We start from the raw sequence: 115,343 nt of genomic DNA, 5'->3' as shown, positions 1-115,343 counted from the left end.
ACAGCGCTTTGCTGAGTCTGGTCAATTCCGTTCGGGGCACGGGGGATACTCCTTCCGGCTGGGTGGGTTGGTATTTCTACCTGCTTTGCAGCGGTCTGGATCGGACGCCCCAGCAGGAGGCGGAGTATTACCGCAGTATGTTTGCGGATCGGCAGAAGCTGCGGCAGCGGCTGATGGATGCGGCAAAGTCGTTGCAGCTGGATACTGTATATCTGATGCAGCAACGGGAAGGGGAGTAAATATGCAAAAAGAGATCATTTCCAATCCCCGAACCGGGGATCAGTATCTGCTGGTACACCACCCATCCGGGCTGGATATTCTGATTTGCGAGATGGATGGCTTCAGCACCACTGAAGCGCTGTTTGCCACAAAGTACGGCTCCATCAACACCCGGTTCCGTACTGCACAGGATCCGGATATCTGTGTGGTGCCGGAGGGTATCGCCCATTTTCTGGAACACAAGCTGTTTGAAAACGAGGACTGCGATGCCTTTGCCCTGTATGCGAAAACCGGTGCCGATGCCAATGCCTACACGGACTTTGACAAGACCTGTTATCTGTTCAGCTGCTCAGATCACTACCAGGAATCCCTGGGTATCCTGTTGTCCTTTGTACAGGAGCCTTACTTTACCCAGGCAAGCGTGGACAAGGAACAGGGCATTATCGGTCAGGAGATCCGCATGATCGAGGATGATCCCTCCTGGAGAGTGCTGTTCAATCTGCTGAAGGCCATGTATCACAATCATCCGGTGCGGATCGACATCGGCGGCACGGTGGAAAGCATCGCAAAGATCGATGCGGATCTACTATATCGCTGCTACAACACCTTCTACAATCTGCATAATATGGTGCTGGTGGTTGCCGGCAACGTGAAAGCGGATGAGGTGCTGAAGATTGCAGACGAAAAGCTCAAGCCCTGCAAGGATCTGTCCCTGGAAACCTTCTTCCCGGAGGAGCCTGCGGATGTGGTGAAGCATGAGGTCACGGATCATGCGGCAGTGGGGCTGCCCCTGTTCCAGATCGGCTTCAAGTCCCAGCCGGCATCCGGCATTGACCTGGTGCGTGCGGAGCTGGAGTGCTATGTTGCCATCAGCGTGCTGGCGGATCCGGCGTCCCCCCTGTACCGGAGCATGCTGGAGGAGCAGCTGATCAACTCGGCTTTCTCCTTTGAAGTATTCACCGGAGACGGCTACTTTGCAAACCTGTTCGGGGGCGAATCTGCGGATCCCTACACGGTGCGGGATCGGATCCTGGCGGAAATTGCCCGCTGCAAGCGGGAGGGGCTGGATCGGGCGCATTTTGAAAGCGTCAAGAAAGCCTGCTACGGATCCATGCTCCGGGAATCCAACAACGTGGGGGCAACGGCTACCAACCTGATGAACGCACACCTTGCCGGCGTCAAGCCCTATGACAGCCTGCAGATTCTGGCTGATATGACTTACGAGCAGGTGCAGCAGGCACTTTGCACCCGATTTGATCCGGAGCGGGTAGTACTCTCAGTTGTGGAAAAGGAGTAAGGACAATGACAGAACTCGGCGATCTTGGTTATTATGAAATTGTATTTCCCAAACTCGGTATTGACATTACGGTGAAAAGCGTGGCGTTCACGATTTTCGGCATGCAGATCACCTGGTACGGATTGATTATCACCTTTGGCATGCTTCTGGCTATGATCTACGGCTTTTCCCAGATGAAGCGTTACGGTATAGATCCTGACCGTGCCATTGACGCAGTGATCGGCGGCATTGTAGGTGGCATCGTAGGTGCCCGTATCTATTATGTGCTGTTCCATTGGGATAGCTTTGCCGGTGACTGGAAAAGCTTGTTCAACATCCGGGGCGGCGGACTTGCCATTTACGGCGGTGTCATCGGCGCATTACTGGTGGGCGGACTGGTGGCAAAGCTCCGGAAGGTGAAGCTGATGCCGATGCTGGATATTGTTGCAGTGGGCTTTCTGCTGGGACAGGGCATCGGCCGCTGGGGAAACTTCACCAATCACGAAGCCTTCGGCACCAATACGGACAGCATTTTCGGCATGTCCAGCGGCAAGATCCAGGAATGGATCGTGAACAATACCGCCTATGCAGGGAACACCCTCTACGGGAAGGGCATCAACCTGTCCGAGCATTACCCGGTACACCCCTGCTTTTTGTACGAATCCGTCTGGTGCCTGCTGGGCTTCTTCCTGCTGGCATACATTGCCCGGAAGCACCGGAAATTTGACGGACAGATCTTCCTGATGTATGTGGCATGGTATGGCTTTGAGCGGTTCTTTGTAGAGGGACTGCGCACGGACAGCCTGTACATCGGCACCCTGCGAGTATCCCAGGTGCTGGCTGCGGTTTCCTGTGTTACTGCCATCGTACTGCTGATCGTATGCTATTCCCGTGTCAAGCGCATGGGGGCGGATTATCACCTGTACTGCGATACGGCGGAATCCAAGCAGTTGCTTGCGGAGGCTGCCGCCCGGGAGGAGAATGCCCGGAAGAAGCGGGAAGGGGACGTGGAGCTGACGGAAAAGATCCTGGCGGAGGATGAGCCGGAGGATACAGAACCGGAAACAGCGTCTGAAGAACAGACATCGGAAACATCAACGGATAAGGATTGAGGAGGAACGGAACATGGCAAAGATCATTGACGGCAAGGAAGTATCCGCACAGGTCAAGGAGCAGGTCAAGGAGGAAGCAGCCCAGCTGAAGGCTGCAACCGGTCTGCAGGTTGGTCTGGCGGTTGTGATCGTAGGCAATAACCCGGCGTCCCGGGTATATGTGAACAACAAGAAAAAAGCATGCGAGGCGGTTGGCTTCCAGTCCTTTGAGTACGCACTGGATGAGGGTACCACACAGGAGGAGCTGCTGGAACTGGTGGAGGTACTGAACGAGAACCCCCAGGTCAACGGCATTCTGGTGCAGCTGCCCCTGCCCAAGCAGATCGATGAAAAGGCGATCATCAACGCTATCAGCCCGGACAAGGATGTGGACGCATTCCACCCCTCCAACGTGGGCAGAATCATGATCGGCTCCTATGCATTCCTGCCCTGCACACCGGCTGGGGTTATGGAACTGATCGCCAGCACCGGCGTATCCGTCAGCGGCAAGAACTGCGTCGTCATCGGCAGAAGCAACATCGTGGGCAAGCCTATGGCAATGCTGCTGCTGCATCAGAATGGCACTGTGACCATCTGTCACTCCCGGACACAGAATCTGAAGGAGATTTGCGCACAGGCGGATATTCTGGTTGCGGCAGTGGGAAAGGCGAATTTTGTCACCGCAGACATGGTAAAGGAAGGGGCTGTTGTCATTGACGTGGGCATGAACCGACTGGACAACGGCAAGCTGTGCGGCGATGTGGATTTTGCGGCAGTGGAGCCCAAGGCAGGTTACATTACTCCCGTGCCCGGCGGCGTGGGTCCTATGACCATTGCCATGCTGATGCGCAACACGCTGACCGCTGCAAAGCAGCAGAATGGTCTGGCATAACCTGCCCCATACACAAAACGCCCGGAAAGGTTGTATGCCTTCCGGGCGTTTGCTTATTTGAGCTTTTTCTTCTGGATCTCATAGGTGATGGCGGACATCATTTTGTGAGGTACGAACCGGCTTGCGAATACTCCAAGCCGCACGCCCATTCCCGGGATCAGAATCAACTTGCCCTGTAATGCTCCGTCAATGCCGTACCGTGCTACCTTTTTCGGGGAGGCGGGAGGCATACTAAACTGGACACCTGCCCGGTTGTTGAAGTTGGTATCCACCGGCCCGGGGCACAGCAGACTGACGGTCACTTTGCTGTGGGCACGGCGCAGCTCCTCATAAATGGCAAGCGTCAGCCGCACCACATAATTTTTAGAGGCGTAATAGGAGGAGAGCAGGGAACCGGAAAGAAATCCGGCACTGGATGCCACATTCAGGATCCTGCCCCGATTCCGCTTCTTGAAGTCCCGCAAAAACAGCTTGGTGAGAATGTGCAGCGCCCGGATATTTACGTTCAGCATATGCAGCTCGTCCTCCAGGTCGATCTGGTCGAAGGTGCCGAACAGACCGTATCCCGCATTGTTCACCAGCACATCCACCTGCTTATCTTTGCAAAAATCGTATAGCTGAAAGGGTGCCCGATCTTCGCTGAGATCCAAAGCGATGATCTCCACCCCCGTAGGAAGGGCTTTCTGCATCTGTTCCAGATGCTTCTGACTTCTGCCGGTCAGAATCAGATCGTATCCAAGCTGGCTCAGATACACCGCCATTTCTTTGCCGATTCCGGACGTTGCCCCTGTAATCACTGCTCGCATGCAAGTTCCTCCTGTTCTTTTCCTACAGTATACCACAGGGCAAACAGAAAATCCAGTACCGGCAATGAGAAAAAATCATGAAAATTTCGTGGAAATCGAATTTTTTTCGCCAAACCTATGGACAATCGCTGAGAAATATAGTATAATTAACAGGTATTTGATTTCAACGATTGCAGGAGGAATACCATGAACGTTTTGAAAAAATGTACAGCGGCGCTGCTGTCTATGATCATGCTGCTTTCCTTTTTCGGATGCGGTGAGGGAACGGCAAATGTAATGAAGGTGGACGGTATGGAGATCCGTGCCGGCATCTACATCTACTACTCCATTGACGCCTATTTTGATGCTTTGAAGATCCTGGCAGAGTCCGAGAACTTCAACTATGCGTCCTATAAAACCGACAAGGAATTGAAGAAGGCCATCAAGGGCAAAATGGTAGAGGGTCTGCCCATCAAGGAATGGATCCAGAACAAGGCAACTGAGTACTGCCTGCAGTATGTTGCCATTGAAAAGGAATTTGAGCGGCTGAATCTGACGGTCTCTGAGGATACAAAGAGCGAGATCGACACATATTATGCTTCCAGCTGGGCGTATCTGGGGGATTTCTACACCGCAAGCGGCATCGGCGAGCAGACCGTGAAGGATGTACTGCTGTCCGGCGAAAAGCGCACGGCTATTTATAAAGCATATTACGGCGAGGGCGGTTCTGAGGGCGTAACTGATGAATCCCTGCGTACCTACTACAAGGAAAACAATGCCCGTGTGGAGTATGTTAAGATTCCGCTGACCGATGGGGAGGGTAATCTGCTCAAGTCCGACGGCAAGGCAAAGCTGAAGGAAATGGCGGAGCAGTATCTGGACCGGATCAAGGCACAGTCCACCGAAGAGAGCATGCTTCACGAGTTTGACAATGTGATCGACGAGTATAAAGAGTATGCCACCTCTGTTTCCAATGCAGCAGTGACCACTACGGATGAATCCGGGAATCTGATTACCACTGCTACCACCGTCAAGACCACGACCGTGACTACCACAACCGTAACCACCACCGATATTCAGGGTACGGATCAGGATGAGGATGCAGACCGGACAGAGGAAACAACAGTGATTCCTTCCGTGACCACAGCCACCACTGCGCCGGCTACCAGTGGCAGCGGAGATGCTTCCGAAACCACGACCACCACCAAGCCATATCCCAACGAGAGTATCATTGCAAAGATGACCACTGCACCGGAGAGCGAGAAGAAGGATGAGGGGACGACCACTACCACGGAAATCAACTACACTCCCTCTGAAAAGACCTACAACTTTATTTTCAACGATGCAAAGCTGGGGGTTCCGGAGCTGATCGAAGAGGATGAGGCACTGTACATTGTGGTTCGTCTGAACATTGAGGATCGTATGACGGCAGATGATCTTTGGTCCGAATCCAATGTGGAATCAGTTCGTCAGACCATTTACGGGGATGCCTTTGATGCCAAAGTGGAGGAATGGGCAAAGGGATACACGGAGGAGCGTGATTCCGCAGCCTATCGGCGGTATGATCCCCTGGATCTGGATATCATCACCTATTACAATGCGATCATGAAGTCCTACAGCAGCTATTACGGCGGTTAATGAAATCAACGGGGAAGGCTCAGTCCTTCCCCGTTTTTGAAAGGAGTTTTTGAAATGGATGAGAACCAGAAGGCCATCATCAGACGGCAGATGCAGAAAACCGGAGAAGCCCTGACCCGGAATCGGATGCATGTGTATTATGCGGACAGCAAATCGGAGGCACTGGAACAGGTCAAGTCCCTGCTGTATGCAGGGGAGATCGTCGCCAGCGGCGGTTCCATGACCCTGGAGGAATGCGGCGTGATGGATCTGCTCCGCAGCGGCACTTATCAGTTCCTGGATCGTGCCGTCTGTAAGCCGGAGGAGATGCAGACACTGTACCGGAAATGCTTTTCGGCAGACGCATATCTTTGCAGCGCCAATGCGGTGACCGCCAACGGGGAATTATACAATGTGGATGGCAACAGCAATCGGGTAGCTGCTATCAGCTACGGTCCCAGCCGGGTCATTATGGTAGTAGGCTGCAACAAGCTGGTGCCGGATCTGGACGCAGCGATCAAGCGGGTCAAGACCTGTGCGGCTCCGGCAAATGCAGAGCGTCTTTCCTGTCCAACCTACTGTAAGGAATCCGGCAGCTGTATGTCCCTGAATCAGTCCGCTCCTGGCATGACTGACGGATGTCACGGGGACGGCAGGATCTGCTGCAATTACCTGGTGTCCGCTCAGCAGAGAAATCCGGATCGGATGCATGTGATCCTGGTGGCGGAGCCACTTGGGTATTGATTCGTTAAAAAAGAGGAGCTCCTTTCGGAGTTCCTCTTTTCTTTTATGGCTTGATCCCCAATTGATCTGCGTCGGTCAGATGGGCAAGGTAGCGAGCAATGGCGGTCAGATCCGATGCGTCAATGTTGCCATCCAGCACACAGTCCGCATTCTGTAGCCCTGCCTCGCTGACCTTCACTGCATTGTCCTGGGCGATGTACCGTGCCAGCAGCACCGTGTCTGCAATATCTACAATGCCGTCTGCGTTCACATCCCCGTACAGGGAGGTTGTGGTAGCGGTGGTTGTGACCGTTCCGGAGCCTGTGGTGGATGCAGCAGTGGTGGAGGGGGCATCCAGCGGGAAGCTGCGGATATCCGGCAGCTCATCCAGCGTAATGCAATATTCGCTGTTGTAGATCTCGTTCAGCAGATCCACCGGGTTGTTGACCTCTCCGGTCAGGTAGTACCCATACCAGGGGCAGAAATACAGCCAAGCAGCCCGGTCATTTACCAGATTTTCCAATGATGGAATTGCGTCATTCTCAGACATGGCAACCATTTTCTGTCCGTTGGTGCTGGCAACCAGCCCATAGAAGGTGGAGGCGATGGCGCTGGGGTTGGGGATGCCGTCGCTGACATTGTACTTGTCATAGCCAATCAGATCCACCACATCATCCCCCGGGTACCATGCAGCTGAATTGGGGGTGGTGTAGCCCGTCCATTCCCAGATAATATTGTCCAGACCGTACACATTGGTCAGCTGATCGTACAGCAGCCGGTACAGCTTGACGCAGGGCTCCGGGCCTTCAGCGCCCCACCAGAACCATGCGCCCTCTGCCTCGTGGAGGGGACGGAAGATGACGGACACGTCTGCATCCTCCAGCATCTGAAACTTGCTTGCCACTAGTTCAATATCCTTCATGATAATCTCGTGCTCCTTGGTGCCCTCAGTGACAGCTTTAGAGATGCTGAAATCCGTATAGTTTGCATTGGCGGATTCTACATAGAAAGCGTAATTGCCGGTGCTGGAGGGGACGCTCCAGTGCCAGCTGATGGTAGCGATGCCACCGTACTTGTTGGTCCACTCGATGGCACGCTCTGCGGCATAGTCCTGGTAGGAAAGCTCCCCGTTTTCATCCAGGTGATAGGTGAGGAAATCAATGCCCCGGATGGCGGGCTGCTTGCCGGTCTGCTCCTGGATATAGGTGAACTCCGCCTCATTGTCCTTGATGAATCCGGAGGTAGGATCCGCATTGTAATTGTAGTTGTGGGAACCGCACATTTCCTGCTGACCGGAAAGAATGTGGTTGCCGTACACACTGCGCAGGTAAGCGTAGAGCCGCTTCGTGGTGTCGTTGGCGTGAGGATTGGACAGAGAATCCGTGGGAGAAAGCTGAGAAATGCTTTCGTCCGCCTGGGTCAGAGTAAAGCTGTCCAGGTAGGTATAGCCCCAGTAGCCCTTCAGCTCAATGCTGTTGCTGCCCTCCCGCAGGGTGACCAGCGTGGTAATCTCGCTCCACTTCAGATTATAGGGGAAGGTGACTTCTCCTTGATTGGAGCCGTTGATGTTCAGATACTGCACCTTTTTGTTGGTGTCATTGGGCTGCAGATAGCGGATATTCATATTGTACAGCCCGGCTTTTTCCACCTCCACTGTACAGGTAACGGAACTGCCCTTGTCGGTCAGATACACAAAGCCGCTGCCGGTGGGATCCGTACAGTCGTAGGTATCGCCTGCATCGTTGGTGTCTGTCCAGCCTGCATCGTACTGCTTGGCACGGTCGATCACGCCCTGTTCAAACTCGTAGGTGGTCAGTGTGTCGGAGGATACTGCGCCGCCGGGAAAGCTGAGCAGGGTAGTCATTGCCACAGCAGAAGCCAGCAGGACGGACAACTGGCGTTTCTGTTTTCTCATGTCATCACGACTCCTTTGTTTTGAAATTACCATCAGTATAGCATAGAACCGGCGTGATTTCAAGTGAAGGGAAGTATTTTTTTACTTAAATAAAAACCGCACAAAGCCCCAAAAGATGCTCTGTGCGGTATATTTTATTGGTTTATGTTTTACCCTACCGGATCACGCAGTACATGTAAACGGACAGTGCGGAGAATACCGCCGTCAGACAGGGGATCACACAGCGCACGGTCTTTGCGGCAAGGGATTCCAGCTTGCTCTGGTACCGTTCCAGACTGTTATTGTATGCCACAGAGAGACACAGCCCGCCGAAGATGGCAGTGGGCACGATGTAGCGGAAATCCATGGTGCAGCCGAAGGGGTAGTTGATGTTGAAGTTGACGCTGAAGCCATACAGGAACATCCACAGCGCCGGAATGCCAAAGCGCAGCATGGGCTTGGCATGGGTGCAGCATACCACAACGTAGATCATAGCCAGCAGGGAAATCAGGATCAGCGCAAAGTTTACCAGCACCAGCCCGTAGGATACCCAGTCCGGGATGCCGAATTTAAATTCACCGAATACGGAACTTTTTACCAGGTACATAGGATAATTATAGTCATTCCAGGGGCTTGCATACTGATTGGCTTTCAGGTTGGCAAGGTCAAACCACAGGAATCGGGAGGCAATGGAGTGGTCGCCGCAGTAAAGGTCAGAAGTAATGGGAATGGGGTATACATAGTTCAGCGCCTGGTCAAACCGTACCAGATTCCGGATGCAGTACCACATGCCAAGAGGCAGGGAAATGCAGCCGAACACCCCCAGCTTTGCCAGCATGGGCGCTGCTTTCTTCTGCTTGATGGCCTGTACCAGTCGGATCAGCATCAGCACAGCCGTAAAGATTGCAAATACTGCACAGGAGATCTTGGTGGAGATGGCGAGTCCATACACCACTGCCAGTTGAATGGTCACCGGGAAGGTCTGGTTCTTGAACCAGCGGATGGTGAGCAGCAGTGCCAGCATCATAAAGTAGATGGACAGGGAGTCGGGGCCCACGCGCCCTGCCAGCAGGTAAAATTCCGGCAGGAATGCAGTGACTGCCAGTACGATGGGCTGCGCCCGGCGATTCAGGTCCAATTCCTTGCAGATCTTTGGGGTCATCAGCAGTACGGAACAGGATGCAAAGCAGGATACGATCTTTGCCGCATTCACCAGGGCGTGCTCATCAGCGGAAGTACCCAGAATGGCATTGACGATAGAGGAAACAATGGCACTGATTACATAATATACCGGTTGCTGATAGAATTGCCCGTGATTGTCCTGGGGCAGACGGGCGTTGTGTATAATCTGCAAAATGTAGCTGTCGTGTCCGCCGGAAATATCGTGGGGACGGGTGTAAGCGTCCGTGTAGAGCATATAGCCGATGCGCATGACCAATCCGGCAAACAGGATCAGCCGGATCAATTCCTCCGTTTGATCCGTTTTTCGGACACGGCAGTGGAATACCAGCAGACCGATGATAATCAGCACCCCCATCAGTACATTGATGAGATGGGCGGATTCATGCAGGAGAAGGACTTCGTTCAGCTTCAGTCCTTCGGTCAGCAGGTAGCAGAGTATGATTACCGCCGCCAAAATCACGGGGCTGAATGGTTTTAGTTTGGTTTCAATGGTTTGCTTCATGGTTTCTTTCCTATTCTTTTAATTGGATTCGGCATCCTGCCGGATGGAACTGCTGCTTTTGAGGTACTTGGAGTGGCGTTTCTTGCGCTTTTCTGCATACATGATTGTATCCGCCAAGGTGACCATTGCAAAAAGGGATTTATCCGGCGTGGGCACGGCAATGTGGTAACCGCTGCTGGCATGCAGGGCAAAGGGCATGCTGGTTGCCCGGTTGTAATCCTCCAGTTTTTTCTGAATGCTGTCGGTCATCCGATCCGCATCCTGCTGGGTATAATTTGCGGCAAAGACAATGAATTCGTCGCCGCCGAACCGACAGCAGATTTCTCCGTTTGTGCAGCATTCATGCAGAATGGTCGCCATGCTGCGGATGGCGATATCCCCGGATTTATGTCCATAGGTATCGTTGATCATTTTCAGTCCGTCCATGTCGATGAACATGACCATGACCGGATGCTTCTCTGCAATGCACCGTGCGAAAACAGGCTCGGTCTGGCGGCGGAAGCCGTTCCGGTTGGCAATGCCGGAAAGGGGATCCGTTGCATACAGCTTATCCAGCTCCTGCACCGCATGATCCAGGTAGATAATGCGCCGGATGTTCTCCATAGAATTGCTCAGATTCAATGACCAGGAATGGAACAGGGAACTGCGCATGGGAAATGCGGTATTGCAGATGGCATAATACCCAAGGCAATGCTCCCGGAAGTGCAGGGGCACGAAGTAGAAGCAGCGCATGTGATCCACCTGCCGATACAGAGCCGGCAGCATCTGATCCACATGGAAATCCTCATGGCAGCGGAATTTCCCCTCATAATAGGACAGGGGAACCAGCATGCGCTGGGTGTAGCCATGGATCAGACAGGCATCGGCTGTGGAGGGATCCGGTTCCGCCTGGGTTGCGGGCAAGGCATGCCCCAGCCAGTTTTCGCAAAGGCACAGGTAGAATTCCTCACAGTTGGTTTCCAGCACAAATTCCTTGAGGGCTTCGATATATTCCTCGTAATTGGCACATTCCACCAGAGAGCAAGCCATGCGACTCAACAGGGAGATGTCCACGTTGAAATCCTCCTGGATCTGGTAGTTGTGCTTTTTGAAATCCCGGATGGTATCACAGTAATGGGCACCACAGCCGCAGCTTTCCGTAAAGCGTGGCTGCATTTCCAGTTTGTGTACACGGGTCTGCGGAACGCCATGCCAGGCGTTATACAGCAATTGGCATGCAAGGGCGCCGCACTGTCCCAGGGGCCTTGCCACAGAGCTGATCTCCGGCGCATAATTCCGGGCGTTGTAGGTATTGTCAAAACCGGATACCATAATATCCCCCGGTACCCGGATGCCGCGTGCATTCAGGGCTCCGATCACGGATACCGCCATGGTGTCGTTGGCGCAGACAATGGCTTCCGGCATGGGCAGATCGGAACGGAGAAATACATCTACGGCAGTTCTGCCATCCCGGCGCTGAAAGGTGCCGTGATAAATGCGAGCTTCCTCGATGGGAATATTGTGTTCCTCCAGAACCTGTTTGTAGGCAGCCAGTCGTGCAATGCTGTCCGGATTATCATCTGGCCCGGAAACATAGTTGATCCGCCGCAGTCCGTGTTCATTCGTAAAATGCCGGACGATCTGCGCCATGGCACTGTGGTTGTCCACGCAGATGGAGAAGAAATCCTGGTAATCTGCATCCACACTGACAGCAGGCACGCCGGATGCCCGAACCTGACTGATGATCTCCCGGACGGTTTCCGGGCTGTCGATCGTATTGGTCAGCAGAATGACCCCGTCCAGCTCCTGCAAATTCGGCAAACGGAAAATGTTGTACTCTCCCGTATCATAGCTGCCGTTGTTCAGAATGCCCCCAAAGGCGATAAAATGCAGTACATCTATGTTGTGTGCAGCGGCAAACTCATGGATGCCCTGTGTGATCTGATTCTGGTATTCCTCATCCAGACCTGATAAAAATACGGCGATCTTTTTCTTATTGCTCATTGTCCCCTCCAAGATTTGTTAAACTCAGAAAGTGATTTATCGTCTTAAATAGCGGGATGTCTTTTTCCGTTTTTTCTGTTCGTACATTTTCTGATCCGCAAGGGTAATCAGAGAAAATACCGGCATATCCGGCTGGGGGACTTCAATGTGGTAGCCAATGCTGGCTTCTACGTCAAAGGGATTGCTGTGGGTTTCGTTATAATTGCGGAATTCCTCCAGGATTGCCAGTTCCAGAAGCTTTGCCTTTTCTTCGGTGTAATTGACCGCAAAGACCAGGAACTCGTCTCCGCCGAACCGGGAGTAGATCTCTCCGTCCTTGCATGCCAGCTTCAGGCACTGTCCCATGGCACGGATGGCAACATCACCGGATTTATGTCCGTAGGTATCGTTGATGTGCTTCAGTCCGTCCATATCCAGGAACATGACCATGACCGGAACCCGATGCTCCTGGCAGTACTGGTACAGCTCCTGGGTATTCCGGCTGAATCCGTTCCGATTGTAGATTCCGGACAGATTGTCGATGATGTACAGCTTGTCAAGCTCCTTGACGACTGCACTCAGACAGCGCATTTTCCGCACATTTTCCAAGGAATTGCTGATATTCATGACCCAGGATACAAAGCTTGCGCTTTCCAGCGGGAAGGTGCTGTTGCAGATCACGCAGTATCCCAGACAGCGTTCTCTGAAGTGGATGGGCATAAAATAGTATGTTTTTCCTGCATCCTCAGGCTCATAAATTTCCGGCAGCATCAGACTGGTTTCAAAGTCCGGCACATTCTCCAGGAACTTTCCGTCCCGGTAGGCAAGCGCCACCTGCATTTTCCGGGAGTAGCCTTCGGAGATATAGTCGTTGAACGCATAGTCCATGGGGGCGGATCCATCCTCTGCGTTGTTGAATGTACCTGCCCAGTTTTCACACAGGCACAGGTAGAAGGACTCGCAGTTGATCTCCAGGATGCAGTCTTTCAGCTTGTCAAGGCTCTTTGCATAGGAGTCAGATTCTGTCAGCGTACATGCCATACGGCTGTTCCGGCGTACATCAATGTTGTACCGTTCGATGATCTTGTAATTGTTCCGCTTAAAATCCTCGATGCTGTCGCTCATACAGTGCTTGCAGCCGCAGCTTTCTGTGAGCACGGGGGTGGCGTCCAGGATTACCGTGCGCTCCTGTTCTCCCTTCTGCCGGATGTGATGATAGACCATTTCACAGGCACGTCTGCCGGATTCCGTCAGGGGACGGGAAACAGAGGTCAGCTCCGGGGTACAGTTGCGGGCGGAGCGAATATTGTCAAAGCCGGTGATGATCACGTCCTGGGGACAGTGAACCCCTCTGCTTTCCAGGGTGATTAGGGCGGAAAGTGCCATATTGTCATTGGCACTGACAATAGCCTCCGGAAATTCCAGCTCAGAGGAAAGGAAAGCTTCCGCCGCCTCTCTGCCATCCTGCCCCCGGAAGAGACCGTGAAAAATTCGCTCCTCTTCTACGGGGATCTGGTGCTCGCTTAGCGCATCTCTGTAAGCCTGTAAACGCAGCAGGCTTTCCGGGTTGTTGGTGGGGCCGGAAATGTAATTGATCCGCCGGCAGCCGTGTGCTTCGATCACATGGTTGACGATCTCATGCATCGCAGTGTAATTGTCAATTCCTATGTAGTAGCAGCCGGGAATGTCCTGGTCGATCACTGCGGTGGGCAGACCGCATTTCTGCACACTGTTCAGAATGGTCTGCTTCATACTGGAGGAGCATATGGTATTTGTCAGAAGGATGGCGCCGTCCAGCTTGTCGTAGTTTACCAGATTAAAGATGTTGTATTCTCCGGCATCGTGGTTCGGGTTGCCCAGCATGCCGCCAAAGGCGATGAAATGACAGATGTTGATGTGATGATTGCGTGCAAATTCGTGTATGCCCTGCAGGATGTCATGCTGGTATTCTTCGTCAATGCCTGATACCATTACAGCGATGTTCAGTGGTTTTTGCATGATTGGATCAGCCCCCGTTTTCATTACTTTTACATTATGCACAGAAGTTTTTAGTAGTGTTGCACATGCTTATAATTTATTATACTACACAATTAAGAAAAAGGGAATAGAGAAACCGAAAAAAGATGCGAGAACTTCAAATATTGTTTAAATCGACGGATTAAATTGTGCAGGTTCAACAATTCTTGATTGCACAAACGAACTCACATGGACATAGACGCAGTAATTCGTTGTTTATATTAAATATGTCAGACTTGCTTGAAACAGTTGCTTATTTATGTGGTTCGTGCTATAATAAATCATGTATATGTTTGCAACACACTTTTAGGAGGAACGAAGTATGATTCAGATTGAAATGGAAAACGGGAAAAAGATCAAGATCGAGCTGTATCCCGACATTGCGCCCATCTCCTGTGAAAACTTTGAGAAGCTGGTGCGTCAGGGCTTTTATAACGGCCTTACCTTCCACCGGGTGATTCCCGGCTTTATGATCCAGGGCGGCTGTCCGGATGGCACCGGTATGGGCGGTCCCGGTTGGTCTATCAAGGGCGAATTTGCCGCAAACGGCGTGAAGAATGATTTGAAGCACACCCGTGGCGTGTTGTCCATGGCACGGTCTATGATGCCCAATTCCGCAGGCTCCCAGTTCTTTATCATGCATGAGGATGCGCCCCACCTGGATGGGCAGTATGCTGCATTCGGCAAGGTCATAGAGGGTATGGATGTGGTAGACGAGATCGCACAGGTTGCAACGGACTACAACGATAAGCCTACAACGCCTCAGATCATGAAGTCTGTGACGGTTATTGACTGATGGAACAGAAGATTGCAGCATTATTTGACCGGATCCAGCCGCTGATCGGTCACACACCCCTGCTGGAGATCAGCTGCACATATAAGGGAAAGCCACGTCGGGTATATGCCAAGGCGGAGTCCTACAACCTCAGCGGCAGCATCAAGGACCGTGTGGCATTCTATGTGCTGAAGCATGCTTACGAAACCGGACAGATCCAGCCGGGGGATCTGATCGCAGAGGCTACCAGCGGCAATACTGGTATTGCCTTTTCTGCGGTGGGCAGATATCTGGGGCACCCGGTGGTGATCTACATGCCGGACTGGATGAGCCAGGAGCGCATGCGACTGATCCGCAGCTATGGCGCCGAGATCCGCCTTGTCAGCAAGGAGGAGGGAGGCTTTCTGGGCTCCATCCGCATGACGGAGGAGCTTGCGGCGAAGGGTGGCGTATTTCTGCCCTGCCAGTTCTCCAACGAGGATAACAGCACCGCCCACTATCTGACCACCGGAGCTGAGATTGCAGCGCAGCTTTCTTCCATTGGTCTGAAAGCGGATGCAGTGGTGGCAGGTGTAGGCACCGGCGGCACGGTGATGGGTATCGGGCGGCGTTTACGGGAAACCAATCCTGCCTGCAAGCTGTATCCGCTGGAGCCGGAGAATTCACCAACCCTGTCTACGGGATACAAAACCGGCAAGCACCGGATCCAGGGCATTTCCGACGAGTTTGTGCCACCCATCCTCAAGCTGGAGGAAACGGACGCTGTGGTTGCGGTGGATGATGTGGATTCCATCCTTATGGCACAGATGCTGGCACGGGAGCTGGGCATCGGCGTAGGGATCTCCTCCGGCGCAAACTTCCTGGGCGCTCTGAAGGTAGGGGATCTGCTGGGGGAGGAAGCGGTCATTGCCACCGTGTTTGCAGACGACAACAAGAAGTATCTGTCTACGGATTACTCCGATACCCATCAGCCCAAGCCCGGTTATCTGACGCCGGAGATCCGGCTGACCGGGGTGCGTGCAATCCGCTGACGATATCAATCACGGGCATTGCCCGAGGAAAGGAGGCGTAAGAATATGCGTATTTTTCTGATCGATTATGAGAATGTAAATTCCTTCGGACTGGCGGGGATCTCCCGGCTTGATGCAGAGGATCGGGTGGTTCTGTTCTACAGCCAGTCTGCCAATACCCTGAATTTTGAGATTCTGGATGAGATCATGCAATCTCCGGTTCGGACGGAAAAGGTGAATCTGAACCAGTCCGGCAGGAATGCGCTGGATTTTCAGCTGGTTACCTATCTGGGCTATCTGATCGCCAAGCAGAGTGCGGATGATTTTTATATCATCAGCCGGGATATGGGCTATGTGGCGACGCAGCAGTTCTGTAAGAAGATGCTGGGGGTAAAGGTACAGATCAAGCCATCCATCCGGGATGCTCTGGCGGATAAAACATCGGTTCCGGTGAAGAAGATGACCGTTTCGCAGCCGGTCATGCTTCAGCAGCCTGCTCCGGTTGAGGGTAAATCCGGCAAAAAGAAATCCCAGAAAAAGCAGCCCAAGCAGATCACGGTACAGACAAAGCAGACTGTGCCCACTGTGAAAACGATCCGGAAGCTTTTGCTGGAGATCGATCCGGAGATCCAGACCAATCGGGTGAAGGATATCATCCAGTGCATGACTGATAGCGAATCCACCGCAGAGTTTCACAATACCCTGCAGCGGCAGTTCGGCGGCGAGGATGCAACGGACTATTACCGGGGTCTGAAGAAATTTTTTGCGGATCTGCAGGGAAACGAGAAGTAAACAGGAAGGAACTGCTCCATGAAGACCTTATACATATCTGATCTGGACGGTACCCTGCTTACACCGGATGCCTGCCTGTCAGAGCGCTCCACCCAACTGCTGCAGCAGCTGTCGGCGGAGGGTGTGCTTTTCTCCTGTGCGACTGCCCGCTCCATCGTATCCGTCCGCAGCATTCTGTCCCGGGTACAGATGCCCGTGCCGGTGGTGCTGATGAACGGGGTGTGCATCTATGACATGCATGTCCGGCAGTATCTGCATTATGAAACCATCGGAGTGCAGACAGCTCTTCAGGTGACGGAGATTCTGGAACAGATGCAGGTTCCGGCATTTCTCTATACGATTGAAGGACAGGAGCTGGGCTGTTTCCATCACCGTTTGGATGATCCGGTGATGGAAGCGTATCGGGCAGCAAGGCCCCAGCGCTTTGACCGCCCCTTTACCCAGGTGGACAGTCTGACCCAGGCGGTGTCTGATCGGACGATCTATATCACCATGGTGGATCAAAAAGATCGGATCCAGAAGATTCGGGATGCGGTTGCGCACCTGCCCGGTTTGCAGTATGCCTTTTATAAGGATGTGTATGACCGGGACTCCTGGTATCTGGAGCTTTGCGGGGCAGGTGCCTCCAAGCGCCAGGCAGTGGATTATCTCCGGCATGCTTACGGATTTGCGCATATCATCGGCTTTGGGGACAATCTCAATGACCTGTCCCTGTTTGCCGGATGTGACGAATGCTATGCTGTGGCAAATGCCAGGGATGAGGTAAAGGCAGCTGCCACCGGCGTTATTGGCAGCAACCTGGAGGATGCTGTGCCGGAGTGGATCCTGGAACATTATTATCACAATCAGAAAGGATAAAAAGAATGAAGAAGCTGATGCTTGGAAATGAAGCCTTCGCCAGAGGGCTTTACGAAAGCGGATGCCGGGTCGTATCAAGCTATCCCGGCACGCCGTCTACGGAAATTACAGAAGAAGTCGCAAAGTATGACGAGGTGTATGCAGAATGGGCACCCAATGAAAAGGTCGCCATGGAGGTTGCCCTGGGCGCATCCATTGCCGGTGCCAGAAGCTTCTGCGGTATGAAGCATGTAGGTCTGAATGTGGCAGCGGATCCCCTGTACACAGCATCCTACACCGGCGTCAACGGGGGCATGGTGATCGCCGTGGCGGATGATCCGGGCATGCACTCCTCCCAGAATGAGCAGGACAGCCGGCATCACGCCATTGCTTCCAAGGTGCCTATGCTAGAGCCCTCCGATTCCGGCGAATGCAAGGAATATGTAAAGCTGGCGTATGAGATCTCCGAGCAGTTTGATGCGCCGGTGATCGTCCGCATGTCCACCCGTGTGGCACATTCTCAGAGCTCTGTAGAGCTGTGTGACCGGATTGACGGGGGACTGAAGCCCTACGAAAAGACCCCCCAGAAATATGTCATGATGCCTGCTTTTGCAAAGGGCCGTCACGTAGTCGTGGAGGAGCGCACGGAAAAGCTGACTGCTTATGCGGAAACCTCCCCTCTGAACCGGGTAGAAATGCATGCTTCCAAGATCGGCGTTATCACCAGTGGCATTGCCTATCAGTATGCAAGAGAAGCCCTGGGGGATACGGTTTCCTATCTGAAGCTGGGTATGGTGAACCCTCTGCCCAAGAAGCTGATCCTGGATTTTGCAGCGAAGTGTGACAAGATCTATGTGATCGAGGAGCTGGATGATGTCATCGAGACCCACTGCCGCAAGCTGGACATCCAGGTGGTTGGCAAGGAGCTGTTTGGCTACATCGGAGAGCTGTCCCAGTCCATCATTGCGGAAAAGATGCTGGGTGAGGTGAAGGAATATACTACATATCCGGAGCAGCTGCCGGTACGTCCTCCGGTTATGTGCCCTGGCTGTCCGCACAGAGGCGTATTCTATGCTTTGTCCAAGCTCAAGTGCATCGTTTCCGGGGACATCGGCTGCTACACCCTGGGTGCGGCTGCGCCCCTGTGTGCAATGGACAGCACCATCTGTATGGGCGCATCCATCTCCGGGCTTCACGGCTTCAACAAGGCAAGAGGCGCTGAAAGCGAGCAGCGTGCAGTGGCAGTCATCGGCGACTCCACCTTTATGCACAGCGGCATGACCGGTCTTGTGAACATCGCATACAACGCTACCAATTCTACCGTTATCATTCTGGACAACTCCATCACCGGTATGACCGGTCATCAGCAGAATCCCACCACCGGCAAGAACCTGAAGGGGGATCCGGCGGCGGCAGTATGCCTGGAGGATCTCTGCAAAGCCATTGGCATTCAGCGTGTCCGGGTGGTAGATCCCTATCATCTGGCGGAAACCGAAACTGCCATCAAGGAAGAGCTGGCAGTGGCTGCGCCTTCCGTGATTATTTCCCGTCGTCCCTGTGCACTGCTGAAATATGTAAAGCACAAGCCGGCGCTGCATGTGGAAGCGGACAAGTGCAAGTCCTGCAAGATGTGTCTGAAGCTGGGATGTCCGGCGATTTCCATGCGTGAGGGCAAGGCTGTCATCGACCATACCCAGTGCGTAGGCTGCGGCATTTGCATGGAGCAGTGCAAGTTCGGTGCCATTGTGGAATAAGGGAAAGGAGCAGAAGGAACATGGAAACAAAATCAGTCATGATCGTAGGCGTAGGCGGTCAGGGCAGCCTGCTGGCTTCCCGGATCCTGGGCAATGTGCTGCTGGCACAGGGCTATGACGTAAAGGTCAGCGAAGTACACGGCATGTCCCAGCGGGGCGGCTCTGTTGTGACCTATGTAAAATACGGGGATCAGGTGTATTCTCCCATCGTGGAAAAGGGTGAGGCGGATGCTATCATTTCCTTTGAACTGCTGGAGGCTGCACGCTGGGTATCCCATCTGAAAAAGGACGGCTGCCTGGTGGTATCCAAGCAGCAGCTGGATCCCATGCCGGTTGTCACCGGTGCAGCCACCTATCCGGAAAACATTCTGGAACATCTGGAAGCCCTGGGCATTGATGTGACCGCAGTGGACGCTCTGGCGCTGGCGGAATCTCTGGGCAATGCAAAGGCATCCAACGTGGTGCTGATGGGCGTGGTATCCCGGAAGCTGCCCTTCCCGGAGGAAGTATGGCAGCAGGCACTGGCGCAGTGTGTCCCGGCAAAATTCCTGGAGCTGAACAAAAAGGCATTTGCACTTGGCAGAGATGTAGTGGCATGAAGAACATAGCGGAAAGTACATGGTATGGAATCGGCAGTTTCCTGCCGGGCATCCTCTTTCTGGTGACTGTGGTCGTGACATGCGTTCTGCTGCATGAAGATGCCATGATGCCTCTGTATGGGATTCCCCTGGCTGCAGCGGCGCTTCTGGCGGTAGTCTTGTTCATCACCATGTCGATGGATGCAGAAAGGCTGTCTGACAGCAGAACGAGGTATGTCTGGATGCTCCTGCTTTGGATGGCAAATATCCTTGTCTTTCCGTTCTACTGGTTCGCCTGCATCAAAAACAGGAACAGTCAATCAAAATAAAAGGGGAGTTTTCAATGTATTGGAATGAAAGTATGGAATGCGCAACGCTGAATGAAATGCGGGCACTCCAGTCCTTCCGCCTGTCCCAGACAGTCAGAAGAGTGTACGAACGGGTACCCCTGTACCGGAAGCGTATGGATGAAGCAGGGGTTTCTCCGGCGGATATCCGCAGTGTGGATGATCTGCACAAGCTGCCCTTTACTTATAAACAGGATCTGCGGGATACCTATCCCTACGGTATGTTCGCAGTGCCCATGAGCGAGATCGTGCGTCTGCATGCCTCCAGCGGCACCACTGGCAAGCAGATCGTAGTGGGCTATACCCGGAAGGATCTGGATACCTGGGCGGAATGCTGCGCAAGAGCACTGACCGCAGCAGGGGCTACCAAGGAGGATATTATCCACGTTTCCTACGGCTATGGTTTGTTCACCGGCGGACTGGGCGTGCATGGCGGTGCCGAAAAGGCTGGCATGACTGTTGTGCCGGTTTCTGTGGGCAATACCAAGCGTCAGATCAACATTCTCCGGGACTTCAAGCCCACCTTTATCTGCTGCACCCCCTCCTATGCGCTGTTCTTGGCAGAGACTATGGCAGAAATGGGCATTGACAAGAGCGAACTGGCTCTGAAGGTTGGTATTTTCGGTGCAGAACCCTGGACAGAGGAAATGCGTAAGGAGATCGAGGCAAAGCTGGGACTGAAGGCAATGGACATTTACGGTCTGACCGAGATCATCGGGCCCGGCGTTGCCTTTGAGTGCCAGGAACAGTCCGGCATGCATATCAATGAGGATAACTTCATTGCAGAAACCATCGATCCGGATACGGGAGAGGTGCTGCCGATCGGCACACAGGGCGAAATCGTCTTCACCTGCATCAATAAGCAGGGCTTCCCGCTGCTTCGGTATCGGACACGGGATATCGGTGTACTGGTTCGTGAAAAGTGCAGCTGCGGCAGAACCCTGATCAAGATGAAGAAGCCTGCGGGCAGATCCGATGATATGCTGATCATCCGGGGTGTCAATGTGTTCCCGTCCCAGATCGAAAGCGTATTGCTGCAGCTGGGCAATACTGCGCCCTACTACCAGTTGATCGTGGGCAGAGTGAACAACACGGATACCCTGGAGATCCAGGTAGAGATTACACCGGAGATGTTCTCTGATACGGTCAGAAGCCTGGAGGAGCAGTCCCGGAACATTAAGCAGGCGGTGGAGTCCACCCTGGGCATTTCCGCAAAGATCACCCTGGTAGAGCCGAAAACCATTCCCAGAGTTGAGGGCAAAGCGGTGCGTGTGGTGGATACCCGGAAGCTGCACGATTAAAGGACGAAAGGGGAAGAACTATGCTGATTAAACAACTATCTGTCTTTATTGAAAACAAAAAGGGGAGACTGTCCACAGTCACCGGATTGCTGCGGGATCATCATATTGACATCCGGGCTCTGTCCGTTGCAGATACCAAGGATTTTGGTATCGTTCGTCTCATTGTCACCGATACGGACAAGGCGTTTGAGGTGCTGAAGGATGCCAACTGCATGCTCAAGGTGTCCCATGTGATCGGCATCGGGGTTGCGGATCAGCCCGGGGGGCTGGCTACTGTCATGGATATGCTCCGGGAGGGTGGCATCACGGTAGAGTATATGTACGCCTATGTGAGCCGGGTTGCAGACACTGCCTTTGTAATCCTTCGGGCAGATGACAACCAGAAAGCGGCTGAGCTGTTGCAGGCAAAGGGCGTACAACTGCTGTCTTCTGCGGATGTTTGCGGCTGATGGGTTCAGGATTGCAGAATTTAAACAAAAATACTTGACAAAGTTAGCCGACAGGGTGTATAATGTGACTATAGGAATGCGTATCTCTGTACGTTTAGGAGTGAATGGGTAATGAGTTTTTTAGACAAGGTTACAGACGCTGGTAAGGGCGTTACCGGAAAGATGCAGAATTATTCCGAGGTAAACAATCTTCGGAGAAAGATCCTGTACGAGGAAGAGCGGATTATTGAAATTTTTGCTGATATCGGAAAAAAATACTACAAGAATCCGGAAGAAGATCCTCAGGTTTTCCGTGCTCTGTGTGAAGATATTGACACACGCCGTCGTCGCATCAAGAAGATGCGTTTTGAGCTGAACACCCTGCGGGGCTTTAAGCTTTGTCCCAAGTGTGAAACGGAAAACAGTGACAAGAATCAGTATTGCGGCGTATGCGGCGCTCGGCTGCCGGATATTGACGATGCGGATTTCACCTCGCTGGAGGATAATGACTACTACACTGAGAGCAATCAGATTTTCAACGCTGACCCCTCCAACCTGCATTAAAAATAAAGGCGTGCATGTTCCCGTGCACGCCTTTTTGTTTTGGATTATTGGATCACATTGCTGACCGGGGAAGCAAACTCCCAGACAACACCGCAGTACGCATACAGATACAGCCGGGATCTGTACTTTCTGCCGGATACCATGCTGCTATAGCTGTCAGTGATTCTCAGCGGGTCGCTGGTGGTGGTGACCTCCTTGCGCTTCACTTCCTTCCAGTGCCCATCCCGGTATTCCTCCAGGATCAGGATGCCTTTCATCTTGGTGGTGACGGGCTTAAACTGAGCGCCCCCCGTGTAGCTGCACTTGGTAGAAGACTCCTTTTTAATGGTGACGTAAGGATCGTAGTAGTAGTCATCGTCCGAGATGCTTGTTGAGCTTACCAGAGAGTCAGGGGAGAGAGGCATGGGTGGCGTGTTTGCAGCGCTGACAGCGCCACAGGGAAGTGCGGACAGCAGGGATGCTGCCGCCAGGATGGTTGCGAGGATCTTGTTGGTTTTCATAATGAAATACCCCATTTCGTAAAATAGTAGAGCGCTTTTTGCACTCTCCATCTATATAAACGAAATGGAATATTAAAACAGGTGAAGTTTGCCAAAATAAAAATTATTTTTGTAAAAGCTGTATAGAATTAGCTACTGAAAATACAAATTCTTGTATATCTTGATCATTCATCTGTACGTCTGAGAAATGATCGTTGTAGAAAATCTTGTAATCATTAAGCCCGTCGCACCAGATCAAGGCACAATTCTTGCTCCTCAATTTTTGTTCAGTCAGAAGGAACGCATCCTGTCCCCGGTAGTTGATGACCCGACTTATGCCTTCTTCCGGCTTTGGCCGTTCTTTGAAGTAAAACCGGGAGGTGTGGGCAGTCTGTACGGTAATATATAACCAACCCATAGTTTCATTTGTGAAAGTGTAATCAATCCGATTTACCTGATCCCAGTTACCGTTCAGCTCGATTTCACCTTTTGCAGAGTCCGTGGAGTATGCGTGCATGGATTTCAGTTCAAACCCTTCGGGAACAGAGGCGAACTGGAACGGGGAAACATGATCCGGATGACCCTCCATAACGTGCCCGTTAAATTTGCTGGAGTTATAGTACTCTGAAGGATAAAGAAACCCTGCCACCATATTGTCAAAGCAGCCGGACTTGACAGAAGAGAACTGTACATCATTGCAGCTCTGCGGATCGGCAATGACACCACCCAGTCCTACCAGAGCACTGGTGGTCAATACGGCAGCGGTAATGATTGCAGCTGCATAGCGCATGCCAAGCCGTTTGAGCCGGATCTGCCGACCGTCAGTCTTCGGAGCCGGTCTGCATACCGGATGCAGGTAGTCGTTGATTTCTGCATCTGTAAAGGCCTCACCGTAAATGGCAGTATTCAGCTTGATCTGAAATTCCCGGGAGAAAGCATGAGGCTTTCCCGCATCGTATTTAGCGAACCAGTCTTCAGCGTCCCGAAGATTTTGTTGCGCATATTCCCGGCAAATCCGTTTCATTTTGAAATAAGCAAGCATTGTGTATGATTCCTTTCGCAAAGTTCTTTCACCATAATAAACGAATTTCAGGGATAGAATGGGTCATGCTGTATAAAAATTCTTTTTACCAAAACATTCCTAACGTAAAAGATACTTGTATAACCAAAAAGCACGCAATTCCAATGGAACTGCGTGCTGTGTTCTGGAGCTGTTTACTGGATTCGAACCAGCGACCTCTTCCTTACCAAGGAAGTGCTCTACCAACTGAGCTAAAACAGCATGTTCTTTTTTGTTTTGCGCTCTCTCCCGAGTGCTTTATTATTATACCGCATCTTTTTGAAAATGTCAATCCCTTTTTTCAAAAAAATCTGTTTTTTTCGAAAATACTTTTTTGCTCTTCGTAATCTCGGCTAAATTTTCGGTTGTAAATCATGCAATATGTAGAAATGCACAAAAAATTCGCCTAATGTACTTCACAAATTGCGCATTTTATGTTATACTATATGTAGTTAGATTGAACAGCGTTAGCAAAGAGGGAGTATGTTATGAAAACACCAGTTACAAAGCTGATTGCTGCATGGGCTGTATCGGCTCTGATGGCTTTACAGTCAACGGTTTATGCGGCAGATCAGACTGTACAGACAGGGGACATTGCTGTGCCGGAAGTATCTGTGGGGACGGATGCTGTTGCTGAGCAAACCTCTGATGTTTTGAATGTCAGCACAAAAGATATCAACGACACTGAGGGGGATCTGACCGAAACGATCCGCCTGCCCAGCTGCGCGCAGATCAATCAGGCAATCTGCAAATCTACGCAGGAGCCCGCAGCAGATGATACATATGATATTGACGGCAACGGCGTAATTAACGCTTTTGATAATGTGCTGCGGAAACGGCAGCTGCTTGAGTCCCAGTCTGAGTATGCACATTTGTTTGTGTCCAAGGCGGTGGGCTATGGCGGCGATGTGGTGCCGGTGACTGTATCTGTGTCCGGAAATCCTGGCTTTCAGAATTTTATTATGAGCTTCAGCATGACCCAAGGGGACTATTTAACCATGCAGACCGGCGAGGACGGAAACCTGAAGCTGACCCAGCCGGATCAGGATCTGACACTTCGTGCAGTATCCGGCGGCAATGTGGCAGCGGTATACTCCACTTCAGCGGTACGGTATACGGATAATGGTGAATTGTTTACGGTATATGTGGAGATCCCGGAGGATACGCCCGTTGGTGTGTATCCGCTGGAGATGGTCGTGCAGTCCATTGAAGAATCCGGGAACCAGAAGGTGCCTTATGTGATCACACAGGGCACCGTTACAGTGCGGGAGGAAGTGATCCTGCCGCCGGTGACTACTACCACAACGACGGTTCCTTTGGAAACAACGACAACTACCACTACTACAACAACCTCCACAGGCCCTAAGGGACAGATTTATGACGGCATTGATGTTTCCAAGTGGCAGGGCACAGTGGATTGGGCAAAGGTTAAGGCGGATGGTTACCATTTTGCGATCATTCGTGCCGGCTACGGCAGGGAGGCTTCCCAGGTGGATCCCACCTTTGCAACGAATGTTGCAGGAGCAAAAAAAGCCGGGCTGTACTGTGGTGCATACTGGTACAGCTATGCGACAGATGCAGCAGGGGCTAAAGCGGAGGCGGAATTGTTTTTGAAAACTGTAAAGGGATATCAGTTTGATTTCCCGCTGGTTTTTGATATTGAGGACAGCACCCAGCAGTCCTTGAGTAAGAGCACCGTTGCAGCGATCATTGATACGTTTTGCAGCACGGTGGAAAATGCAGGATATTATTGTACGCTGTATAGTTATGCGTCATTTTTGACCAATAATGTGCCGGTATCCTGTCAATCGGAGCATGATATCTGGGTGGCGCATACAAAAACCGAAAAGCCCGCTTTTTCTCGTGCATATGGGATGTGGCAATACAGCCATACCGGAACGGTCAACGGCGTATCCGGTAGTACGGACTTGAATTATGCCTATAAAGATTATCCGGCAATCATGCAGAAATACGGATTTAATGGGTTTTAAGGTGCAATGATCAGATAGCCAGAGTGTGATGATTTCACACTCTGGTTTTTTTCTGTTGGTAGACGTCGACTCCATTTTAGGCTCATCGGTCTTGTTTTTCTCATCAACTGCACAAAACATATATTTTGTGCAGTTAGTATTCGTGCAAGCTGGGTAGTGTCTCCTGCATGCAAGGGGCTTCTTGGCACTGGGCGCAAAGCGTGTTTTTTGTTGCAAGGACAAGTGTACCATCCCTTACAGCATTCTTTTTTGAAACAAAACGCCCACACGGACGAAACCTCCGCATGAGCGCCGATCATTCAATATTCAATGCCTTTTCGTGCCTGGACGCCGGACTGATGTGGATGCCGTACACATCTGCATTCTGTCACATAATCCGCATGTTCTGTAAACAGCGGCTGTTCTGCATGTCCGGTGTAAATCTGCTCCGCCATGGGATGCATCACAAGCTGCTTCACCAGATCTACATCGATCAATTTCAGCTCCACCGCATCTCCGATCTCGTCCAGGATCAGCAGTCCATCCGGATGTTGCTTGGCCCATGCAGCAGCTGATTCCAGCATGTGGCTGTGCTGGGCTGTGATCTCCTGCATTTGTTGTTGCGTCATCTGAAAGCTGAATCCGTAATCCTTTGGCAGGCGTATCAGTGTCACTTGGGGCAAAACCCCAAGGCTTTTCACTTCTCCGCTGAAGCTGCCCTTGAGAAATTGTACCACACATACCGGAAGACCATGTCCGGCGGCTCGTACAGCCATTCCCAATGCTGCGGTGGTCTTTCCTTTTCCGTTGCCATAATAGTAATGCGTCATTGTCGTCACCTCAGCTTGATTATATCACGGAATCCGCTTCAGCGCAACAACTCCTCCCGCATGGTCAGCAGCAGCTTCTTCTCCCGTCTGGATACCTGTACCTGGGTCATGCCCAGAGCCTGTGCAGTCTGGGACTGGGTCTTGTTCTGATAATACCGCATGGTCAGCAGCATCCTATCCCGTTCGGAAAGGGTCTGCATGATCTGTCGCAGCGCCAGCACGTCTCCGATTTCCGTATCCGGCGGCGGTACCGGGATATCCAGTTGTCCTTCCCCGCTTTCCCCCGGATCTGTCAGGGATACCGGTGGCACGCTGACGCACAATGCCTGGACGATCTCTGCTTCCTCTACCCCCATCTCCCTTGCCAGTTGCTGCACAGTGGGCTCTTTGCCGCTTTGCATGCGCAGCTCGTCCCGCAGACGCACCACCCGCATGGACAACTCTTTCATGCTCCGGCTGACCTTGACTGTGCCTCCGTCCCGGAACAGCCGCTTGATCTCCCCAAGTATTACCGGCACTGCATAGGTGGAAAACCGCACGCCTCGTTCCGTGTCAAAGGCGTTGACTGCTTTCATCAAGCCGATACATCCAGCAGAATACAGGTCGTCATATTCCACACCTCGTCCCCGGAACCGGTTGGCGCAAAGATGCACCAGCCCCAGGTTTTCCTCTGCACGGGGTTGTGAGCAGGGCGCACTCATACGGGAACCGTCACGCCCAGCCGCTTGCGCATGACCACGGTTGTGCCCCTGCCCACCTTGCTTTTGACGGACAGCTTGTCCATGAAGCTTTCCATGACGGCGAAGCCAAGCCCGGCACGTTCCTCAGCGGCGGCAGTGGTGTACAGAGGCTCCATAGCCTGTGCCACGTCCGGAATGCCGCATCCGCTGTCCTTGATGCGTATGTACACCTCATTGCCCTCCAGCAGCTTGACGCACAGCTCTATGGTGCCCACCGTGCCCCGGTATCCGTGTACGATGGCGTTCGTTACCGCTTCGGATACCGCCGTCCGGATATCTGCAATTTCCTCAATGGTCAGATCCAGCTGAGCGGCAAATGCGGTTACTGCTGTGCGTGCGTACGCCTCATTCACCGACAGGGATGGAAAGGTGCATTTCATTTCATTGATCGTTTTCATTTGATTATCCTTTCTGCTCAGCCGGATGCACCGGCGCATGTATGTTTGCCAGTTTGTCAATGCCGGACAGCTGCATGACCTTCCGGATGTGACCGGCAGGAACTGCGATCTCCACCTGTCCCCCGTATGCGGCAGCCTGCCGGACTCTGCCCATCACCAAGCCGATGCCGGAGCTGTCCATAAAGGTCACACCGGTAAAATCCAGGATCAGCCGCTTTGGCAGCAGCTCCTCCAGTCGGCAGTCGATCTGCTCCCGCAGCTGTCCCGCACTGTGGTGATCGATCTCGCCCTGCAGCATGACCCGCAGTATCCCTTCCTCCGTTTGAAATTCCAGCATAAAATACGCCTCCTTGTTATTTGCCTGTCGAACGGCACTGCTTTTGCCGCCCTTGCGCTTTGTCACAATTATACCCCCAACTGCATGCGAATTTTGTTGAAACCTGCTGTCCATTTTTTTGATAGGTGCTTTTTACTGTGAATTTCTTGACAAGTGTGCTGAAAATGTAGTAAAATAAAGAAGTATCCGAAACAGTTACGGCTGTTCGGAAGCGTATTCTTATTTTGTATATTCTGATTCGAAAGGGTGAACGCAATGGGTCTGACACTAACCGAAAAAATTCTGAAGGCGCACATTGTGGATGGCGAACTGATTAAGGGTACCGAGATCGGTCTGCGCATCGACCAGACGCTGACGCAGGATGCAACGGGAACAATGGCTTATCTGGAATACGAGGCAATGGGGGTACCCAGAGTCAAAACAGAGCTTTCTGTGGCATACATCGATCATAACACACTGCAGAACGGCTTTGAAAATGCAGACGACCATCGTTTTATCGGCAGCGTGACCAAGAAGCACGGCATTCGCTTCTCCCGTCCGGGCAACGGTATCTGCCACCAGGTACATCTGGAGCGGTTCGGCATCCCGGGCAAGACCTTGATCGGCTCCGACAGTCATACCCCCACCGGCGGCGGCATCGGCATGCTGGCAATGGGCGCAGGCGGACTGGACGTTGCAGTGGCAATGGGCGGTGGTGCATACTACATTACCTGTCCCAAGGTGGTTCGTGTCAATCTGACCGGCAAGCTTTCTCCTTGGGTTGCTGCAAAGGATGTGATCCTGGAGGTTCTGCGCCGGATGTCCGTCAAGGGCGGCGTGGGTAAGGTCATCGAGTACTGCGGTGAGGGTGTCAAGACCCTGTCCGTACCGGAGCGTGCAACCATTACCAATATGGGCGCTGAGCTGGGTGCTACAACTTCCATCTTCCCCTCTGACGAAGTGACCAGGGAATTCCTCACTGCACAGGGCAGAGGTGAGGTCTGGACGCCCCTGGCAGCGGATCCGGATGCTGTATACGACGAGGAACTGACCATTGATCTGAGTCAGCTGGTGCCTATGGCAGCATGTCCCCATTCCCCGGACAATGTCAAGACCGTTGCGGAGATCGGCTCCATGAAGATCGACCAGGTATGCATCGGTTCCTGCACCAACTCCAGTCTGCTGGATATGCTGAAGGTGGCTTATATCCTCAAGGGCAAGACCGTGCATCCGGACGTTTCCCTGTCCATTGCCCCCGGCTCCAAGCAGGTATTGCAGATGCTGGCACAGAACGGCGCACTGGCAGATATGATCGCAGCCGGCGCACGGATCCTGGAAAGCGCATGCGGTCCCTGCATTGGTATGGGACAGTCCCCCAATTCCCACGGCATTTCTCTGCGTACCTTCAACCGGAACTTTGAAGGCCGCTCCGGTACACGGGACGGTCAGATCTATCTGGTTTCTCCGGAGCTTGCTGCTGCATCCGCTCTCACCGGCGTGCTGACTGACCCCAGAACCCTGGGCGAGATGCCGGACTTCCAGCTACCCAAGACCTTTACAGTCAATGATAATATGATCGAACTGCCTGCACCGGAATCTGAAATGGACAAGGTGGAGATTCTGCGCGGTCCCAACATCAAGCCCTTCCCCCAGACCAGTCCCCTGGCGGACAGCATCGACGTTCCCTGTTCCCTGAAGGTGGGGGACAATATCACCACCGACCACATCATGCCCGCAGGCGCAAAGATTCTGCCCCTGCGCTCCAATATTCCGGCAATCAGTGAGCATTGCTTTACCGTTTGCGATCCTGCATTCCCGACCCGTGCAAAGGAACTGGGCAAGTCCATTATTGTGGGCGGCGCAAACTATGGTCAAGGCTCTTCCCGTGAGCATGCGGCTCTCGCACCGCTGTATCTGGGAGTCAAGGCTGTACTGGTGAAGTCCTTTGCCCGGATCCACCGTGCAAACCTCATCAATGCCGGTATCCTGCCTCTGACCTTTGCCAACGAAGCGGATTACGACAAGATCGACCAGGGGGATGAACTGGAGTTGGCGAATGTACGCAAGGCAATTGAAGCCGGAGAATCCCAGCTGACCCTCCGGGATAAGACCAAGGGCATTGACATTCCAGTGCTGTGTGAGCTCAGCGGTAGAACTAAGGATATCGTACTGGCGGGCGGTCTGCTGGATTACACCAGAGAAGCATTGAAGTAAGACCCTATTTCATAACAGAAAGAGGAATCAAACCATGTATTTTCTCTCCACTCTGCCGATTATGGCTCGGCACTACCGCATTCGCTCTACCAAGGATCTGATCCTGATCCTGATTATCGCAGCGGTCATGTACGGCGTGCAGACCCTCTGCACCAAGAAGTTTGATATGGAGCCTCGTACTGCCAGAGTAATCGGCATAATTGCAGCAATGGTTGTTGCTTTGATTTTGGTTTTTTCCTTTCACTAAGGCAATACAGCATTTCATACAAGGAGGTATACCCCAATGAGCAAAATTCAGATGAAAACGCCCCTGGTCGAAATGGACGGGGACGAAATGACCCGGATCCTGTGGCAGTGGATCAAGGATATTCTCATCACGCCCTATGTGGATCTGAATGTGGATTACTACGACCTGGGACTGGTTCACCGGAATGAAACCAGTGACCAGGTGACCCTGGACAGCGCAGAAGCCACCAAGAAATACGGTGTGGCTGTAAAGTGCGCTACCATTACACCCAACGCAGCAAGAATGCCCGAATACAACCTGAAGGAAATGTGGAAGTCCCCCAACGGCACCATCCGTGCCATCCTGGATGGTACCGTGTTCCGTACCCCCATCCTGGTTAAGGGCATTACCCCCTACATTCCTACCTGGACAAAGCCCATTACCATCGCCCGTCACGCTTACGGGGATGTGTACAAGAACACCGAGATGCAGGTGAAGGGCGGCTGTAAGGCGGAGCTGGTTGTGACCGATGCTGAGGGCAAGGAAACCCGTCAGCTGATCCACGATTTCAAGACAGACGGCATTATCCAGGGTCTGCACAACATTGACCAGTCCATTGCCGGATTTGCCCGTTCCTGCTTCTCCTACGGTCTGGACACCAAGCAGGATGTATGGTTTGCCACAAAGGACACCATTTCCAAGAAGTACGACCACCGGTTCAAGGATATTTTCGCAGAGATCTTTGAAGCGGAGTACAAGGAAAAGTTTGAAGCAGCCGGCATTGAATATTTCTACACCCTGATCGATGATGCAGTGGCACGGGTAATCCGTTCCAACGGCGGTTATATCTGGGCATGCAAGAACTACGACGGGGATGTGATGTCCGACATGGTATCCACCGCTTATGGCAGCCTGGCTATGATGACTTCCGTTCTGGTATCCCCCACCGGCGTGTATGAATATGAAGCTGCACATGGCACAGTTCAGCGTCATTACTACAAGCATCTGAAGGGTGAGGAGACCTCCACCAACTCCGTTGCAACCATCTTTGCATGGAGTGGTGCGCTCCGCAAGCGTGGCGAGCTGGACAACATTCCGGAGTTGGTTCGCTATGCGGATAATCTGGAGCAGGCAACCATCCAGACCATTGAAGACGGCATCATGACAGGGGATCTATACCTGCTGTCCAGTCTGGAAAACAAGAAGAAGGTGAACTCCAAGGAGTTCCTGGAGGAAATCAACTGCCGTCTGGCAAAGTTGATGGGCTAAATCCCGGAAAGGCAATCGCATGGCAAAAGATAGTATCTCTCATTCGGTGATTCGTCGGATGCCCCGTTACTATCGCTTTCTCGGTGAACTGGAACGTCAGGGAATGATCCGGATCTCCTCCCGGGAGCTTGCAGAGCGTATGGGGCTGACCGCTTCCCAGATCCGTCAGGATCTGAACTGCTTCGGCGGCTTCGGACAGCAGGGCTACGGTTATAATGTGACGGAGCTTCACGCCCAGATCGGAAAGATTCTTGGCGTGCACGCAGGCAACAAGACCATTCTCATTGGCGTAGGCAACCTTGGAAAAGCCATTGCGCAGCACATTGATTTTGAAAAGCGGGGCTGTAAGCTGATCGGTATTTTCGACAGCAACCACGCTCTGTGCGGTAAGCAGATTGCCGGGGTCACGGTGGATCCCATCGAAACCCTGGAGGCGTTCTGCGCCGCAAATCATCCGGTTATGGCTGTGCTTTGCATTCCGAAAACCGCCGCCCATGACCTGGCGCATCAGCTGGTGAAGCTGGGGGTTCGGGCCTTCTGGAACTTCAGTCACTATGACCTGCGGCTGGAGCATGAACAGGAACAGATCATCGTAGAAAATGTGCATCTGGGCGACAGCCTGATGACACTTGCCTACGGCTTGCAGCATCAAGGGGATGCACATGAGTAATATGAAAAAAATCACCATTGTAACCGGGCATTACGGCACCGGTAAAACCAATTATTCCGTAAATCTGGCGCTGGAGGCTGCCCGTACCGGGGAGCCTGTCAGCATCGTGGATCTGGATATCGTCAATCCCTATTTTCGCACTGCGGATTTCGGCAGGCTTTTTGCCGAGCACGGTGTCACCATGATCACGCCGGATTATGCAAACAGCAATGTGGACATTCCGGTTCTGAATTTTGATCTGGAGCGGATCGCATCCGATCCGGGCTATCTGATCGTGGACGTGGGTGGAGACGATGCAGGCGCAACCGCATTGGGCCGCTATGCAGAGGCATTCTCGCAGTATGCCGACTGCCTGGACATGCTCTATGTGATCAACTGCTACCGTTATCTGACCAAGACCCCCCAGGAAGCCCTGACGATGATGTACGAAATCGAGCAGGCTTCCCATATGAAGCATACCGGAATCGTCAACAATTCCAATCTGGGCTGTGAAACCACCGTTGCCCATATCGAGTCCTCCCTGCCCTTTGCCCAGGAACTGGCACGGCAGGCGGATCTTCCACTTTTGTACACGACCTATGACGATCGACTATCGCCATCAGGTGTGGGGCTGCATCCGGTTCATGTGCATGTCCGTCCCATCTGGGACTAACGGCTGCCACCCCTTGCAACCAATAACATTTTTTCCGGAAAGGAGAATCAGACCATGGCTAAGATGACAGTATTGTTTGAGCGCTGCAAGGGCTGCGGGCTTTGCACCACAGCCTGCCCGAAGCACATTGTTGCGATTTCAAAGGAAAAGCGCAACAAGAAAGGCTACTTCACTGCTGCCTGTACAGATGATGCGGCATGCATCGGCTGTGCAATGTGCGCTATGATGTGCCCGGACTGCGCAATTACAGTTGAAAAGTAATCCACTTGTTGGAAAGAAAGGAAGTTTCGCATCTTGGAAAAAAATCTTATGAAGGGCAATGAAGCTCTTGCTGAAGCAGCCATCAGAGCCGGCTGTAAGTGTTTCTTCGGTTACCCCATTACGCCCCAGACTGAGCTTTCCGCATATATGGCAAAGCGCATGCACAAGGAGGGCGGCGTGTTCCTGCAGGCTGAGTCCGAAATCGCAGCCATCAACATGGTACTGGGCGCTGCTTCCACCGGCGTTCGGGCTATGACCTCCTCCTCTTCTCCCGGGATCTCCCTGAAGTCTGAGGGCATTTCCTACATTGCCGGTTCCGATGTTCCGGCAGTGATCATCAACGTGCAGAGAGGCGGCCCGGGTCTGGGCGGTATCCAGCCTTCCCAGGCTGACTACTGGCAGGCTACCAAGGCGCTGGGTCACGGTGACTTCCAGCTGCTTGTATTTGCTCCTTCCTCCGTACAGGAAATGGTGGACATGGTTGTCAAGGCGTTTGACACAGCCGACAAGTACCGGATGCCTGCTATGATCCTGGCAGACGGTCTGCTGGGTCAGATGATGGAGCCGGTTCAGTTCCCAGAAATCAAGGCAAACAGCATTGACAAGTCCTCCTGGGCTGCAAACGGTCATGGCAACAAACGTGAACACCACATCATCAACTCCCTGTACATCAATGCTACCGACCTGGAAGAGCAGGTCATTGAGCGCTACAAGCGGTACGACATCATCAAGGAGAATGAGACCGACGCTGAACTGTACCTGACTGAGGATGCTGACATTGTGGTATGTGCATACGGTGCGACCGCCCGTGTGGTAAAGTCCGCAGTAAACAGCGCCCGTGCAGAGGGCATCAAGGTCGGCATGTTCCGTCCCAAGACCCTGTGGCCCTTCCCGGTCAAGGAGATCAACCAGGCTTGCCAGCACGCATCCAAGCTGCTGTGCGTAGAAATGTCCATGGGTCAGATGATCGATGATGTCAAGCTGGCGATCAACTGTTCCAAGCCTGTTTCCTTCTTCGGCAGAACCGGTGGTGTGATCCCGACTCCGGCTGAAGTCCTGGAACATATCAAGAGCCTCTAAATTTTGCGAAAGGAGTGGGTTCTCCTGCAAGGAGAATCTTGAAATAAAATGGCTACTGTATTTGAAAGACCCCACGCACTTTGCGACACGCCGATGCACTACTGTCCTGGCTGTACCCATGGTATTGTACATAGACTGCTGTGCGAAGTTCTGGATGAGATGGGCATTGAGGGCGAGACCATCGGTGTATGTCCGGTTGGCTGCTCCGTATTTGCTTACAATTATTTCAACTGTGATATGATAGAAGCGCCCCACGGCAGAGCACCGGCTGTTGCAACCGGCGTTAAGCGTTCCAACCCGGACAAGTACGTGTTCACCTATCAGGGCGACGGCGACCTGGCTGCCATTGGTACTGCGGAAACCGTTCATGTTGGCGCAAGAGGCGAGAACATCGTTGTGATCTTCATCAACAACACCATTTACGGCATGACCGGCGGGCAGATGGCACCTACCACCATTCCGGGTCAGGTTACCCAGACCACCCCCTTCGGCCGTGACACAGAGCTTGCCGGCTACCCGATCCGGGTATGCGAGATGATGGCTACCCTCAGTGGTACTGCTTTGGCACAGCGTGTTGCTGTAGATACCGTTCCCCACATCCGGGAAACCAAGAAGGCGATTCGCAAGGCATTTGAGAACCAGAAGGAAAAGCGTGGCCTGTCCATTGTAGAAGTACTCTCCACCTGCCCGACCAACTGGGGCATGACTCCGCTGGAGGCAATCAAGCGTCTGCAGGATGAGTGCATCCCCTACTACCCGCTGGGCGTATATAAGGATGTTACAGCTGAAGGAGGAGAAAAGTAATGAAATATGATATTCTGCTGGCTGGCTTTGGCGGTCAGGGTATTCTGTTCGCCGGCAAGCTCCTCGCATACTGTGCGCTGATCGACGGCAAGGAGCTGTCCTGGCTCCCGTCCTACGGTCCGGAAATGCGTGGCGGTACCTGTAACTGCTCCGTTTGCATCTCTGACGAGCCCATCGGTTCTCCCCTGGTTTTGACACCGGATTTGCTGATCGCACTGAATCAGCCTTCCTACGATAAGTTCATCGGCAGTGTTCGCAAGGGCGGCATGGCATTTGTGGACAGCACTCTGGTGGACACCACTGTGGAAACACCGGATATTCAGTGCTTCTACGTGCCCGCAACCCAGATGGAAACCGATGCAAACCTGCCCAAGGCAGCAAACATCATTCTGCTGGGCAAGCTGCTCAAGGAAACCGGTATGTTCTCCGATGAAGTGATCCGCAAGGGTCTGGAGAAGCTGATCCCCCCGAAGCGTGCGCATCTGATTGAAAACAACCTGCGTGCCATCAGCATGGGAATGAATGTGTAAATTTTATAAAGCAAGCCCCTTCATGCGAAATGCATGAAGGGGCTTTTTCTGTCTCTTACTGAAAGCTGCCGCCGGGCTGGATGCCCAGGGTGTTGCAGATTTCCTCCGTGAGCAGCTGGGCGCTGTCTTGCTGGGTTTTGACGGAAGGGTGATAATCGGCGCCATAGCCGTCCTCCTGGGTCTGAACCGGAGAGGCATAGCTTTTGATCCGGGTGTCTCCGGTGGCGGCGCTGTATTCCCCCACTGCCTGCTCGATCAATCCGTACACCGATTCCCCTCCCATGGTACCCATGGTGCAGAAAATGTAGGCATTTGGATTCTTCTGACGTACCTGCTTGAGAAAGTCCACATATCCCTTGATAAACTCCTTGGAACGGCTGGAAAAGCTGGGACTCAGATAGGAGTAATCGTTGGTGCCAAGGTTGATGACCACCACGTCATTCTGCTCCGCATGCTCAAAATCCCACTGTTTTTTGTATTTGGGCAGGATCCCGATCAGATTATAATACTTTGGCAGAATGCTGTCCGGCTTTTTTTGCCCATCCCCTGTCCAGCCGGAAACGATGCCGTAACCGCTGTAGCATACGGCGCTGTAATCCGCATTCAGCATCCGGGCTGTTAGGTAGGCATAGGTTTTGGTGAAATTCTCCGTACCGGTGGTGAAGGAGTCCTTTTCCGATTTGGTTTCCACGCCATAGCCGCAGGTGATGGAATCTCCGATAAATTCGATTCGCAGATCCTTGGCTGGAATGGGCTGTACCGGCTCCTGGTAAATGGATGTAACGGTTACATGCTTCACACCGACCGCTCCGTATCCGGCTTCCGAAAGCTGGATTACCTTGACACTGGCGGTTCTGGGCTGGTTGGATTCAAACAGAGGGATCTCCAGCTCCTTGGTGCGCATCAGTGCATCCGTCAGCAGCTGATCGTCCAGATACACTGCATACCGGGGCTTGTGGTTTTCCTTGCCAAGTGCGGTTCTGTCCCCTGCCAGGGTCAGAACGGCTTTCGTGCCGGTTACTGTAAATTCTGCGGCAGAACCGCTCTGCACCAGCCAGGTAATCTGATCCTCGTCCCGCGTGGTTCTGCCCTGTAATTTCATATGGGCTGCAATGGCAGGGTAGCTTTCTGTCTGCTCACTGTCCCATTTGGGCGCATCCTCCGGCATGGTTGCCGGTTCTTCTGCATATTGACTGTTGTTCCCGGTGAGAGTCTGCATAATGGGCTTACTCAGACCCTTTATGCCGTGTGTATATAAAACCCAGCAGATCAATCCGCCGATCGCCAGTACCAGAACGGCGGTGACTGTAGCAACGGCAACGTCTCTCTTTCTCATAGCCTGCTGCCTCCTATTCCTCAACATTATAATAAACATCCTAGTAAATATTAACAGTCAGCATTTACCGGGCAAATTGACTGTTATACAGGTTTGCATAAAAACCATTTTTTGCAAGAAGTGTGTCGTGATTCCCCTGTTCAATGATGTGACCATCCTGCATCACCAGGATCACATCCGCCTCCCGGATGGTGGAAAGCCGGTGTGCCACAATAAAGCTGGTTCTCCCCTGCATCATCCGGGAGAATGCCTCCTGGATCTTCAGCTCCGTTCGGGTATCAATGGAGGAGGTTGCCTCATCCAGAATCAGCATGGGGGGCAGGCAAAGCATCACTCTGGCAATGCACAGAAGCTGCTTTTGTCCCTGGGACAGGCTGCCTCCATCCTCTCCGATCAGGGTGTCATACCCCTGGGGCAGTCGCTTGATGAAGCTGTGGGCATGTGCAGCTTTGGATGCCTGAAGCAGTTCTTCCTCTGTGGCATCTGGCTTTCCCATACAGATATTTTCCCGTATGGTTCCTGCCTTCAGCCAGGTTTCCTGCAAGACCATGCCGTAGCTGCTGCGCAGGCTGTGTCGTGTGACGTTCCGGATGTCCTTCCCTTCCACGGAGATAGACCCTTGATCCACATCATAAAACCGCATCAGCAGATTGATGACGGTAGTCTTGCCGCAGCCGGTGGGCCCCACAATGGCAATGCGCTGTCCGGGCTTGACGATGAGATTCAGATGCTCGATTAGCTTCCGATCCGGCACATAGGAGAAGGATACATCTGAAATGGACAGGTTCCCTGCCACATGCTCCAGTTCGGCAGCATCTGTCTGATCCGGGATCTGGGGTGTTTCCTCGATCAGTTCAAAGATCCGTGCAGCACATGCAAGGGCGTTCTGCAGCTCGGTAATGACACCGGAGATCTCGTTGAAGGGCTTGGTATACTGGTTTGCGTAGGACAGGAAGCAGGACAGTTGTCCTACCGTAAAGGGCACAGCGGCTCCGGCAGTGGAAATACACATCAAAGCGCCTGTCAGCGCCACGCTTGCATAGACCACGCTGTTGACAAAGCGGGTTGCCGGATTGGTGATGGAGGAAAAGAAGGTAGCCTGCAGGGAGCATCGGGCAAGACGATCGTTGATTTCATCGAACTGCTCCATGCTCTCTGCCTGGTGGGAGAATGCCTGCACCACCTTCTGGTTTCCAATCATTTCATCGATCAGTGCCGTTTGCTCTCCCCGTACCTGGGACTGTAGCCGGAACATGCTGTAGGTGCGGCGGGCAATGAACCGGGCAATGAACAGGGACAGAGGTGTCAGCAGCACCACTGCCAGCGTGATCTTCCAGCTAATGGACAGCATGAACAACAGGGTGCCCAGAATGGTAACAACCCCGGTGAACAACTGGGTAAAGCCCATCAGCAGACCGTCTGCAAACTGATCCACGTCTGCGATGATCCGGCTGAGGATGCTGCCGGAGGGGTGGGCATCCAGATAGCTCAAAGGAAGGATCTGTAGCTTGCCGAAGGCTTCCTGCCGCACATCCCGGATTATGTGATAGGTGATCCGGTTGTTGAGCATATTCATGATCCACTGGGTCAGTCCGGTGCATCCGGCGATGATACCGATTTTGATGAGCAGCGATCGGATGCCGGGAAAGTCCACATGCCCCGGAGAAACGATCAGATCAATGGCGTTCCCGATCAGGATGGGCAAATATAGGGTCATGGCAACGGTTGCGGCTGCAAACAGCATGGACAGGATCAGCAGTAGCCGATACCGGCGGATATACCGCCACACCTTGGGGATTGTCCCCTTCTGTACCTTTGCCATATTACGCATCCTCCTTCCGGAACTGGGATTGATAGATCTCCTGGTATACCGGGCAGGATTCCAGCAGCTGTGTATGGGTGCCGGCGCCTACCACTGCTCCATCCTCCAATACCAGGATCTGATCTGCATGCTGCAGGGAGGAGGTTCGCTGGGACACGATGAATACTGTGGGATTGCCTGGCATTTCCCGGATCGCCTTTCGCAGTGCCGCATCCGTTGCAAAATCCAAAGCAGAGGCACTGTCGTCTAAAATCAGGATCTTCGGATGCTTCACCAGGGCTCTTGCAATGGTGAACCGCTGTTTCTGCCCGCCGGACAGGTTTTTACCCCCCTGCTCTAGTTCAAAATCAAGTCCGCCCTTCTGGGCAAGCACCTCCCCTGCCTGAGCTGTCTGTACCGCTTCCAGCAGCTGGTCATCCGTAGCGTCCGGATTTCCCCACCGGAGATTGTCCCGGATCGTCCCTTTGAACAATACTGCCTTCTGGGGCACTACGCCGATCCGGTTTCGCAGATCATCCAGAGGATACTCCTTGACATTGATCCCGTCCACCAATACCTGTCCAGCCGATGCATCATAGAACCGGGGGATCAGATTTACAAGAGAGCTTTTGCCGGAGCCGGTGGAGCCGATGACACCGATGGTTTCGCCGGGACGGGCAGCAAAGCTGATATCTGACAAGGAATCATCCCCGGCGTTTGCGTACCGGAGGGTAACATGGTCAAATTCCACTGCATAGGAGAAATCCTTCGGTGCAGGCGCTTGTTCCGGTGCATCCAGAGAGGAACGGATCTCAAAGACGGACTGGATCCGGTTGCCGCATGCCACGGACTTGGTGATGTTGATAATCAGGTTTGCCAGCTTGATCAGTTCCACCAGAATCTGGGACATGTAGTTGTACAGAGCTACCACAGCTCCCTGGGAGATGAGTCCCACATCCACCCGAAGGGCGCCGGTATACACCAGCCAGATGATTGCAAGATTGATGAGAATGTAGGTCACCGGGTTCATGAGCGCAGAGATCCGCCCCACATACTTTTGTGTCCGGGTCAGATCCTGATTGCAGGCGTCAAAGCGGCTGATCTGCTCCTCCTCCTTGCAGAAGGCACGGATCACCCGGACGCCGGTGAGGTTTTCCCGGGTTGCACTGAGCACGCCGTCCAGTTTTCGCTGCACCCGTTTGTACAGGGGGATGCACCAGAGCATGATGCCGAATACCACCAGGGACAGCACCGGAATGGCGGCTGCAAAGATCAGCGCTGCCTTTACATCAATGGTGAACGCCATAATCATGGCGCCAAATACCACAAAAGGAGAGCGCAGCAGCAGCCGGAGGGTCAGATTCATACCGGACTGAACCTGGTTCATATCACTGGTCATGCGGGTAATGAGGGTGGAGGTGCCTATGGTGTCCAGCTCTGTGTAGGACAGCCCCTGTATGTGGTCAAAGAGGGCATGCCGCAGTTTCGTCACAAAACCGACGGAGGCCTTGGCGGCAAAGTACTGGGCGGTGATGGAAAAAACCAGTCCCACAATGCCAAACCCCACCAGCAGCAGGCACATGCGTATCACATATCCCCGGTTGCCGCCGGCAATGCCTGTGTCGATGACGGCAGCAATCACCAGGGGCACCAGCAGCTCCAGCAATGCCTCAAGCAGCTTGAACAGAGGTCCCAGTACCGCCTCTTTTTTATAGTTTTTCATGTACGCCAATAGTTTGAACATAGGGTTCCTTCTTTCGAGCATAATACAGCATTTATTATACCACGTTTCCTACAGTCATGCAAGAATTACCGGCATAAAAAAACCGCAGGATCCTGCGGTTTTTGGTTATGCATTTGTATCGTCCCGGATCCTGCCTTGCTCTACATTAGGCAGAATAAAATGCTGATAGGCATATTCCCACAACTGGGTAGAGCCATCCGGCGTAATCTGATTCCGTTTCAGGATCTGACTGAGCCGGACACCATGCTCCGCCCAGGCTTTTCCGTCAGTTGCGGCGTTCAGCATCACCGGCTGGAAGTTGTCCATGGCATGTGCAAACCGTGCCTCCGGGGTATCTCCCCGGTTGAATTCCTCCCACAGTGCTCGGAATGCTCGTCCTTGATCCGGGGGCAGCATGCCGAAAATACGATCTGCTCCCTTTGCCTCCCGCTCCTGTTCCGTTGCCTTGGCTGCCGTATCGTATGCATAGGTATCCCCTGCATCAATCTCCACCAGGTCATGGATCAGAAGCATGGTCACTGTTTTCAGAACGTCAATGGGTTCGTTGGCGTGCTCTGCAAGGAGAATTGCCATCAGCGCAATGTGCCAGGCATGCTCTGCGTCGTTTTCTTTTCGGATTGCCCCGGTCAGATAAGTCTGCCTGCCGATGCGCTTTTCCTTGTCGATCTCCCGGATAAAAGCAACCTGCTGCTCCAGTCTGTTTTCCATTTGTTCCGCCTCCTGGTATCAGTATAGCAGAACAGAGCTGCTTATGCAAGCCTATTCCGGCAAAATCCTGCCATCTGTAGAAATGGTGACCACCCGGAAGGAAACGTGATTGCCGGTGGATGCCACAGCGGTTCTTGCAGCATGCTCCAGTCCGCCACAGCAGGGTACCTCCATGCGCACTACCGTTACGCTCTGAATGGTGTTGCTGCGCAGGATCTCCGTCAGCTTGGCAGCATAATCTGCATCATCCAGCTTCGGACAGCCGATCAGGGTGATCCGTCCCCGGATGAAATCCTGGTGCATGGACGCATAGGCGTAGGCTGTGCAGTCCGCTGCAATCAGCAGGTTTGCCTGATCAAAATAGGGTGCATGCACCGGAACCAGCCGGATCTGTACCGGCCACTGCTGCAAAGCGGAAGGCTGTCCGGACGCTGTGTGGCTGCATGCTTCCTGTACGGGATGCAGCCGCTTTGCATGGGTACCGGGACAGCCGCAGGGCAGGGACTGCGCCTGCTGCATTTGATGAGCTTTGACCGCTGCTTCGTCATAGGCGGCAGCCTCACGCTCTACAAAGGAGATGGCACCGGTGGGACAGGTGGGCAGGCAGTCCCCCAGCCCATCACAGTAGTCGTCCCGCAGCAGCTTTGCCTTGCCGTTCACCATGCCAATGGCGCCCTCGTGACAGGCGTTTGCGCACATACCGCAGCCATTGCATTTCTTTTCATCAATCTGAATGATTCTTCTGATCATTTTAAAATCCTCCATTTTCTTGACCGGTGTTCTTGACCGTCTGTATGCATTGTACTATAATGAGAATGATAAATCTGTTGTTATTCCAACAAAGGAGGGCTTATGGATATCTCTTTTCTTTCCAAGACCTGGCTCTTTGCAGGCGTGGAGCCGGAGGTTTTGACGAAATTACTGGAGCAGGTGCATGCTTACAGCCGGAGATTCGCAAAGGGAGAAGCCGTGCTGCATGCGGGAGATCCGGTGACCCATATGGGACTGGTGCTTCAGGGCAGTGTGCTGATTGCCCATGAGGATTTGTGGGGCAACCGGAGTATTCTTGGCAGAGCTGCTTCGGGAGAAGTCTTTGCGGAAACCTATGCTTGCGTGACCCAGGAACCGCTGCCCATGCATGTGACAGCGGCAGAGCCGACCCAGGTGTTATTTGTGCATGGCGCAGAGCTGCTGCATGCCGGAACCTCCGGTTTGTCAGCGCCAGTTACTGCCAATCTTGTGCGGATGCTGGCGCAGAAGAACCTGAACCTGTCCGGAAAGATCCGGCACATTACTCCCAAAACCATCCGGGGCAGACTGCTGTCCTATTTATCCGCCCAATCCCTCCGGCAATCCAGCTACGTGTTTGACATTCCCTTTAACCGACAGCAGCTGGCGGATTACCTGAATGTGGACCGGAGCGCCATGTGCCACGAACTGACACGGATGCAGCGGGAGGGCCTGGTGGATTTTCATAAGAATTCCTTCCGGCTGATTCAGCGGTAAGCAAAGCGCCTGCGTGCGAATGCAACTAATTATTTTTTCAACATCCGCCGCTCCATGTCTGGAGCAAATACCACACATTGCGAATAAATCATAAGAACCAGTACGCTTTGTCGGCGTACTGGTTCTTCTTACTTTTTCTTTTTTGGCAGAGACACAGAAGCCTTCAGCGTGGGCATCAGCTGATCCAGCAACTCTCGATTCTCAATGTCCAGTATATAATGTTCCTTGGCTCCTTCGTAGGGAAAACCGCATGGTGCTGTTAATAAAAGATCCGACACCTGGGGCAGCTTTTTCACATAGACGGTATTGTCACATACCAGTAGCACAGGCTTGTCTTCCAGGTAAACCATATATTCTCCGAACATTTTCCGGCTGCGAACCTGCCCATAGGGAGCGATTTGCTCACATACAAATGCAGCATACTCTGCGGATGTTGCCATATCCATTTCCCCTTTCTTACAAAAACGGCGAGAAGATCCGGAGCAGCTTGCGCATGCTTCGGCGGAACCGGGAAGTATGCTGACACATTTCCATGGTATAGGGCATGGACTGCTGCATGGTTTCTGTCAGGTCAGACTTGATCTGGGCGATCACATCCCTGCCGTATACCATAACTCCGTTTTCAAACAGAGCGTAAAAACTCCGGTAGTCAAAATTGGTGGTTGCCACCATTGCTGCCGCATCATCTGCCACGATCAGCTTTGCATGTACAAAACCGGGCTTGTATTCGTACACCTTAACGCCGGCTTTGATCAGTGCCCGGTAGTTGGAGCGGGTCACGGCGTGCACATACCACTTGTCCGCAATGTGAGGAGTAATGATACGCACATCCACCCCACTGGTAGCAGCCAGACACAGGGCGTTGAGCATTTCATTTTCCAGAATCAGATAGGGTGCAGTGATCCATACATACCGCTGTGCGCCGTTGATCAGACTGGAGTAGGTATCCCGCCCGGCACGCACCTTGCCGGCAGGGCTGTCACAGAAGGGCTGCACCAGGCTGTCCGCATTCTGGGGCTTGTCGATCAGATACTTTTGCGGCATCGGATCCTCTTTGACCACAAAACCCCAGGATTTCAAAAAGGTATGGGTCAGTGCCTGGACAGCACTACCCTCCAGCATCAGCCCTGCATCCTTCCAGTAGCCAAAGCGTTCGATTTTGTTGATGTACTCGTCCGCCAGGTTGATGCCGCCGGTAAACCCGATTACCCCGTCAATGACTGTGATCTTCCGGTGATCCCGGTAGTTCATGAAGCTGTCCACCGCTGCCCGGTATGGATTAAAGGGGTAAACCTGAACCCCCATATTGCGCAGTTCCCGACGGAAGCTGCGGGTCAGCTTACTGATGGTTGCAATGTCGTCATACAGGATTCGGACTTCAACTCCCTGTCTGCACTTTTCCGTCAGGATCTTTTTGACCTCCTGCCACAGATAGCCGTCGTTGATGATGAAGTACTCCATGAAAATGAATTTCTTTGCAGTGCGCAGCTTTTCCAGGTACACCGGAAAGAAGCTTTCACCATTGGGGAAATACCGGGTAATGGTACTGGTAAATACAGGTGCATTGCAGCTGCGTGCCAGATGGAGCATTTCCCGATGGAAGGGATGATGCTTGCAGGCGTACAGGGAATCCGGCTGAAAACCGCCAAAGGGGATTTTGTCCAGATGCTCACTGACTGTGGCACAGCGGCGGCTGGCCTGACCTGCCTGCTTGTTATGCCGCAGGATCACATACAGAGGCCATCCGGCAATGGGTGCAGCCAACAGTACAACGATCCAGATGGTGTGAAAGGGCGCATGCTTTTCATCGTTGGCAATGCTCAGGGAAATGACTGTGCTAATGAAACCTACGACAGCGTGAATGTACACGGAGCGCATGCCCAGATATAGAAAGGGCAGGATCAGCGCAATGATCTGGAGCAGGATCAGAAAGCTGGTGACAAAAAGACGGCTTGTAATGATATCACGGATTCGTTTGAATAACTGCATGTTGCAACCTTTCTTCAGATGTCTGGGTGTCTGTACACCCAATGAATCATATGGTTTTAGGCAACACCGCACAAAGATTGTGTGGTAGATGTGCCAACAGATTTTTCGTCAGATTGCATAGAAACGACGCAGGAATACTGGCGTATTGCAAGGAGTTTCTGTGTGATATGACGGAAAATTCGTCAGCAGATGCTACGCAAAGCCGACAGGCGGGCTTTGTGCGGTATTGCCTTTACTCAGCGGCGAATACTTGTTCCTTCAGCAGCTCACGGTTGGCGTCCAGATCCACCACCAGTGCCCAGCCTGCGTTGGTGTTCCGGTCATCCGTATAGGTGCCATCTGCCGGGATCTGGATCTGGGTCATTTCATAGTTCAGCAGGAAGGGCATCCGCAGGGACAGCTGGTACAGCTCTCCCTTGGTCATGTTGGTGCGGATCTGAGGCAGTGCGGAGGACATGAGCCGCTTCATGCCGGCAGCGCCGGAGTTTTTCAGACTGGTTACAAGCTGGGTCAGCACTTCACGCTGCCGCTCAGTACGCTGAAAGTCTGCATTGCCCACATGCCGGATCCGGCTGTAGCACAGAGCCTGCTTGCCGTTGAGGATATACTTGCCCCCCTGGCTGAGCAGATCGGCATTTCGTGCATCTCCCAGAATGCCATTGACTTCGTCCTGGAGGATCTGGTTGATGGCCTGTGCTTCCGCATCACTGACCGTGATCTCCACGCCTCCAACTGCATCCACAATAGAGGCGAAGGAAACAAAGCTGATCTCAATATAGTCATCGATCTTCACACCCAGATTCTCCTGGATGGTGTCCATCAGCAGCTCCGGTCCCCCGAAGGAATATGCGGCGTTGATCTTATTTTTGTCCCTGCCGGGAATGTCCACATACATATCCCGCATCAAGGAGGTCAGAAAGATTTTATCCGTTTTCTTGTTGATGGAAAGCAGGATCATGGAGTCGGATCTGCCTCGGGTATCGTCCCGGCTGTCCGAGCCGATCAGCAGCACATTGGTCACATAGGGCTCCGACAAAAGTGTCTTGGAGGTTGCGATGCGAGTTCCACTGTCCACAAAATCCAGCTTGTTGATGCATTTCAGCGCCAGGAAGGAATACAACGCAAACACCAGTACCGCAAAGCTCAGGGCACTGAGCAGAATACGGGTCAGGCAGCCGGCTCTGCGGCGACGCTTTTTCGGAGTGGCTTTCGGCTTCCGGCTTTGACGGGCTTCCGGATTCCGATGGGATGCTTCATTGGCTGAACGGGAACTGCCCTGGGATGCTCTGCGGTGGGTGCTGCTCCCCTGCTGTGTCCTCCGTTGAGGCGGAGCCTGCCGGCGTTCAGTTCCCTCATAGGCAGTGCGGCTCTGCTGACCGGCATGGAGGCGGTACTGTCCTTCCGGAGAATCGGTACGAGGTTCATATGCGCCGTAATCCTGTCGGTTCAGCACAATGGTCTTGTCTGCATCGCTGATTTTTTTGGGTATATGGGGCTGTTCCCGCCGGGGAGTCGTCTGCTGCTGGTGGGCGGGAGTGGGATTCCGGTGATCGCCGGAAGTCGGATGGGCTGTTTGCTGTCTGGAAACAGACTGTGGGTGGGGCGTGTCTGCCTTGGGTGCCTGGGGAATATGCTTTGGACGAGGCATATCCGAGTTGTAGTTCCGATCTCTTGGATCTGCCATAGTTCTCTCTCCTTTTGTTCTGAAGTGGCTGTTTCTTTGTGTTACCCTTCTATTATAGCATGTTTGCGGGGAAAGTCAATTATGCGCCGGTGTAAAAAGGAGCATCCGTTCTGGATGCTCCCTGTTTGTTATGCGTTTGATACACCGCCCGGATCCTGTCCTGCCATAATCATTGCGCAGTATCGCAGGATCTTGCAGGCATCGTTGACATCAATGGTTCCGTTGGAATCTATATCTGCACGCTGCCGCTGCTGCCAGTCCAGATAACTCCAATCCCCTACTAGCTGCCGGGCACTGCACTGCAATACCAGGATGGCGTCTGCCACGCTGATCGTGCCGTCCCCGTTTATATCCCCCAGTTCGGGCTGGGCACTGTTGGTGGTTGTGGTTGTCTGGATGGGCGGCGCAGTGGTCTGAGGCACTGTGGTAGTCGTAGTTGTAGAAGTAGTAGTGGTGGATGATGTAGTTGTTGTTGTCGTTGTTGTAGTGGTGGTGGTTGTCGTTGTCGTAGTCGTTGTTGTAGTGGTCGTCTGCTGCGGATCCACAGTTCCGAGAGCACGGAAGGTGATCCTGGCATTAGAAGCATATGTTTCTGCATAGGAACCGGTGTAGCCATAGATGGTCAGCTTGGAGCAGTTACTAAAGGAGTCCAGCGCAATGCTGCTGACGGATGCCGGAATGGTCACAGAGGTCAATGCGGTACATTTGTAAAAGGCAAAATCACCGATTGAGGTGACTCCATCCGGAATGGTCAGGCTTTGCAGTCCGGAGCATTTGTAAAATGCACTTTTCCCGATGGTTTTTATGGTGCTTGGCAGGGACAGACCGGTCAGTGCCGTGCATCCGCTGAAGGAAGCAGCACCCAGGGACGTAATGCCGTTGGGTAGATTTACAGAAGTCAGCTTCGTACAGTTTGCAAAGGCGGCAGCGCCGATCGTGGTGGCGCCGGATACAGAAACGGACTGAATGGAGTCCCGGCTGTCATACCAGGGGCTTGGCTCGTAAGAGGCATAATCCGTCATTTTGCCGCTGCCGCTGATGTACAAGGTGGAGCCGCTTAAGCTCCAGGTCAGGTTATCTCCGCAGGAATTGTCTGCTGCCGCCGCAGTCAGCTGTGTGGCTTGGGGCATCAGTCGATACCGCTCCTCCACCGGTACCACCAGCAGGGCGGCTGCCAGACCAACAGCCATCCAGTTTCTCAGTTTCATAGTTCATTCCTCCTGTTTTTATACAGTTTTATTTGCTTCTCCCAAGGATTTTGGGCTTGAACCAGTTCCGGTAGAACAGGAGCATGCCCCCAAGCGCATAATCATAGCACAGGAACATGCCGAGCAACAGCACGGAGATCACCGGCAGTGCGTATCTGCCAAGTCCAGCAAACTCCTGCGCAAGCTCCTTGAGCCCCAGCACATAGATGGTGGCGTAATAATCCGCAGCAAAACAGATCCCTGCTGTCAGGCATTTCCCCAGCCAAACCAACGCTTTTCCTGGCAGCTTTTCCAGCTGCTGCCGGAGAATGGGGTAATGTCCAAAAAACAGGATAAAGATCAGTGCTGCTTCCTTGTCAAATGTGACGAAGATGGACAGCAAACTGACGGCTGCGTAGGTCAGAACCGCCCAGCCGGTGCCGATCTCTGATACGATGATCAGCAGCAGTGCCCCAGCCACCATGGGCAGTGCCAGGTACAGCAGAGGCATGACGCCGGTCAGAAACATCAGAAGCAGACACAGGGCTGTGATGATTCCGCCCAGTGCCACCCGGTAGCTGATTCGCTGCATGCTCCGCCTCCTTCATGTAATTATAATAAGTATACCAAATGAATCCGGGTTTGTCAATGTGTAATGTGTATGTCTGTCAAACATGTAGAGGCAATTCGGTCAGATTTCTTGCAATTCGCCGATATCCATGCTATACTATATCTATATACGCATAAAGGCTACAATAAGGAGTTTCCTTCAGCAGGCGCCGGAGGATGCTCTGAATCAGGAGGCAATCACATGTTCAAAGCAGCAGCGATTTTCAGCAGCCACATGGTATTGCAGCGTCAAAAGCCCATTGCAGTCTGGGGCAGCTCCAGCCACGATGCGGTTGCCGTTTCCTTCAACGGTATCACCGTCAAGGGCACTGTTTCCAACGGCACATGGCGCATCCAGCTGCCACCTATGGAAGCAGGCGGGCCTTATGAAATGCAGCTGACCAGCGGTGGGGAAACCATCACCTTTGTAAATGTCATGCTTGGGGAAGTGTGGCTGGCAGGAGGGCAGTCCAATATGGAACTGGAGCTGCAAAACGCCAAAAACGGAGAGGCAGTCCTGGCGACTCTGACGCCACAGGTTCCCGTCCGGTATTACTACACCCAGAAGCAGCGCTATCGGGATGCACAGTTTGAGTCCATCGAGGAAAACACCTGCTGGGCGGAAGCATCCCCGGAAAACAGCCGGGCATGGTCTGCGGTGGCATTCTACTGCGCCCGTCGCCTTGCCCAGCGGCTTGGTGTCACTGTGGGCATCATCGGCTGCAACTGGGGCGGCACCTCCGCAGCCAACTGGATGAGCAGGCAGAGACTGGAGGCATGCACCGAGCTGCGCCCCTATCTGGATGACCTGGACAAGGCCATGGAGGGCAAAACGCTGGAGCAGCACATCCGGGAATTTGACGAATACCTCGCTTATTCGGAGGAGTGGAACCGGAAAAAGGATGCCTGTTACCAGGAGCATCCGGACTACTCCTGGGACAAGGTACAGGAGGTCTGCGGCAAGTGCCTGTTTCCGGGGCCCATGGGGCCGAAGAACGAGTACCGCCCGGCGGGTCTGTACGAAACCATGCTGCAGCGGGTCTGCCCCTATACCCTGCGTGGATTCCTGTACTATCAGGGAGAATCCGACGATCACCGTCCCCAGTTGTACTACCGGCTGTTTACGGAGCTGATCGGACAGTGGCGGCAGGACTGGGAAGACGATACCCTGCCCTTTGTATTTGTTCAGCTTCCCATGTTCCGCTACAAGCAGGATGCGGATCACAAGCACTGGTGCCTGATCCGGGAGGCACAGATGCGGGCATACCAGACCGTAAAGCATACGGGCATTGCTGTGATCCCGGACTGCGGCGAGCTGGACAACATTCACCCAACTGACAAGGAACCGGTGGGAGAACGGCTTGCGATCCAGGCAATGCAGGTTGCCTATGGCATCCAGGATCCGGATCAGGATACGCCCATGTTCCGGGACAGCTATGTGACCGGCAACACAATGCATATCCGGCTCACCGGCGCTCCCAAGGGCTTTCTGCCTGTGGAGCATCCCACGGGCTTTGAATTGGCTGGCGCAGACCGGATCTTCCACCCGGCAGAGGCGGTGCTGGGAGAAAACCAGATCACACTGCGTGCAGAGGGGATCTCTGAGCCGGTTTACGGCAGGTACGCCTGGACAAACTATATGGAGGTACAGGTATTCAGCAAAAATGGCATACCCCTTGCCCCCTTCCGCACCAGCCCACAGGATGCCCTGTAAGAATTTCTGCATCCTACACAGATTTGCATGAGTTTCTTGTATAGACTGCTGAAAAACACAGAATTAGCCATAGGAAACTGTTGACTTTTCATAACTGCAAACCTATAATGAAGTAACATAGGCAATACCGCATAAGGTTCACTTGCCGGCTTTGTCTATACTTTTGCAGACATAAAAGGAGGCATCCTATGATGCAGCAGCAAACAAGCAAGCAAATCGCCATGCATGTATCTGTCGTTTCCATTGTATGGAACATCGCCCTGTCCGCTTTCAAGCTTTTTGCGGGTATTATCGCCCATTCCAATGCCATGATCTCCGATGCAGTGCATTCTGCATCCGACGTATTTTCCACCATCATTGTCATGATCGGCGTCAACATCTCCAGCAAGGAGCGGGATGCGGATCATCCCTACGGCCACGAGCGCTTTGAGAGCCTTGCCGCCATCGTCCTGGCGCTGGTGCTGCTGGTAACCGGACTTGGCATCGGCTATGTGGGAGTCTGTGACATCATCGGCGGAAAAAATGCGGAACTGGAGATCCCCGGTATGCTTGCGCTGGTGGCAGCGATCCTGTCCATTGTTATCAAAGAGATGATGTACCATTACACGGTGCATTACGCCAAGCAGATTCACTCCGATGCTCTGAAGGCGGACGCCTGGCACCATCGCTCCGATGCGTTCTCCTCTGTGGGCAGCCTGGTGGGCATTCTCGGCGCAAGACTGGGCTTCCCGGTGCTGGATGCAGTGGCAAGCGTGGTCATCTGTCTGTTTATCCTCAAAGCATCTGTTTCCATTCTCCGGGATGCAGTCAGCAAGCTGATCGACCGTGCCTGTGACCCCAAGGTGGAGGAGGCTATGGCAGAGGAGATTCTGGCAGTTCCGGATGTGCTGGGGCTGGACGATCTGCGCACCCGTATGTTCGGGCCGAAAATTTATGTGGACGTGGAGATCAGCGCCGATGAAAATCTGCGGCTCAAGGATTCCCACGCCATTGCGCAAAATGTACATGACAGACTGGAGGAAAAGTTCCCCTCCATCAAGCACTGCATGGTGCATGTGAACCCGGCGGAATCCTCCGCTCCGGATACCCATGCCCCTGCATAATAACCCTGCGCCCTGTCCGGTTCCCTCTCTCACAAGACCGGACGGGGATACACTTGCCGCAGCGGGATCCGAGCCGCATGCTGCAAAATAAAAATTGTGAGGAATAGAATATGAATATCGTTATCGCACAATCCGGCGGCCCTACCTGCGCCATCAATGCCACCCTGGCAGGCGTATACCTGGAAGCATGCAAGCATCCGGAAATTGAAAAAATCTACGGCTCCCGCAACGGCATTGAGGGTATCCTCCATGAGCGCCTGGTAGATCTGCGCACGTTGCTGCCGGATGCGAAACAGGTGGATCTGCTCTGCCGCACCCCTTCCACTGCGTTAGGCTCCTGCCGGGTAAAGCTGCCCCTTGCGGAGGAGAATACCACACCCTATGAAACCATTCACAACGCTCTGAAAGCCCATAGCATTGACGCCTTTTTCTACATCGGCGGCAATGATTCCATGGATACAGTGGCAAAGCTGTCGGCATATCTTACCTCCGTCAACAGCCCTATCCGTGTCATTGGCATTCCCAAAACCATTGACAATGATCTGATGTATACGGATCACACACCGGGCTTCGGCTCCGCAGTGAAGTATGTGACCACCACCCTGGCGGAAATCGCCCAGGACAGTGCGGTCTACAACCTGCCCTCTGTCACCATTGTGGAGATCATGGGACGGGATGCCGGCTGGCTCACCGCCTCCACCTGCCTGTTGCATCATAACGGTCTGGAGGCACCCCATCTGATCTACCTGCCGGAGATCCCCTTCAGCACAGAACGGTTCATGTCGGATGTGCGCCGGATGCACGCAAGTCACAAGTCCGTGATCGTAGCAGTCTCCGAAGGGGTACGCCTCAGCGAGGGCGGATATGCTGCGGATGATTTCCAGTCCGGTGAGAACGATGCCTTCGGGCACAAGTATCTGGCTGGTGTGGGCAAATACCTGGAAAATATGGTGCGGAAGCATCTGGGCTGTAAGGTGCGCTCCATCGAGCTGAACGTGATGCAGCGCTGTGCAGCGCATCTTGCCTCTGAAACAGATATTTCCGAATCCTTGCAGGTGGGAGCCTGCGCCCTGTGTACCATGCTGGAGGGCAAAAGCGGTTGTATGATGACATTGCAGCGTACCGGAGATGCGCCCTACGACATCACCATTTCCGCTGTGGAGGCACAGCGTGTGGCAAACCGGATCCGTCTGTTTCCCCAGGAATGGATCACGCCTGACGGCAACGGAGTCTGTGACGAGGCGATCCCCTACTTCCTGCCCCTGATCCAGGGGGAGCGGCAGCCCATCATGCGCAACGGCATGCCGGTGCATTTTATTCTGTAATCCAGAAAGGAATTTCTATGACTTGTAAAAACTGTGGTACGGACAATCCAGAGCAATCCATCTTCTGCAACCACTGCGGACAACTGCTGACGGATCAGCCTGTCTCCCAGCCGGAACAGGCACCTGCCATGCCCCAGAGCATGCAGGATACGCCGGAAGAAGTGCAGTTGACTATGCCGGAGGAAACGGAAGAACCTAAACACTCTCCGCAACCGGTGATCGTAGCCATGCTCCTGCTGCTTGCAGTGATCGGTCTGGCAGCCGGTGTGATCTATTACATGACCCGGGACAAACAGCCGGAGGAAAGCTCCCGTGACAGCAATGCCCTGGTGATCGATCTCATTACCACCACAACCCATACCCAGCCTGTTATGACAACCATTGCATCCACGACCACCACGGAAACTACCACCGTAACCACCGTCACCACACAGCCGGAGGAAGTCACAACAGAAGCCGCCACAACAACTGCACCGACCGTCACGACGGACGCACCGGCCCAGAATACGAAGCCTGCAAAGACGACTGCCACCGGAACCAAACCGGACACAGGGGTCACGCCGCTGCGTCCGGCAAATCCATTACCTCTGTCCTCTGTCACAGGAGACTGGACCATGTCTCCGGATGATCTGGGACTTGAGGAATCTATGCAAGCGATCCTCACCATTGGCACCAACGGGAAGCTGACATTGAATATTTCGACCAATGGACAGGAGATGATGTCGGACAGTCTCCCCTATTCCTACGATCCGGATACCCATCTGCTCCAGGCTGTGCAAAACGGAGAAACCGACTATTTGTATCTGGAGCTTGTGAATTCCAACACCCTGTGCCTGTATTCGTACAATTCGTCTACGGGCATCAACATAACCGATTTTGTGATTTTGACTCGTCAATAAACATCATCAAATTGACCTTTCCCGCAAAGGAAAGGTCAATTTCTTTTGTGAGGTATGCCGATTGACTTTCCGGGCAGGATATACTATAATGGTAGAAAACAATTAAACGGTTAATTGTTAGCTAGTAATGGAAGGAGGATGCCCATTGAAATCATACAGTGGTCTGGTAGGAAAGATGGAACGGGTACATCTGCTTCGGCGGATGTTTTCACAGCAGCTCACCAACAACACCACCCTGCATTTCGGCCAGGTGCCGGTGCTGCTGTACATCTGGAAGCATGACCGATGCACACAGGTGGATCTGGCAGAAGCGCTGCATGTGACCCCTGCGTCCATTGCCACTTCCACAAAACGCCTGCAAAAGGCAGGCTATCTGACCAAAACCATAAATGAGGAAAATCTGCGGTGCAAGCAGCTGTCCATTACAGAAGAAGGCAAACGCGCGCTGGAGCTGCATAAGGCGCCCTTTGACGCCTTTGAGGAGGCGGCTTTTTCCGGATTCAGTGAACAGGAACTAAACACCCTGGCAAATTACCTGGATCGGATCGCCCAGAACATGGCGCAGCATATCGGAGAGGAACTGCCCCCGGACAATTTCTTTGCCATGCAGGCATTTCTCAACCGGGTGATGGAGCAAGCGAAGTAAGGAGGAACCGAACTTGATCAAAAAACTACTCTCCTGTGTGGGAGAATACAAAAAATACGCGATTCTGACGCCCATCGTCATGATTGGTGAGGTTGTCATGGAGGTACTGATCCCCCTGGTCATGGCAAAGATCATTGACGTGGGAATCCAGGGCGATGGCGGCATCAGCTACACCGTCAGAATGGGCTGCCTGATGATCGGTATGGCGCTGCTGTCCCTGTGCTTCGGTGCGCTGGGTGGCAAGCTGGGCGCAAAGGCGGCAATGGGCTTCGGCAAGAACGTCCGGGCAAAGCTGTTCTATAAGGTACAGGATTTCTCCTTTGCCAACATGGATAAGTTCTCCACCGCATCCCTGGTGACCCGTCTGACAACGGACGTGACCAATACACAGAATGCCTTTATGATGATGATCCGCATGGCTGTCCGTGCCCCCATCATGTTAATCAGCGCTCTGATCCTTGCTTGTCTCATCAATGCAAAACTGGCAGTGGTATTCCTGGTGGCGATCCCGATTCTGGGCATTTCCCTGTATCTGATCGCTTCCCGTGCAATGCCTCGTTTTGAAAGAATGCTCCGCAGCTACGATACCATGAATGCCTCCGTACAGGAGAACCTGACCGGCATCCGGGTGGTAAAGGCATTTGTCCGGGAGCCCAAGGAAATCAGCAAGTTTGAAGCCAATGCGGATGAAGTACGCCGTACCCAGATGCAGGCGGAAAAGCTGGTCATCCTGAATATGCCCATTATGCAGCTTTGCATGTATGGCTGTATTCTGGCGGTACTCTGGTTCGGCGGAAAGATGGTCATCGGCGGCACCTTTGCCATTGGTGAGCTGTCCAGCTTCGTTTCCTATGTGACCCAGATCCTCATGTCCCTGATGATGATCGCCATGGTGTTTATTATGACCATCATCTCTCTGGCTTCCGCACGGCGTATAGTGGAAATCTTCGACGAGGACATCGACATCAAGGACAATCGGACCAACCCGGATCTCAAGTGTGAGGATGGCTCCATCTCCTTCCGGGATGTATGCTTCAGCTACGCCAAGGACGGGGAAAACCTGACCCTGAGCCATATCAACCTGGACATTCACCCGGGTGAAACCATTGGTATCATTGGCGGCACAGGCTCTGCCAAGACCACCCTGGTGCAGCTGATTCCCCGGCTGTATGATGTATACAGCGGCGAACTGCTGGTGGGCGGTCACAATGTGAAGGATTACACCCTGGATCACCTGCGGAATGAAGTGGCTATGGTACTGCAAAAAAATGTGCTGTTCTCCGGAACGATCAAGGAAAACCTCCGGTGGGGGGATGCCAACGCAACGGATGAGGAACTGGTTGCCGCATGCAAAGCGGCGCAGGCTCACGATTTCATCACCCAATTCCCGGACGGCTATGACACCATGATCGAACAGGGCGGCACCAACGTTTCCGGCGGTCAGAAGCAGCGGCTTTGTATTGCCCGGGCACTGCTGAAAAAGCCCAAGATCATCATTCTGGATGATTCCACCAGCGCTGTGGACACCGCAACGGACTCCAAGATCCGGCAAGCGTTCCGGGAGCAGCTGAAGGATACCACTACCATTATCATTGCACAGCGTATTTCCTCCGTTTGCGATGCAGACCGGATCTTAGTTCTGGACAATGGCAGGATCGATGCATTCGGCACCCACGAGGAGCTGCTGGCGGGCAATGAGATCTACCAGGAAGTTTACAACAGCCAGCAAAGCGGCGCAGCAAAGGAGGGATTGTAATGCCGGGGCCCAACAGAAAACCCATGCAAAAGCCCCAGAACGTGGGGGCAACTTTAAAGCGGATCTTTCAGTATATGGCGGCAAGCAAGGGCTTGCTGATCGGTGTGTTCCTTGCTATTCTGTGCAGTGCATTGGCACAGATCATCGGCACATCCTTCCTGCAAAAGGTTATCGACAATTATCTGGAGCCCATGCTCAAGGCATACAGCTCGGAGCTGATGACCGGCTTTATCCGCACCCTGCTGCTGATGGCAGGCGTATATCTAATCGGTGCCGCATGCACCTACTTCTATCAGCGGGTCATGATCAGCATTGCCACCCGGACACTGTACAAGATCCGGACGGATATGTTCAACAAGATGGAGCATCTGCCCATCCGGTTCTTTGACACCCATGCCCACGGGGATCTGATGAGCCACTACACCAACGATACGGACACCATCCGTGAAATGCTCAGCAATACGGTGACCCAGTTCATCTCCTCTTCCATTACGGTGGTGGGCGTATTCATCATGATGATTTACTACAGCTGGCAGTTGACCATCCTGGTGATCCTGACTCTGATACTGATGCTGTTCATCATTGCCAAGATCGGTGGCAAGAGCGGCGCATACTTCAAGAAACAGCAGCAGGAAATCGGTAAGGTCAATGGCTATATTGAGGAGCTGATCGAAGGACAGAAGGTGGTCAAGGTATTCTGCCACGAGCCGGAATGCAAGGCGGAATTTGATGCGCTGAATGCGGATCTTTGCGATGCAGCCACCAACGCAAACACTTTTGCAAACATTCTGATGCCCATTATGGGAAACCTGTCCCATGTGCACTACGCAGTGACAGCCATCGTAGGCGGTATCCTTGCCATCAACGGGGTGCTGAGCCTTGGTACGGTTGTGGTATTCCTTCAGTACACCAGAAGCTTCTCCCAGCCGGTGACCCAGCTGTCCCAACAGTTCAATGCGGTGCTGACCGCCCTGGCTGGTGCAGAGCGTATCTTCCGTCTGATCGATGAGGAGCCGGAGGTGGATGACGGCTATGTAACGCTGGTAAACGCAGAGCTTGCGTCGGACGGAACTCTGACGGAAACCGATCACCACACCGGTATCTGGGCATGGAAGCATCCCCATCATGACGGCACCCTGACCTATACAAGGGTGGCTGGCAATGTGGAATTTGACGATGTGACCTTCGGCTATGAGCCCAACAAGACAGTTCTGAAGGATGTAAGCCTGTATGCAACCCCCGGTCAGAAGATTGCCTTTGTGGGATCCACCGGTGCTGGGAAAACCACCATTACAAACCTCATCAACCGGTTCTACGATGTGCCGGACGGAAAGATCCGGTACGATGGCATCAACATCAACAAGATCAAGAAGGACGACCTGCGGCACTCCCTGTCCATGGTGCTCCAGGATACCCACCTGTTCACCGGCACGGTAATGGACAATATCCGGTACGGCAAGCTGGACGCTACGGACGAAGAGGTCATTGCAGCGGCAAAGCTTGCCAATGCCCACGGCTTCATCACCCACCTGCCCCAGGGCTATCAGACCATGCTGACCTCCGACGGCATCAACCTGAGTCAGGGTCAACGGCAGCTGCTTGCCATTGCCCGGGCGGCTGTGGCGGATCCCCCGGTACTGATTCTGGATGAGGCAACAAGCTCCATTGACACCAGAACCGAAGCCCTGATCGAGAAGGGTATGGATCGGCTGATGGAGGGCAGAACCGTATTCGTGATCGCCCACCGGCTGTCCACCATCCGGAATGCCCACGCCATTATGGTGCTGGAGCACGGACAGATCATCGAGCGAGGCAATCACGAAACCCTGCTGGCACAGAAAGGCAAATACTATCAGTTGTACACGGGAATGTTCGAGCTAAGCTGATCCCGGATACCAAACACGAAAGCGCATGGTTTGTTTGAACCATGCGCTTTTTCTATAGGCAAATACCTTTAGTTGATTTCCCGGATCACCTGTGCGGCATCGCTCTTTTCCAGGCTCCGGAGTGGAACCAGAGTGGACAGCACCGCAAAGACCAATCCAACCCCAAGCGCAATCAGTGCGCCGGGCAATAGAAACCAGATCCACCGTGAGGTGTAGAAGCTGGAATACACCAGGTACAGGCAGATTCCCCCGGCAACCAGGCTGCTGCCAACAGCCGCCTGCACCACATACCGGCAGGCTTCACTGAGCAAAGTCAGCCGTATTTGCTTGGCGGACATGCCCACTGCCCGGAGCATCCCCAACTCGTGCCGTCGGTTCAGAATGGCTGTATTCATAGTGTTCATAATGGTGAACACGCTGATGCCCAGCAGGATCAGCACAAAATGGTAGCACAGTCGGGTGAACAGATCCAACACAAACTGGGTGGTCTCCACTTCCGCCGAGCATTCCCCGTCATACTCGGTTAAAAAGCCCGCCTGCTGCTGTTGGGCAAGCCACTCCTTTGCCTCCTGCTGCTGACCGGGAGCATAGTTCATTGTGTAGTGGGTGACATCTCGCTTCCATTCCCCCTGATAATCCCGGAGAAAACAGTATTCCTCAAATCGATTCACGTCCACGATACCATATAGCGTGGGGCTGGAGTTATAGGTGATTTCCCCTATCAGCTCGGAACAGCCTGCACTGTCAAAGACACCGGAAATGGTAACTGCTTCCAAGATCGGTTCAAATTCTCCATCCGGCTTCTCCGGATCCTTTGGGATCTTATTTACCAACAGCGTTGCCTGGATCGGCTCAGCGGAGGGTTTCAAAAGCTCCACCTCCCTGTGATATCCGGCAGATAAACCCGAATCCCGTTCTACATACACCAGCGCGGTACTTCCCAGATACAAGCCGCCGCTGCTGCAAAAATCTGCGTAACTCAGACCCACGACCTTCTGATACTTTGCTTCATATTCCGTCTGATCCACGGGCTGGAAGAACACCCCCAGCTCCGTAGCATCATATACATCCGGATACTCCGCATGGTTTTCTCCGAGTCGGCTCTCGGCAAGTCCGGACAAATCCACATTCAATGTCACCCTATCAGAAACATAACAATCCGTAAACATACCACTTTTCCGGATTTGGGCAAGCCCCTCTGCAGCGGTATACCGCTCCGCACTGACAGACGCTCTGACATCATATATACCTGCCATTTGCACACGCAGGATATACTGAATCGTCCGGTTCAGCCCGTAGCAGGTCATAAACATAACCATGCCCATAGCAACGGAGAACATGGTGATCCGGTAACGCTTCTTGTTGCGCTTCTGGTTCAGTCGGGCAAAATACAGGGCAAAGCCAAACCGATGCCGGGTTCTGCATACTTTGTGCCGGATCTTTTTCTCCTTCTTGGGTTTGCCGAATTGAGCCGCCTGCATGGGATCCACCTTTGCCGCCCACATGGCAGAGGTGTACGCCGAGATCAGAATGGACCACAGGGCAATCAGCACGGTAAGCAGCATAACGGGCGCATACAGGTGAAACTGCACACAGGACAAGTATTCCACCGCTGTTTCAGAGCCAAGATTTTTCACGCTGGCACAGAAATGTTCCAGATCTCCGTACCCCAGCAGGCAGGCACCTCCCATGCCGAAAGGGATGGCTACTATAGCATACAGAATCCCCTCCAGCATGACCATGACGGCAATCTGCCACCGGGATGCACCCACTGTCCGCAAAATCGCAAACTGCCGCACCCGTTCCTGTGTGGACATTTCAAAGGCGTTGTCGATGACAAGGCGGATAAAGAAAAACAGGAAGATGCCCAGCAGGAATACAAGACCGAAAATTCCAGCAAATTTCATCATAGCGTCATCCCCACGCAGTTCCATGGTCAGCAGTTCCTCGTTCTGGGTCAGTTGGTCTTCGGCATCCAGAATGCTACCCAGTCCCACCTCTTTCATCAGTGAATCGAGGGTGGACGTATAATCCACTCCATCCCGGATCCGGCAGTAGGCAACCGCCGGCGTGGCGCTTTGCAGGGCGCTCAGCTGCGTGTCAGAAGTATGTATAACAGCAGACATACCATACTCCCCAAAGCCCACTACCCGATAAGTTGCCTCCACAGATGCACCGGTCTGCAACATTTCCTGGTCCTCTGTCATGCTGCCGGAATAGGCAGTGGTTCCGTTCTGTATGGTAATGTGGATCGTATCCCCGATCTGATACCCCTTGCCCTTGACCTGGGATTCCGCTCCGATCATCTTCAGCCAGGAATCATACCGCCCCTCCCGCATGTCCAGGGGCAGGACGATTTCCCCTGCCTGTTCCGGCATACGGCCGATGGGAGAACGGGGAAAGATGCTCCGATCCTGACCGAGCAATTGCATCAGATTTGCATCGTAATTGAGAAAGTCGGAGGAATGGCTGTTGACGGTTGTGCAGCTATAATCATCCAGCGTAATGCGCCAGCAATTCAAACGGGTGCCAGGCTCTGCGTTATACAGCGTATTATAGTTCATGGGCAACGTCTGGTCGTATGCAAAAATCTCCGGACTGTAGAAATAGATCTCCCCATATTGTTCAATGACATCGTGATGCCGGAGAACATCAAAGCCCTCCGGCGTGATCTGTTTGCCATCCGGTGCGGATGCATTCACCTGAAAGTGGTAGCTGCCGTACACTACCCGGTAAAGATTCCGGACACTGTACAAGGCGGAGCTGCCGAATACACCGCAGATTCCCACCACGAACACCGCCAGCGTCAGGCATGCCGCCGTCAGAAAGGTGCGCAGCTTTTGTTCCCGCAAAAACCGCCAGGACATTTTCAGTAAGTATTTCATACGCCCTCCTCTGCACCGTCCCACAGCCTGCCGTCCAGCATATGCAGCACCCGGTCAGCATGGGCTGCCACATGCCCGTCATGGGTAATCAGCAGCAGGGTCTGGTTATACTTCCGCACAGAATTCTGCAAAAGGGTCACAATCTCCCGGCTGTTCCGGCTGTCCAGGTTTCCGGTCGGCTCATCCGCCAGCAGCAGCTTGGGCTTTGCAATCAAGGCTCTGCCAATGGCAACACGCTGCTGCTGACCGCCGGACAGCTGATGGGGATAATAATCCCGTCGATCCGTCAGCCCCAGAATCTCCAGCAGCTCAGACAAATAGTCCTGATCCACCTCCTGGTTATCCAGACTCATGGGCAGGGCAATATTCTCCGCCACATTCAGCACCGGGATCAGATTGTAGGATTGGAATATGAATCCCACATTCCGGCGCCGGTATGCGGAAAGCTGTGCATCCGACTGACCGGCAAGGCTTTGTCCCCCAATGATGATCTCACCGGAGGTGGGCGTATCCAGCGCCCCCAGCAGGTTCAGCAGAGTGGTTTTACCGCTTCCGCTTTCCCCCACCAACGCAACAAATTCTCCCGGCTCAATCTGCATGGTCACATCGTCCACCGCCCGGACAGTGGTTTCTCCCCGTCCATACACCTTTACAAGATTTTTGGTTTCTACAACGTATGTATGATCCATCAGAATCCCCTCCTTTCCTATAGTCTAGCACGCCAATCTTACGATAAAGTGACAAAAATCGAAATGGCAGAAAAAATGCCCGCATTTGCGGGCGCAGATTATACTTCTGAAACAGCTTTTCGGATAATGGTATGGGGCGGCACCTGGGTAGGACAGGCAAAGGACAGCTGCATCATGGCATGATTGGCTGTTTCAATGGAAGTTCCCTCTCCGTCCCGCAGATCCGTGATCTCCAATGCAAAGGGCTTTTGTCCGGGCGCCAGAATCTCTACCCGATCTCCGGCAAAGAACCGGTTCCGCTGGGTTGCATAGCACCTGCCATCCTCCCAGCGATCCACGCACGCTACCACGTCATAATTGCGGATGTAACCGCCGGTTTCGTAATACTGACAGTCTTGGGGATGCCCAAAGAAAAAACCGGTGCAGTACTGCCGATGGCTGACCTTATAGACCTCCTCCAGAAGCCAGTCCGGTATCTGAAACCGGGCAGGATCCTGTAAATACAGATCCATCGCCTGCCGGTATGCATTGGTAACAACGGACACATAGTAAGAGGACTTGGCTCTGCCCTCGATTTTCAGGCTGTCTACCCCAGCCTCCACTACCTTGTCCAGATAAGGCAGCATGCAAAGATCCTTTGCATTGAGAATGTAAGAGCCTTGCTCATCCTCAAATACCGGGAAGAACTGTCCCGGACGCTTTTCTTCCATCAGATGATAGCTCCAGCGACAGGGTTGGGAGCATGCTCCCCGGTTAGCATCCCGGTTGGTCAGATAGCTGGACAGCAGGCAGCGCCCGGAAAAGGACATACACATAGCGCCGTGTACAAAGGCTTCGATCTCCAGCTCCCTGGGGGTCTTTGCCCGGATCTCGGCGATCTCATCCAGAGACAGCTCCCGGGCAAGCACCACCCGGCTGGCACCCATCTGGTATAGCTGATTGGCGGCTGCATAATTGACGATTCCGGTCTGGGTGGACATGTGAATGGGCATATCCGGCGCATACTGCCGCACCAGGGCAAGCAGACCCAGATCCGCCACAATCAACGCATCCACCTGGCATGCCACTGCCTGCTCCAGAAAGCCCTCAAACAAAGGAATCTCCTGATTTCTCGGCAGAGTATTACAGGTCAGATATATTCGCTTCCCTCGCTGATGGGCAAGCCGTGTGGCCTTCTCCAGAAGCTCCGGAGTGAATTTGGCAGAGGCTGCACGCATGCCAAACTGGGTGCCTCCCAGATAGACTGCATCCGCACCAAAATCCAGCGCAGCCTCAAACCGTTCCCAATCCCCCGCCGGTGCCAGGATCTCCGGTTGGGTCAGCTTATTCTGCATCATCGTCCTCATCCGGTCTCTCCTGTCCCGCCTCAGCGTCCAGATTATCGCTGGGCTTTGTGTGATTTCTGATGGCTTCCAGATTTGCCTCATGCTCCGCATCGGTCTTTGCGTAATAGATTTCGCCGGTTTCCGTATCCGCACAGAAGTAATAGAATGCACTGTCCGTCGGATCCAGTGCCGCTTCAATGGCATCCCGGCCCGGATTGCAAATGGCACCTGCGGGCAGACCGATACATTTATAAGTATCGTATGCCTCATAGATGGCATCATTGGCAACAGAAATGTTGGGCTTGATCACATCCTCCACATACTTGCTGGTAGGATCGGACTGGAGCCGCGGGAAGGTTTCTGCATCATTCAGACGGTTCCAGAACACAGAGGAAACCAGCTTCATAGAAGAAACACTGGAAGCCTCCCGCTGGATCATGGACGCCAGAGTCATCAGCTCATCCAGAGAAATGTCCAACTCCTCCATACGCTCGTAATAGGTCATATCCAGATCCTCCAGCTTGCCCTCTGAAATGATCTCATTGGTACGCATAAAGATCTTCTGACATACAAGCTCCGGATCCATGCCCACATAGAACTCATAGGTATCCGGGAACAGATACCCCTCGTGCTGATAGAATTTCAGATCGCTGGACTTGGGCATCTTTTTGAAAATATCGTAGTTGTAATCCGCAATGTTGAAGAAGTAAATGAACCGGCTGGCTTCGCAGACCTTGTTTTCTTCCAGAAGCTTTGCCGCATCCAGCATGGTAATACCCTCCGGGAAGGTGACTCGGACGGTTTCCGCCTTCACCGGCTTGGTCAGAGTGGAGGTCAGGGTCTCATAGGACATGCTGGCACTGACCACATGCTCCCCGGCAACATACTTGCCGTCCGAGCCGTTCAGCTTGGATACCAGCCGATACATTCTCGGGATCCGGATAATATCCTCCTCGTACAGCATCTGGGCAATCTGATCGGTGGTGGCATTTTCCGGCACATTGATGATCTTTTCCGTCGTATCCTTGTCCACTGCGTACATATCCTTGCCGATGGCAAGCAGTCCAACGGAAAGCACCACAGAAATGGCGACTACGATCGTTGTCCACACCAGTACAAAGGGCAGATTTGTCCGCCGCCGCTTTTTCCCCTGTGCATGCTCCCTGCCATGTTTTGCGGAAGGGTGCGACTGTTTAGGCTGCTTCCCCTTTGCGCTGTTTGCAGCAGGACGCTTTCGGGGATGCTCCGGTGCATGCTTTTCCTGCTTCGCTCCGGCATGCTCCTCCTGAACATGTTTCACAGACTGAAAGGACTGGGTCTTTTCCATATCAGATTCCGGCTCCGGCTCAGGATCCGAAACAGGCTCTGCCGGGCATTCCCCCGGCTCCTCCGGGACAGGTGGCTGATCCGGTTCCGCAGGCGCATGCTCCTCTGTTTCCCGCAGCAGTTCTTCCAACAATGCGTCTGTATCAGATTGATTCCGATGCTCCTCCATTACAAACCTCCAACGTCGTTTCTGTAAGTATCATTCCCAGCGGAATGTCATATGCTTCTGTGGGCACTGAGTCTACCAGACCGGCGGTGTAGCAAAGCCCGATGGTCTGAACCAAGGGATGCCGGGCAAGGAACCGATCGTAATATCCGCCCCCGTATCCAAGCCGCATACCCCGGCGATCCACAGCCAGTGCCGGTACAATGCAAAGGGTTCTGCTGTGCCCCATCCATTCTGCATCCGGCTGTGCAGCAGGCTCAAGGATGCCATAGTGGGATACCCTCATTTCCTCAAAGGATGATGCCTGATAAAAGCGCATGGCATGCTGCGCTACCTGACAGCAGGGAAAATAAATCCGCTTTCCAAGTTCCGATGCGACCCGAAGAATCTCCCGGGTGTCCACCTCGATTTCCGTTGCTGCATACAGCAGTAGCTCCTCCGCCTGGAAAAACGCAGGTAATTCCGTCAGTTGCCGGGCGATCCGGGCATCCATCCGGGCTTTCTGTACCGGATCCAGTTGTCGCCGCATTTGCAGCATCCTCTGCCGCAGTTCTCGTTTTGCATCCATCATTCACACAGCATGGAGTCGTGCAGCTTTTTATAAGCCGCATCTCCGCACAGCAGCTGGGTCAGCTTCAGTCCGAACTGCAATGCCACACCGGCGCCCCGGGCGGTAATGATCCTCCCGTCCACGCATACCGGTTCTCCGGTTACGTTGGCACCCTTCAGCTGCGCCTCAAAGCCTTCAAAGCATGTGGCATTCTTCCCATCCAGCATGCCCAGATGCCCCAGAATAGAAGGAGCAGCACAGATGGCGGCGATCCATTTGTCATGGGCTGCACAATAGGCGATGGCTTTCTGTACCTGCTCCGAGTTTTCCAGATTCAGCGTACCCGGCATGCCTCCCGGCAGCACGATCATCTCCAGGCTCTCATCCAGTGTAATCTCCTGCTCTGTCAGATCCGGGATCACATGCATACCGTGTGAGCTGCGGATTGCCGCACCGCCCACTGCTACGGTCACAACCTGCTTGCCTGCACGGCGCAGACAGTCGATAGGCGCCATAGCCTCCATTTCCTCAAAGCCGTTTGCAAGAAATACATAGATCATAATGATTTTCCTTCTTTCTGAAAGTCCGTCTGGACAAGCTGATATTTCTCCAGCAGCATCACCGGGTGATAGGAGAGCTTGGACTTACGCAGTCCCGGCAGCCCCATATCTTCCTCCCGGTTCACAAATGCAATTGCCGGATCCTCCACATGGTTGACAAAATAGTAATTGATCGCCGGGTACACCCCTTCGTAGGCAATGTCCCCCTTTTCAATGTGGACACACAGGGTGTTGCTGTTGATCCGCTCCCCTACTGTAAAGGCAACCAGCTTTCCATCCACCCGGAGCGTACCACCCATCAGACCAAGCGCACGGAAATTCATGAAAAAGGTGTGGATGGCAAGCTGCTCCACCTGCCCGGTATATTCAGCAATCCCGTTCTTTTGCAGGTAGCATTCGGCACTAAGCCGGATGCAGTCCTCATAATCCGCTTCTGTCAAAGGCGCATAGGTAAAGGGGTACGCCTGAAACTTCTTCAGATGGTTCCGCTTTTGGTGGTATTTTCTGCCTGCCAGCGTGCGAAGATCCTCCAGCCGGTAAATATAATCGAAATCATCCCGGTCAGCCGTTACGGAAAAGCGTCCGGGAAACTGCTGCTGTACAAATGCGGCAGCCTGGGCGGATGCGCCGAACAGAATCAAGGGTCTGCCCCGCAGATTGGCATAGTCCATCAGCGTTCGCAACACCGCCGCAAGATCCCCTTTACCAGCCGGGAACAAGAAGGAGATCCGCTCCGCTGTTTTCTGCTTGTTCAGATAAAAGCCGCCCCAGGAGCATACCTCACTGTTTCCAAGCCGCTGCCACGCCAGATTATTGGCAAAGCTGTAGCTGCCGCCCATATTGTCCGATGCCGCCAGCAGCGGATCGATCCATTTTTTATCCTCCAGTTGAATCGGATGAAACTGTAACATCTGTTTGTTCACAAACCACCTTCCAGACCCGGTCTCCGATTTCCTCCACTGTCAGAGGCTGTGCATCCCGGCTACAGGGGATCACCTGCCAGCCCTGCTGTTGCGCCGCATACAGTGCCGCATCCCGGCACCGCTCCATATATGCCACATCGGATTCGTGAATGTCCTTCTTTGTTTCGTCTCCCCCGTATCTGTCACACAACAGCTTCTGTGCTGCCGACACCGGCATATCCAGAAACAGAACCAGATCCGGCCGGGGCAGCTCCAGCTTATCGTACTCGTAAGCTGACAGCCATTCCAGATAGTCATCCCATTCCTGCCGGGGCAGCTTACTCATCTGATGAATGGCGTTGGAGGTCACATACCGGCTTGCGAGAATGGTTGTACCCTGCTGATAGGGCTGCTCCCAACAGCGCTTATAACTGGCGTACCGATCCACCGCATAAAAGCTGGATGCTGCATAAGCGTTTACATCTCCGGCATGGGGACTGATCTCTCCGTTTAAATACAGCTTGACCAACGCAGAGGAGGGATGGTCATAATCCGGAAAGCTGATGGGCAGCACCGGAATCCCCGCCTGTTCCATGCGCTGGGAAAGCAATTGAAACTGTGTGGACTTTCCACAGCCATCCAGACCGTCCAGCACGATCAATTTGCCCGGCTTATGCATGACGCAGTTCCTCCACCTGGCGGCGGACTTCCTCCGCTGCGCCGCAGCTCATTTTCCCCTCCGGACAAGCGCCGGAGCAGCATGCAGGGCCTGCATTTGCAAACAGCACCGGAGCCGCTTCACAGCACAGCCGGAGCATTTCCATGGCAAGCGCCCGGATCTCCCACTGGGCACGGCGGCAGCAGCGAAGCCGGAAAAAGTGATACAGACTCCGGGCATTCATGGTCACCACCATCTTGGTTTCACAGGCATTGGGCAGCACGAACCGTGCGTCCTCAATGGCACGTTTTTCTGCCTTGGAGCGTGCCGCCTTTTCGTTCATACCAGCCTGTAAATGTGCCTGCATATATCGCTGCTCCAGCTGATCAGCCAGCTGATTGTATGCGGCAAACGCATGAGTCATAGCTTCCTCAAACACCGCCTGTGTTCCTGCATCCTCTGCAATGGCAGGAGGTGTAATGTACACAAAATTGGACTTTTTCACATACCGCTGACTCTGGACGGAAAAGGATGCGATCCGATGCCGGGTGATCTGCGCCAGAAGACTGCGGGATACCCCCTCGATAGCAAAAGTAAAGGAAGCATGCTCAATGGGGGACTCGTGTCCAATGTTGGTGAGCATCTCCATAAAGTGATTGGTTTTTTCCTGATCCAGACCCTCCAGCAGGTCTGCTGCACTGCTGTCCGAATAGCACAGCTTTGCAGCTGCGGCAATCATTCTTTCCGGTGTCGGCGTGTAGCCGATCAATGTAACTTGCATTTATCTGCCGCCCTTCTATTAATATACATACACTTATATTATACCCCGTCACAGGCGCATAGTCAATACAAACAAAGAAAAAAGCCGCATGCATTTTGCAGGATTACATTATAATAGAAGTGAACCATAGTCAATAGTATGGAAAGAGAAAAGCGAAAAGAATCAAGGCAGTAAAGATCCGGGTTTGTCAATGTGTAATGATGCTTGACAAATGCAGCAGAATGTAGTATCATTATCAGTAATAGCCGCATAGAATTTGCGGCACAAACGCAGTGAAGGGAATCCGGTTCTGTGTCCGATGCAGCAGAGAACTGCCGGTTGGTGCAAGGCAGCGCAGCAGCAGAATCATCTCATCCCGGAGCGGGACGCTGAAGCAGTGGTGAGTAGGCGTTTCCGGGTGCTCCCGTTACAGAGCAGAAAGCGGGCGGCAATGCCGTCAAAAAGAGTGGTACCGTGGAGCAGCGCTTCACCTCTTTTATCAGAGGCGGAGTGCTTTTTTATTTCCCCGGATCACGCCAAATGGAGGACATATGAAACACAGCAGCAAGTATACCCGCCAGTTCTTCCCCGCACCGGAGGGGGAGTTCCAGTGGCTCAGAAAAACCTATATTGATCATCCCCCGGTGTGGTGCAGTGTGGATCTGCGGGACGGGAACCAGGCGCTGGTCACCCCTATGAATCTGAAGGACAAGCTGACATTCTTTCAGATGCTGGTACAGGCTGGGTTCCGGGAGATCGAGATCGGCTTTCCGGCAGCCTCCGAAACAGAATATGCCTTTTGCCGGACGCTGATCGAGGAGCATCTGATTCCGGAGGATGTGACCATCCAGGTGCTGACCCAGTCCCGGGAGCATATCATTGCCAGAACTTTTGAAGCCATCCAAGGGGCACCCCATGCCATTGTGCATTTGTACAATTCCACCTCTGTTGCCCAGCGTACCCAGGTATTCCACAAGGATAAGCCGGAGATTATTGCTCTGGCAGTGGAGGGAGCAATGCTTTGCAGGGAATACCGGGACAAATGCAGCAGCGATATCCGGTTGGAGTACTCTCCGGAGAGTTTTACCGGCACGGAAATGGACTTTGCTCTGGAGATCTGCAATGCGGTGTTGGATGTGTGGCAGCAGGATTGCAACCAGCCGGTTATTATCAATCTGCCGGATACGGTGTCCTGTGCGATGCCCCATGTATATGCCAATCAGGTGGCGTATCTGTCCAGGCATCTCCACAACCGGGAGCGGGTGATCTTGTCGGTGCATCCCCACAACGACCGGGGCTGTGCAGTGGCAGAAAGCGAGCTTGCTCTGCTGGCTGGCGCAGACCGGGTGGAGGGTACCCTGTTTGGGAACGGAGAGCGTACCGGCAATGCGGATATCGTGACCATTGCCCTGAATATGTACGCACAGGGAGTGGATCCGGGACTGGATTTTCATGATCTGCCGGAAATGACCCGGATCTATGAGCATGCCACTGGTATGCACATTAACGAACGGCAGCCCTACAGCGGCTCCCTGGTGTTTGCGGCGTTCAGCGGCTCCCACCAGGATGCCATTGCCAAGGGGATGAAATGGCGGGAGAGTCATCCGGACAGCACCTGGAATGTGCCCTATCTGCCCATTGACCCCCTGGATATCGGCAGAACCTACGACGGAGACGTGATACGCATCAACAGCCAGTCCGGCAAAGGAGGCATTGGCTACCTGCTGGAACATTACTATGGCATCAAGCTGCCGGATGGTATGCGTGAGGGCTTTGGCTATCATGTCAAGAGTATTTCTGATCGTGCCCACAAGGAGCTGTTGCCGGAGGAGGTTTACCGGATCTTCCAGGATACCTATGTGAATCTGTCCAGTCCCATTGCACTGCCTGCCATTCATTACGCCCAGAAGGATGGCATTGACGCCATTGTGACCATCCAGTCCGGTACAGGCATAGAAACCGTCGCTGCCAGCGGAAACGGTCGTCTGGATGCGGTGAGCAATGCGGTCAGGAATGCGCTGAATCTGGATTATACTCTGAAAAGCTACACAGAGCATGCGCTGGAGGTCAGCTCTAAATCCAAGGCGGTGTCCTATGTATCCTTGCAGGACAGAAAGGGACAGCTGTTCTGGGGCGTGGGGATTCACACGGATATTATCGTTTCTTCCACCAATGCACTGCTTAGCGCTGTGAACCGGATGATTCTGAAAACTGTGTGATAATGCAAAATACACTTGACAAAGCCATTCACACATGTGTATAATAAAGAGAGAAATTTTTTAAAGGAGCGGGACAATGAAAAGCTATCGTAAAAAGGTTCTGGCACTGGCTCTGGTTGGTGCTCTGGCATTTGCATTTGCCGGCTGTAACAAATCCGGCGGGAAGACAGAAAGTCTGACGGAATCGGAACTGAGTGCCATTCTGCAGCCCGGTTTGCAGATCACTCTGATCGACGATTCCAAGGGTTCCTCCACCGGAACCACCACCGCTGCACCCAGCGGCAACACCGACACCACAGTTACCACAGTGACCGATGCCAACGGCAATGTGTTTGCTGTTACCACGGATGCCAATGGCAATGTGGCAACAGTTCCCTATGTGCCGCCGGCTACAACTGCTGCACAGACCAATCCGGGTAATCCGGCACAGAGTGATCCGAATCCGGCAGTGACCACTACACAGAGCGGTTCTTCCACCAATACACCCAAGCTGGAGACCAGACAGGCATTGTGGATGGATCTGACCAAGCAGGGGGATTTCACCTTCAATGGTCAGTTTTTGACCTTCCGGTTCAAGATCAAAGAAGGTGCCCAGGCAGGCAATTATCCCATCAGCATCACCCACACCGACTTCTGTACCTATGATGCAGTGACCATTAAGGATATCAAAACTGCCAAGGGATATGTTGGTGTAAACGCCGGCGCACAGAAGGATCAAGCTCCGGACACAAGTTCTTTCCTGATTACCTGCAATTCCGTGGAAGGCAAGCCCGGTGATACAGTGGATGTGACCTTCAGCATCAGCAACAATTCCGGCTTTGCCGCATTCGACTTCCAGTTCCAGTACGATGCTGCCGTGCTTGAATATGTGGATGGCGGTGCAGCAAAGGAATTCGCAACTTCAGCAAATATCGGTATGTATCCGTGATCTGATACAAACAAAAGCCACTTTTGACCATTGCGTCAAGAGTGGCTTTGCTTTTTCAGGAGGAATCTGCAATGAAAACCAGAAGCATTTTAGTTGTAAACGATGATGGCATACAGGCGGAGGGCATTCTCCGGCTAGCACAGGCTGCAAGGCCCTATGGAGAGGTGTGGGTAGTGGCACCGGACAGTCAGCGCAGCGGCATGTCCCACAGCATTCACTATCTGAATTCGGTTGAGGTTTGGCGGCAGGATGCTTTTCCAGCTGATGTACGGGCTTTTGCGTGCAGCGGCACTCCGGTGGACTGTGTCCGGGTGGGCATCAAGCTGATGGGCAGGAAGCCGGATGTGGTGCTTTCCGGCATCAACAACGGGTACAACATTGCGTCAGACATTCAGTATTCCGCTACCGTGGGCGCAGCGCTGGAGGCTGCATTCTGGGGCATTCACGCCATTGCCCTTTCGCAGGATTCCCCGCAGTGTCCTGTAACGGACAAGTATCTGCCGCAGCTGCTGGAGGAGTACATAGACAAGAAGCTGACGGATTCTCAAATCTGGAACATTAACTTTCCCGGCTGTCCTCTGGAGGCATGCAGGGGCGTTATGCATGGATGCACTGTTTCAAAGGATTCGTTTTATGCGGATGACTACAGCGCAGAGGAACTGGATCCGGATCATATGCGGTTCCGGGTGATTCCCGGGCGCAATTGGCAGGGCAGTGAGGGTACGGATCTGTTTGCCATCTGTCATCAGTACGTATCCGTTGGCATTGTAAACAATGTGGGATAAAAAGACCCCTGGGCATGCAAAGCACACCCAGGGAATTTTTATACTTCCTTGGTCATCTGCACATAGGGCAGCTTTTGATAGCCCTGCTTGCTGTACAGATGGATTGCATGTTGGTTTTCATCCTCCGCTTCCAGTCGGAATCGAACCGCCCTGCCCCGGTACTGCTCCTCCAGATGCTCCAGAAATGCTTTCCCGATGCCACGCCCCTGGAAGGCAGGCTTGATGTAGATATCTTCCACCCAAATGCAAAGCCCGCCGTATTCCGTGGAATAGCTTTTTGCCGTCATGGCATAGCCGGCGATCTGCCCATCTTCCTCAAAGATATAGCCTTCAATAAACGGGCACTCCCCTACGCAGTCTGCAATATCCTGAAGCAGGATGGTGTTCGGTGCCTTATGCAGCACAGCCGGTGAATCGTAAAACACACGCATCATGCAAAGCACCTGATCCGTATCCTGTATTGTCATTGCGCGAATATTCATGTTGCCCTCCAAAAAGCGCCCGGATATTTCCTCCGGGCGTGGTATTATGCACTTTCAAATTTTTTCAGGAAAGCCTGGGTACGCTCGTTGCTGGGATTATCGATCACATCCTCTGGCTTGCCTTCTTCTACGATGATTCCATCTGCCATGAAGATGACCCGATCCGCCACACTCCTGGCAAATTCAATCTCATGGGTCACGATCACCATGGTCATATTTTCCGCCGCCAGGTTCCGGATAACACGGAGGATTTCCATGGTCAGCTCCGGATCCAGCGCACTGGTAGGCTCGTCAAAGAACAAGATATTGGAATTCATGGCAAGCGCACGGGCAATGGATACCCGTTGCTGCTGTCCGCCGGACAACTGGCAGGGGTAATAGTCCCCCTTATCCGACAGCCCCATTTTCTCCAGCAAGGCCTTCCCCCGCTCCAGAGCCTCCGGCTTTTTCATATGCTGCACCACCATCAGCGGATTGATGATATTTTCCATGACGCTGTAGTGGGGAAACAGATTGAAGTTCTGGAACACCAGTCCGAACTGGGCATACAGCTTGTGCCGCTCTTTCCGGGATACATAAACGGATTTTCCGTTTTCGTCCTTGGCTGCGAACCGGGAGCCATAGCATAGGGAACCGCCGTCCAGTTCCTCCAGCATGGTTGCACAACGCAGGAAGGTGGACTTTCCGGAACCGGAGGGTCCCAGAATGGCAACTACCTCCCCTTGTTCTACGGACACACTGATATCCTTGAGCACTTCCAGATCACCGAAGGATTTTCTGGCATGCTTGATTTCAAAAACGCTCATGATAACATCCTTTCGGTCAGCGGTAATAGCTCAGCTTCTGTTCCACTTTGCGCATGATTCCTGCCACCAGCAGGTTGAATACATAGTAGAACACGCCGGCTGCAGCAAATGCAGTCATGGTCTTGTCTGCTGCGGCAATGGCCTTTGCAGTGGTGAACATTTCCGGCACAGCCAAGGCAAAGGACAGGGATGTATCCTTGATGAGTGTAATGATCTCATTGGTCAGAGCGGGGATGATCCGCTTGATAACCTGGGGCATGATGATCCTGCCAAAGCACTGGGCACGGCTGTAACCAAGTACCTTTGCTGCTTCATACTGTCCCACCGGAATGGACTGGATGCCGCCACGGTAGATTTCCGCAAAATAAGCCGCATAGTTCAGCACAAAGCCGATGATGACTGCAATAAACCGATATTCGTTGGTGATCCGGATGCCGAAAATAAAATAAGGTCCGTAGTACACCACCAGCAGTTGAAGCATCAGTGGCGTACCCCGCATCACAGAGATGTAAAACTGGGTCAAAAACCGGAGTACCCGGAACTTTGCCATTCTGCCGAAAGAGATCAGCAGTCCCAGAGGCAGTGCCAGCAGCAGGGTCAACAGAAAGATCTCTGATGAGGTGACCATGCCGGACAGCAGCTCCAGCAAAATTTTTTGTAATGACATGATGTTACCCTGTTAGTTGGAATCAGATGCAGATGTATTGGCGTTCTTTGCTGCTGCCAATGTGCAGACATCATAGCCGAACCACTTTTCGGAGATCTTCTTAAAGGTACCGTCCGCAGCCATTTCGTCCAGTGCCTTCTGCACCTTATCCCGCATTTCAGTATTGCCCTTGTAGAAGCCAACAGCATACTGCTCCTTGACAATGGGTTCGTCCAGAATGATAAACTTGGATTCCTTGCCTTCAATCTGGTACTTCGCCACACCGATATCCATTGCAACAGCGTCAACGGCACCTGCCTCCAGATCCATGAAAGCGGTGTTGTACTGGGCGCAGGTCAACAGTTCCTTGAAGCTTGCCTTCAGATCCTTGAAATCGTCGCCGTTCAATGCGTTCAGCGCTGCGGAATCGGTCTGTGCGGTCACGATCTTGCCTGCCAGATCAGCCTGGGTCTTGATGCCGGAATCACTCTTTACAACAAATACCTGGGAATTATCCATATAGGATTCTGTCCATGTGTAGTCATTTTCTCTGCCGTTCATGGTGAAACCGTTCCAGATGCAGCTGATGGATCCAGAGGAAAGCTCCAGTTCCTTGGAGTCCCAGTCAATGGGCTGCAGCTTGATTTCCATGTCCATACGCTTTGCAGCTTCCTTGGCAAGCTCCAGATCAAAGCCGGTGAACTCGCCGTTTTCATCCACATAGCCAAAGGGCGGGAAATCCTGGTCAAAGCCAACGGTGAAGGTAGCCTTCTGGTTGGATGCAGCCTTGTCATCGCCGCAGGCGGTCAGACCGGTGCATGCCAGCACGCCGGCGGTCAGAATTGCAAAAATAGACTTGAGTTTCATGTGATCTTCTCCTTATCTGATACGAATAAAATGCCATACTTGTTATTTTATCATAGTACTATAATAAAGTCAATCTTTCCGGCACACTAAGTGAGAAGATTGAGCATTTTCATGGATTCCACTTATGGCAGGCACCCTGTTCTTGTTGGTATTTGACAAGAACACCGACAACTTATCGGTTGGTTCAACAAATTCCAGCCATTTCACCTTGACATGCTTTTTTCGGCGTGCTACAATAAAATAGCTTGATAATAAATCAGATAAAATGAAGTATGGGAGAGATTTTTTTGAGTGATTCAAGCAGAGGGACCTGGGCGTCCCGATCCACATTCATCCTTGCCGCAATCGGATCTGCGGTAGGTCTTGGCAATGCATGGCGCTTTCCGGGTCTGTGCGCAAAGCATGGCGGCGGTGCGTTCATGCTGGTGTATCTGGCGGCAATGCTGGTGATCGGCATTCCCCTTCTGACCATGGAGATCGCCATCGGCAGAAAGGTACGAGGCGGCGCACCCAAGGCGATGCACAGCATCAAGAAAAAATTTGAGCCAATCGGCTGGGCTGCAACCGCAAATGCATTCGTGATCGAAATTTACTACGCCGTGGTATTTGGCTGGGTTATTTTGATGACCGTATGTTCTTACAAGTTCGCAAATCTCACCGGGGATTCCACGGCTGCTTCCGGTGTGTGGGCTGACCTATTGAAAACCACCTGGGATACCTCCGGTTATGGTACCATCTCCTGGCCGGTGCTGATTTGCCTGCTGGTGGCATGGATCGTGATTTATTTGTGTATCCGGGACGGCGCCAACAGTGTGGGCAAGGTGGTCAAGTACACCGTGTTCCTGCCGGTTGCCTGCCTGTTGATTATGGCGATCAAGGGCTTGACGATGCCCGGGGCTATGGAAGGCCTGAAGGTGATGTTTGTGCCGGATCTGGCTGAACTTGCCAGTGCGGACCTGTGGATCGATGCGGTCGGTCAGGTATTCTACTCTCTGTCCATTATGATGGCGATTATGTTTGCCTACGGCTCCTTCCTGCAGGATGATGCGAATGTGGCAGTGGACGGTGTGATCATTGCGTTTGCCGATCTTTCCATCAGCGTGCTGTCCGGTATCGTGCTGTTTACCACCATGTATGGCACGGGCATGACTGTAGACGACATGTCCGCATCCGGTATTGCCACTGCATTTTTGATTTATCCCTCCGCCATTGTACATCTGACCGGCTCCGGCGTGGTCAATGCGATTTTTGCGGCAGTGTTCTACTTCTGTCTGTGCACCTTGGCGATCGATTCCGCATTCTCCATTGTGGAGGGCGTTTCCACTGCAATTTCCGATAAGTTCCACATTGCAAAGCGTAAGACAACCGTCTGGGTCTGCATCATTTCCGCAGCATTTTCCCTGTTCTTTGTGACCGGCGCAGGCGTGGCTTGGCTGGATATCGTGGACAACTGGTGCAACAGCTACAACCTGATTCTGGTAGGTTTTCTGGAGGCAATCGCCATTGGCTGGTGCTTCAAGCTGCGCAAGGTGCTGGATGAGATCAACCGGAACACCAAACGGTTCAAGATGCCTGCGTGGTGGTTCTGCACCTCTATCAAGTTTTGTGCGCCCATTCTGTTGGGAGGATTCTTCCTGTGGAATGTAATCACCCTGTTCACCAAGAACAATGGTATCTACGGCGGCTATTCTCTGGCATCCAACATCATCGGCGGTTGGGCAATTACCATTCTGGTATTCCTCAGCGGCTTCATTGTAAAAATCATTGAGAAGAAGATGCACCTGAAGGAAGAGGATCACACAAAGATCTGGGAAGAGTAAGATCATAAAATAAAACCGGCATGCGCATACCGCATGCCGGTTTTTGTGTAGCATCATATATGCTGCAAAGGATATAGAAACAGCCGATGCTTTTGCATCGGCTGTTTTGCATATCGTCAAAACGATCTTACTTCATTGCCTCTTCTACAGCAACTGCGCAAGCAACGGTAGCACCAACCATCGGGTTGTTACCCATACCGATCAGACCCATCATCTCAACGTGAGCCGGAACGGAGGAGGAACCAGCGAACTGTGCGTCAGAATGCATACGACCCATGGTATCGGTCATACCGTAGGAAGCCGGACCTGCTGCCATGTTGTCCGGGTGGAGGGTACGGCCGGTACCGCCGCCGGATGCAACGGAGAAATACTTCTTGCCCTGCTCAACACATTCCTTCTTGTAGGTACCTGCAACCGGATGCTGGAACCGGGTCGGGTTGGTGGAGTTACCGGTAATGGAAACGTCAACGCCCTCTTTCCACATGATCGCAACGCCCTCTGTTACATCGTTTGCGCCGTAGCAGTTTACCTTTGCACGGGGGTTGTCAGCATTCTTGGAGTAGCACTTGCGGAATACTTCCTTTACCTTGCCGGTGTAGTAATCCATTTCGGTTTCAACGTAAGTAAAGCCATTGATTCTTGCAATGATCTGTGCAGCATCCTTGCCCAGGCCGTTCAGGATAACCCGCAGGGGTTCCTTCCGAACCTTGTTTGCCTTTTCAGCAATACCGATTGCGCCTTCAGCAGCGGCAAAGGACTCGTGACCAGCCAGGAAGCAGAAGCACTTGGTCTCTTCCTCCAGCAGCATCTTGCCCAGGTTGCCGTGACCCAGACCAACCTTACGCTGGTCAGCTACGGAGCCGGGGATGCAGAATGCCTGCAGACCTTCACCGATTGCAGCAGCAGCGTCAGCAGCTCTGGTGCAGCCCTTCTTGATTGCGATTGCGCAGCCTACAGTGTAAGCCCACTTTGCATTCTCGAAGCAGATGGGCTGAATGCTCTCAACCAGCTTGTAAATGTCAAGACCCTTAGCCTTGGTGATTTCAGCAGCCTCTTCGATGGAGTGAATGTCATACTGTGCGAGAACAGCAAGAATCTGCTTTTCTCTTCTCTCATAAGATTCAAATAAAGCCATTGTAGTTTTCCTCCTCTTATTGCTTTCTGGGATCGATGATCTTTACAGCGTCTGCAACACGGCCGTACTGACCCTGTGCCTTTTCGTATGCTGTGTTTGCGTCATCGCCTGCCTTGATGAAGTCCATCATCTTACCGAAGTTAACGAACTTGTAGCCGATGATCTCGTCATCCTCATTCAGAGCAATGCCGGTTACGTAACCGTCAGTCATCTCCAGGTAACGGGGGCCCTTTTCCAGTGTACCGTACATGGTACCAACCTGAGAACGGAGACCCTTGCCAAGATCCTCAAGTCCTGCGCCGATTACCAGACCGTCCTCAGAGAATGCACTCTGGGATCTGCCGTATACGATCTGCAGGAACAGCTCTCTCATTGCAGTGTTGATTGCGTCGCAAACCAGGTCGGTGTTCAGTGCTTCCAGAATGGTTCTGCCGGGGAGGATTTCAGCAGCCATTGCAGCAGAATGGGTCATACCAGAACATCCGATGGTCTCAACCAATGCTTCCTGGATCACACCGCCCTTAACGTTCAGTGTGAGCTTGCAGGTACCCTGCTGCGGTGCGCACCAGCCGATGCCGTGTGTGAAACCGGAAATATCAGTGATTTCCTTTGCCTTCACCCACTTTGCTTCTTCCGGGATCGGGGCTGCGCCGTGAGCAACGCCTTGCTTTACAGGGCACATTGTTTCAACTTCATGAGAATAATTCATATCCTTAACTCCTTTCGATATAAGATGAGATTCACCTTATACATCATATGGTATCATTATACCGCATTTTTTCGACAGAATCAAGCCCCTTTTTTGAATTCCTGAACCTTTTTTATCAGACCGCATAAAAAAGGTATTTCCGGACAGACTAAAGGCGATGCTACTGATGAATTTACGATGGGAGGAATCCTTGTGAATAAACAAAAATGTGCCGTGATCGGGTGCGGCTTTGTAGGGGCATCCATTGCCTTTTCTCTGATACAGGAGGAGATGTTCTCGGAGTTGGTGCTGATCGACATCAATCAGACCAAGGCGGAGGGGGAAGCGATGGATCTGAGCCATGGCCTGCCCTTTGTACACCCTATGAAGATCTACGCCGGCACCTATGCGGATCTGGCAGACTGCTTTCTGATTATCATCACAGCCGGTGCCGGACAGCGGCCCGGTGAAACCAGATTGGAACTGGTTCGCAAAAATGTGGAGATCTTCCGGGATATGATCCCCCAAATCACTGCGGTTACGCAGGATGCCCGTTTGCTGATCGTATCCAACCCGGTGGACGTGATGACCTATGCGGCGTGGAAGCTGTCCGGTTACCCGCCGGAGCATGTGATCGGCTCCGGTACGGTGCTGGATACGGCACGGCTGAAATACCTGCTTGGGGCGCATCTGGGGGTGGACAGCCGCAGCGTGCATGCCTTTATCATCGGGGAGCACGGAGACAGCGAGCTGGCTGTATGGAGCAGCGCCAACATCTCCGGGGTGGATCTGGACAGCTTCTGCGATATCTGCGGTGCATGCGACGGAGAAACGCTCCACAGGCTGTACGAGGACGTGCGCACCAGCGCCTATAAGGTCATTGAGAAAAAAGGCGCCACCTATTATGCCATTGCTCTGGCAGTGACCCGGATCGCCCGTGCCATCGTCCGGGAGGAGCATTCTGTGCTGCCGGTTTCCGCTTATGTAAACGGTCATTACGGGGTATCGGACGTGTATTTCGGCGTTCCCTCCATTGTGGGGGCGGAGGGCGTTGAAAAGGTACTGGATATCCCTCTGGACGGCAGCGAACAGCAGCAGCTGGAGCATTCGGTACAGACTCTGAAGGATGTAATTGCCGGGCTGGATTTATAAGGAAACACTGCACAAACCCTATGCGATACTGCCGAAGGTTCGGCTTGCAAACCCTCCTGATTTGTGATACACTAGAAAAGCAAATGTATATCACAAATTGGGAGGGTTGCTTTTGAAGCGGCAAACCTGCATACGGCTGCTGAGCTGTGTACTGCTGTCCAGTCTTCTGATGACTGTCTGTTCCATGGCATCGCCCCTGTTTCCTCTGCACACGGGGGTGGATCAGAACTGCTTTCTGACGGTGGGAAAAGCCATGCTGTCCGGAACAGTCCCCTACCGGGATCTGTATGAGCAAAAGGGCCCCCTGCTGTATGGTCTGCATGCCCTGGCTGCATGGATGGACAGCAATGGCTTTTTCGGAGTCTATTTGCTAGAGATTCTGAACCTGACCTGGGTGCTCTGGCTGTACTGTAAGATCGCAGGGCTGTTTCTGCCGGAGCGTCTGCAATTTCCGGCGGCGGCATTATCCGGCTTTGTGACCGTCACAGCTTATTGCTTCAGCCGGGGGGACAATGCAGAGGAATTCTGTCTGCCTCTGGTGCTGTACGGTCTGTATGCTATGCTGCGCTGCACCGAGTCCGGTACACTCCCCTGCCGCCGGACACATATTCTTTGCGGTGTGCTGGCTGGCATGATTCTTTGGATCAAGTTCACCATGCTGGGGTTTTACATTGCCTGGGTGCTGTTCTTTTTTGTGCAGACCATCCGACAGGGACAGCCTGGCCGGGCATTTGCCCATTGTTTTCTGTTCCTGAGCGGCATGGCTCTGACCATGCTGCCATGGCTGGCGTATTTTGCATACCACCACGCACTGTATGACTTTTTTTATGTATACTTCTACTCCAACATTTTTCTATATTCCCGTTCTGCTTCTCTGATTCTGCGCATCGGCGGAATCCTGGTGCAGGATGTGTTCCACAATTTCTGTATGACTGCCCTGTGCATAGGTGGTGTGCTGTATTTTGTCTTGAAAAAAGACAGCTGCAAGCAGACCGCCACCCGGATCGCCATTGCCGCAACCTATGCAGGGTTGTACTTTTTTGTATTTGCAGGAGGTGTCCGGTATCGGTATTACCTGCTGATTATGGCAGGGTACTGCCTGTTCGGCATCATTCCCCTGCTGCGGTTGTGGGCTGGTATGGGTCAGAAACGGTGGAAAACGTGCATGAAGCTGGCGTTTCCGGTGCTGTATCTGTTGGCGCTGTACCCTGCCAGCAACTGTCGGTATTATCTTGGCAAGCCTGAGTCCTACTACCCCCAGATCCAGTTTGCACAGCTGATGGAGCAAACGAAGCGACAGGATGAAATCACGCTGCTGAATTACTGTTTCCTGGATGGCGGTTTTTATCTGGAGTCCGGCGCTTTGCTGCCGGATACCCGGTTTTTCTGCCGGCTCAATATCCCAAAGGATCAACTGCCCGAGATGTACCAGGAGCAGGACAGGATCGTACAGGAGGGTGCTGTGGAGTTCGTGGTGGTACGATATCGCATGCGGGAACACCTTTGGCGCAAAGAACCGTGCGCAGCTTTGACTGAGCTGTATACCTTGATCGGTACGGCGGAGGAAGCCCACGATGGATACCGGTATGAGCTGTATCAGCTGCGTGAAGGCAGCATTGCATAATGACAGTGTTACAAGGAAAAGGAAAACGGTGCAGCCCTTGCGGACTGTACCGTTTTCTGGTTTATGAGTAGCGCCGAAGCTCCAGGGGGAGGCTTTACTTGGTTGCTTTGAAAATGGAACGTACATAGTTGTACATATGGGGACGAATGGTCTTTTAGCCGGGATCATCTGCCGGTTCGGTGAGTACAGCAGGCGCAGGCTTTGTTACAGGTGTTTCTGTGAATTCCTTTGCAGACAGCTTGATGAAATTCTGCAGCTGTGTGATATCGTCCTTTTCTAATTTTTCATCCTTATCCACATCAGCAGCATCGAAAGAACGGGTATCGGTGAATCCGTTTGCCATGCCGCGCTTTGCCAGAATCAGGTCAAAACCGTTGATGACGCCGTCCAGGTTCACATCGCCCTTGACGATTTTTTCCTGGGGAACGGCAAATACAATGTAGTTTGCAGAATTGCCGCTGCCTCCGTTGGTTCCCAGTGCCACAACATCGCCCTTCTTTACGTTCAGCTTGTAGAGCATCAGGGTAACGTCATTGGAAGTGGTCACGCTGCATCCTGCAAATGTCCATGCCTTCAGCCATTCCGGCATGTTTTCAACCACTCTGGTGTCCACAGCTGTATAGATGGTTGCATCTGCACCGGCCGTAAACTTGCCAAGATCGTTTGTGCTCAGCTTGGAATCGCATGCTGTGCGGATCGCTTCAGCATTCACCAGATTCTTGGGCATGGAAGTGATAGTAAGATCCCGGTCACCGTAGAGTACGGAGCCAACCTTTGCGTCATAATAGATGGACCAGTCGGCAGCATTCTCCTTGTCGAATACGGTAAGCTCCTGAATGATCTTGCCGTTGATGGGATCCGGATCCTCGACTGTTCCGGTGCCGAAATCCCCCTTGACTGTAAAGCAGTCCAAATACAGGGAGCCATCCAGTGCTGCATTGGATTTCAGCTCGACCTGGTTGTCCCCTGCCTTCAGATCAATGGATTGGGTCACAGTTTTCCAATCGCTGTAGCTGCTGCCCTTGGGCATGGACAGGGTCTTAACCTTGCTGCCGTTTACATATAGGTCTACGTTGTTGATGTCGGAGGTTGCGGAATACCGCAGTGTCAGGTCAAATTTTCCTGCTTTGGTGGTAGAAACAGTGTCCCGAACGGCTGCATTATTCTTTGCGCCGTACTTCAGGAAGCCCTGTCCCCAAAAGCCGGTTACACCACTGCCGCAGCCGTTTGCTACGTTGCCTTCTACATTCTGTGTGTCGAAGAATTCACCCTCATACTGACGAACGCCGGTGTAGAAGGAAGGATATGCAGGCGCTTTTACGCTGGACTCCTTGGGATTGGAAAGTCTTCCGGTCTCATTGCCCTTGCACTGAATGCTGATCTCTACCGGACCGTTGTGCTTTACAGTTAAGGTGTATGTACCGTTTGCATAGCTTTCGCTGATCTGGGATGCAGTCTGGTTTCTGCCCGTATCCTTTGCGGAATAGCTGGGCTTTGCTGCACAGCCGGAAATCTTGAAGGTATCGGTTCTCAGGGTAGTCTGTGCCTTTTCGTCAAAGTTGTTTGCGTAAATGTCAATCCGGTCACTGTACTCCTTGATCAGGGCGTTGCCGTATTGGTTGAAGTTAACGTCCAGATTCTTGCAGGTGTTGTACTTTAGAGAAAGAACCGCACCGCAGTTGCTGCCATCCTTATTGGAGTTGTAGGTAACCCATGTGTTCTCATACCTGCCTGCGTAGCAATTGCCGTAGTAGTCGGATGCGAACAGCTTGTTGAACTCATCCTGCTTTGCGGAAATGGAGCTCCACCGGGACGGGATGGAGGACTGCTTGATCTGCACCTGGAAGCTCTTTGCCACGCTGTCCCGCAGGGCATAAACTGTGGGGATTGTGGGATATCGTCCTGTACTCTTATATGGATTGTAATTTTTATCCAGATTCCCGTCTCCGGACATGCGATACAGCCCCTCAAACAGAGTAGGATAGGTGCTGTATTTGTTGTGATTATCCCCGGTCGTGTTATCCTGAATCACAACCACCTTGGTTCGCTCGATGACTTCCTGCCGGGTGGGAATCCGGATGGTTCCATCTACCAGCTTGCGAAAGAAGCCTAGGGTATCGTTCACATATTGATCTTTGGTGTCCCAACTGCGGCAACTGTAGTCGCCATCCTTTATGCCGCCCCATTTTTCTGCGAAGTCATCCGCCCACACAAGCTCGGGTCCATCGATGATCGTAGCACCATTCAGTGCCATGCGCTCCATGTGAATAGGCAGGCCGGTGATTTGTCGGTATTGTTCCTTGGTTACATCTCCGCTGCCTGACCAGGTGGAATCAGACCAACCGGTTTCATCATACCGAACGCCGTAGTTGCCGCAATAGCCGGACAGGTATGCTCCCAGCACTTCGCTTTCCACATCCTCACTGAAGCCAAGTTGGGTGTACTTTTCTTCCAATTGCAAATTGGCAGAATACTGCTCACAGGCACTGCGCCATTCGGGGCAGCGTTTCAGCATTGCCACTGGATTCAGTGCAGCGCTCCAGTAATTGGCACACCAGTTGATGTTCAGATAGCCGCCGTACTTGTTGCACAGCTTCAGCAGCTTTGCAAAATGCTGATACCGCTGAATGGGGGTTACCGGGAAGTCCTGAGACTCAAAGCCCCAGAACTGCTCGCTGTAGTTGAAGCCGATGAAGTTGGGGTAATCCCGGAAAAATTCTGCATAGATGGTGTTTTCATAATCATCATCGGCGTGGGGAACGAACTGGCTCTTGTTGGGGTAATTTACAATGTTTCCGGAAGAGTCGTAATCCGGCAGATGACACTGACCGCCGCTTGCAGGCTGTACCATACACCATACACCTTCGTCTGCGCAGGTTTTCAGCCAGGACTTGGCACATTCATACCCGTCCTGCACCATCAGCCACTTGTGATCCGTAGAGCTCCAATTGATGGACAGCGAAATGTTGAACACTACATAGGGCTTGATATCCTCCGGAATCAAAGCAATGATTTTTGCCGGATCTGCGTAATTCCAGGTGTCGATGTGCACGATCAGCATGGGCTGATCCGGGGAGCAGGGTCTGCGCATGACGCTGTTTGCCGCCTCTGCGGTCATTGTGGAGACCTGAAACTGATTGCCAAGGAATGAGAGAGAGGAACCGTCGTTGCCGGCTGTGCCCTTCGGCGAAGCATAGGCAAAGGAACTTGTGAGCAATGCCGCAGATAGCAATGCAGCACAGATTTTTTTAAGTTTCATCTAATGCACCTCCATTTTTTCTTTTCTTTATTATAGAAAATTCACAGGAGGTCGTCAACGCACAAAACGATGATTAGGTGGACAAAACGATGTTTTTTTCTTGACTGTGAATTGGGACAGTGATATAATGATAACAGACGTTCACATCCGTCCACTTTGGGAGGAAGCAGCCTATGAGCAAGTCCAACAGATACATAATTGGCGTGATCGCATCCCAGCTCAGCGATATAGAGCAGTCCGAACTGCTTTCCGGTATGCTCCGGCAGGCACAGGAACGAAACATCGACCTGTTGTTTCTTTCAAATATTTATAATCCCAATGACCCGGCAAACACCATTGAACGGGAAAATGACATCTACGATCTGATCCTTTCGGATGCCTTTGACGGCCTGATCCTATTTTCAGAAACAATACTGAACACATCCCAGCAAAAACTGATTGTAGAACATCTGTCTCACATGGCGCATGTACCATTGATCGCTTTGGGCACACCGCAACCTGGCTTTGTTCTGGAGCATTTTCAGTTTCTCAATACCAGTGACGCACTGGATTTTGAACGGATTACAGATCATCTGATCGAAAAACATGGATTTACGAATATGGAAATGCTGACCGGGTTTGACTTTATTGAAGCGTCTCACCAACGGGTTGCCGGATACCGGGCGTCCCTGGAGCGTCATGGACTCACCTACGATCCGGATAAAGTGCATTTCGGTGATTTCTGGATGAATTCCGGTGCAGAGCTTGCTGAATCCTACATCAAAAAAGACAGACCCTTTCCCCAGGCAGTGCTCTGCGGAAACGATTACATGGCTTACGGTATGCTGGACACTTTTGCAAAAAACGGAATCTGTGTGCCGGATCGCATTACGATCACAGGCTATGAGTACATTCAGGAGCGTATATACCATTACCCGATTCTGACCACCTATCAGCGCAATCGGGCGCAGTTGGGGGCGGAGGCGATCCGACTGATGCAGCAACAGCTGGACGGGCATCCGGGGACGGATTTTACCCCTCCTCCGGGCAGACTGATTCCTGGAGATTCCTGTCAATGCGGTCTGGATCCGGCACAGCTGCTTGCCGAACAGGAGCGGATCAGTCTGAAGCGCACGGATGACTTTCTAAACCTGTTCGGACAGCTGGAATTTGAATTGACCGAGTGTCGTACTATCCCGGATCTGTTACAGGTTTGTCGAAAGTATCGGTATATGCTTCGACATGCAGAGGAGGTTTATCTGTGCCTGTATGAGGACTGGTACAACGACCGGGCAGTGTCGGAAACTGTGACATGCTACAGCCTTCTGGCTCAGGAAGAGCCATTTACGATACAAAAACATGATTTGGAACGATTTTGCAGCGGTTCGGCTGCCGCATACAGCTTCAGCCCCTTGTTTTTTCTGCAAAGATCCCTGGGCTATGCGGTAATGAAGTTTCATACGCCGGAAGCCAACACCCCATTGTACCGGCACTGGCTGAAAGCAGTCAGCAACGGTCTGGAGTTTTTGCGGTTGAAAAATGATATTCAGTATCTGACTCAGTGCTGCAATCTGTCGGAATCGGTGGATAACATGACTGATATGTACAGCAAGCGTGGGTTTCACTCTGCTTTTGATGCAGCTGTTGAAACGTTCGATGCCCGAAAAGTCCATCTTGTGGTGCTGCGTGTCTGCTTGTTTGACGAAAGCTATGCCACCGAAGGCTCCAGGCAGAAGATTCAGGCGCTCCTGGCAGCATCTGACGCAGTCAAGTGCTTCTGTGCCGGCTCCCGGCTGTATGGCAGAGTCGAGGAAAACACGTTTGCCTGTGTGGTGCGTGCAGATACCGCTGACAGCCGTCTTCTTGCAGATTTGCTGGGTGCAATCCTGCTGCGGGCAGTCGGATACACCCGGTGTTACGGCACCGATTCTTTCGTATGTACTGCGCAGCTTTGTACGCCGAATTCAACTTATCAGACGGAAATGCCAAAGGCGCTGCAGGAGCTGGATCAGCTGACCAGAATCAGTGCTGCCCGGCGGACTTGTTCCCACTACCGGGAGATGCTTGCGCTGCGAAATCAGTTCTATCTGACCCCGGAGGTGTTTTTTGAAACCGACAGCACAGGACTCCCCTGTTCCTACAGTTCCGGGCACCTGCGAACGATCTATAAAGCCTGCTTTGGCGTCAACCCCCATCAGGACTGCATCAAAGGCAGGATCCTGCTTGCCCGGTATCTGCTTTTTACCACCCAGGACAGCATACAGCAGATTGCCCAGCAATGCGGCTATCGGGACAGTAAGTATTTCCTGCGTCAGTTCCGGCTGCATACGGGCATGACCCCGGTGGAATACCGCAGGGCATGCTCTTTGACGGACACATAAAAAAGACCGCAGCTTGTCCGGCTGCGGTCTTTCTGTATTGATTGAATCGGAACTTATGCCATCTGTGCGTTTTCCAGCTTTTTCTGATGCATCTTTTCCAGCAGCAGTGCGATCTTCTGGTGAGGATCGATGACGGTGCTGATGGATACATCGTGGTTGATGGCTGCGATGAAGTATGCAATATACTTGGATACGTCAACCTCGTGGAACCAGGGACGAGCCAGAAGCTCCGGACTGCGATAGGTCAGATTGGTGCCAAACACACCGTCAATATACCCATCCTGATACGCCTTGTCAAACTTTTCAAGTCCGTCGGTAAACAGACCATAGGTTGCGTAAGCAAAGATCCGGCGTGCCTTTTTGTCCTTCAGGGCATATGCCAGATCCAGCATGGACTCGCCGGAGGAAATGATATCGTCTGCGATAAACACATCCAGCCCCTCTACGGAGTTGCCCAGATACTCATGTGCCACGATGGGGTTTCTGCCGTTGACGATCCTGGAGTAATCCCGGCGCTTGTAGAACATACCCATGTTGACACCCAGAACGGAAGCGTAGTACATATTCCGGTTCAGCGCACCCTCGTCCGGGCTGATAACCATAAACTTGTCCGGCGCAATGTCAAAGTCCGGAATACACTTGAACATAGCCTTGAGCACCTGGTAAGAGGGCATTACGTTGTCAAAGCCCATCAGCGGTACTGCATTGTGTACCCGAGGATCGTGTGCATCAAAGGTGATGATATTGGAAACGCCCATGGATTCCAGTTCCTGCAGTGCGCATGCACAGTCCAGGGATTCACGGAAGTTGCGACGATGCTGTCTGCCGCCGTAGAGGATCGGCATGATGACGTTGATCCGGTGTGCTTTGCCGGATGCAGCCTGGATGATGCGCTTGAGATCCTGGTAGTGATCGTCCGGGGACATGGAATTTTCCCTGCCGAACATCTTGTACTTGCAGTTGTAATTTCCCACGTCTACCAGAATGAACAGATCCTTGCCCCGGACGGTGGACTTGATCAGACCCTTGCCGTCTCCGGAAGCAAAACGGGGGCACTCGGAACCGATGAGGAATCCATCCGGATTCTCCTCCTCGTTTACGAGCCAGCGCATCAGGTACCCGTTGATCTTGTCACCAAGCTCCGTTGCGCTTTCTGTGGCGATCAGCCCCAGGGGTGCTACGCCTTTCTGTGAATCGAACAAAACCTCATTTGCTCCAGCTGTCATGCTTGCACGCTCCTTCAAAAATTATTTACAAAACTTTTCAATATAGTGATCGATATCACTCTGAATGATCTTGCGGGCAACCTCTGCGTTTTCTACTTCGTTCACGGCAGTGGTCTTGTTCTCCAGTTCCTTGTAGACCCGGAAGAAGTGGGACATTTCATCAAACACATGCCGGGGAAGCTCGCTGATGTCGTGGTACATATTATAATTGGGATCATTGAACGGGATTGCAATGATCTTATCGTCCATATGACCGCTGTCCATCATGCGGATCACGCCGATGGGATAGCAGCGCACCAGGGTCATCGGATACAGTCGCTCAGAACAGAGCACCAGAACATCCAGCGGGTCGTTGTCGTCAGCATATGTGCGGGGAATCAGACCGTAATTTGCGGGATAATGGGTTGAGGTATGCAGAATTCGGTCAAGCATAATCAGTCCGGTTTCTTTGTCAAGCTCGTACTTTTTCTTGCTCCCCTTTGGGATTTCAATGACCGCCACAAAATCATCAGAGTTGATGCGTTTGGGACTGATATTGTGCCAAATGTTCATAGTAACCCTCTTTTCTCGGTTCTCATAGACCTACATTATTATAGTATACCAGTAATTTGTGATTTGTCAATTCCGGCAATGGCTTTTTGGTACATATGCCAATTTTGTCCCGGATTTGTGTCGAAATTTGTTGTGACAGTCGGCAAAAAAGCATGGCTATTTGCGTTTCAGCGGTTGCACAACGGCAGATTTTGTGTTATACTAGAAATTGTATTGTAAAACGATCCAGGAAAGCCTGTTAAAGATACAAAAAAAGAAAGGAACAATCAATATGGAAGAACAGATTCAGTCTGCGATTACACAGACAAAGCAGATTATCCGGGAGGTGAAAAAGGCTGTAGTCGGCAAGGATGAGACCGTGATTAAAGTACTGCTGGCAATGCTGGCTGGCGGACACATTCTGATCGAGGATATTCCCGGTGTGGGAAAAACCACTCTGGCGTTGGCTATTTCCAAGGCAATGCACCTTGTCCACCATCGGATGCAGTTTACACCGGATGTGATGCCGGCAGATGTGACCGGGTTTACCATCTACAACAAACAGACCGGCAGCTTCGACTACAAGCCCGGTGTGGTAATGTGCAACCTGTTTCTGGCGGATGAGATCAACCGTACCTCCAGCAAGACCCAGTCTGCCTTGCTGGAGGTCATGGAGGAGGGCAGTGTTACCATTGACGGCGTGACCCGGGTGCTGCCCAAGCCCTTTCTCGTGATCGCAACCCAGAATCCCATCGGCTCCGTAGGTACCCAGATGCTGCCGGAATCCCAGTTGGATCGGTTCATGATCAAGCTGAACATGGGCTATCCGGATTTACAGAGCGAGGTGGATATTTTAAAAGCACGGCACAGTGAGAACCCCATTGACCATGTGCATCAGGTTGCCTCGGCAGAGGATATTGTGCGGCTGCAGCGGCAGACCGAGCAGATCTATGTGGATGACAGGATCTACAACTACATCGCAAGTCTTGCCCAGGCAACCCGGCAGCACCAGATGCTGCGACTTGGCATCAGTCCCCGGGGCACGCTGGCGCTGACTGCCGCCGCAAAGGCAACGGCGCTGCTCCGGGGTAGGGATTACGTTACATCGGACGATGTGCGTTTTATGCTGCGGGATGTATTCGCACACCGTCTGTTGCTCAGCACCAAGGCCCGGATGCAGGAGATCACAGTGGAGCAGGTCATCGGAGATGTGGTGCGGCAGGTGCCTGTTCCTGTCATTGGTGATGAAATATGATCCTGGCGAAGCTTGCATACTGTCTGCTGCTGGTGGGTCTGATGTTTTTCTTCCTTCTGTTTAAGGATACGCTTAGTCTGATCCTGCTGCTGTGTATTTTCCTGCTGCCCGGGTTTTCCTGGCTGTGGCTCCGGATCGCCGGCAGCAGACTCCGGATCCGGCTGCTTTGTCCTTCCGGCACCCTGCCAGCCGGGGAACAGATTGAATTGCAGCTTTTTTTGCAGAATCCGTGTATTCTGCCGATTCCCCATGCCGTGTTCCGGATCCGGTATCGGAACAAACTGGCACAGCAGGACGAAACCATTCTGGTGTCCACCGGTCTGCCAGCCAGAAGCAGTCAGACCATCGGCTTGCAGCTGCTGCCGGAATACTGCGGTTGTCTGCGGGCGGAGATCACCCAGATCCGGCTGTATGACATGCTCCGGATGTTCCGGATCCGGATTTCTGCGCCCCCGGCACAGGAATTGTGGATCATGCCCCATATCTGGCCCATGCAGCCGGTGTCTGGGCAGGTGCTTTCCCAGGACAGCGAGAATGAAACCTTCTCCCAGTATCGATCCGGAGATGATCCTTCGGAGGTATTCGGGCTGCGGGATTATCACCCCGGTGACAGGCTGAATCGGATTCACTGGAAACTCAGTGAAAAGAATACGGGACTGATCGTCAAGGAATTCAGTCTGCCCATCGGACAGGCTGCTGTGTTGTTTGCGGAGTGGAAGCAAAGTCCCCTGCCGATGCAGCATGCCTTGCTGGAGTCCCTGATTTCCGTTTCTGTCGCCTTTTCTGAGTCGGAGCATCCTCACAATCTGTGCTGGTTTGATCCCCCAGGCGAACGGCTGGTGACGGTCCCTGTATCCGATGCGTCGATCTATGAAGGCATCCGGCGACTGATGTCCACTCCCACCCATACGCTTTCCTCCACGCTGCACTGCATAGACCCGGACAGAAGCATTTCTCATCTGATTTATTTTACAGCCGGTGTACAGCCGGAGCAGTTGGTTCAGCTGGAACAGCTGCACGCCGACCGGATCACGGTGATTTCCGTGAATGCCGACGAGGAGGACGCTGCTTGCTTTCAACGGACAGCGGCCGCCTTTCCACAGATGGAGCTTTGCGCGGTTTCTCCGGGATGCGTTGGAGTTGCCTTGCGGGAGGTGATTTTATGAAACAGTCCGCTTCGGAAAGCGGGATCCAGCTGCTGTCTGCGCCCCGCATGTCCACATCGCCACCGGGCAAACAGCGCAGCATGATCTATACCATGCTGCTGGCTCTGCTTGGAATCAGCTCTACCTTTGCAGTTTTTTTGTCCATGTTCGATCTGCAAGTCAACTATTCAATGCTGATCGGAGGCATTCTGCTGTGCTGGGTGGTTTCCTCCGTGTTCTGCATCATGGGCAAACGCTGGGCATTGGGACTGATCCCCACCCTGATCGGCGGAGAACTGCTGCTGGTAAAATACTGGTCTCTGGCGGTGGACGGCTATTGTTATGTGTTCAACACCATTTATCAGCGTGTGCATTTTACAGAAGAACTGCGCTACACCGGTTTGACCTATCAGAACCAGATGCAGGCAACAACGGCACTGCTGCTGTTCTGTATGCTGTTTCTGGGCGTTCTGACCTGCTTTTTCACCATTGCCCGTCCCAACGCAGTGATCTGTTTTGTGCTGACCGGCGCACTGCCGGAAATCGGCTTGTACTATGGCGTGGCACCCTCCTACCCGGCGTTTGCCTGTCTGCTTGCATACTGGGTGGGGATTCTGGCACAGGATCGCGCCTTTTCCACACTGCATTTGCGGAGCAGGCGTATGCACCAGTATCATGCCAAGGAGCCACTGCGCCGACAAGTGGGCGTTCAGACGGCGCTGACCGGACTGGTTCTGATCCTTGTGCTGTTTTCTGCCGTGACCGCCGGGTTAAACTGGAGTCATTTTTCCCGTTCTGAACAGCTGGACGCCTGGCGCATGCAGATCAAAAGCGGATTAAAGCGCATTACCCTGCCTAAGGAACTGGAGGTCGATACACCGGCTCCCTCCCCTTTCAAATTTGCGCCAAGTACATCCACGCCGGATACCTTTACACTGGGCAGGCTGAATGGGATCCGGTTTACCTATGAGCCCATGGTTCAGCTGCGCTATTTTTCGGTGCCGGACTATGACCTGTATCTGAAAAGCTATGTGGGATCCAAATATGAAAACAACACCTGGTCAGCTCTGACTGAGGCGCAATACCAACGGCTTGAGCAGATGCAATCTGCCGGAAAAACCGATTCTGCACAGACGATGCTGTATCAGTTTATTGAAAACCGTGTTCGCACAGCGGATATGCGTCTGAACACGATGGAGATCAGTCCGGTTCCGCCAGCATCGGATATTGCCTATACCCCATACCCGTTTGTCACGCCATATGATACCAATCTTCTGGAGCCCTACCACGATGGAGCATGCAAGCGGCTCTATCCGCAGTCCTATAGCGTAGAGTATCTGCTGGATGATTATGTGAATTTCAACTTTCTGTATTTCGCCAGTATGGAACTGGATGAGAATCCGGAACAGCTGAATGAGTGGGAGCCTAGCTATCAGAAATTTGTCTATGATTCCTACCTGGATGTGCCGGATACAGAAGCCATGCAGCGTGTTCAGACAGCATACGCTGACCGATTGAACAATGATATTGGAAGGGCGGACAGTTATGCCTCCCACACAGACATGGTTCTGCGGGAAGTGGATGATATCTACAGTGCCATTACGGAAAATTGCACCTATACTCTGACGCCCGGATCTGTACCGACAGGACGGGAGCTTATAGAATATTTTCTTCTGGAAAGTCACCAGGGATACTGTGCCTACTTTGCCACTGCCGGCGTTATGCTGTGCCGAATGGCTGGTATTCCGGCACGGTATGTGGAGGGAGTTGCCGTGTCCCAGGATATGCTTTCCGATGCATCGGAATTTTCTGGTTCCATGGAGAGGACATTGGTGATAGATGACAGCCATGCGCACGCCTGGGCGGAGATCTATCTGGATGGCATCGGGTGGATCCCCTATGACTTTACTCCCGGCGGTGCAAACTCCAACCAATTGGCGTTACAGGTCACCACAGCCGCAACCACCACAACCACCCAGACCACGACGCATGTTACCACAACTGTACCGGTGCATACCCAGACCAGCACAGCCGACAGTTCTACCGGCACACAGAGAAACAACTCCGGCTCTACCTCCCTTTTCAGGGCTTTGCTGTTGATCCTGACAGTGCTTGCAGTAGCGATTTTGTTGCCTTGTGGCATCTGGAAGTATCTGCATCGTCGGGCTAATCGAATCTGGAAAAAAAGAACAGCAGTCTTTGCATCCAGAGACACAAATGCTGCTGTGATTGGCGCTTATCAATATCTGCTGCGGCTGCTGAAACAGATGGGCTTGACACCGGGCAATGAAACGCCCACCAGCTTTGCCGCCAGGGCAGAAGAAGCATGCCCTTATCTGTCCGCAGATACGCTGACCCGTGCTGCGTCCATAGCGGAATATGCGGATTTGAGTGAGCATACTGTTTCTGAGGAGGATCGGGAATTTGTCACGGAGCTTGCCATGCAGCTGCAAAAAGCATACGGCTCAGACTGTACCCGGTTCCAGCAGTTCCGGCTCCGTTTCCTATGGTGCTTGATTCAGTAGTTCCAGTACATCCGGCAGGAACAGCCGGAAGGCGGTGGGCAGCGAATACTGCCCCTGCAGCGCATCCGCATCTGCCCATACAAACCCATCGGATTGGTGCAGACACCGGAAAAAGTAACAGGTCATATGCCACTCAATGTGGGTAAAGATGTGGACACGCTCCTGGGATTGGAGCAAAGCGGTCGGGTGTACACCCATCTCCTCCCCCCAGGCAATTGCCTCCTCCGGGGTGCATGTGTGTGGCAGATTGGGAAACTCCCAAAGCCCTGCCAGCAATCCCTTATCCTCACGCTTTCGCACGGCGGCTGCATCGCCGCACAGAAACACAAATACGGTTCTGTGCTCGATGCGCCGCTTCTTTTTTTCTGCCCGTACCGGAAGCTGCTCCACAGTTTGCTGCTCATGGGCGATGCAAAGTTCCCGTACAGGACATGCATCACATCGGGGCGCACCATTGGGTACGCATACCGTTGCCCCCAGTTCCATCAGTGCCTGGGTCAGCATGCCGCATTGTCCTGCCGGATACACCGCCGCCAACTGCTCTGTGAACCGTTGCTTGACCTTTGGCAGATCCACGCAGCTGTGATCGTTCAGTATTCTCGACATGACCCGCAGCACATTTCCGTCCACTGCCGGGGTGGGCTGTTCAAAGCAAATGGACGCAATGGCACCGGCAGTGTAGGGACCGATGCCGCTGAGCTTCCGGATCTTAGCATATTCCCCTGGAAATACACCGCTATGCTCCGTCATGATCTGTCGGGCTGCCTTTTGCAGATTCCGCACCCGGTTGTAGTAGCCCAGTCCCTCCCACAGCTTCAGAAGCTGTTCTTCGGGCGCATCAGCGAGGGCGGCAATATCCGGCAGTGCCTGCAAAAATCGCCGGTAATAGCCCTTCACTGCCTCAACCCTGGTCTGTTGGAGCATGATCTCCGACAGCCACACATGGTATGGCTCCTGATCCTGCCGCCAGGGAAGATCCCGTGCGTGAGCCGGATACCAGGCAAGCAATTTTTCCACGGATTCGGATAAAAGCTGATTTGTACGCATAAAATACTCCTTGATACAGCAACACCGCAGGGCAGAACATACCCTGCGGTGTTCTCTTATTCCGGCATGATCTTGAGTACACCGATCTCCGGACGATTGAGAAAACGAATGGGAATATTGGGATAGTTTCCGATCCCGGAGGTGACGAACAGCTTGCCGGTGCCGCAGGGGAAGATCCCTTTGTCGTAAACTGTGCCTGCATTTCCCAGTACCTCCGGCAGCCAGATGCCGTCGTCATACACAGGCCCCAGGAATGGCAGTTGTACCACACCTCCGTGGGTGTCACCGCACAGTACCAGATCTGCTCCGAAGGGGGCATATTTTTCTGGTACAGGAATATGAGCAAGCAGAATGGAGTAAACCTCCGGATCCGGCAGCTCGAAGGCATTGGTCAGATCAAAGGTAGGAGAAAAATATGCATTGTCAATGCCGTAGATTTCCAGTATGGTGGAGCCGATCTGCACCCGTTCCTGCTTGTAGTCCATCACATGAATGCCTGCTGCCCGGAGAGCATCCATGTAGGCATAGGTGCGGTCGTGCTCGCCGGGCACATAGTATACCTTGTCCGGATGCTGGGCAGCAATTTTTTTCATCAGCGCCAGCGCCCGGTCGCAGCTTTTGCCGCTGGGCTGATCTGTGTACATATCCCCCAGAATACAGACAAGATCCGGATCGATCCGCTTCAGATCTCCAAGAATCGTTTCCGGCTGGATCCCCAGCCAGCTGGCGTGGTAATCGCTCAGAGCGGCTATGGTGATCTCGTTGGTCACCTTTGGGCTGGTGATCTCCTCCCTGGTGGTTTTCAAGGTAAAGTTGTTGAATAACCACAGCAGCACCAGGATCAGAAAAAAGACCCGCCGCTTGGTATGTTTTTTTTTCGGTTTTGGTGTAGAGGCTGCTTCATCCGGAGCAGCCGGTGTTACGGATTCGCTCATAGAAAGTCCCCCTTTCCGGGCTACTGCGGGATATTGTGTACATCCACCTGGGGGAAGGGAATACTGATCCCGTTGGCATCAAACTGCTTCTTCACGTTTTCCAGTAACGTATACCGAAGTTCCCAGTAGTTGGAACTGTCCACCCACACATAGGTAAAGATGATAATGGCACTGTCGTCCTGTCTGCCCATCCGTACCAGGGGTTCCGGCTCCTTCAGAGCAATCTCTGATTCGTTGATGGTTTGCCGGATCAGATTTCGTGCCTTATCAAAATCGCTTTCATAGCTGATGGAAAACTCCAGATCCAGTCGGCGCAGCTTCTTTTCCGTGTAGTTGGAGATCACGGAGGCGGAGATGGTACCATTGGGGATGTAGACCGTCTTATTGTCCGGCGTAATGATCCGGGTGTACAGGATCCCTACGGATTCTACCGTGCCGCTGACGCCGGAGGTTTCGATATAGTCCCCTGCCTTGAAGGGCTTGGAAAAGAGGATGATGAACCCTCCTGCCAGATTGGACAAGCTGTTTTGCAGCGCCAGACCAATGGCAAGCCCTGCCGCACCGATCACTGCCACAATGGAGCTCATGGGTACCTTGAGAATGGACAGGCAAATTACGATCAGCACCGTGTACAGGATTACCCGGATCAGGGACTGGAAAAAGCCAATGGCAGTATCGTCAATGTTGGAGCGCTTCATGCCCCGCTTCACAGCTTTTTGCAGCAGCTTTGCCAGCAGAGCTCCGATGATAAATACCACCACCGCCACAAGCACAGTTGGAATTGCATCCTGGATCTTTTGCAGGATGCCGCTGAAAAAGGATGTGGTTTGTTCCACCACAGCTTCGGTTTCGTCAATGGTGTTACTGATTTCCATAGCGGTTATGCCTCCTTCCATGCATGCACGGCGTCCAGGATCTGTGCCGGTGTCTCTGCAAGCTGTTCCGCCCCGGCCTCCGTCAGTTCCTCTGCTGTCCGGAACCCCCAGATACAACCGATGCTGTGAGTACCGGCTGCTTTGGCGGTGCGGATATCCACGTTGCTGTCTCCAATCATAACGGTTTCAGCCGGAGTTGCGCCGAACTGCTCCATTGCTGCCTGTAAAATTGCCGGATCCGGCTTCACAGGTCTGCCGTCAATCTTTCCACTGACCAGATCAAACAGAGCCGTGCCGAAGAAATGCTCCACGATCTCCCGGGTAAATAGTTCGGTTTTGTTGGATGCAACCGCCAGCAGGATCCCCTCATCCTTCAGATGATGCAGCAGGGACTTGATGCCCGGATAGGGGCGGGTCTGGTCAGCATAATGAGTGTTGTAATATTCAGAAAAGAGGGCATACTGTCGGTCTGCATACTCCTTGGCATCCTCCGGCAGCACCCGTTCACACAGCTTCCGGACGCCGTTTCCTACAAAATAGCGAAACTTTTCAGTGGGATGCTCCGGAAAGCCCAGGGTGCGAAGTCCATAGTTGGAGGCGGCAGCCAGGTCAGCCAGGGAGTTGACCAGCGTGCCGTCCAGATCAAATACAGCCAGACGTATCATCATGATTCCTTCTTTCAGCGGATCAGCTTTGCCAGCCGTCCGGAGTATTCCGCCCGGAACTGGGCAAAGGTATCGGTTTCAATGGCGGAGCGGATCCGTTCCGTCAGGGTGTTGTAAAAATACAGGTTGTGCATCACTGCCAGTCTGCCTGCCAGCATTTCCTTTGCCTTGAACAGGTGCCGGATGTATGCCCGGGAGTAGTGTCTGCATGCGGGACAGTCGCAGTGTTCGTCAATGGGGCGGTCGTCCGTTTCATAGCACTGGTTGGTCAGATGCATGATGCCGTTCCAGGTGAATACGGTTGCATGTCGGGCGTTTCGGCTGGGCATGACGCAGTCGAACATATCGATGCCCCGGGCGACTCCCTCAATGATGTTGGAAGGAGTACCTACCCCCATCAGATACCGGGGCTTGTGCTCCGGCATGTGGGGTACCACTACATCCAGAACGTGATACATTTCCTCCGTAGGCTCCCCCACAGCCAGACCGCCCACAGCATAGCCATCCAGATCCAGTTCCCGAATCTGCTTCATATGCTCCACCCGCAGGTCATCGAAGGTGCATCCCTGGTTGATGCCAAACAGCAGTTGGTGGGGGTTGATGGTGTCCGGCAGGCTGTTGAGCCGTGCCATTTCCGCCTTACAGCGCTGGAGCCACCGGGTGGTACGGGCGCAGGATTGCTTGGCGTAGGCATAGGTTGCGGGATTCTCCACACATTCATCAAACGCCATGGCAATGGTAGAACCCAGGTTGGACTGGATCCGCATGCTTTCCTCCGGTCCCATGAAAATGCGCCGTCCGTCAATGTGGGACTGGAAGTACACGCCCTCCTCTTTGATGCGCCGCAGCTTTGCCAGGGAGAATACCTGGAAGCCGCCGCTATCGGTGAGAATGGGGCGATCCCAGTTGATGAATTTATGCAGACCGCCCATTTTCCGGATCACCGTGTCCGTGGGCCGCAGATGCAGATGATAGGTGTTGCAGAGCTCCACCTGGCATTTCAGTTCCTTGAGATCCATGGTGGAAATGCCGCCCTTGATGGCACCGGCAGTGCCTACATTCATGAAACAGGGTGTCTGAAAGGTACCGTGTACGGTATCCACCGTGCCTCTCCGGGCAAGTCCCTCCTGCTTTAATAGTTTGTACATAATACGCTCCTTGCTGTGTTGGTTACCGGATGAAGCATGCGTCCCCGAAGCTGAAGAACCGGTATTTTTCTTCAACAGCTGTCTTGTAGGCACGCATGGTATTGTCGTAGCCGAGAAAAGCGGAAACCAGCATAATCAAGGTGCTTTCCGGCAGATGGAAGTTTGTAATCAGTCCGTCCATGACCTTGAACTGATAGCCAGGATAGATGAAAATGTCCGTGTACCCTTCGCAAGCCTGGATCTTGCCAAAAAAGGTGGCGATGCTCTCCACCGTCCGGCAGGAGGTGGTGCCTACGCAGATGACCCGTCCCCCAGCTGCCTTGGTCTGGTTGATCAGATCTGCCGTTTCCTGGGACATGGCGTAATGCTCACTGTGCATTTTATGCTGCAGTACATCATCTTCCTTTACGGGACGGAAGGTACCCAGTCCCACATGTAGGGTCACATAGGCAAGGCGTACGCCTTTGTCCTGTAACTGCTGCAGCATTTCCTTTGTGAAATGCAGCCCGGCGGTGGGGGCAGCTGCGGAGCCAAGTTCCCGGGAGTAGACAGTCTGGTAGCGCTCTTTGTCCTGGAGCTTTGCCTTGATATAGGGAGGCAGAGGCATTTGCCCCACATCCTCCAGGGCGGTAAAGAAGTTCCCCTCGCAGGTAAACTGCACCAGTCGATTTCCGTCTTCCTTGACCTCCACTACCTCGCCGATGAGCCTGCCGCCGCCGAAGGAAAACCGGGTGCCAACCTTGGCTTTTTTGCCCGGACGGCAGATCAGCTCCCACAGCTTATCCCCTTTCTGCTCCAACAGCAGAAATTCAATAAAGGTGCCATTGTCTATTTTCTCTCCGTACAGGCGAGCAGGAATGACACGGCTGTCGTTGAGTACCAGTAAGTCACCTTCCTGGAGCATATCGCATAGATTATAGAAATGCTGATGGGAAACAGCACCGGTTTCCCGGTCGATTACCATCAGGCGGGACTGATTCCGGGGCTCGATCGGGGTCTGGGCGATCAGTTCCTCCGGCAGATCATAATAAAAATCAGATTTTTTCATTGATTTCTCCTGGCTTTTTTAAATTCATATTGACAAGCAAAAAAATAAATGCTATGATTGTAATTGAATAAGGTAGAGGTGCGGTTAAGAAGAGTATGCATTGCACAGAATACGGATAGTATTCAGCGGAACAGCCATTCCGGTGCATGCAGAAAGGCAAAACCGCCGAAGAGGGTGCCCGGCAACGCATCTTCTGGGCACAGGCTGAACAAGCTTGTGACTGTCATCATGGATTGATGGAGCGCTATCGGCATATAGATCACTTCCGCTGATGTATATGCCAATACTTCTATTATATCTTATGATGGGCCGGTTTTCAACCGGTTTTTTTCATATTATACACTTTTCACAAATTAACACAAGGAGCGAATGAAAAATGAAGCAATACAATGTAGGTATCATTGGTGCAACGGGCATGGTTGGTCAGCGTTTTGCAACGCTGCTGGAGAATCATCCCTGGTTCCGGGTAAAGGTGCTGGCTGCATCCCCCCGTTCTGCCGGAAAGACCTATGAAGAGGCAGTGGGAAGCCGCTGGGCGATGACCACACCGATGCCTGCTGCAATGAAGGATATGATCATGATGGACGCAACTGCGGACATAGAGAAGATTGCATCCCAGGTGGACTTTGTGTTCTGCGCAGTAGATATGAAAAAGGACGAGATCAAGAAGCTGGAGGAAGCATACGCTAAGGCTGAGTGCCCGGTGGTTTCCAACAACTCCGCAAACCGTTTTACACCGGATGTGCCCATGGTGGTTCCGGAGATCAATCCGGAGCATATTGAAATCATTGATGCACAGCGGAAGCGGCTGGGTACCAAGCGGGGCTTCATTGCGGTCAAGTCCAACTGCTCCATCCAGAGTTATGTTCCTGCCCTGCACCCCCTGCGGAAGTACGGCTTGAAGCATGTGCTGGCATGCACCTATCAGGCAATTTCCGGTGCCGGCAAGACCTTCAAGACCTGGCCGGAAATGGTGGATAACCTGATTCCCTACATTGGCGGTGAGGAAGAAAAGTCTGAGCAGGAGCCGTTGAAGGTATGGGGCACCATCGAAAACAATCAGATTGTCAAGACGGCGACACCCTCCATCACCACCCAGTGCCTGCGTGTGCCGGTACAGGATGGCCACACTGCCGCTGTATTCGTTTCCTTTGAAAACAAGCCCTCCAAGGAGGAGATCCTCCAGTGCTGGAAGGCATTTTCCGGCGTGCCCCAGGAACTGGAGCTGCCCTCTGCACCGAAGCAGTTCCTCCATTACTTCGAGGAAAATGACCGGCCCCAGGCGAAGCTGGACCGGAACCTGGAGAATGGCATGGCAATTTCCATCGGCCGTCTGAGAGAGGATACACAGTACGATTACAAGTTTGTATGCCTGTCCCACAACACACTCCGGGGCGCAGCAGGCGGCGGTGTTTTGCTGGCTGAGCTTCTGGCTGCTAAAGGGTATTTTGATTGATGAGAAACGTATTTATCAGTGCAGAAAATGACACGCTTTTGATCTCTTTGCTGAATCTGCGCAATCCCAATGCGCTGATCTCCGCATCTGATTTTGTGGATTTTTCCATGAACGAACCCCGGGAGCTTCCCTATGTATCCGATTATCTGGTAGATTTTGACGAAACCGTTGAGGAGCTTCGCCGTTTCATCGGCACAAGCGTCTACAAGGGCTTTATGAAGCTGGATTATCTGATCGTGCTGCCGGACGACTGCACCAATGTGGAAAGTGCGGCACTGGACAATATGCTCCACTTCTGTGGCGCCAAGGACTGCATCAGCGAAAATCGTGCCTTTCTGCTTTCTAAAAAACCGGAATATCTGGCAGTGACTGAATCCAAGCGCTGTGTCACCGTGACGCATGTCACAGCGGATGCGCCGGAAACAGAACAGGTGTTCCTGGACGTTAACAGCTGCACAAAGGAAACCATTCAACAGGCATGCAAGGTGCTTGATGAGCTTGGGGAGCTGCCTGTGTATACCTACGGACTCCGGGCGGATTTTCAGGTCGGAACCCCGGTTTCCATCGAAAAGATCATGCGGAATTTCGTATCCATCCAATAAAGGCAGCAACGCACGGGGCTTGTGCGGTATGCCTGAATTGTTTTTGAAAGGAATGAGTACCTATGAAGAACACCATTTTTACCGGTGCCGGCGTTGCCATTGTGACTCCGTTCAATCTGGACGGAACTGTAAACTATGAAGAGTTTGCCATGAACCTGGATTACCAGATCGACAACGGAACGGATGCCATCATCGTCTGCGGCACCACCGGTGAATCGGCGACCCTGTCGGACGAGGAGCATGTGGAGTGCATTCGCTTTGCTGTGGAGCATGTCAACAAGCGGATCCCGGTCATTGCCGGTACGGGCAGCAATGATACGGACTATGCGGTTCAGCTGTCCCAGGAGGCTGAAAAGTGCGGCGCTGACGGGCTGCTGCTGGTGACACCCTATTACAACAAGACCAGCCAGGCTGGATTGGTTGCACATTTCACCATGATTGCCAATAGCGTCAATATCCCCATCATCCTCTACAATGTTCCTTCCCGTACAGGTATGAATATTGCAATTGACACGTACACGCAGCTTGCGGGTCACAAGAATATTGTGGCGGTCAAGGAAGCCAGCGGAAACATTTCCTACGTTGCAAAGCTGTTTGAGCGCTGTGGAGATCAGCTGGATATTTACAGCGGCAACGATGATATGATTGTACCGGTGATGTCTCTGGGCGGTGCAGGCGTCATTTCCGTTCTGTCCAATATCCTGCCCCGGGAGACACATGAGATCACACAGTTCTGTCTGAAGGGTAATTTCAAGTCTGCCACTGCTTTACAGCTGAAGTATCTGGAGCTGATCAACGCTCTGTTCTCTGAAGTCAATCCGATTCCGATCAAGGAAGCTATGAATCTGATGGGCATGAACGTGGGCAGCTGCCGGATGCCGCTTGTAAGAATGAGCAGCGAAAATCTGACCACTCTGGTGGCTTGTCTGCAAAAGCACAAGCTGATTCCGGAACTTTAAAGTAAAATGCCGCTGCATGTCCTATGCAGCGGTTTTTCAAAAAGGAGAAACTACATATGACGAATATTACAATATGCGGTGCCAACGGGAAAATGGGGCACACTATTTACCAGTGTGTGCAGGAACGAGCCGATTGCAGGATCATCAGCGGTATTGACCTGAACACCACCGCCTATGCAGACTTTCCCATCGTTTCCAAGCCGGAGGAACTGCCGGAAAAGCCGGATGTGATCGTGGACTATTCACACCCTTCCACTCTGGAAGGATTGCTGGCATACTGCCTGTCCACCGGCACCGCCGCTGTATTTGCTACCACCGGTTATACGGACGAACAGATCGCTTCCATCAAGGAAGCGGCAAAGCAGATCCCGGTTTTCTTCTCCTGGAATATGTCTTTGGGCATCAACCTGCTGGTGAGCCTGGCGAAGAAGGCAACTGCTTTGCTGGGGGATCAGTTTGATGTGGAGATCATCGAAAAGCATCACAACCAGAAGATTGATGCACCCAGTGGTACGGCGCTGATGATTGCAAATGCCATCAACGAAACCATGGCAGTACCCCATCAGTATGTCTATGACCGCCACTCCAGACGCTGCAAGCGGGATAAAAACGAGATCGGCATTCACGCCATCCGGGGCGGTACCATTGTAGGCGAGCATGAGGTGCTGTTTGCCGGGCACGACGAAACCATTACCATTTCCCACTCTGCCGCATCCAAGGGCGTGTTTGCTGTGGGATCCATCAACGCCGCTGTATTTTTGCAGGGCAAAAAAGCGGGCTTGTATGATATGAATGATTTGATCAACGAACGAGGCTAAAGCAAAGCATCCGCTGTAGCATCATATGCAGCGGATGTTTTTTATGCGATATCCAAAGCATCATCTCAGAAAGCGCAAAAACAGTTGACAAAAGAGGAATTCTGTAGTATAATAAATGCATTGCCGCTGTGGTGGAATTGGTAGACACAAGGGACTTAAAATCCCTCGGGGTAAAACCCGTACCGGTTCAAGTCCGGTTAGCGGCACCAATGAAAGAATGTCGATTTTACGGCATTCTTTTCTTATTTTCTGACTAATTTGGTAGAAAAGTTTCTTGTGAATGAGCGTTTTTCTACCGGATTTCTACCAAATTTTCTACCAAAATCGCTGCTTTTTTCAATTTCACTTTCATTTTTGGTCTTAGCACAAAAGATTTTTATCCCCCGTGTCAAGTTGACTTGATTGACTTTTTTTACTTTTTTTTATAATGCCGCCGTGGTAGAATGGGTAGACGATCGGCACACTATTATCGCAGGTTCTCAGGTTGAGGACTTGCGACTTTTTTTGCCCTCAGAACCTTTATCATGGATAGCCTGCTCCGTATCTGCACTGTCTCCACCCAACACTTTGGCGATAGTCTCCGCAGACTCCACTTTGGAATGAAAGTCGAGGTGACTATAAAAATTGGCTGTAACATTAAATGTTGAATGTCCGAGCCACTCCTGGATCGCCTTCATGGATACTCCGTTTGCAAGCAGCAGACTGGCACATGAATGACGAAGATCATGGAATCGAATATGTTTGAGCTTATTTTTCTGAATGATGTACTTGAAGTGAGAAGTCACAAAGTTTGGCGTGATCAGCTTACCGAAGTTGTCACGGCACACAAAGCCGTCATATTCCCTGTCAAAGTCTTTACCGAGGAGCTTCGAGTAGTATTCTTCAAGAGTTTTGCGTTCGATCAGCATCTGTTCAATATGAGGAATCAAGGGAAAGGTTCTTACACTGGACTCAGTTTTAAGCTGATTTTCGACAAAGATCATTTCTTTGCCGCTGCCATAAGTGCTGGAGACCTTACGGCGAACCGTGAGTTTCTTTTCTTCAAAGTTGACGGAATCCCACTTCAAACCGATAATCTCGCTCTTGCGAAGTCCGTAGTAGGCTGCAATATGTACCACAAGTTCAAGTCTGTCGCCCTTGAATACTTCAAAGAGCTGTTCCAACTCGTCCTTGTTGTAGAAATTGGCTTCAAACTTCTGGATCTTCGGCAGTTCAACTTTATCTGCAACGTTTATATCGAGCATATCCATTTTTACAGCATATTTTAGTGCTTTGTGGATATTGGCGTGGTAATGCTTTACCGAATTGCCCGAAAGACCGCTGTTGTACTTATCGTTATAGAACTGCTGAAGCTGTAAAGCTGTCAGGTTGCCGAGAAGAAGATGCGGATAACGCTCGTCAAAATAGTTTTTGATCCTGGTGATATAGCGAGTGTAGCTCTGATGAGAGGTTCGGGCGAGTGTCGGTTTGATCGTTTCAAGCCAGTAATCAAGAAATGCCGTGAACTCAAAACCTGTCTTGCATTCAGCATCATCACTGAGGATCTCCTCGCTGAGTTCTGTCTTTTCCTTTTCCTTTGGAGCTTCCTTGACTTTTGTTAATCTGCCTGTGAGAAACTCCTCATAGAACTTTGCTACAATGACGTTCACCTTTGCTGTCAGTGCTTTATAAGAGCAGTCAGCAGGCAAATCGGTCGTGACCCATTTTCTCTTACGCTTGCCACTGTCGTCCTTGAAATCAAAGACAACATAGTTTTTGCCTTTCTTATCGGCAATAATGTACTTAAAAGGCAGACTTGCTTTCATTATATTACCCTCCTTATGTCGAAAGCGGCGGTCTGCGCGATTGACCTCATAACTCTATTGTAGCGCGAAACAAGGCCATTTGCAAGCGTTTTCCTACCACTTCTACTAAATTTGACACAAGGGACATTTCTACCAGTTATTTTTGTGCGCATTGCAGAACGAAATCTATAACCGTAACTTTTGCGACCTTGATCGTTCTACCACAAGGAATTTTTTTGAGCTGTCCTTCCTTGACAAGCTGATAAACCTTTTTCTTTCCATAGCCGAGAATTTCACATAAGTCCTTCACTTCCAGTATCTCAGGATATTCGCTATACATATTCTTATATACAACTTCAAGCGGTATTGAATCCATAGGACATAACCTCCTTCCTGTCAGAAAAAGAAACTGAAAAAGCGTAGATGTTCCATATTCTATTGTCAAGATACAAAGTGCATCGTTGTCAGTTATTTTTATGCCTGATATTTGATGTACTGTTGGCAGCTTCCCACTCAGATCAAGAGGAAGCTCCCGACAGCATATCAGCTGCCAAACAAAGCTAAGGGGACTGTGCGGCAAATGGAAAAACCGTACCGTCCCTTATCACAGAGGATAGTTATGTCAGCAAGTGATCCGTACCCTTATCAAACGTCAGTGGTATGAACCCCTCTATATATCAACCGAGGATTTTGCAAAATCGGGAAAGTTTTTCCCATATTTCTTTCTCCAAAAAGAAAAAATCAGCGTTCTGCACATATTTATTCATTCATTTTCGTGCAAGATAATATACTCTTTGAGCTTCTGCTTTGCGATCTTGATTCGATAACGCACCACATCAATGGACAAGCCGTATTTCTCAACGAGATACCACATCGTCACCTTGTCCTCTCTCAGAAAGTAATCCCGTATCAGCTCATACCCTTCAGGAAAATCCGATTTCAAAAGTTCTAAGGCATCAGGCAGATAGTCATGCCTGTTCCGTTGCCTGATCTGCTCCTGCTCTTCTTCCTCGCTTATTGGGATACTTGCAGGATCGGGATTTGCAGCAAGAACAGCGTCAAAATCGGCATAGATCATTCCGTTTTCTGCATCTCGCTCCTCAAGGTATCGTTCTTTTCGCAAGAGCTTGTTATACTCTTTCTCAATATTACGGGGAACATCATCGCCAAAGTGGACATACATAAATCTTCCCATTACACACTGTCACCCTTAGCAGAGGTCAGGTGTGTAAGAGGTTTGGCATGGATTGCCTTCAACTGTTCATTGCAGGCTGTCAGCGTATAACGGTTATTGAACGCACAGCCGTCAAGATACGCCATGATGATGTTCTTATCTGCTTTTCTGAAATCCTGATAACATGGCAACGCATACATCAGGAGCGAAAACAAATAACGCTGCCTGCAAGGGTGAAGTCTAAGTGCGATACAGACCGCACAGAGGCAGTCATACTGCATCTTTCTTTTCCCCGAAAGATACCGTGAGAGTGTAGAGGGAGCAATCCCTGTCAACCTTGCCAGCGTTTTCTGGCTTATATGGATCTCGTCTAAATACCGACATAATGCTAAGCAGAAGCTGTCCTTATGCTGCTCAACAAGATCATCAGTTCCGTAAACGTAAATTTCGTAGCTTTGCGGCTCCTCCTGTTCGCTAAATAATAGAATCTGAGGAGTATGTAAATCATTTATCATACTGGTTCCGTCCTTTCTGTCGGACGGAAATCAGCAAATGAACATAGTAAGCCTGTCATTCGGAATATACCCGTCCGACAATCAAACATTACTCGTCCATTCGATTGTTTGATGTTCAGTTTCCATACAGTGATCGAGTAGCCCCTGCGCAGTAAGGTTCACCGTTGGAGAAACGCACCAATGCGTTTTATATTATTATTATGAACTATTACAGCATAAAAAGCAACTTCTTGGCGTTCCCGTTCGGGAGCACCCGATTTTTATAAAAGCCCCATTTTCCTGCACTTTTTGATAATGCACTACCAATCCAACATTTTCACCTAACTCATTCAAACCTCTGTCCCACTATTGAAAACTAACCCTTCGTTCAAAGCCATAGTGCGGCAACTTTTCACCAAAATTTCATCTTCCTATCACATTAGGCATAAGAAAAAGGACGGCCTGATCTGCTCAGACCGCCCTTTATACCGAGAGTTTACAGCATAACACACTCAACTTCTGTATCAGCACAAACAAATCCGCAAGGCAATCAATGCAGACCGTGATCTATTATCATCGTCCAGTACACAGCTATCACCCCCTAAAGACCGTAATGGATTACCGATCAAGTCTTGTATGGAACTGTTCAATGACATCACAAAAGTATCGAGTTATATGCTTGTCTGCTTCCATTATATGAAACCAGTTGTACAAAATTTGGCTTTCTGGAAACAAACTTTCATTTTTTATTATATCATTTAAGATAGATAGAATTTGTAATTCTGAAAAGAAAAGAGCCATTGCTTTATCGCAACAGCTCTGATAATTGATGATTTATAGTTTGTATTCTTTCACATATTCTCTCACGTCAATACCGCTTTCGATATATCTCAGCAGTATCTCCGCACAGGCATGACTATCACTGTCTGCCTGATGATGATCGAGAGCAATACCGTAGTGATCGCACATCACGTTTAGGTTATGCTTCATATCAGGCAGAACACGCCTGCCGATCCGGACCATACAAAGGTATTTTGCCGTCGGTTTCCAAGAGATACCGTAATCACGCAGACAGGCACGAAGAACGCTCATATTGAACACAGCATTATGTGCAACGAGGATACCCTTGCTCATGATAGGATCAATCTTCTTCCATAGCTCTGCAAAATTCGGAGCGCCCTTGACCTTATCCGCATCTATTCCGGTGAGCTTAGTGTTGAAGTAGTCGAAGTGTGTTTCGGGATCAACAAGAGAAAAGTAGTTCGCCACGATCTTATTATCCTTGATTGCAGAAATGCCTATCGCACTCATACGGTCATTTGAACGATTGGGCGTTTCAACGTCAAAGACTATGTAGACTGCCATATCGTATCACTCCAAAGCAAAGCAGATTATAGGTTAATTATACCACAACGGAACGGAAAGGTCAATCGGCAGAAAGAAAACAACCGACATTGCTACCGACTGCCTTTCATTATGCTCCGATTCGCTCAAAGCTATTCAAAACCTGTTTATCCGAGAACAATGACAGCTTACCGTCAGATCATTAATTATGGGGTTGCACAAGAGTTGCTTGTGAGTTGCAGAAAGAGCCGTCACAAAGCTGTTACTCAGCAAATTCAGGATAAGCTCTGAGCATTTTACGGACTTCTTCCAAATACTCAGCTCGTTCTTTTGCAGGCGAAACAAGCTCCACACCGTCACCATACTGCATAAGCCACAGATAAAATTTGCGGTTGATACCTACCCGTACACGGATACGAACATAGTCAGCATCTTCATCGTGAAGGATCGAAGCGTAATCTTCAAAATTTTCCCTCATTTCATCGAGCAGATACTTCTTTACCCGCAGTGTGACTACGGTGAAGTATTCAGGAGCAAACATATCCGTTACGAACCCCTCATAATTGTCCTCTGGTGGCAGCCGAACATAAGACACTTCGCCACCGAGGATATTCTTCATTCGGTCAACTCTATATATACGCCATTTCCTGTCCTTCTCATTGAGGCATTTAAGATAGAATCGCTCATGGAAGTAGATCACGCTCACAGGGAGCATTTACCGTTTCTTATAGTAATAAGCTATCTGTTTCGTTGTTTCGTCATACTTGCCGTATTCAAAATCTATTTTCTGCCGTTCACCGATCAATCTATGAATCTTATCCAAGTTTTCCAAGAGATCGAGTGTCGAGGAACAACGTTCATTCAGAACGATACGGCTGATGAGCTGCCTGATCTCTGCATCGGAACACATACCCTCAAATTTCTTTATCAGTGTTTTCTTCTGAAATGCTGTCAGGAATTTGTTTATCGAGATCGAATCAACGATGAAACGTATTTCATTGAATGAGAAACCCTTGTCAATTAAAGCATAGTATGCTGTGTTATGTTCACGGTTATGCTTTACGATATGATTTCCCATAGCAGTCAGCCTGTCAAGGTCACGGCGAATCGTTACGTTCTTCACCCTGGTCAGATTGCAGACATTGGCGAGGTGTTCTTGTATTTGGCTGATCGATACATCGTGGTTCTCGTCTGTGTACCGTGACAGATAATCGTAGATGTATATAATTCTTTCATGATCCATTTTATTTTCCCTCCTGCAAAAGCTGAAAATCCCTGTTCTGGATTCCGTTTCAGAATAGGGATTTTTGTGTTTTACTTATCCCGTTCACGCATCGCCCTAAATGAAATTTTTTCTTCTGTCAGACAGCGATAAGGACACAACCTGCTCTTAACATTTTACCATAATTATGCACGAGAATCAATCGGGTTCGGAAAAAAGCGGCATAACGTTCGGAATGCTGTATCACCAGCAAATTCAATCGTAAACTTTTTGTGAACTCTTGCAGATTTCTTTCCCGATTTTTAAAATATGGCGGTAAATAAGTGAGGGGGTATTGCAGCCGAAGTCGCAAAGCTCCAATTCCTCCAACTGAGAGAGGAAACTTTACAGAGCCAAAGGCTCAAATTGAAGTCACGCACGAAGGGCGTGATTCAAACCTAGCAAGCTCGGTATCTCCGCATTACAATTTCTCAGAAATTGAATGTTTCGATACAATGCTTGCAAGAGGGACACCCCTTGAACCCCGAACGAAGGAGATGAGAAAAATAGCAGAGATCGAACCACATAATCGGTATATGCAGATACGCCTCACCGAAGCAGAATACGAAGCGATCGAGCGAAAGTTTCGCAACAGCGGTCTGAGGTCACGGAGCGAGTTTAAGCCGTTTCTGTACGTTAGTACCCGTACCCATTTTTGCCGTAGAACCGAGCAGAACACGAATCTCACCATTACGGACTTTATCAAAAAGATCGGATTTCTGCTGTTCAGTTTTCGCATCGTGAATGTATGCAATTTCCTCCGCAGGGATACCCCTTGCGATCAGCTTGTCACGAATATCGTCATAAACGCAAAAATCGCATTCTTCCTCCAATGATTCAACCTCAGCAATAAATTTCTTATCTTTAGCATCGTCGGCATCTTCGTCCTCGGCCTCTGCTTCTCCTGTTGCCTTGTGCGGAACGCCCAAATCACAGAAGATGATCTGCGTGAGCCTGTCCTCAGCCGTTTCAGCGTGGATACGGGCAACATTCTCTACACAGCGGTTGAGCTTTGTATCGGGGTTATCTTCAAATGACGGATCAATCAGACGAGGATCAAGACCAAGCTTCCTACCGTCCGACGTGATCTTGAGCATATTGTCGATCGTGGGATCAACATTGCCTGCATTGATAGCATCAGCTCTGTCGGCAAGCTCTTGAACAAGCTCCTGCTGGAACGGAGTGGCTTCGACTTGAACCACCTGATATTCACAGTCAGGCACATCAAGTTTCAGCGTATCCGCAGTACGAATGTCAGCGACCTGCTTAAACATACTCATCAGTTCGGGCAGACCTGTATAATTGGCGATACGGGTACGCTCCTTGAAGCCATTGCCCGCAGGCTTTAACTCCCAATCGGTTTTCTGGTCTCCAAAGACTGCTACCCAGTTGTCAAAGTGCTGTAATCCGTGATTGTTCAGGAAGTCATACTCCAAATACCGCATCATGGTGTGAAGCTCTGTAATGCTGTTACTGAGAGGCGTTCCAGTAGCAAAAACCACGCCTTTGCCGCCAGTCTTTTCATCGAGATAACGGCATTTGAGGAACAAATCAAGTGCTTTTTGCGAAGCAGAATTGGAAATTCCGGCTACATTCTGCAATTTTGTGGCAACAAATAGGTTCTTAAACTCATGGGCTTCATCGACGAACAAGCGATCTATACCAAGTTGTTCAAAGGTCAGCGTATCGTCCTGATTAGCCTTTTCGAGCTTATCAAGCTGCTTTTGCAGACTTTTACGGGTACGCTCCATAGCCTTGATCTGAAACTTAGAGCCTTCGCTCTTTTTCAGTTCCTCGATACCACGGAGAATATCGTCAATCTGACTCTGGATCGTCATGACCTGTCTCTCCTTTGAAACAGGGATTTTACCGAGCTGAGAGTGACCTATGATAACCGCATCATAGTTTCCAGTTGCGATTTTTGCAAAGAGCTGCTGACGATTTGCTTTCTGAAAGTCCTTTTTGGTAGCAACAAGAATATTTGCTCCCGGATAGAGCTTCTGAAAATCGTCACCGATCTGCTCCGTCAGATGATTCGGCACGGCAAACAGGCTCTTAGTACACAAACCTAATCGCTTGCTTTCCATCGCCGTTGCGATCATTTCAAAGGTTTTGCCCGCACCCACGCAGTGTGCAAACAGCGTATTACCGCCAAACATCGCATGAGCGATTGCGTTCTTTTGATGGTCGTGGAGCTTAATATCCGAAGTCATCATCGGGAAGGAAAGAGCCGAGCCATCGAACTCACGGGGACGGATACTGTTGAAAAGTTCGTTATACTTCTCTACGATAGCTTCACGGCGTTGCGGATCTTTGAATATCCACGCCTTGAAAGCTTTGCGAATATCATCGGCTTTACGCTGTACGACACGGGTAGCATCTATATCCACCACACGCTTTTCCTTTGTATCGCCCAAGCCGTCCGGCACTTCGATCGTCTTGTAGACCTTCGGCTCTTGCAGATTCAGCAAATGCTCAAAGATGTCATAAGCGTTCATCTTGTGTGTGCCGTACTTCTGAGTCGCAAGCACCGACCTGTCGGAAGATTTGTTGCTTACATGGAAAGAGTTAGCGTGAACGGAATACTCAACACCGACGATAGCAGACTTGTTCCAACGGGAAGACGGACTGTCACTCCGCTGATATGCCGGAGTCTGCAACAGCTCATACATGAACTGCTCATAGTATTTCGGATCAAGCCAAGCAGCACCGAGCTTAATGTCAATATCTCCGGCTTTCAGCGGTTCAGGCATAGCCTGTTTCAGCGCCGATACATTGATATTGAAATCGGGATCATACTCAGCGATTTCCTCAGCTTCACGGAGTTTCTTGCGAATATCGCCCGAAAGGTACTCCGAAGCCGTCTGATACTCGTTCTCCGTATGTGGAATCTTGAAGATCTCGCTCGTCAGGTCGTGCTTCAACTCGTCCTCGGTCATACCTGTCAGTCCACTCATGTACTCAAAGTCAACCCGTGCTTTCTCCGCAATGGAGAGCGTGAGTGCTTCAAGTGCTGTATCAACGTGTTCCACAGCATTCGTCGGCACGATAGTCCGCTTTGTGAAAATATCGGACTTTTCAAGGAGCTTAGTCTTATCATAGCTCTTTTCCAGTCCTGCCACAAGATTGTAGGACACATCTTCCGCAAAATAACGCTTGTTGGTCTGAGAGTGGATAAGCCCGAACTTCTTGTAGAAATCATCGTATGCCACATTCAGCTTTGCCTGCAAATCCTTAATAACGCTGTCAGGCTTGTCAAGTTCCATTGCTTCGATCAGCTCACGGGTGAGATCACGAAGCTCAATAAATGCCTTGAAACGCTTGTGCTGTGCAGTACCCTTGTCAAAACGGAACTCACAGGCAGCATTATTTTTCTTGAAGAAGACCTGATTGTCAGAAAGGAAAAAGCTGTAATTACGCAGTTTCGATGGAATCTGCACCTGCACACCGTCAGCCGTTTTCGCATACACATCTCTGCCACGCTCATGACTGATCTCCGCAGACAGCTTTCCGACCGCTTCATGGAGCGCCGATCTCAGGTCAAAACCGTCCTCAGCGACAACCATAGTACCGCTGCCGTAGAGCTTATTACCCTCGACCACTGTACCAAGCACCATATCAGAGTGCTGTTCAAAGTATTTGTTGATCGGCAGACCGTCAGCCGTTTCACCGATATGAACCCAATCGGGAATATCGGACATTTCGGCAAGTGACTTGCCTTCATGCTTTTTCAGGAAGATAATATCCGTTGTGACCTCTGTTCCGGCGTTATCCTTAAATGCACCGTTCTTTCCACCCGGCAGTCTGATCGCACCGATGAAATCAGACTTGTCAGCCAACATCTGGCGGACACTCTCATCACGCTTGTCAAGTGTGCCTGCCGAGGTCACGAATGCCATGATTCCGCCGCCTTTGAGCTTAGAGAGAGCTTCTGCAAAGAAGAAATCGTGCAGTTTCGTGGTATCGTGGACAGTATCTGTGAAGCACTTATAAGTACACCCACTCTTAAATCAGGCAATAGACCATATTCGATGAATATAAAATAACGCAACATGAGGCTATGTCTCCGAAACTATTAATGGAGGCATAGCTATTTTTTCTCTTGAAATAATCTCTCCGATGTGGTATAATGATAACTGATACATAAAGCATGACCAATTGTGAGGTGATTGCTATGAATATTGCTATCGTTGATGATGAACCTGTATTCTTAAAACAACTTCATAACAGATTAAGAGAAATGAAACTCCCCGACTGCGAAATACACGAATTTACAAGCGGGAGAGACTTATTGAGTTTCTATGTCAAGGGAATGTATGAAGTCATCATACTCGATGTTGAAATGCCCGATCTGACCGGATTGCAGACCGCTGAAAGAATCAGACAGATAGATGGTTCAGTTATTATTTCTTTCCTGACGAATTATGCCGAATTTGCCGTTAAGGGCTACGATGTGGGAGCGTTTCGCTATATATTGAAAAATCAGCCAGACTATGTATATACCAAACAGCTAAATTCTATCATTGCTGAGTGCCAGCAGCGATTTAGAACTTTCACTTTCAATAATAAAAATCTGTCATTCAAGTTCAGGCTGACAGATATTCTTTACTTTGAGGGACATAGAAGAAAGGTATCACTATTCACAGTTAATGGTGAATTGGAGTACGGCGGCGATTTTTCAACTGTGTGTGGCGAGTTGTTAAAGTACAATTTCGCTATTATAAACCGTGGAATACTTGTAAATCTTGACCATATACAGAATATTACCAAGTACGATATTATTCTAAGCAACGGCAGAAAAATCCCCATAGGCAAAACATATAAAGATGAGATAGTTGCTCGCTATCTTAACTATGCAACAGGGAGATGATCGAGTTGCCCGTATTGATTGAAAATATCATTGAGATTGTCAATGTAGCAATTGAAATGATGTTGGTATTCTTATACTTTTCCTTGTTGAGTAAGGCAAAAGTTAATAAAGCAGTTCTTTATCTGTCGTATCTTCTTTCTACTGTAATACTGTCAGCGACAGTTTTGTTGACAGATAATATTTTAGTGTATCTGATTACAACCATTATTCTTATTAGCTCCATGTCCTTTATTTGTTATGATGATTCAATCCGTCATAAAATATTTTGGAACATATTGTTTTTACTGATTATATCTATATCTGAACCTATTGTGATTGGATTACTTTGCATTGCTAATATGGGAACACCAGATGAATTCTTAGAGTCTGGTTTAGGACGTTATCTCGGAATGGTAGGCACAAATATAATTTATTTATGGCTTATAGGATTGATGCACCGCATAATAAACAAAAAAATTCGTGAACTGCCGATAAAATATTGGATATTGATAATAGTTATTCCAATCATAAGTATTTTTCTTTTACAAACAATGCTTGATGGATTTGTTGGCAGCAACACTTATAGTTATGTTTCTTTGGGCGTTTCTCTTGCAGGAATTATCTTTATAAACCTTGCTATGTTTAATTTCTTTGAAAGTTTTGAAGATAAGATAAAGTTAAAATACCTTGAAACAATAAAGCAACAGGAACAGGAAAACTATAAGCTGCTTACCCTGTCATACAAGCAAGTACGAGAGTTTAAACACGATATTGAAAATCAATTTTTAGTTCTGAATGATATGTTGGAAAACAATGATACTGATTCTGCTAAGGAATATCTTGTCAAGCTAAGCTCATTTGTAAGGCTTGCTAACAGACTCTGCTATACTGGTAATAATGCCGTCGATTCTATTGTGAACATCAAGGGTTCTCTTGCTCAGACATACGGTATAGAGTTTATTTGCAAGGTCAATATCATAACAAATATCAAGGCAGACGAATTGGAGTTGTGCCGTATCATCGGAAACGCTCTTGACAATGCAATAGAAGGTTGCCAGAGAGCTGGTGTATCACATAAGCATATTTGGATAAGCCTAATGGAAGAACGAGAGAAGCTATTTATTGTCATTACAAATACATCAGATAAGGTAGATACATCTGTTTTAACATCAACAAAGAAAGAACAAGGGCTTCACGGCATAGGGATAAACAGTATCAAATCCTCCGTTGATAGATTGGGTGGGTTAGTAAGTTTCGATTATGATGACGGAATTTTTAAGCTGAACATTATGGTTCGTAATTGTTTACAAATTTAACTATTTGCATTTCGGGACAAGAAGACGACATTTGGGGACACTTTTGAGACCTTTTTTCTCAAAACCTATTGAAAAAATTTGCAACTTGTGTTATGATTTTTGCAGGAAGTGATTCAGAAATGATTTCAAAACTTGCAAAAAGCATAGCACACTTTTTTGTGGTTCAGAACATAACGGAAGAATCCAAAGAGGTGATCTACGCATATGGAATGGAGCTGCTGATCTCTGATGTGCTGAATACCATTATCGTCCTGCTGATTGCTCTGTTTTCCCATACGCTGCCTGCGGTTGTTGTATTCATAGCCGTATTTATGGGGTTGAGACAGTTTGTAGGTGGGTTTCACGCTAACAGTCATC

104 protein-coding genes, 2 tRNA genes, 1 pseudogene, 1 riboswitch and 1 other annotated feature (1 of these 109 cut by a window edge) are annotated in these 115,343 nt (G+C 51.7%); of the genes and pseudogenes, 52 read left to right on the top strand and 55 right to left on the bottom strand.

Features of this window, described 5'->3' with window-relative positions; translation table 11 throughout:
- The 4 genes in view from yfmF to folD are tightly spaced (at most 13 nt apart) and all read left to right on the top strand, a layout consistent with a single transcriptional unit that may run on beyond the window.
- Nucleotides 1–239: the 3' end of an EF-P 5-aminopentanol modification-associated protein YfmF gene (gene yfmF, locus RUM_RS10360; protein ID WP_015559059.1), read on the top strand. 1,048 nt of this gene lie to the left of the window's left edge; 239 of the gene's 1,287 nt are visible here — the last part of the coding sequence; the start codon falls outside the window, past its left edge; its stop codon occupies nt 237–239.
- 2 nt (nt 240–241) lie between these two features.
- Entirely contained in the window at nt 242–1,516 is a 1,275-nt protein-coding gene (gene yfmH, locus RUM_RS10355; RefSeq protein ID WP_015559058.1) for an EF-P 5-aminopentanol modification-associated protein YfmH, read from the top strand.
- 5 nt (nt 1,517–1,521) lie between these two features.
- Nucleotides 1,522–2,607 (top strand): prolipoprotein diacylglyceryl transferase, encoded by a 1,086-nt coding sequence (lgt, locus tag RUM_RS10350; protein ID WP_015559057.1) that lies wholly within the window; start codon nt 1,522–1,524, stop codon nt 2,605–2,607.
- A 13-nt stretch (nt 2,608–2,620) separates the two neighbouring features.
- Entirely contained in the window at nt 2,621–3,478 is an 858-nt protein-coding gene (folD, locus tag RUM_RS10345) for a bifunctional methylenetetrahydrofolate dehydrogenase/methenyltetrahydrofolate cyclohydrolase FolD (protein WP_015559056.1), read from the top strand.
- 53 nt (nt 3,479–3,531) lie between these two features.
- On the opposite strand, the gene RUM_RS10340 is transcribed toward folD, so the two are convergent.
- A complete protein-coding gene (locus RUM_RS10340) occupies nt 3,532–4,284 on the bottom strand; it encodes an SDR family NAD(P)-dependent oxidoreductase (protein ID WP_015559055.1) in 753 nt (250 codons plus the stop codon).
- Nucleotides 4,285–4,470: 186 nt separating this feature from the next.
- On the opposite strand from RUM_RS10340, the gene RUM_RS10335 reads away from it, so the two are divergent.
- Entirely contained in the window at nt 4,471–5,901 is a 1,431-nt protein-coding gene (locus RUM_RS10335; RefSeq protein WP_015559054.1) for a hypothetical protein, read from the top strand.
- A 54-nt stretch (nt 5,902–5,955) separates the two neighbouring features.
- Nucleotides 5,956–6,624: a lactate utilization protein gene (locus tag RUM_RS10330; protein ID WP_015559053.1), complete on the top strand. Its 669-nt coding sequence runs from the start codon at nt 5,956–5,958 to the stop codon at nt 6,622–6,624.
- A 43-nt stretch (nt 6,625–6,667) separates the two neighbouring features.
- Here the strand turns inward: RUM_RS10330 and RUM_RS10325 are convergent, their stop codons facing one another.
- The 4 genes from RUM_RS10325 to RUM_RS10310 all read right to left on the bottom strand — a co-directional run bounded on the left by RUM_RS10325 (nt 6,668) and on the right by RUM_RS10310 (nt 14,141).
- The gene (locus RUM_RS10325) at nt 6,668–8,518 is read right to left on the bottom strand and encodes a glycosyl hydrolase (protein ID WP_015559052.1); all 1,851 of its coding nucleotides are present in this window, start codon (nt 8,516–8,518) and stop codon (nt 6,668–6,670) included.
- A 154-nt stretch (nt 8,519–8,672) separates the two neighbouring features.
- Complete coding sequence (locus RUM_RS10320) at nt 8,673–10,181, bottom strand: hypothetical protein (RefSeq protein WP_015559051.1); 1,509 nt, start codon at nt 10,179–10,181, stop codon at nt 8,673–8,675.
- 18 nt (nt 10,182–10,199) lie between these two features.
- Nucleotides 10,200–12,164 (bottom strand): substrate-binding and GGDEF domain-containing protein, encoded by a 1,965-nt coding sequence (locus RUM_RS10315; RefSeq protein ID WP_015559050.1) that lies wholly within the window; start codon nt 12,162–12,164, stop codon nt 10,200–10,202.
- A gap of 36 nt (nt 12,165–12,200) precedes the next feature.
- Nucleotides 12,201–14,141 (bottom strand): GGDEF domain-containing protein, encoded by a 1,941-nt coding sequence (locus tag RUM_RS10310; RefSeq protein ID WP_015559049.1) that lies wholly within the window; start codon nt 14,139–14,141, stop codon nt 12,201–12,203.
- Nucleotides 14,142–14,481: 340 nt separating this feature from the next.
- Here RUM_RS10310 and RUM_RS10305 point away from each other — a divergent pair, with 340 nt between their 5' ends.
- From RUM_RS10305 to RUM_RS10260, 10 genes are all read left to right on the top strand, one after another.
- A complete protein-coding gene (locus RUM_RS10305) occupies nt 14,482–14,955 on the top strand; it encodes a peptidylprolyl isomerase (RefSeq protein ID WP_015559048.1) in 474 nt (157 codons plus the stop codon).
- Nucleotides 14,955–15,965, top strand: coding sequence for a PLP-dependent cysteine synthase family protein (locus RUM_RS10300; RefSeq protein WP_015559047.1), 1,011 nt, complete (start codon nt 14,955–14,957; stop codon nt 15,963–15,965). The genes RUM_RS10305 and RUM_RS10300 overlap by 1 nt, the downstream gene beginning before the upstream one ends.
- Before the next feature lie 45 nt (nt 15,966–16,010).
- Nucleotides 16,011–16,736 carry a PIN domain-containing protein gene (locus RUM_RS12230; protein WP_015559046.1) on the top strand — a complete coding sequence of 242 codons (726 nt, stop codon included), beginning with the start codon at nt 16,011–16,013 and terminating at the stop codon, nt 16,734–16,736.
- 18 nt (nt 16,737–16,754) lie between these two features.
- Complete coding sequence (locus tag RUM_RS10290) at nt 16,755–17,594, top strand: HAD-IIB family hydrolase (protein WP_015559045.1); 840 nt, start codon at nt 16,755–16,757, stop codon at nt 17,592–17,594.
- A gap of 5 nt (nt 17,595–17,599) precedes the next feature.
- On the top strand, nt 17,600–19,327 hold the full coding sequence (gene iorA, locus RUM_RS10285; protein ID WP_015559044.1) for an indolepyruvate ferredoxin oxidoreductase subunit alpha: 1,728 nt from the start codon (nt 17,600–17,602) through the stop codon (nt 19,325–19,327).
- A 20-nt stretch (nt 19,328–19,347) separates the two neighbouring features.
- Complete coding sequence (locus RUM_RS10280) at nt 19,348–19,926, top strand: indolepyruvate oxidoreductase subunit beta (protein ID WP_015559043.1); 579 nt, start codon at nt 19,348–19,350, stop codon at nt 19,924–19,926.
- Nucleotides 19,923–20,234, top strand: a complete 312-nt coding sequence (locus RUM_RS10275) for a hypothetical protein (RefSeq protein ID WP_015559042.1) — start codon at nt 19,923–19,925, stop codon at nt 20,232–20,234. The genes RUM_RS10280 and RUM_RS10275 overlap by 4 nt, the downstream gene beginning before the upstream one ends.
- A 14-nt stretch (nt 20,235–20,248) precedes the next feature.
- Nucleotides 20,249–21,553: a phenylacetate--CoA ligase family protein gene (locus tag RUM_RS10270; RefSeq protein WP_015559041.1), complete on the top strand. Its 1,305-nt coding sequence runs from the start codon at nt 20,249–20,251 to the stop codon at nt 21,551–21,553.
- A 20-nt stretch (nt 21,554–21,573) separates the two neighbouring features.
- Nucleotides 21,574–22,002 carry an ACT domain-containing protein gene (locus RUM_RS10265; protein WP_015559040.1) on the top strand — a complete coding sequence of 143 codons (429 nt, stop codon included), beginning with the start codon at nt 21,574–21,576 and terminating at the stop codon, nt 22,000–22,002.
- 111 nt (nt 22,003–22,113) lie between these two features.
- Nucleotides 22,114–22,545 carry a zinc ribbon domain-containing protein gene (locus tag RUM_RS10260; RefSeq protein WP_015559039.1) on the top strand — a complete coding sequence of 144 codons (432 nt, stop codon included), beginning with the start codon at nt 22,114–22,116 and terminating at the stop codon, nt 22,543–22,545.
- 44 nt (nt 22,546–22,589) lie between these two features.
- Here the strand turns inward: RUM_RS10260 and RUM_RS10255 are convergent, their stop codons facing one another.
- From RUM_RS10255 to RUM_RS10245, 3 genes are all read right to left on the bottom strand, one after another.
- Nucleotides 22,590–23,045 (bottom strand): hypothetical protein, encoded by a 456-nt coding sequence (locus RUM_RS10255; RefSeq protein ID WP_015559038.1) that lies wholly within the window; start codon nt 23,043–23,045, stop codon nt 22,590–22,592.
- Nucleotides 23,046–23,148: 103 nt separating this feature from the next.
- Nucleotides 23,149–24,066, bottom strand: coding sequence for a hypothetical protein (locus tag RUM_RS10250; RefSeq protein ID WP_015559037.1), 918 nt, complete (start codon nt 24,064–24,066; stop codon nt 23,149–23,151).
- Between the two features lie 164 nt (nt 24,067–24,230).
- Nucleotides 24,231–24,306 (bottom strand) — tRNA-Thr (locus tag RUM_RS10245).
- 266 nt (nt 24,307–24,572) lie between these two features.
- Between RUM_RS10245 and RUM_RS12225 the strand changes: the two genes are divergently transcribed.
- Nucleotides 24,573–26,075 carry a glycoside hydrolase family 25 protein gene (locus RUM_RS12225; RefSeq protein WP_015559036.1) on the top strand — a complete coding sequence of 501 codons (1,503 nt, stop codon included), beginning with the start codon at nt 24,573–24,575 and terminating at the stop codon, nt 26,073–26,075.
- 299 nt (nt 26,076–26,374) lie between these two features.
- Here the strand turns inward: RUM_RS12225 and RUM_RS10235 are convergent, their stop codons facing one another.
- The 4 genes from RUM_RS10235 to RUM_RS10220 are packed head-to-tail and all read right to left on the bottom strand — an operon-like array spanning nt 26,375 to nt 28,359.
- A complete protein-coding gene (locus RUM_RS10235) occupies nt 26,375–26,884 on the bottom strand; it encodes a cob(I)yrinic acid a,c-diamide adenosyltransferase (protein ID WP_015559035.1) in 510 nt (169 codons plus the stop codon).
- A gap of 38 nt (nt 26,885–26,922) precedes the next feature.
- A complete protein-coding gene (locus RUM_RS10230; protein WP_015559034.1) occupies nt 26,923–27,585 on the bottom strand; it encodes a sigma-70 family RNA polymerase sigma factor in 663 nt (220 codons plus the stop codon).
- The gene (gene spoIIAB, locus RUM_RS10225; RefSeq protein ID WP_015559033.1) at nt 27,582–28,022 is read right to left on the bottom strand and encodes an anti-sigma F factor; all 441 of its coding nucleotides are present in this window, start codon (nt 28,020–28,022) and stop codon (nt 27,582–27,584) included. The genes RUM_RS10230 and spoIIAB overlap by 4 nt, the downstream gene beginning before the upstream one ends.
- A gap of 4 nt (nt 28,023–28,026) precedes the next feature.
- Complete coding sequence (locus RUM_RS10220) at nt 28,027–28,359, bottom strand: STAS domain-containing protein (protein WP_015559032.1); 333 nt, start codon at nt 28,357–28,359, stop codon at nt 28,027–28,029.
- Nucleotides 28,360–28,614: 255 nt separating this feature from the next.
- Here RUM_RS10220 and RUM_RS10215 point away from each other — a divergent pair, with 255 nt between their 5' ends.
- The 9 genes from RUM_RS10215 to RUM_RS10175 are packed head-to-tail and all read left to right on the top strand — an operon-like array spanning nt 28,615 to nt 36,044.
- Nucleotides 28,615–30,552, top strand: coding sequence for an aconitate hydratase (locus RUM_RS10215; RefSeq protein WP_015559031.1), 1,938 nt, complete (start codon nt 28,615–28,617; stop codon nt 30,550–30,552).
- Between the two features lie 34 nt (nt 30,553–30,586).
- Entirely contained in the window at nt 30,587–30,799 is a 213-nt protein-coding gene (locus RUM_RS10210) for a hypothetical protein (RefSeq protein WP_015559030.1), read from the top strand.
- 36 nt (nt 30,800–30,835) lie between these two features.
- A complete protein-coding gene (locus RUM_RS10205; RefSeq protein WP_015559029.1) occupies nt 30,836–32,047 on the top strand; it encodes an NADP-dependent isocitrate dehydrogenase in 1,212 nt (403 codons plus the stop codon).
- Nucleotides 32,048–32,066: 19 nt separating this feature from the next.
- Nucleotides 32,067–32,717 (top strand): redox-sensing transcriptional repressor Rex, encoded by a 651-nt coding sequence (locus RUM_RS10200; RefSeq protein WP_041326413.1) that lies wholly within the window; start codon nt 32,067–32,069, stop codon nt 32,715–32,717.
- Nucleotides 32,710–33,369: a hypothetical protein gene (locus RUM_RS10195; RefSeq protein ID WP_022358010.1), complete on the top strand. Its 660-nt coding sequence runs from the start codon at nt 32,710–32,712 to the stop codon at nt 33,367–33,369. The genes RUM_RS10200 and RUM_RS10195 overlap by 8 nt, the downstream gene beginning before the upstream one ends.
- Nucleotides 33,370–33,423: 54 nt before the next feature.
- The gene (locus RUM_RS10190) at nt 33,424–33,630 is read left to right on the top strand and encodes a 4Fe-4S dicluster domain-containing protein (RefSeq protein WP_015559026.1); all 207 of its coding nucleotides are present in this window, start codon (nt 33,424–33,426) and stop codon (nt 33,628–33,630) included.
- A 30-nt stretch (nt 33,631–33,660) separates the two neighbouring features.
- Nucleotides 33,661–34,710: a 3-methyl-2-oxobutanoate dehydrogenase subunit VorB gene (locus RUM_RS10185; RefSeq protein ID WP_041326412.1), complete on the top strand. Its 1,050-nt coding sequence runs from the start codon at nt 33,661–33,663 to the stop codon at nt 34,708–34,710.
- A 48-nt stretch (nt 34,711–34,758) separates the two neighbouring features.
- Complete coding sequence (locus tag RUM_RS10180) at nt 34,759–35,514, top strand: thiamine pyrophosphate-dependent enzyme (RefSeq protein ID WP_015559025.1); 756 nt, start codon at nt 34,759–34,761, stop codon at nt 35,512–35,514.
- Nucleotides 35,514–36,044 (top strand): 2-oxoacid:acceptor oxidoreductase family protein, encoded by a 531-nt coding sequence (locus RUM_RS10175; RefSeq protein WP_015559024.1) that lies wholly within the window; start codon nt 35,514–35,516, stop codon nt 36,042–36,044. Before RUM_RS10180 ends, RUM_RS10175 begins: the two co-directional genes overlap by 1 nt.
- A gap of 55 nt (nt 36,045–36,099) precedes the next feature.
- On the opposite strand, the gene RUM_RS10170 is transcribed toward RUM_RS10175, so the two are convergent.
- The 5 genes from RUM_RS10170 to RUM_RS10150 all read right to left on the bottom strand — a co-directional run bounded on the left by RUM_RS10170 (nt 36,100) and on the right by RUM_RS10150 (nt 42,383).
- Nucleotides 36,100–37,380 (bottom strand): SGNH/GDSL hydrolase family protein, encoded by a 1,281-nt coding sequence (locus RUM_RS10170; protein ID WP_015559023.1) that lies wholly within the window; start codon nt 37,378–37,380, stop codon nt 36,100–36,102.
- A gap of 64 nt (nt 37,381–37,444) precedes the next feature.
- Entirely contained in the window at nt 37,445–39,202 is a 1,758-nt protein-coding gene (locus RUM_RS10165; RefSeq protein WP_015559022.1) for an ABC transporter ATP-binding protein, read from the bottom strand.
- A gap of 1 nt (nt 39,203) precedes the next feature.
- Nucleotides 39,204–40,925, bottom strand: a complete 1,722-nt coding sequence (locus tag RUM_RS10160) for an ABC transporter ATP-binding protein (RefSeq protein WP_015559021.1) — start codon at nt 40,923–40,925, stop codon at nt 39,204–39,206.
- Nucleotides 40,926–41,030: 105 nt separating this feature from the next.
- Nucleotides 41,031–41,633, bottom strand: a complete 603-nt coding sequence (locus tag RUM_RS10155; RefSeq protein ID WP_015559020.1) for an HD domain-containing protein — start codon at nt 41,631–41,633, stop codon at nt 41,031–41,033.
- Between the two features lie 51 nt (nt 41,634–41,684).
- A complete protein-coding gene (locus tag RUM_RS10150; RefSeq protein WP_015559019.1) occupies nt 41,685–42,383 on the bottom strand; it encodes an ATP-binding protein in 699 nt (232 codons plus the stop codon).
- A gap of 102 nt (nt 42,384–42,485) precedes the next feature.
- Between RUM_RS10150 and RUM_RS10145 the strand changes: the two genes are divergently transcribed.
- Nucleotides 42,486–43,139: a Crp/Fnr family transcriptional regulator gene (locus RUM_RS10145; RefSeq protein WP_015559018.1), complete on the top strand. Its 654-nt coding sequence runs from the start codon at nt 42,486–42,488 to the stop codon at nt 43,137–43,139.
- Nucleotides 43,140–43,267: 128 nt separating this feature from the next.
- Here RUM_RS10145 and RUM_RS10140 read toward each other — a convergent pair whose 3' ends face one another.
- The 5 genes from RUM_RS10140 to RUM_RS10120 form a co-directional block, all read right to left on the bottom strand.
- Nucleotides 43,268–43,579: a TfoX/Sxy family protein gene (locus RUM_RS10140; RefSeq protein ID WP_015559017.1), complete on the bottom strand. Its 312-nt coding sequence runs from the start codon at nt 43,577–43,579 to the stop codon at nt 43,268–43,270.
- Nucleotides 43,580–43,595: 16 nt separating this feature from the next.
- Nucleotides 43,596–45,128 carry a cardiolipin synthase gene (gene cls, locus RUM_RS10135; RefSeq protein ID WP_015559016.1) on the bottom strand — a complete coding sequence of 511 codons (1,533 nt, stop codon included), beginning with the start codon at nt 45,126–45,128 and terminating at the stop codon, nt 43,596–43,598.
- 232 nt (nt 45,129–45,360) lie between these two features.
- Nucleotides 45,361–46,812 carry an LCP family protein gene (locus RUM_RS12220; RefSeq protein ID WP_015559015.1) on the bottom strand — a complete coding sequence of 484 codons (1,452 nt, stop codon included), beginning with the start codon at nt 46,810–46,812 and terminating at the stop codon, nt 45,361–45,363.
- A 128-nt stretch (nt 46,813–46,940) separates the two neighbouring features.
- Nucleotides 46,941–48,020, bottom strand: a complete 1,080-nt coding sequence (locus RUM_RS12920; RefSeq protein WP_015559014.1) for a leucine-rich repeat protein — start codon at nt 48,018–48,020, stop codon at nt 46,941–46,943.
- A gap of 28 nt (nt 48,021–48,048) precedes the next feature.
- Nucleotides 48,049–48,591, bottom strand: a complete 543-nt coding sequence (locus RUM_RS10120; RefSeq protein WP_015559013.1) for a hypothetical protein — start codon at nt 48,589–48,591, stop codon at nt 48,049–48,051.
- Nucleotides 48,592–48,810: 219 nt separating this feature from the next.
- Between RUM_RS10120 and RUM_RS10115 the strand changes: the two genes are divergently transcribed.
- The 7 genes from RUM_RS10115 to RUM_RS10085 all read left to right on the top strand — a co-directional run bounded on the left by RUM_RS10115 (nt 48,811) and on the right by RUM_RS10085 (nt 57,937).
- Entirely contained in the window at nt 48,811–50,322 is a 1,512-nt protein-coding gene (locus RUM_RS10115; RefSeq protein WP_015559012.1) for a sialate O-acetylesterase, read from the top strand.
- A gap of 188 nt (nt 50,323–50,510) precedes the next feature.
- Entirely contained in the window at nt 50,511–51,425 is a 915-nt protein-coding gene (locus RUM_RS10110) for a cation diffusion facilitator family transporter (protein ID WP_015559011.1), read from the top strand.
- A gap of 110 nt (nt 51,426–51,535) precedes the next feature.
- Nucleotides 51,536–52,750 carry a 6-phosphofructokinase gene (locus RUM_RS10105; RefSeq protein WP_015559010.1) on the top strand — a complete coding sequence of 405 codons (1,215 nt, stop codon included), beginning with the start codon at nt 51,536–51,538 and terminating at the stop codon, nt 52,748–52,750.
- Nucleotides 52,751–52,767: 17 nt separating this feature from the next.
- Nucleotides 52,768–53,649 (top strand): zinc ribbon domain-containing protein, encoded by an 882-nt coding sequence (locus tag RUM_RS10100; RefSeq protein ID WP_015559009.1) that lies wholly within the window; start codon nt 52,768–52,770, stop codon nt 53,647–53,649.
- Nucleotides 53,650–53,794: 145 nt separating this feature from the next.
- Nucleotides 53,795–54,295 carry a MarR family winged helix-turn-helix transcriptional regulator gene (locus RUM_RS10095; RefSeq protein ID WP_041326409.1) on the top strand — a complete coding sequence of 167 codons (501 nt, stop codon included), beginning with the start codon at nt 53,795–53,797 and terminating at the stop codon, nt 54,293–54,295.
- Nucleotides 54,296–54,308: 13 nt separating this feature from the next.
- Entirely contained in the window at nt 54,309–56,051 is a 1,743-nt protein-coding gene (locus tag RUM_RS10090; RefSeq protein WP_041326408.1) for an ABC transporter ATP-binding protein, read from the top strand.
- On the top strand, nt 56,051–57,937 hold the full coding sequence (locus RUM_RS10085) for an ABC transporter ATP-binding protein (RefSeq protein ID WP_015559008.1): 1,887 nt from the start codon (nt 56,051–56,053) through the stop codon (nt 57,935–57,937). Before RUM_RS10090 ends, RUM_RS10085 begins: the two co-directional genes overlap by 1 nt.
- A 68-nt stretch (nt 57,938–58,005) precedes the next feature.
- Here RUM_RS10085 and RUM_RS10080 read toward each other — a convergent pair whose 3' ends face one another.
- The 9 genes from RUM_RS10080 to thyX form a co-directional block, all read right to left on the bottom strand.
- A complete protein-coding gene (locus tag RUM_RS10080) occupies nt 58,006–60,822 on the bottom strand; it encodes an ABC transporter permease (protein ID WP_015559007.1) in 2,817 nt (938 codons plus the stop codon).
- Entirely contained in the window at nt 60,819–61,511 is a 693-nt protein-coding gene (locus tag RUM_RS10075) for an ABC transporter ATP-binding protein (RefSeq protein WP_015559006.1), read from the bottom strand. The genes RUM_RS10080 and RUM_RS10075 overlap by 4 nt, the downstream gene beginning before the upstream one ends.
- A gap of 98 nt (nt 61,512–61,609) precedes the next feature.
- Nucleotides 61,610–62,848: a peptidase U32 family protein gene (locus tag RUM_RS10070; protein ID WP_015559005.1), complete on the bottom strand. Its 1,239-nt coding sequence runs from the start codon at nt 62,846–62,848 to the stop codon at nt 61,610–61,612.
- A complete protein-coding gene (gene mltG / locus RUM_RS10065) occupies nt 62,835–64,331 on the bottom strand; it encodes an endolytic transglycosylase MltG (protein WP_015559004.1) in 1,497 nt (498 codons plus the stop codon). Before mltG ends, RUM_RS10070 begins: the two co-directional genes overlap by 14 nt.
- Nucleotides 64,306–64,896 (bottom strand): 5-formyltetrahydrofolate cyclo-ligase, encoded by a 591-nt coding sequence (locus tag RUM_RS10060; protein WP_276694912.1) that lies wholly within the window; start codon nt 64,894–64,896, stop codon nt 64,306–64,308. The genes mltG and RUM_RS10060 overlap by 26 nt, the downstream gene beginning before the upstream one ends.
- Entirely contained in the window at nt 64,896–65,438 is a 543-nt protein-coding gene (locus RUM_RS10055) for a DJ-1 family glyoxalase III (protein WP_015559002.1), read from the bottom strand. The genes RUM_RS10060 and RUM_RS10055 overlap by 1 nt, the downstream gene beginning before the upstream one ends.
- Nucleotides 65,435–66,361 carry a DUF2156 domain-containing protein gene (locus RUM_RS10050; protein ID WP_147645609.1) on the bottom strand — a complete coding sequence of 309 codons (927 nt, stop codon included), beginning with the start codon at nt 66,359–66,361 and terminating at the stop codon, nt 65,435–65,437. The genes RUM_RS10055 and RUM_RS10050 overlap by 4 nt, the downstream gene beginning before the upstream one ends.
- Complete coding sequence (locus RUM_RS10045) at nt 66,315–67,019, bottom strand: dTMP kinase (RefSeq protein WP_015559000.1); 705 nt, start codon at nt 67,017–67,019, stop codon at nt 66,315–66,317. Before RUM_RS10045 ends, RUM_RS10050 begins: the two co-directional genes overlap by 47 nt.
- Complete coding sequence (gene thyX, locus RUM_RS10040) at nt 67,012–67,779, bottom strand: FAD-dependent thymidylate synthase (RefSeq protein WP_015558999.1); 768 nt, start codon at nt 67,777–67,779, stop codon at nt 67,012–67,014. The genes RUM_RS10045 and thyX overlap by 8 nt, the downstream gene beginning before the upstream one ends.
- A 263-nt stretch (nt 67,780–68,042) precedes the next feature.
- Nucleotides 68,043–68,256 (top strand) — a binding site (T-box leader).
- Between the two features lie 53 nt (nt 68,257–68,309).
- Here thyX and RUM_RS10035 point away from each other — a divergent pair.
- The 3 genes from RUM_RS10035 (at nt 68,310) to surE (ending at nt 71,690) form a co-directional block, all read left to right on the top strand.
- Nucleotides 68,310–69,977, top strand: coding sequence for a 2-isopropylmalate synthase (locus RUM_RS10035; RefSeq protein ID WP_015558997.1), 1,668 nt, complete (start codon nt 68,310–68,312; stop codon nt 69,975–69,977).
- Between the two features lie 76 nt (nt 69,978–70,053).
- On the top strand, nt 70,054–70,905 hold the full coding sequence (locus RUM_RS10030; RefSeq protein ID WP_015558996.1) for a cohesin domain-containing protein: 852 nt from the start codon (nt 70,054–70,056) through the stop codon (nt 70,903–70,905).
- 71 nt (nt 70,906–70,976) lie between these two features.
- The gene (gene surE / locus RUM_RS10025) at nt 70,977–71,690 is read left to right on the top strand and encodes a 5'/3'-nucleotidase SurE (protein WP_015558995.1); all 714 of its coding nucleotides are present in this window, start codon (nt 70,977–70,979) and stop codon (nt 71,688–71,690) included.
- Nucleotides 71,691–71,728: 38 nt separating this feature from the next.
- Here the strand turns inward: surE and RUM_RS10020 are convergent, their stop codons facing one another.
- The 4 genes from RUM_RS10020 to RUM_RS10005 are packed head-to-tail and all read right to left on the bottom strand — an operon-like array spanning nt 71,729 to nt 74,491.
- Nucleotides 71,729–72,172, bottom strand: a complete 444-nt coding sequence (locus RUM_RS10020; RefSeq protein ID WP_041326407.1) for a GNAT family N-acetyltransferase — start codon at nt 72,170–72,172, stop codon at nt 71,729–71,731.
- Nucleotides 72,173–72,216: 44 nt separating this feature from the next.
- The gene (locus tag RUM_RS10015; protein WP_015558993.1) at nt 72,217–72,978 is read right to left on the bottom strand and encodes an amino acid ABC transporter ATP-binding protein; all 762 of its coding nucleotides are present in this window, start codon (nt 72,976–72,978) and stop codon (nt 72,217–72,219) included.
- A gap of 16 nt (nt 72,979–72,994) precedes the next feature.
- Nucleotides 72,995–73,645: an amino acid ABC transporter permease gene (locus tag RUM_RS10010; RefSeq protein ID WP_015558992.1), complete on the bottom strand. Its 651-nt coding sequence runs from the start codon at nt 73,643–73,645 to the stop codon at nt 72,995–72,997.
- 12 nt (nt 73,646–73,657) lie between these two features.
- Nucleotides 73,658–74,491 (bottom strand): amino acid ABC transporter substrate-binding protein, encoded by an 834-nt coding sequence (locus RUM_RS10005; protein ID WP_015558991.1) that lies wholly within the window; start codon nt 74,489–74,491, stop codon nt 73,658–73,660.
- Between the two features lie 287 nt (nt 74,492–74,778).
- On the opposite strand from RUM_RS10005, the gene RUM_RS10000 reads away from it, so the two are divergent.
- Nucleotides 74,779–76,311, top strand: coding sequence for a sodium-dependent transporter (locus RUM_RS10000; protein WP_049775545.1), 1,533 nt, complete (start codon nt 74,779–74,781; stop codon nt 76,309–76,311).
- A 127-nt stretch (nt 76,312–76,438) separates the two neighbouring features.
- Here the strand turns inward: RUM_RS10000 and RUM_RS09995 are convergent, their stop codons facing one another.
- Both RUM_RS09995 and RUM_RS09990 read right to left on the bottom strand, forming a co-directional pair.
- The gene (locus RUM_RS09995) at nt 76,439–77,446 is read right to left on the bottom strand and encodes a GGGtGRT protein (protein WP_015558990.1); all 1,008 of its coding nucleotides are present in this window, start codon (nt 77,444–77,446) and stop codon (nt 76,439–76,441) included.
- Nucleotides 77,447–77,462: 16 nt separating this feature from the next.
- The gene (locus RUM_RS09990) at nt 77,463–78,155 is read right to left on the bottom strand and encodes an iron-sulfur cluster assembly scaffold protein (protein ID WP_015558989.1); all 693 of its coding nucleotides are present in this window, start codon (nt 78,153–78,155) and stop codon (nt 77,463–77,465) included.
- A 177-nt stretch (nt 78,156–78,332) separates the two neighbouring features.
- Here RUM_RS09990 and RUM_RS09985 point away from each other — a divergent pair, with 177 nt between their 5' ends.
- Nucleotides 78,333–79,286, top strand: a complete 954-nt coding sequence (locus RUM_RS09985) for an L-lactate dehydrogenase (RefSeq protein WP_041326406.1) — start codon at nt 78,333–78,335, stop codon at nt 79,284–79,286.
- A gap of 112 nt (nt 79,287–79,398) precedes the next feature.
- Nucleotides 79,399–80,910, top strand: coding sequence for a hypothetical protein (locus RUM_RS09980; RefSeq protein ID WP_041326405.1), 1,512 nt, complete (start codon nt 79,399–79,401; stop codon nt 80,908–80,910).
- A gap of 154 nt (nt 80,911–81,064) precedes the next feature.
- Here the strand turns inward: RUM_RS09980 and RUM_RS09975 are convergent, their stop codons facing one another.
- Nucleotides 81,065–84,169, bottom strand: coding sequence for a glycoside hydrolase family 98 domain-containing protein (locus tag RUM_RS09975; RefSeq protein ID WP_015558988.1), 3,105 nt, complete (start codon nt 84,167–84,169; stop codon nt 81,065–81,067).
- Nucleotides 84,170–84,342: 173 nt separating this feature from the next.
- Between RUM_RS09975 and RUM_RS09970 the strand changes: the two genes are divergently transcribed.
- Nucleotides 84,343–86,529: a substrate-binding domain-containing protein gene (locus tag RUM_RS09970; RefSeq protein WP_015558987.1), complete on the top strand. Its 2,187-nt coding sequence runs from the start codon at nt 84,343–84,345 to the stop codon at nt 86,527–86,529.
- Nucleotides 86,530–86,582: 53 nt separating this feature from the next.
- On the opposite strand, the gene RUM_RS09965 is transcribed toward RUM_RS09970, so the two are convergent.
- The gene (locus RUM_RS09965) at nt 86,583–87,755 is read right to left on the bottom strand and encodes a ribose-phosphate pyrophosphokinase (RefSeq protein WP_015558986.1); all 1,173 of its coding nucleotides are present in this window, start codon (nt 87,753–87,755) and stop codon (nt 86,583–86,585) included.
- A gap of 21 nt (nt 87,756–87,776) precedes the next feature.
- The gene (locus RUM_RS09960) at nt 87,777–88,307 is read right to left on the bottom strand and encodes an inorganic diphosphatase (RefSeq protein WP_015558985.1); all 531 of its coding nucleotides are present in this window, start codon (nt 88,305–88,307) and stop codon (nt 87,777–87,779) included.
- A gap of 244 nt (nt 88,308–88,551) precedes the next feature.
- Between RUM_RS09960 and RUM_RS09955 the strand changes: the two genes are divergently transcribed.
- The 3 genes from RUM_RS09955 to RUM_RS09945 are packed head-to-tail and all read left to right on the top strand — an operon-like array spanning nt 88,552 to nt 93,211.
- The gene (locus tag RUM_RS09955) at nt 88,552–89,541 is read left to right on the top strand and encodes an AAA family ATPase (RefSeq protein WP_276694835.1); all 990 of its coding nucleotides are present in this window, start codon (nt 88,552–88,554) and stop codon (nt 89,539–89,541) included.
- Complete coding sequence (locus tag RUM_RS09950) at nt 89,538–90,707, top strand: DUF58 domain-containing protein (protein WP_015558983.1); 1,170 nt, start codon at nt 89,538–89,540, stop codon at nt 90,705–90,707. Before RUM_RS09955 ends, RUM_RS09950 begins: the two co-directional genes overlap by 4 nt.
- Nucleotides 90,704–93,211 (top strand): DUF4129 domain-containing transglutaminase family protein, encoded by a 2,508-nt coding sequence (locus tag RUM_RS09945; RefSeq protein WP_015558982.1) that lies wholly within the window; start codon nt 90,704–90,706, stop codon nt 93,209–93,211. Before RUM_RS09950 ends, RUM_RS09945 begins: the two co-directional genes overlap by 4 nt.
- Here RUM_RS09945 and mutY read toward each other — a convergent pair.
- The 6 genes from mutY to queA are packed head-to-tail and all read right to left on the bottom strand — an operon-like array spanning nt 93,191 to nt 98,929.
- Nucleotides 93,191–94,258 carry an A/G-specific adenine glycosylase gene (gene mutY, locus RUM_RS09940; RefSeq protein WP_015558981.1) on the bottom strand — a complete coding sequence of 356 codons (1,068 nt, stop codon included), beginning with the start codon at nt 94,256–94,258 and terminating at the stop codon, nt 93,191–93,193. The two genes, RUM_RS09945 and mutY, sit on opposite strands and share 21 nt — an antisense overlap.
- A 56-nt stretch (nt 94,259–94,314) precedes the next feature.
- Nucleotides 94,315–95,193 carry a metallophosphoesterase gene (locus RUM_RS09935; RefSeq protein ID WP_015558980.1) on the bottom strand — a complete coding sequence of 293 codons (879 nt, stop codon included), beginning with the start codon at nt 95,191–95,193 and terminating at the stop codon, nt 94,315–94,317.
- Between the two features lie 20 nt (nt 95,194–95,213).
- The gene (locus RUM_RS09930; RefSeq protein WP_015558979.1) at nt 95,214–96,068 is read right to left on the bottom strand and encodes a mechanosensitive ion channel family protein; all 855 of its coding nucleotides are present in this window, start codon (nt 96,066–96,068) and stop codon (nt 95,214–95,216) included.
- 5 nt (nt 96,069–96,073) lie between these two features.
- The gene (locus RUM_RS09925) at nt 96,074–96,736 is read right to left on the bottom strand and encodes an HAD family hydrolase (RefSeq protein WP_049775544.1); all 663 of its coding nucleotides are present in this window, start codon (nt 96,734–96,736) and stop codon (nt 96,074–96,076) included.
- Nucleotides 96,737–96,747: 11 nt separating this feature from the next.
- The gene (gene tgt, locus RUM_RS09920; protein ID WP_015558977.1) at nt 96,748–97,881 is read right to left on the bottom strand and encodes a tRNA guanosine(34) transglycosylase Tgt; all 1,134 of its coding nucleotides are present in this window, start codon (nt 97,879–97,881) and stop codon (nt 96,748–96,750) included.
- Between the two features lie 22 nt (nt 97,882–97,903).
- Nucleotides 97,904–98,929: a tRNA preQ1(34) S-adenosylmethionine ribosyltransferase-isomerase QueA gene (queA, locus tag RUM_RS09915; protein WP_015558976.1), complete on the bottom strand. Its 1,026-nt coding sequence runs from the start codon at nt 98,927–98,929 to the stop codon at nt 97,904–97,906.
- Between the two features lie 65 nt (nt 98,930–98,994).
- A riboswitch (Lysine riboswitch) is annotated at nt 98,995–99,184 on the top strand.
- Between the two features lie 121 nt (nt 99,185–99,305).
- Here queA and asd point away from each other — a divergent pair.
- From asd to RUM_RS09890, 5 genes are all read left to right on the top strand, one after another.
- Nucleotides 99,306–100,385, top strand: coding sequence for an aspartate-semialdehyde dehydrogenase (asd, locus tag RUM_RS09910; RefSeq protein WP_015558975.1), 1,080 nt, complete (start codon nt 99,306–99,308; stop codon nt 100,383–100,385).
- A complete protein-coding gene (locus tag RUM_RS09905; protein ID WP_015558974.1) occupies nt 100,385–100,987 on the top strand; it encodes a hypothetical protein in 603 nt (200 codons plus the stop codon). Before asd ends, RUM_RS09905 begins: the two co-directional genes overlap by 1 nt.
- A gap of 62 nt (nt 100,988–101,049) precedes the next feature.
- The gene (dapA, locus tag RUM_RS09900; RefSeq protein WP_015558973.1) at nt 101,050–101,946 is read left to right on the top strand and encodes a 4-hydroxy-tetrahydrodipicolinate synthase; all 897 of its coding nucleotides are present in this window, start codon (nt 101,050–101,052) and stop codon (nt 101,944–101,946) included.
- Between the two features lie 56 nt (nt 101,947–102,002).
- Complete coding sequence (dapB, locus tag RUM_RS09895; protein ID WP_015558972.1) at nt 102,003–102,764, top strand: 4-hydroxy-tetrahydrodipicolinate reductase; 762 nt, start codon at nt 102,003–102,005, stop codon at nt 102,762–102,764.
- Between the two features lie 122 nt (nt 102,765–102,886).
- Nucleotides 102,887–102,973 (top strand) — tRNA-Leu (locus tag RUM_RS09890).
- A gap of 270 nt (nt 102,974–103,243) precedes the next feature.
- On the opposite strand, the gene RUM_RS09885 is transcribed toward RUM_RS09890, so the two are convergent.
- The 9 genes and pseudogenes from RUM_RS09885 to RUM_RS09850 form a co-directional block, all read right to left on the bottom strand.
- The gene (locus RUM_RS09885) at nt 103,244–104,569 is read right to left on the bottom strand and encodes a tyrosine-type recombinase/integrase (RefSeq protein WP_015558971.1); all 1,326 of its coding nucleotides are present in this window, start codon (nt 104,567–104,569) and stop codon (nt 103,244–103,246) included.
- A 136-nt stretch (nt 104,570–104,705) separates the two neighbouring features.
- A complete protein-coding gene (locus RUM_RS09880) occupies nt 104,706–104,924 on the bottom strand; it encodes a helix-turn-helix domain-containing protein (protein ID WP_015558970.1) in 219 nt (72 codons plus the stop codon).
- Between the two features lie 387 nt (nt 104,925–105,311).
- On the bottom strand, nt 105,312–105,743 hold the full coding sequence (locus RUM_RS09875) for a hypothetical protein (protein ID WP_015558969.1): 432 nt from the start codon (nt 105,741–105,743) through the stop codon (nt 105,312–105,314).
- Nucleotides 105,743–106,237 (bottom strand): helix-turn-helix transcriptional regulator, encoded by a 495-nt coding sequence (locus RUM_RS09870; protein WP_015558968.1) that lies wholly within the window; start codon nt 106,235–106,237, stop codon nt 105,743–105,745. The genes RUM_RS09875 and RUM_RS09870 overlap by 1 nt, the downstream gene beginning before the upstream one ends.
- Nucleotides 106,238–107,050: 813 nt before the next feature.
- Entirely contained in the window at nt 107,051–107,581 is a 531-nt protein-coding gene (locus tag RUM_RS09865) for a 3'-5' exonuclease (RefSeq protein ID WP_015558967.1), read from the bottom strand.
- Between the two features lie 241 nt (nt 107,582–107,822).
- Complete coding sequence (locus RUM_RS09860; RefSeq protein ID WP_460092980.1) at nt 107,823–108,179, bottom strand: WYL domain-containing protein; 357 nt, start codon at nt 108,177–108,179, stop codon at nt 107,823–107,825.
- Nucleotides 108,180–108,275, bottom strand: a pseudogene (locus RUM_RS13295) (WYL domain-containing protein); the annotation flags it as partial. It abuts the gene before it with no gap.
- Nucleotides 108,276–108,803: a hypothetical protein gene (locus RUM_RS09855; protein ID WP_015558965.1), complete on the bottom strand. Its 528-nt coding sequence runs from the start codon at nt 108,801–108,803 to the stop codon at nt 108,276–108,278. It lies immediately after the preceding pseudogene.
- 623 nt (nt 108,804–109,426) lie between these two features.
- Nucleotides 109,427–112,720 (bottom strand): SNF2-related protein, encoded by a 3,294-nt coding sequence (locus tag RUM_RS09850; RefSeq protein ID WP_015558964.1) that lies wholly within the window; start codon nt 112,718–112,720, stop codon nt 109,427–109,429.
- Between the two features lie 275 nt (nt 112,721–112,995).
- Between RUM_RS09850 and RUM_RS09845 the strand changes: the two genes are divergently transcribed.
- From RUM_RS09845 to RUM_RS09835, 3 genes are all read left to right on the top strand, one after another.
- A complete protein-coding gene (locus tag RUM_RS09845; protein WP_015558963.1) occupies nt 112,996–113,691 on the top strand; it encodes a LytR/AlgR family response regulator transcription factor in 696 nt (231 codons plus the stop codon).
- A gap of 5 nt (nt 113,692–113,696) precedes the next feature.
- Nucleotides 113,697–114,986 (top strand): sensor histidine kinase, encoded by a 1,290-nt coding sequence (locus RUM_RS09840; protein ID WP_157864625.1) that lies wholly within the window; start codon nt 113,697–113,699, stop codon nt 114,984–114,986.
- 119 nt (nt 114,987–115,105) lie between these two features.
- Nucleotides 115,106–115,343: accessory gene regulator B family protein (locus tag RUM_RS09835; RefSeq protein ID WP_041326403.1), on the top strand; the 238-nt coding region annotated here is incomplete at its 3' end.

It is taken from the genome of Ruminococcus champanellensis 18P13 = JCM 17042, from assembly GCF_000210095.1.
Taxonomy (GTDB): Bacteria; Bacillota; Clostridia; order Oscillospirales; family Ruminococcaceae; genus Ruminococcus_F; species Ruminococcus_F champanellensis.
This window is presented reverse-complemented; position numbering and strand designations above follow the sequence as displayed.

What these genes read in the sequence shown, in the direction of transcription:
- RUM_RS10055 (WP_015559002.1), bottom strand. Translation starts at nt 65,438, where the DNA reads ATGATCTATGTATTTCTTGCAAACGGCTTTGAGGAAATGGAGGCTATG.
- RUM_RS10020 (WP_041326407.1), bottom strand. Translation starts at nt 72,172, where the DNA reads ATGAATATTCGCGCAATGACAATACAGGATACGGATCAGGTGCTTTGC.
- RUM_RS09935 (WP_015558980.1), bottom strand. Translation starts at nt 95,193, where the DNA reads ATGAGCGAATCCGTAACACCGGCTGCTCCGGATGAAGCAGCCTCTACA.
- RUM_RS10230 (WP_015559034.1), bottom strand. Translation starts at nt 27,585, where the DNA reads ATGAGTGCGCCCTGCTCACAACCCCGTGCAGAGGAAAACCTGGGGCTG.
- RUM_RS09985 (WP_041326406.1), top strand. Translation starts at nt 78,333, where the DNA reads ATGGGAGGAATCCTTGTGAATAAACAAAAATGTGCCGTGATCGGGTGC.
- RUM_RS09865 (WP_015558967.1), bottom strand. Translation starts at nt 107,581, where the DNA reads ATGGCAGTCTACATAGTCTTTGACGTTGAAACGCCCAATCGTTCAAAT.
- RUM_RS10105 (WP_015559010.1), top strand. Translation starts at nt 51,536, where the DNA reads ATGAATATCGTTATCGCACAATCCGGCGGCCCTACCTGCGCCATCAAT.
- RUM_RS09990 (WP_015558989.1), bottom strand. Translation starts at nt 78,155, where the DNA reads ATGAATTATTCTCATGAAGTTGAAACAATGTGCCCTGTAAAGCAAGGC.
- RUM_RS10305 (WP_015559048.1), top strand. Translation starts at nt 14,482, where the DNA reads ATGATTCAGATTGAAATGGAAAACGGGAAAAAGATCAAGATCGAGCTG.
- RUM_RS10010 (WP_015558992.1), bottom strand. Translation starts at nt 73,645, where the DNA reads ATGTCATTACAAAAAATTTTGCTGGAGCTGCTGTCCGGCATGGTCACC.
- RUM_RS10275 (WP_015559042.1), top strand. Translation starts at nt 19,923, where the DNA reads ATGAAGAACATAGCGGAAAGTACATGGTATGGAATCGGCAGTTTCCTG.
- RUM_RS10270 (WP_015559041.1), top strand. Translation starts at nt 20,249, where the DNA reads ATGTATTGGAATGAAAGTATGGAATGCGCAACGCTGAATGAAATGCGG.
- RUM_RS10235 (WP_015559035.1), bottom strand. Translation starts at nt 26,884, where the DNA reads ATGACGCATTACTATTATGGCAACGGAAAAGGAAAGACCACCGCAGCA.
- RUM_RS09965 (WP_015558986.1), bottom strand. Translation starts at nt 87,755, where the DNA reads ATGACAGCTGGAGCAAATGAGGTTTTGTTCGATTCACAGAAAGGCGTA.
- RUM_RS10315 (WP_015559050.1), bottom strand. Translation starts at nt 12,164, where the DNA reads ATGAGCAATAAGAAAAAGATCGCCGTATTTTTATCAGGTCTGGATGAG.
- RUM_RS10325 (WP_015559052.1), bottom strand. Translation starts at nt 8,518, where the DNA reads ATGAGAAAACAGAAACGCCAGTTGTCCGTCCTGCTGGCTTCTGCTGTG.
- RUM_RS10320 (WP_015559051.1), bottom strand. Translation starts at nt 10,181, where the DNA reads ATGAAGCAAACCATTGAAACCAAACTAAAACCATTCAGCCCCGTGATT.
- RUM_RS10165 (WP_015559022.1), bottom strand. Translation starts at nt 39,202, where the DNA reads ATGGCAAAGGTACAGAAGGGGACAATCCCCAAGGTGTGGCGGTATATC.
- RUM_RS10045 (WP_015559000.1), bottom strand. Translation starts at nt 67,019, where the DNA reads ATGCATAAGCCGGGCAAATTGATCGTGCTGGACGGTCTGGATGGCTGT.
- RUM_RS09870 (WP_015558968.1), bottom strand. Translation starts at nt 106,237, where the DNA reads ATGATAAATGATTTACATACTCCTCAGATTCTATTATTTAGCGAACAG.
- RUM_RS10215 (WP_015559031.1), top strand. Translation starts at nt 28,615, where the DNA reads ATGGGTCTGACACTAACCGAAAAAATTCTGAAGGCGCACATTGTGGAT.
- dapA (WP_015558973.1), top strand. Translation starts at nt 101,050, where the DNA reads ATGAAGAACACCATTTTTACCGGTGCCGGCGTTGCCATTGTGACTCCG.
- RUM_RS09960 (WP_015558985.1), bottom strand. Translation starts at nt 88,307, where the DNA reads ATGAACATTTGGCACAATATCAGTCCCAAACGCATCAACTCTGATGAT.
- RUM_RS10180 (WP_015559025.1), top strand. Translation starts at nt 34,759, where the DNA reads ATGGCTACTGTATTTGAAAGACCCCACGCACTTTGCGACACGCCGATG.
- RUM_RS10035 (WP_015558997.1), top strand. Translation starts at nt 68,310, where the DNA reads ATGAAACACAGCAGCAAGTATACCCGCCAGTTCTTCCCCGCACCGGAG.
- RUM_RS10015 (WP_015558993.1), bottom strand. Translation starts at nt 72,978, where the DNA reads ATGAGCGTTTTTGAAATCAAGCATGCCAGAAAATCCTTCGGTGATCTG.
- RUM_RS10100 (WP_015559009.1), top strand. Translation starts at nt 52,768, where the DNA reads ATGACTTGTAAAAACTGTGGTACGGACAATCCAGAGCAATCCATCTTC.
- RUM_RS10115 (WP_015559012.1), top strand. Translation starts at nt 48,811, where the DNA reads ATGTTCAAAGCAGCAGCGATTTTCAGCAGCCACATGGTATTGCAGCGT.
- RUM_RS10175 (WP_015559024.1), top strand. Translation starts at nt 35,514, where the DNA reads ATGAAATATGATATTCTGCTGGCTGGCTTTGGCGGTCAGGGTATTCTG.
- RUM_RS09905 (WP_015558974.1), top strand. Translation starts at nt 100,385, where the DNA reads ATGAGAAACGTATTTATCAGTGCAGAAAATGACACGCTTTTGATCTCT.
- RUM_RS10080 (WP_015559007.1), bottom strand. Translation starts at nt 60,822, where the DNA reads ATGAAATACTTACTGAAAATGTCCTGGCGGTTTTTGCGGGAACAAAAG.
- RUM_RS10085 (WP_015559008.1), top strand. Translation starts at nt 56,051, where the DNA reads ATGCCGGGGCCCAACAGAAAACCCATGCAAAAGCCCCAGAACGTGGGG.
- RUM_RS10200 (WP_041326413.1), top strand. Translation starts at nt 32,067, where the DNA reads ATGGCAAAAGATAGTATCTCTCATTCGGTGATTCGTCGGATGCCCCGT.
- spoIIAB (WP_015559033.1), bottom strand. Translation starts at nt 28,022, where the DNA reads ATGAAAACGATCAATGAAATGAAATGCACCTTTCCATCCCTGTCGGTG.
- RUM_RS10170 (WP_015559023.1), bottom strand. Translation starts at nt 37,380, where the DNA reads ATGAGAAAGAGAGACGTTGCCGTTGCTACAGTCACCGCCGTTCTGGTA.
- RUM_RS10340 (WP_015559055.1), bottom strand. Translation starts at nt 4,284, where the DNA reads ATGCGAGCAGTGATTACAGGGGCAACGTCCGGAATCGGCAAAGAAATG.
- RUM_RS12225 (WP_015559036.1), top strand. Translation starts at nt 24,573, where the DNA reads ATGAAAACACCAGTTACAAAGCTGATTGCTGCATGGGCTGTATCGGCT.
- queA (WP_015558976.1), bottom strand. Translation starts at nt 98,929, where the DNA reads ATGAAAAAATCTGATTTTTATTATGATCTGCCGGAGGAACTGATCGCC.
- cls (WP_015559016.1), bottom strand. Translation starts at nt 45,128, where the DNA reads ATGCAGTTATTCAAACGAATCCGTGATATCATTACAAGCCGTCTTTTT.
- RUM_RS10195 (WP_022358010.1), top strand. Translation starts at nt 32,710, where the DNA reads ATGAGTAATATGAAAAAAATCACCATTGTAACCGGGCATTACGGCACC.
- RUM_RS10290 (WP_015559045.1), top strand. Translation starts at nt 16,755, where the DNA reads ATGAAGACCTTATACATATCTGATCTGGACGGTACCCTGCTTACACCG.
- RUM_RS10310 (WP_015559049.1), bottom strand. Translation starts at nt 14,141, where the DNA reads ATGCAAAAACCACTGAACATCGCTGTAATGGTATCAGGCATTGACGAA.
- RUM_RS10265 (WP_015559040.1), top strand. Translation starts at nt 21,574, where the DNA reads ATGCTGATTAAACAACTATCTGTCTTTATTGAAAACAAAAAGGGGAGA.
- RUM_RS12230 (WP_015559046.1), top strand. Translation starts at nt 16,011, where the DNA reads ATGCGTATTTTTCTGATCGATTATGAGAATGTAAATTCCTTCGGACTG.
- RUM_RS09855 (WP_015558965.1), bottom strand. Translation starts at nt 108,803, where the DNA reads ATGGATCATGAAAGAATTATATACATCTACGATTATCTGTCACGGTAC.
- dapB (WP_015558972.1), top strand. Translation starts at nt 102,003, where the DNA reads ATGACGAATATTACAATATGCGGTGCCAACGGGAAAATGGGGCACACT.
- RUM_RS09850 (WP_015558964.1), bottom strand. Translation starts at nt 112,720, where the DNA reads ATGGCATTCGTGACCTCGGCAGGCACACTTGACAAGCGTGATGAGAGT.
- RUM_RS09875 (WP_015558969.1), bottom strand. Translation starts at nt 105,743, where the DNA reads ATGGGAAGATTTATGTATGTCCACTTTGGCGATGATGTTCCCCGTAAT.
- RUM_RS10120 (WP_015559013.1), bottom strand. Translation starts at nt 48,591, where the DNA reads ATGCAGCGAATCAGCTACCGGGTGGCACTGGGCGGAATCATCACAGCC.
- RUM_RS09950 (WP_015558983.1), top strand. Translation starts at nt 89,538, where the DNA reads ATGATCCTGGCGAAGCTTGCATACTGTCTGCTGCTGGTGGGTCTGATG.
- RUM_RS12220 (WP_015559015.1), bottom strand. Translation starts at nt 46,812, where the DNA reads ATGGCAGATCCAAGAGATCGGAACTACAACTCGGATATGCCTCGTCCA.
- RUM_RS10140 (WP_015559017.1), bottom strand. Translation starts at nt 43,579, where the DNA reads ATGGCAACATCCGCAGAGTATGCTGCATTTGTATGTGAGCAAATCGCT.
- lgt (WP_015559057.1), top strand. Translation starts at nt 1,522, where the DNA reads ATGACAGAACTCGGCGATCTTGGTTATTATGAAATTGTATTTCCCAAA.
- RUM_RS10205 (WP_015559029.1), top strand. Translation starts at nt 30,836, where the DNA reads ATGAGCAAAATTCAGATGAAAACGCCCCTGGTCGAAATGGACGGGGAC.
- RUM_RS10250 (WP_015559037.1), bottom strand. Translation starts at nt 24,066, where the DNA reads ATGCTTGCTTATTTCAAAATGAAACGGATTTGCCGGGAATATGCGCAA.
- RUM_RS10005 (WP_015558991.1), bottom strand. Translation starts at nt 74,491, where the DNA reads ATGAAACTCAAGTCTATTTTTGCAATTCTGACCGCCGGCGTGCTGGCA.
- RUM_RS09925 (WP_049775544.1), bottom strand. Translation starts at nt 96,736, where the DNA reads ATGATGATACGTCTGGCTGTATTTGATCTGGACGGCACGCTGGTCAAC.
- RUM_RS10260 (WP_015559039.1), top strand. Translation starts at nt 22,114, where the DNA reads ATGAGTTTTTTAGACAAGGTTACAGACGCTGGTAAGGGCGTTACCGGA.
- surE (WP_015558995.1), top strand. Translation starts at nt 70,977, where the DNA reads ATGAAAACCAGAAGCATTTTAGTTGTAAACGATGATGGCATACAGGCG.
- RUM_RS10160 (WP_015559021.1), bottom strand. Translation starts at nt 40,925, where the DNA reads ATGTTCAAACTATTGGCGTACATGAAAAACTATAAAAAAGAGGCGGTA.
- RUM_RS10190 (WP_015559026.1), top strand. Translation starts at nt 33,424, where the DNA reads ATGGCTAAGATGACAGTATTGTTTGAGCGCTGCAAGGGCTGCGGGCTT.
- asd (WP_015558975.1), top strand. Translation starts at nt 99,306, where the DNA reads ATGAAGCAATACAATGTAGGTATCATTGGTGCAACGGGCATGGTTGGT.
- tgt (WP_015558977.1), bottom strand. Translation starts at nt 97,881, where the DNA reads ATGTACAAACTATTAAAGCAGGAGGGACTTGCCCGGAGAGGCACGGTG.
- RUM_RS10075 (WP_015559006.1), bottom strand. Translation starts at nt 61,511, where the DNA reads ATGGATCATACATACGTTGTAGAAACCAAAAATCTTGTAAAGGTGTAT.
- RUM_RS10255 (WP_015559038.1), bottom strand. Translation starts at nt 23,045, where the DNA reads ATGAAAACCAACAAGATCCTCGCAACCATCCTGGCGGCAGCATCCCTG.
- RUM_RS10155 (WP_015559020.1), bottom strand. Translation starts at nt 41,633, where the DNA reads ATGGAAAACAGACTGGAGCAGCAGGTTGCTTTTATCCGGGAGATCGAC.
- RUM_RS09975 (WP_015558988.1), bottom strand. Translation starts at nt 84,169, where the DNA reads ATGAAACTTAAAAAAATCTGTGCTGCATTGCTATCTGCGGCATTGCTC.
- iorA (WP_015559044.1), top strand. Translation starts at nt 17,600, where the DNA reads ATGAAGAAGCTGATGCTTGGAAATGAAGCCTTCGCCAGAGGGCTTTAC.
- thyX (WP_015558999.1), bottom strand. Translation starts at nt 67,779, where the DNA reads ATGCAAGTTACATTGATCGGCTACACGCCGACACCGGAAAGAATGATT.
- RUM_RS10330 (WP_015559053.1), top strand. Translation starts at nt 5,956, where the DNA reads ATGGATGAGAACCAGAAGGCCATCATCAGACGGCAGATGCAGAAAACC.
- RUM_RS09845 (WP_015558963.1), top strand. Translation starts at nt 112,996, where the DNA reads ATGAATATTGCTATCGTTGATGATGAACCTGTATTCTTAAAACAACTT.
- RUM_RS09885 (WP_015558971.1), bottom strand. Translation starts at nt 104,569, where the DNA reads ATGAAAGCAAGTCTGCCTTTTAAGTACATTATTGCCGATAAGAAAGGC.
- RUM_RS09970 (WP_015558987.1), top strand. Translation starts at nt 84,343, where the DNA reads ATGAGCAAGTCCAACAGATACATAATTGGCGTGATCGCATCCCAGCTC.
- RUM_RS09880 (WP_015558970.1), bottom strand. Translation starts at nt 104,924, where the DNA reads ATGGATTCAATACCGCTTGAAGTTGTATATAAGAATATGTATAGCGAA.
- RUM_RS10150 (WP_015559019.1), bottom strand. Translation starts at nt 42,383, where the DNA reads ATGATCAGAAGAATCATTCAGATTGATGAAAAGAAATGCAATGGCTGC.
- folD (WP_015559056.1), top strand. Translation starts at nt 2,621, where the DNA reads ATGGCAAAGATCATTGACGGCAAGGAAGTATCCGCACAGGTCAAGGAG.
- RUM_RS10300 (WP_015559047.1), top strand. Translation starts at nt 14,955, where the DNA reads ATGGAACAGAAGATTGCAGCATTATTTGACCGGATCCAGCCGCTGATC.
- mltG (WP_015559004.1), bottom strand. Translation starts at nt 64,331, where the DNA reads ATGGAGGAGCATCGGAATCAATCTGATACAGACGCATTGTTGGAAGAA.
- yfmH (WP_015559058.1), top strand. Translation starts at nt 242, where the DNA reads ATGCAAAAAGAGATCATTTCCAATCCCCGAACCGGGGATCAGTATCTG.
- RUM_RS10070 (WP_015559005.1), bottom strand. Translation starts at nt 62,848, where the DNA reads ATGATGCAGAATAAGCTGACCCAACCGGAGATCCTGGCACCGGCGGGG.
- RUM_RS10110 (WP_015559011.1), top strand. Translation starts at nt 50,511, where the DNA reads ATGATGCAGCAGCAAACAAGCAAGCAAATCGCCATGCATGTATCTGTC.
- RUM_RS10060 (WP_276694912.1), bottom strand. Translation starts at nt 64,896, where the DNA reads ATGGATGCAAAACGAGAACTGCGGCAGAGGATGCTGCAAATGCGGCGA.
- mutY (WP_015558981.1), bottom strand. Translation starts at nt 94,258, where the DNA reads ATGCGTACAAATCAGCTTTTATCCGAATCCGTGGAAAAATTGCTTGCC.
- RUM_RS12920 (WP_015559014.1), bottom strand. Translation starts at nt 48,020, where the DNA reads ATGAAACTGAGAAACTGGATGGCTGTTGGTCTGGCAGCCGCCCTGCTG.
- RUM_RS10220 (WP_015559032.1), bottom strand. Translation starts at nt 28,359, where the DNA reads ATGCTGGAATTTCAAACGGAGGAAGGGATACTGCGGGTCATGCTGCAG.
- RUM_RS09995 (WP_015558990.1), bottom strand. Translation starts at nt 77,446, where the DNA reads ATGGCTTTATTTGAATCTTATGAGAGAAGAGAAAAGCAGATTCTTGCT.
- RUM_RS10030 (WP_015558996.1), top strand. Translation starts at nt 70,054, where the DNA reads ATGAAAAGCTATCGTAAAAAGGTTCTGGCACTGGCTCTGGTTGGTGCT.
- RUM_RS10280 (WP_015559043.1), top strand. Translation starts at nt 19,348, where the DNA reads ATGGAAACAAAATCAGTCATGATCGTAGGCGTAGGCGGTCAGGGCAGC.
- RUM_RS10335 (WP_015559054.1), top strand. Translation starts at nt 4,471, where the DNA reads ATGAACGTTTTGAAAAAATGTACAGCGGCGCTGCTGTCTATGATCATG.
- RUM_RS10145 (WP_015559018.1), top strand. Translation starts at nt 42,486, where the DNA reads ATGGATATCTCTTTTCTTTCCAAGACCTGGCTCTTTGCAGGCGTGGAG.
- RUM_RS09930 (WP_015558979.1), bottom strand. Translation starts at nt 96,068, where the DNA reads ATGGAAATCAGTAACACCATTGACGAAACCGAAGCTGTGGTGGAACAA.
- RUM_RS09945 (WP_015558982.1), top strand. Translation starts at nt 90,704, where the DNA reads ATGAAACAGTCCGCTTCGGAAAGCGGGATCCAGCTGCTGTCTGCGCCC.
- RUM_RS10210 (WP_015559030.1), top strand. Translation starts at nt 30,587, where the DNA reads ATGTATTTTCTCTCCACTCTGCCGATTATGGCTCGGCACTACCGCATT.
- RUM_RS09860 (WP_460092980.1), bottom strand. Translation starts at nt 108,179, where the DNA reads ATGAAGAATATCCTCGGTGGCGAAGTGTCTTATGTTCGGCTGCCACCA.